Source organism: Sorangium sp. So ce145, assembly GCF_051525985.1.
GTDB lineage: Bacteria > Myxococcota_A > Polyangia > Polyangiales > Polyangiaceae > Sorangium > Sorangium cellulosum_B.
In genome coordinates, this window is record NZ_CP150315.1 from 4,648,159 (window position 1) to 4,763,501 (window position 115,343).

Sequence of the window (115,343 nt, forward strand, 5' to 3'; positions counted from 1 at the left end):
ACCCGCCTGTACACCTCGAGCGGCTGGTAGTAGGGCTTCATCGGCGCGCGCGCGCCCGAATAGGACATGTGGCGGGTCGACACCTCGGGCGTGTCGGCGCGGTTGTCGCAGGAGACCTGGAGCGACGCGATGGGCGTGCCCTGGAGCTCGGCCGACTGCTTCACGAGCAGCTGGTCGATGCTCGGCGCCTCGGCCATCGGATCGTCGCCGCCGTTGCCCGGGTACAGCTGCTTGGTCCGCGTCCCCGTGCACATCAGCACCGTCCCGCGCTCGTGGCCGCCGCCGACGGACCCCTCGTGCGGCAGCTTCAGGTCGCGCATCACGACCATCCGAGACTTCATGGCCTCGAACGGCGTCAGGATGCGGGAGAGCGTGAAGTTGGTCCCGTTCCCTTGCGGCCAGTAGTTCTCGTACACGGTGCCCACGGGGCGCTGCACGATCAGCAGGCGCCTCGGGGGCGCCGCGCCCTCGGCGGCCGACTCGAGGCCCTTGAGCACCGTCACGAGACCCGCGGCGGCGCCGATGCCTTGCAGGAAGCGGCGGCGAGACCATCCGTAAGAAAGGTTGTAACCCACGGTCATTCCTCCCTGACGCGCTCGGTCAGCGCGGGCGACGTCACGATGGCTTTCACGACGTTGGCCAGCGTCCGCTGGCCCTCTGGCAGCGCCTCGATCACGCGCTCGACCTGACAGTCGCGGGTCTGGAGCGTCTCATCGTCGGTGCCGTAGGTCAGCAGGTGCCGCGTGATGCACGCGGCGAACCCGTCGTTCTGCGCGACGGCCTCGGCGAACTCGACGGCGCTCGCGTAGCTCCCGGCGACCTCGGAGATGTTGCCCAGGTTGACGCGCGCGTCGATCGGCTCCCCCTCGAGGGTGTCGCGGTACCGGCCGACCGGATCGTAGTTCTCGAGCAGCAGGCCGAACGCGTCGAACTGGGCGTGACACGCGGCGCAGGTGGAGTTCGCGGCGCGCGCGTCGGCGCGCTCGCGCTCGGTCATGTCGGCCTCGAGCAGCTCCTTGATCGCGTCCGAGAGCGACTCCGGGGGCGACGGGATCTTCCCGAGGCAGAGCAGGGCGCCGCGCACGAAGAGCCCTCGCGCCACCACGCTCGTGTTGTCGGTCCGGGCCAGCGCCGACAGCAGGCCGGGCTGCGTGAGGATCCCGGCGCGCTCCTCGGCAGGCAGCTCGACCTTCGTGAACTCCTCCGGGCTCGCGCCCGTGTGCTCCACGCCGTAGACCTCCGCGAGCACGCGGTTCACGAACGTCTCCCTCGTGGTGAGCAGGGCCGACACGTCGGCTCCGCGGCTCCACAGCAGGTCGTCCAGGAGCAGCTCGGTCTCGTGGAACATGCTCGCCTGGAGCGCGGGGGTGTACTCCGGGAAGAGCCCTGGATCCTTCACCGTGCCGAACAGGTTGCTGAGCCCCCACGCCGCGATCAGCGTGGTGTTCAAGGTGCTGCGCGTCTCGGGCTTCTTGAGCAGCCGCTCGGCCTGGCGCGTCAGCTCCTCCGGATCGTTCAGGGCGCCGGAGTCGGCGGCGGCGGCGAGCTCCGGGTCCGGCACGCTGTCCGTCAAGAAGAACGAGAGCTCGCTCGCGACCTCGTGCGCGGCGAGCTTCACCACGTCACCGTCCGCCTCGCCACCGAGCTCGGTGCGGTAGGAGAACGAGGGGGACGCGATGAGCGCCTCGAGCGCGAGCGAGACGCCGCGCTCGTAGCTCGTCTCTTTCCCGAGCGCGTAGACCGACCAGAGGTTGTCGAGCTCCGTCTGGTCCACGGGCCGGCGGAACGCCCGCTGCGCGAACTTCGTCAGGAACGTCTTGGCGCAGGCGTCGTCTCCGTCGGGGGCGCACCCAGTCACCTGCTCGAAGCGCCCAGAGATGCTCTCGGCCGCGTAGGCAGCCCTCGCGAGCCGCGTATGCACAAGGGAGGTCCCCACGACAAGGCCCTTCTTGGCAAACGGCTTCATCCGCGCGTCCGGCGCCTGCTCCGCCTCGATGGCCTCGTCCCCCAGGAGATCCCGGATGGCGTTCATGAACTGCAGGTCGGCGAGCAGCACGACCCGCCGTTCGAGCCGCGGGTTGCATACGGCGTCTCCGCCGCCCGAGGAGCTCGTGCCGCCGCCCGTCGGGTTCGCCCCTGCGCCGGAGGAGGAGCTCGAGTAGCTGCCGATATCACCCACGCACCCTGCAACGAGGAGCGACGCGCACGCGGCAGCTCCCAGCAGCCGGGAGGCCACCCCGCTGTGAGTGAATGTTTCCACCTCCCATCGATCACATGCGGCGTTCGGACCGGTATTGTGAGTGGAAGATTTCATGGCTCCTGCCGCGCGATCTCGGCCATCGAGCCACCTCGGCGCTTTGCGGCGCGCTCGCCTCAAGGCGGCGGCCAATAACGAAGATAGTTTCACACGATCCCTCCTGTGAGTCCGCCCTGCTGTGTGAAAAGGTGCCTTCCTGACGTATGGTCTGCGGTCGATGAGCCGGCGCCGCGCCGCGCCGCGTAACACCTTCACGAACCGCAACTGCCGCCGCGTGGCCGACCCCGATGGGCGGTGTCGCGGGAGGCAAACGCATCGCGCAGCAGCTCAGGCCCGCCGTCTCGCATCGCGCTGCCAGCGATGACGAACGCCTACACGCGTACGACGGTGACCCAGCAGGTGCAATGCCCTAAGGATGTCCCCCTGATTGTGAGCGTTCACATGGGCTGTGTCAACGGGAATCGACCGGCACCCAACGATTTCTGAACCGGTTGAGTAGGAGGGGCAGCGGCGCTCCTCCGAAGCGCCGCCCTCAAGGGGAGGAGGGGTCGGGCTGCGGGCCTGGTCGACGTGGCCATGCCCGCCGGTAGGCGTCGGCATACCGTTCGCATCGGCCAAATGTGACAGCCGGCGTGAAATCTGCGGGATCGATCGCGGCTCCACCGGGAATGGCATCTACGACGACGAACGACCTGCGTCGGTGCCGCGCTCGATCCCGATGGCGACGATCCCGGCGCGCACCCGCTCAGTGACGCGAAAGCCGAGTGAAATGAAGAACTCCGACCAGTTTGTGAACGCTCACATTGAAGAACTCCGTTCCAATCGACCGGTCCGCGACTATCCTCCCGCGCCGATGGCTGACAAATCTCTTCCGGCGCGCCGCGTCAAAAGGGGCGGCGGACGGCGGGCCGCGGTCATGGTCGACGTGGCCAAGCTCGCAGGCGTCTCGTACCAGACGGTCTCGCGGGTCCTGCACGACAGCCCCCACGTGCGCCGCGACACGAGGGAGCGGGTGCTGGATGCCATCCGCCAGCTCGACTACCGGCCCAGCTCGGTGGCACAGGCGCTCGTCACCGGGCGGTCGCGGACGCTCGGCGTGGTCAGCTTCGACACGACGCTCTACGGTCCGGCGTCGACGCTCCTGGGGCTCGAGGAGGCGGCGCACGACGCGGGGTACGGCGTGAGCATCGCCAGCTTGAAGTCGTTCAGCCGCGCGCCGGTGCTGGAGGCCGTGCAGCGGCTGCGCGACCAGGGGGCCGACGGCGTCGTCGTGATCGCCCCGCAGCGGTCGGCGGTGGACGCGCTGCGTCATGTCACCTCCGATGTGCCGGTGGTCGCGGTCGAGGGCGGTCCGGACGACTCGGTGCCGGTGGTCGCGGTCGACCAGCTCGGGGGCGCCGTGTCCGCGACCCGCCACCTGCTCGATCTGGGCCACAAGACCGTGTGGCACATCGCCGGCCCGACCGACTGGCTCGAGGCCGACCAGCGCATCGACGGCTGGCGCTCGGCGCTGCAGGCGGCCGGCGCGGAGATCCCGCCGCTCCTGCGGGGGGACTGGAGCGCGCGCTCCGGCTACGAGCTCGCCCCGCAGCTGACGCGCACGCCGGGCGTCACCGCCGTGTTCGTGGCCAACGACCAGATGGCGCTCGGCCTCCTCCGCTTCCTCCACGAGAGCGGGCGCGAGACGCCGCGGGACATCAGCGTCGTCGGCTTCGACGACATCCCGGAGGCGGCCTACTTCACGCCGCCGCTCACCACGGTGCGCCAGGACTTCTCCGAGCTCGGGCGCCGGTGTCTCCACGTCCTGCTCGGGCAGATCGAGAGCGGCCAGCGCTCGTGGTCGCGGGTCGTGGTCGAGACCGAGCTCGTCGTGCGCAAGAGCACGGCCGTCCCCCGGCGCCGGTGAGACCGTGCGCGCTCAACGGTACCGACTCCGTGATGGGTTCACGGACCGGGCCTTGAGCGGGCAAGCCAGGGGTACCGGGCTGGGCTGCCGCTCGAAGTGCAAAGTTGCTTCATGATTGCGGCATGTGCTGGCGATGCATGTTTCCTATCAGCCAGGAACATGAAACGTAGGAGGCTCCGCGCGCCTGTCGTGATCACTTCCAGGTGCGGCGGGAATCATCCGCCGCGAGTTGCACGGCGTGCGTATCGCTGAGTCCGTTCGTGCCGCTGCCCCTCGGCCTTCTCGCGCCCAGCTTCACCCACGACAATCGTCCGATTTGCGGAAGTCCAACATGAACAAGAAGCGTTCTTCTCGATTGCTGTGCAGCACGGCTTGGATCGCGCTCGGAATGGCGACCCTCTTTGGATGCGGGGACGGGGGCGACGGGGTTGACGACGGCGTGGGCGGCTCGGGCGGGGCGGGGAGCACCAGCGCCAGCACGAGCTCCAGCAACAGCACGAACAGCAGCTCCAGCGCCAACACGACGACCGGCGTCGGCCCTGCCACCAGCAGCAGCTCGGGCGATCCCGCGGCGACCAGCTCCAGCTCCGGCGGCGCGACCACGGGGGTCGGCGGCGGGGACGCGTCGACCAGCGCGTCGACCGGAACCGGCGGAACCGAGCCCGAGGAGAAGTTCGTCGGCAACATCACGACGAGCGGCGCCGTGCGCGACGGCTTCGCGAAGTACTGGAACCAGATCACGCCCGAGAACGAGGGCAAGTGGGGCTCCGTCGAGAGCTCCCGCGGGAACAAGAACTGGAGCTCGCTCGACAGGACTTACAAGTACGCGCAGGACAACAAGATCATCTTCAAGCACCACGTCTTCGTGTGGGGCAGCCAGCAACCCTCCTGGGTCGGGAGCCTCTCGCCGGATGAGCAGAAGAAGGCCGTGCGGAGCTGGATGGAGGAGTTCTGCAAGCGCTACCCGGACACGAAGTACATCGACGTCGTCAACGAGCCGCCGCCCCACACCACGCCTTCGTACACGGCCGGCCTCGGCGGCAACGGCGCGAGCGGCTGGGACTGGATCGTCAACTCTTTCAAGTGGGCTCGCGAGTTCTGCCCGAACGCGATTCTGATCCTCAACGACTACAACAACATCGAGTACGAGAACGAGCACAGGCACTTCAAGGACATCGCGAAGAAGGTGATCGAGGCGGGCGCCCCGGTCGACGCCCTCGGCGCGCAGGCGCACGACGCCTTCAAGATCAACACCAACACGGTCAAGGGGTACATCGACTCGCTCGCCGAGCTGGGCAAGCCCGTGTACATCACCGAGTACGACATCGGCGAAGCGAACGACAACAGGCAGAAGCAGATCATGGAGGAGCAGTTCACCATGTTCTGGAATCACCCCAAGATCCCGGGGATCACCCTGTGGGGTTACATCGTCGGCAAGACCTGGAGGAACGGCACCGGCCTCCAGCAGGAGAACGGCACCATGCGGCCGGCGATGCAGTGGCTGATGGACTTCCTGGACCGTGGTGGTTGACGCGGAGCCGGCGCGCTGACCTGGACGAGCTCCCTCGACCGAAGGAGCTCGGGCGCGCCCGCGTCTCGCACGGAGGCCGGCGCGCGCTCTCCATGTTAGCGTCAGTGTCTCTGGCCTGAGCCGGGTTCACGACCCCATCTTGGATCGTGAACCCGCTCGCTGGCTGCGTATCGGGAGGCGAGCAGCTGGCCGGCGTCTCCTCGCGAGGACCCGTGTCGGTCAGCGAGCGTCCTCGATCACTGGGGCACCTGGATCACGTCCTCGCAGGTGAAGTCGACGCCCAGGGAGACCTCGACGTCGGCTTGGACCACGGCGCACGTATCGTCGCAGAGGATGATCGCCGTCGGGTTCGCAGGCTCGTCGTAGCGCCACGTGCCTGCGACCGAGCAGGCTTGATCATACGAGAGCGTCGTCGGCATGTTGCTCGTGGCGCTCGTGTACGTCACGTTGACCTTTTGCTTGTCGAAGCTCCTCCCGTCGGGCGGCGGCGGGATCGGGATCGTGCACGAGACGGCGGCGCCGCGGATCTTCTCGATCGCGGCCTTGAACGCGGCCGTCGTCTGCGCGGGGTCGCCGGTGTTCAGCATGGACGCCTCTCCCGTGCCGCCCGCAGCGGCGATCTCGTGAAGGTTGGTGAGGCTGGGCGGCGCGCCTTCCCCCGGCGGACTGTCGACCCCGATCACGAAGGTCGAGATGTTGCTGGAGAGCGCGGCCTCGACGCTGCTCACGACGTCCTCGAGCGTGTTGCCTCCTTGCCGGCACCCTTCCGGATAGCCGTCGGTCACGAGCACGATCGCATATTTCCCGGGGCTCTGCTGGCGCTGCGCTTCGATGAAATCGACGATGCCTTCGACCGCGAATGCCGTCGGCGTGCTGGTGCGCCACGAGAGCCTTTCGCTGATCTCCGGCTCGATGACGTCGATCGCCTGGCCGAACGCCGGGGAGGGCAGCGGCGTCATCGGGACATCCGGGGTCGAGTAGTCGGCGGCCTGGCACGCCTGAGTCGCCTGCGCCGCGCCCGGGAAGAACGTGAGCGACGCCTGGAACCCGGTGGACGCGGGATCCACGAAGAACTGCTTCGTCGCGGCCACGACCGGATCCCACTTGAGATCCTTCCTGCGCCACTCCACGTCGCTCGCTGTCATGCTGGCCGACACGTCGAACGCGAACACGAGGTACACCTGTTGAAACCCGGCCTGGGACGACTGGGTGGCGCACGCCTCCCCCGCGCCCGTCGAGCCCCCGCTGCTGCTGCCGGTCGTGCCGGAGCTCCCGCTCGAGCCCGTGCCGCTTCCGTTGCCAAAGGTGTCGTCGTAGCCGGTGCTGGTGCTGGTGCTGGTGCCCGAGCCGGCGCCGGCGCCGGAGCCAGAGCCGGAGCCGGTGCTGCTCTGTGAGCCAGCGCTGTCCTCGCTGCCATCGTTGGCCCCGCCGCACGCTGCGCCGATCAAAGCCACCACTGGCAATGCAATGGCTATCCTAGGCAATCTCATGAGCCGACTCCTACTGGAACGCGTGCCAGCGCGGTCCGCGGGCACGAAGTTAGATAGCGACGAGAGGTCTCCAGAGGCGGAAATTTCCAGTGCATGCCTCGCCGGAGCCCCGGGATCGATGACGAGTATAGTCGATGACGCTGATCTTTGCGCGGGATACAGTCCGAAAAGACGCAGCGTCGAGTCGCGGTCGCCATCGCGCAATGCGCCCCCGTTCACGCAACCGGCATGGTCGTCGGCGTGAAATCTCACATCCGGGCGTCGCGGGTGCAGAGCCGCGCCGTCCTTCCGGCTGCTCGACGGCGCGATTCGCGACGTCCACAGCATGACCGTGAGCAGCAGCTTCACGACGACGGGTTGGCCCGAGGCGCCTTGAGCGCCAGGTCATCTCGCCGAGCGAGGAGCGCGGGGCCGCGGCTCGGAGCCGGGGGCGGCGCGCGCGCTGGGTCCTGCGCCGTCGCGGGGGCGAGGCGGGACGACCCATCGGGTCGGCTCGACCTGGCCTCCTCCCTCCCGCACGGCGAGGTCGACCAGCGCGGCCATCCTCGTCGCTACATCCGTGAAGGTGTCCTCGGCCTCGCGATCTCGCGGCAGCCGGTCCGGCAGGGTGGGGCGCGTGCGGTGGATACGATAGCGGTCGGACAGGCGCGCGCCGGGGAAGGCGCGGCGCAGCTCCTCCATCCCGCCGATCAGCGCGACGAGCGAGCCCATGGTCGCCGTGCCGTTGTCGGAGTCCCAGCCGGACAGGGTGCCGATCTGTACGGTGCGCCGGAAGCTCCCCTCACCGAACAAGAGGGCCAGCGTCGCGGTCGCCAGGTTGATCGCGGATTCCGTGAACCCCCGGTAGACGAAGCCATGCGCCGAGGCCCGCTCCTGGTAGCGATCCGCAATGGCGTCGCGGGCGCGCTCCCAGTCGTCGCGATCGCTTGTCGATAGATAGGCGGACAGCACGAAGTCGATGACGTCGGCGGCCTTGGACTCCGCTGGCAGGTAGCTCCTGGCCTCACGGACGATGCGCACGATCTCCTGTCGCCGCGGCCTCTCCAGATCGACGGTCGCCGCGAGCGAGAAGAGGAGAACATGGAACTGCGCGGCGTGCGCGGCGTGATCGCGCGCGGTGGTCCGGATGGGGAGGTCGGCGATCCGCAGCGCCAGCTCCGGCATGCCGGGCGCGAGGGCGCCGAAGATCTCCGTGGTGAGCTGGGCGTCGATCTGGAGCGCGTCCGGGTTGAGCGCCGGATCGCTCGTCGCGGGGGGCAGCACGCCGCGCTCGAGGAGAGCGCGCGCCCTCCGGTTGGAGACCCAGATGAAGTCGTTGATGTGCGCGCGCCATCCGTCCCGGATTCGCTCGGGGGAGAGGAAGAGCGTCCCCGCCTCGGTCATGAGGTGGAGATAGACATACTCGATGTCGGTGTCATCGTCGGCCGGGCAGGGGTCGAGGAGGACGAAGTCGATCGGCGCCCCGCCGCGCCCCAGGGGCTTTCCCCAGTCAGCGTCGGTGAAGAAGGGGCGCTCGATGCGGACGCCCTCCGTGCGAAGCCCTGTCCAGTTGGCGATGCACGCGCCAATCCACATCGCGCGGAGCCGCTCGGCGTAGGCCGCGCGATCGAGCTGGAGCCGCGGCCTCGGGGACATTCCCGGGGCGCCCCGTTGCTCCATGGGCGCGGCGAGCGCGCGGCGCGGCGCATCGCCGGCGCCCGCGAGCGGAGATAGAGAGAGGAGCGCGAGCAGGAGGCCGCGCGCCCACGCGCGAGGCCCGATGCGGGGTGGTGGGGTTCTTTGGCCGAAAGCGGGGTCTTTCGAACCGCCAAGACGCCACAAGACGCCAAGAAAAACGCAAAAATCTTGGCGTCTTGTGGCGTCTTGGCGGTTCCAGCATTCTGGCAGGGTGGAGTAACTACGCCACCACCCGATGCGGGGCGAGCCTTCGACAGGGCGTCGATCGCGGCGGGTGCGCATGAATTACCCCCCTCGAGTGCGCGATCGGTGCGCCGCGCATGTCCTCGCTTCGCGGCGGTGCAAGCGAGGTGCCCCGCCGAGCCCGCTCCCCTGGCGCTGTCCGCGCCATTAGGTTTCGATCATGAACGCCGGATGTCTCGACGGGCGCGGCGCGCGCGCGCTCCTGGACCACCTCGTCTCGAGCGCGGCCCGCCATCTCCTCGGCGCATCCCTCGCCATTGCGCCGGGCGTCGCGTCCATCACGCCTGTGCTGGAGGATCTCCTCTCCTTTCATCCCGGGTGGATGACACGGAGCGTGACCACGCATGACCCTGCAGGGGGCAACGATGATGGATATCGCCCGGGGGTCGCGATCGAGGGGGAGCACCGGGTGCTGTTTCACGGCCGCGGGGAGGGGAGAATCGCGCGGATCTGGATGACCGCCCCCCGCGCGGAGCTCGAGAGGCCGGACCAGGAGATCTGGATCGAGATCGACGGACACACCGCGTTCCGCGGGTCCCCCGGCGATTTCTTCGGGGGTAGGGGCCCCTGGAGATCGCCTCTCGTGCTCGACGTGGACGCGAGCTCGGGCGCGTATACGAGCTACGTCCCCTTCGCCTGGTCGAGCGAGGCCAAGGTCCTCTTCCGGGGCGTTCCCATCTATTACCAGATCACGTACCGCGAGGGCCCCGGGGCCGCGTCGGGACCGACGCCCGAGGAGCTGTCGCGATTCATGACGGAGGACTGGACAGCCACCCTGCCTGCCCGGTCGCGCCGGGAGAGCCTGAGCGCCAGCGCGCCGCTCGTCCTGGCGACTGGCCCCGCGACGGTATCGGGGGTCGACGTTCACATCCCGGCGGGGAGCCTGAACGACCTGTCGGTGAGGATCGGCGGACAGCCGCCCATACCAGCGTCGTTCTTCTTCGGCCTCGCCAGCTCGGGCACCGACGCCGACGGCGGATGGACCACCTTCAGGAGCGCGCTGCACGCCGCCTGGACGCCCGACGCCGCAGGGGCGGGCAGGCTCGCGACGCGCCTGCCGATCCCGCTGGCCGAAGGCGAGGTGCTCTCGCTCGAGGCCGCGCCCGGGCAGGAGATCGCGGGTGTCGAGGCGGCCGTCGGCCTCGCGCCCGCCCGCCGAGGCGTGCGGCTGATCGCGCAGTACCGCGATCAGATGGCCCCCGGACGCGAGACGACGATGCCCCTCTTCGAGAGCGATGAGCCGCTCCAGCTCGTCGCGCTTCTCGAGGAGATCAGCGGCGGCCGGCCGAACGATCGGACGTACCTCGAGGGCGACGAGATGATCCGGACCGACGGGATGTCGCACCCGCTGCAGATAGGGACCGGCACCGAGGACTACTTCAATGGAGGCTTCTATTTCCTGGGCGCGCACCATAACCCCTTCAGCGGGCTGCTCCGCTTCCTCGTCGTCGATCCCGAGGATGGATGGAGGAACGCCACGTTCGTCCATTCGCTGTACCGCCTGCACGTGGCCGATCCCATCGTGAGCCGCTCCGGTCTGCGCTTCGGCATCGAGGCCGGGCCGACCGGCGCCTACACGCCGCTGCGGGTGCGCTCGCTGGGCCTCTCTTACGCATTCTCGGAATATCAGGTGATCGGCGAGCAGGAGGTCCGTGCGGCCGGGCGGCGGCGGCTCGTGCATTCGGCCGTCGACGCCGAGCGGCTGGAGCTCCGGCGGCGCTCGTGGTCCAGCGAGGGCCGCGGGATCACCCGGATCGAGGTCGCGTGCCCGTCCGACGCGCGCGGCCTGTTGCTGCTCCGCGCGTACTCCGCGGCGAACGCCCCCCAGACGGCGCGCGTGCGGCTCGACGGGCGGGAGGTCGGCGTGCTCCACGAGATGCAGGCGAACCCTGTCCGGTCGCTCGCCGAGGACGCGCTGTGGATCGACCTCCTCCCCGAACAGTGCGGCGCAGGCAGGCGCCCGGTCCTCGAGATCGACGCGACACACTCTCCGGCGCCGTGGAGCGAGCGGGGTTACACGCTGCGGTTCTTCTCCGGACCGCCCACGCCTCAGCTCACGCAGGGGCCCGCGGTGGAGATCTTCGACTCGGAGAACATCCCCGGGGGGCCGTTCTATGTGAACGATCACTCGATGATCCAGCTCGCCGACGGCCGGTGGATCCTCACCGGCATCTTCAACCCCGAGCCCTATCGACCGGACACCGAACGAGAGTTCGTCCTCGCCACCGCGCCTGGACCCGGGCCGGTGAGCTGGATGGAGTCCGTCTCACCGAGCCTCACGCTGGCGCCGGCGCGCTTCTCGATTCGCGCTCTCTCCGACGAGCGCTGGATCTGGGCCCCGCACATGGTCCACGACCGGGACGGCAGCCTGGTCATGATCTTTCACGTGGGCACGCACGACCCTGACCGATCCGGCTTCCGGATCGCGCGCTCGCGCGACGGTTTCACCTGGGGCCGCGAGGGGGGGACGCTGTTCGAGGACATCTGCGTCGCCCGTGATCCGATGCTCGCCCGGCTCGGCGATCTGTGGGTGGTGTACTATACGCGCTGCGCGTCGATCGCGTCGCCACGGAGCGGCGTCGCCTACCGCACGTCGCTGGATCTCTTCCACTGGAGCCCGCCGGCCATGGCGCTCACGCTCGGGCCGGAGACGGCGATGCGCAACAGCGGTTATACCGAGTCGCCGTTCGTGTTCGAGCGGAAAGGGTGGTTTTACCTGACGATCACCAGCTATCCTGTCGACTACGACGCCACGTTCGTCTACCGCTCGCGCTCGCCGTTCGCGTTCGCGCCGCACCCCGTCGCCCGGCTGCGCGCCCACGCGGCGGAGTGGATCGCGGAGGGCGGCGACTTCGAGGCGGGGCGCCTGTTCTTCACGCACGCAGGGGCCGGGAAGGGCGGCGTGTTTCTCCAGGAGCTCCTCGGCCTCTGAGTTGAAGTCGGCGCCGCCGAGCTGACTGAGCGGCGCCGTCCGGCCCGGCTCGACCTGCGCGCGCGCTCGCCGGTTCGACCCGGGTGAATGACGAGCTGCAGGCGAGCGTCGCGCCGGGATGAGCTCGCCTGCGCCGGGCGCAGGCGAGGACTCCCATGGTGCTAGTCGGACGGAACTCCGCAGGCGACATGCTCGCCCGCGCGAGCGTGGCCGCGATCCGTCGACTATCCTCTCGCGCCCATGAGCGTCCATGTCGTCGTGTGCGCGTTCGTGATTGCCCTCCTCGCCGCGTGCTCCAAGACGTCGTCATCGGCGACGACGTCGACGGATGCGGGCGCGTCGGGCGGCGCGCGCCTCCGCATCGCCGTCGTGCCGAAGGGGACGACACACGAGTTCTGGAAGAGCGTGCACGCAGGCGCGGTGAAGGCCTCGCGCGAGCTCGACGTCGACGTCGTGTGGAAAGGGCCGCTCCGGGAGGACGACCTCAAGGCGCAGGTCGATGTCGTCTCGAGCTTCGTCGCGCAGGGCGTGTCCGGCATCGTGCTCGCGCCGCTCGACGCCACGGCGCTGAGGGCGCCGGTGCGGGCGGCGAGGCAGGCGAAGATCCCGGTGGTCGTGTTCGACTCCGATCTCGCCAGCGACGATCACGTGAGCTTCGTCGCGACCGACAACGAGGCGGCCGGGAGGCTCGCCGGTGAGCACCTCGGCAAGGCGATCGGCGAGGACGGCAAGGTCGTCGTGCTCCGCTACCAGGAGGGCTCGGCGAGCACGCAGCACCGCGAGAAGGGGTTCCTCGACGCGGTCCGCGCGATGCCCGGCGTCACGGTCGCGAGCGAGAACCAGTACGGCGGCGCGACCACGGAGTCGGCGTTCCACAAGAGCGAGAGCCTGCTGCTCGCGCAGAGGGCGGCGGAAGGGGCCATCGCCGGGGTCTTCACGCCGAACGAGTCGACGACGTTCGGGATGCTCCAGGCGCTCCGCAAGACGAACGTCGCGAGGAAGGTGAAGTTCGTCGGCTTCGACGCGTCGGAGAAGCTCCTCGGCGCGCTGCGCGAGGGCGACATCGAGGCGCTCGCCGTGCAGAACCCGTTCAACATGGGGTACGTCGCGGTCAAGACGATGGTGGCGCACCTCCACGGAGAGAAGGTCGCGGCGCGCATCGACACGGGCTCGCGCGTCGTCACGAGGCAGGACCTCGACGATCCGGCGGTGCAGGAGATCGTGAGACCCGACCTCGCCCGGTGGCTCGGGGAGTGAGCGGCCCGTGGGCGGAGAGCGCGCGCCCCTCCTCGAGGTGACCGGCCTCGCGAAGGCGTTCGGCCCGAACCCGGTGCTGCGCGACGTCTCGCTGCTCGTCGCGCCCGCGAGCGTCCACGCGCTCCTCGGCGAGAACGGCGCGGGCAAGAGCACGCTGGCGCGCGTCCTGCTCGGCATGGAGCGCGCCGACGCGGGCGCGATCCTGCTCGGAGGGGCGCGGTACGCGCCGGCGTCGGCCGAGGAGGCGCGCCGCGCGGGCGTCGTCCTGGTGCCGCAGGAACGGACGCTCTGCGCGCACCTCACGGTCGTCGACAACGTGGTGCTCGGGATCGAGCCGCTCGTGCGCGCGCGGCTCGGGATCCGGGACCGCTCGCGCGCGCGCGCCGTGGCGCGGGCGGCGATCGCGCTCGTCACCGCCGATCCGGGCCGCGTGCCGCTCGACGCGCGGGCCGGGGAGCTCGGCGTCGCCGATCAGCAGCTCGTCGAGATCGCGCGGGCGCTCGCGCAGGGCGGCCTCCGCGAGGACGGGCGGCTCGCGGCGCGGCTCCTCGTCCTCGACGAGCCGACGTCGAGCCTGGGCCGGTCGGACGCCGCGCGCCTGTTCGAGCGCGTCGGCGCCCTGCGAGACGCCGGCCTCGCGGTGCTGCTCGTGACCCACTTCCTCTCGGACGTGCGCGCGCACGCCGATCGCTACACGGTGCTCCGCGACGGCCGCGTCGCGGGAGAGGGCGATCCGCGCGAGATCGAGCCGGCGCAGATCGTCCGCGAGATGCTGGGCCGCGCGCTCGATGACACGCGCGCATGCGCCGACACGCGCGCATGCGCCGACACGCGCGCGAGCGCCGTACCCGAGGAGGCGCGCCCGGACGGCGGCGAGGTGGTGCTCGAGGCCGAGGGCGTCTCCGGCGTGAAGCGGCCGAAGCGCGCGTCGCTGACGCTGCGCCGGGGGGAGATCCTGGGCATCGCCGGCCTCGTGGGCTCGGGGCGGACGGAGCTCCTCCGCATCCTCGCTGGGCTCGATCCGAGGCGCGGCGGGACGGTCGCGCTGCGCGCCCCTCGCGGGATCGGCCTGCTGAGCGAGGATCGCGGCGGGGAAGGGTTGATGCTCGGCCGCTCGCTCGCCGAGAACGTCTGGCTCTCGCCGCGCGCCCCGCGCTTCGCCAGGCCGAGATCGGTCCTCTCGGAGGGCGCGCGCTGGATCGAGGCGCTCGCGATCCGCGCGCGCGGGCCGGAGCAGCGCGCCGGCGAGCTCTCGGGAGGCAACCAGCAGAAGGTCCAGATCGCGCGGCTGCTCCGCGAGGACTTCGACGTGCTCCTCGTCGACGAGCCGACGCGCGGCATCGACGTGGCGAGCAAGGCGCAGGTGCTGGCGCTGCTCCGCGATCTGGCGCGCGCCGGCAAGGCGATCGTGCTCGTGTCGAGCCAGCTCGAGGAGCTCGTCACGACCTGCGATCGCATCGCGGTCCTCCGCCGGGGGACCCTCGACCCGCCGCGGCCCGCGTCGTCGTGGACCGAGGCGTCGCTCCTCCTGGAGGCATCCTCGTGAAGAAGCGTCCGCCGTGGGTGGGGCCGCTCGTGGCGCTGCTGCTCGTCTACGCGCTCTTCGCGGCGCTGACGCCCGACACGTTCCTGCGCAGCCAGAACCTGCTCACGATGGCGCGGCAGACGGTGGTGGTCGGCATCTGCGCCGTCGGCATGACGCTCGTCATCGCGACCGGCGGGATCGACCTCTCCACGGGCTCGCTCGTCGCGTTCACGACGGTCGTCCTCGCGAAGCTCCTGCGCGCGGGGGTGCCGGCGCTCCCGGCGGCGCTCGTCGCCGCGGCGGCGGCGGGCCTCGTGGGCGCCCTCGTCGGGACGCTCGTGGGGCGGGCGCGGATGGTGCCCTTCGTCGTGACGCTGGGCACGATGAGCGCGCTGCGAGGCGCGGCGAAGGGGCTCGCGTCCGAGCAGAAGATCGACGCGGATCCGCGCGGGCTCGACGCGCTGCTGTCGTCGGACATCACCGCGCCCGGGCTGTGGATTGCGGCGGCGCTGGCGATCCTGGTCTTCGCCGTGCTCATGTTCACGCGCTTCGGGCGGCACGTGTTCGCGGTCGGCAGCAACGAGGCCGCGGCGCGCCTGTGCGGCATCGACACGGGGCGCGTGAAGATCGCGGTGTACACGCTGTCGAGCCTCCTCGCCGGCGTCGCGGGGGTGATGGAGTTCTCGACGCTGACGGTGGGCGACCCGACCGACTCGATCGGCCTGGAGCTCGAGGTCATCGCGGCGGTGGTCATCGGCGGCGCGCCGCTCTCGGGCGGCGAGGGGAGCGTCGCGGGGAGCGTGATCGGGGCGCTGCTCATCACGGTCATCCGGACCGGCGGCGTCCACCTCGGGTTGCCGAGCTGGGTGCAGGAGATCGCGACGGGCGCGATCATCGTGATCGCCGTCGCGGTCGACCGGGTGCGGCGCGCGCGGGGGGCGCGCGCCGCCGCGGGCTGACGGTGATTCGACGCGCGCGGCCGGTATGTCGAGGCGTGTCCGATGCTCACGGATCGCCGCGCAGCGCCGCGCGGATGGCTTGCTCGACGGGTGAGCTCTCGCCGTCTTCGCGATCGAGCCGCAACGGTTCGGTCGGGAGCAGGGGCGGCTGGGCCAAAAAGCGCGGGCGCGTGCCGCGGTGCGGCTGCGCCGCGTGGACCAGGAACGGGTGGCACAGGTAGACCGTTCCCGCCTCGCCGGTCGCGAGCACCTGCGGTCGCTGGGCCGTCTCGGCGAAGCCGTTCGCGGCCAGCTCACGCAACGTCAGCCCCGGCTCGCCTGCCGGCGCGAGCTGCCGCGCGATGTCCAGATGGGACCCCGCCCGGATGCGCGTCGGCGCGTCGGATTCGCCGACATCCGAGAAGAGGAACAGCATGAGCAGCGCGCGGCCGCGCGACGCGACGTTCACGCGCCATGACATGAAGTCGGGGTTCTCGGTGCCGAAGCTCATGTCGACGTGCCAGCCGGCATCCCCAGGATCGTCGGGAGACGGGAAGCGCACGGGGAAGGTGCCCAGCGTGTTCAGCGGTTGCCAGCGCCTGCGGCCGACCAGCCGATCGAACGCGGCCCGCAGCACCGGCGTGTTCACCGCCTCGGCGAACGGCCGCTGGCCGTACAGCCCGAGTCGAACGACCGGCTTCGTCCAGGTCTTCGGATCGTGGGGATCCATCCCGGTGTCACGCCACAGGATGGCGCGGCCCTCGTCGGCGAGGACCCGCGGGAACGCCGCGTCGATCCGGACGAATCCATCGGCGATGAAGCGCTCGATCTGTTGATCGTTCAGCTCGACCATGGCGCGCGGACCAGTTTGCATGGCCGCTCCCGAGGCGGCAAGCGGACCACGTCGGGTTCGCCTGGCGTCGTGGGTCGCGCACAGGCGGCATCGGCGCCTGGATCAAGGGCAGGGGTTCGGGCTGCGCATCGCTCCCCGTGCGACGGAGCTCCACGGCTTCCGCCTCGGTTTGCGGCCGTCCTCAGGGGATCTGCACCTCGGCGGAGCCGATCTTCTTCGGATCGTTCGGATCGTTGATGTTGTCCCAGCGGCGGTACAGCTCGACGGCAAAGGCCCCCTTGCTCAGGCCCTTGATGGCCATGTCGATGTCATAGCGGCAGTCGCACCCGGCCACGGACCCGGGGTCCATGTCCACGGGCTGCACGAGCACATCCACCCTGCTGCCGGCGATCCGGACAAACCCTTCCACCTCCTGATCGCATCGGAACTGCGCGGCGCGGTACTCGATGTGAACAGCGCCGCGCTCGGGCGTCGCCACAAGCGCTTCCTGCACCGTGTCTTCGGACGCGCCCGCCTTGCACTCGCTCTGGGTGAGGCCCTCGATCGCCTCTGCATCCTCCCAGCCCTCGGGCAAGTCCGCCCCGCCACAGCCGACCACCAGGAGCGCCGCGACCATCCACGCCATGTTGTGCATCTCGTCCCTCCGGTGAGCTCTCAGTGCAACGTGTGTGCCTGGTGTGTGTCCCCAACCCCACAGGGCGCAGCGGCTGATCTCGGGGGACATCCGTGTCGCGGGTGTGCCATGGGCTCTTCGGTCGCCGTGGGATCGATGAGCGGACCGCCGCACGACGGAGGTACTCTGCGATGATGCTGGCGACTGGCCACGCGAGGAGCGAGCGGCCCGAGAGGTGTCCACGCCGCTGAGCAAAACCTTTCGGATCGAGGAGGGCGTGATGCGGCGATCACTGGGGCTGATCTTGTGCTTGTCGATGGCGACCGGGGTTGCGGCTTGCGGGGACGACCCGCATGGGGGTGACGGGGGGACAGGCACGGGCGGCGCCGGAGCGACGAGCTCCTCGGGAGCCGGCCCGGGCTCGGGCGGCTCGGCGCCGGAGCCTCCGATGCACGAGGGCGATGGCCCCGCGGCAGGCAACCCGGAGGGGAGCTGCGCCGTTCCGGCCGAGGCTCAGGCCGCCGACACCTCGTCGCCGACGACGGTGATCGGCGACGGGACGCCGGAGAGCTGCACCTCGGAGGCCGTCGTCAGCGCCGTCGCGGCCGGCGGCATCATCACATTCGACTGCGGCCCGGAGCCGATCACCATCACGCTCGAGGAGACGGCGAAGATCTTCAACGATACCGGCCCCGAGATCGTGATCGACGGCGGCGGGCTCGTGACCCTGAGCGGCGGCGGGCAGCGGCGGATCCTCTACATGAACACCTGCGACGAGGCGCAGGTCTGGACGACGCCGAACTGCGACAACCAGGACCACCCGCGCCTGACGGTCCAGAACCTCACCTTCCTCGGGGGCAACTCGACGAACGATGACGACGAGGGCGGTGGAGCCATCTTCGCGCAAGGCGGGCGCCTGAAGGTCGTCAACTCACGCTTCTTCAACAACACGTGTGATCCGGCCGGCCCCGACATCGGAGGCGCCGGGATCCGGGCGTTCATGCAGTACAACGGCCTTCCGCTCCACGTGGTGAACAGCACCTTCGGCGGCGCCGAAGGCTACGGGAACGAGTGCGCGAACGGCGGCGGCATCAGCAGCATCGGCGTCTCCTGGACGGTCATCAACAGCCTGTTCTCCCACAACCGCGCGCTCGGCAACGGCGGCAACCCCGCGATGGCCGGGACGCCGGGCGGCGGCAGCGGCGGGGCCATCTACAACGACGGCGCCACGATGACGCTCACGCTCTGCGGGACCCGGATCGAGCGAAACGAGGTGAACGCCCACGGGAGCGCGATCTTCTTCGTGAGCAACGATCACACCGGGAACATCGTCATCGACCGGTCGGTGATCACCAACAACATCGGCGGGTCGTGGTACCCGACCTATCCGCAGATCTCGAACCACGACGACACGCCGATCATGGTCACGGCGTCGACCATCCAGTGAGGGCGGCCGGTCGCGCCCGGCGGACATCCGGTCACACTCCGCCGCCGCCGCGCGATGAAGGGGGATGCCGAACCGCCGATCGCCCCCCGGACCGCATCACCTGCTCGCGCTCGCGCTGGCCGCGGCGCTGACCGCGCCCGCCGCCCCCGCGCGCGCCGAGGCCTGCGCCGCCACCGAGAGCCAGGCGCTCCCGGACGCGCTGCCGATGCGCGACTTCGCCGCCCGCCTCGGCGAGCGCATCGACGCGTGCGCCGCCGACGCGCGGCGCCCCGACGCCGAGCGCTTCTGCGCGGAGCACGGGCTCGAGTGCGGCGCCGGGCGGGTCCGCGACTACGTGCGCGTCCGGACGCTCTTCGAGATGACGCGCGACGGCGGTCCGTTCCGGCTGCGCTGGAGCATCACCGATCGCAACCCGACAGCCTGGCACATCTGGGCCGCGTGGAGGCAGAGCCCTCCGCTCGCGTCGTCGGCCGGGCCCTCGGCGACGGCCGAGTGCGACGAGCTCTCGGCGCTCTTCGCCGGGCTCGCGCGCCGGCTCGACGTCCGCGGGGTCGGCCTCTTCTGGCCGACGTGGAACCACACGATCGCCGCGTGGGACGTGGCCCCGTCCGTCCGCGTGCTGGTCCCGACGTCGCAGATCTTCCTCTCGTGCGACGCGACGTTCGACCGGACGACGTTCCTGCCGTCGAAGCAGCGTGTCGTCTACGAGCTCCGCCCGACCGACGCGCTCGACAGCGTGCCCGTGCCGCGGCCCCTGGCGACGTTCCTGCTCGAACAGGTGGCGCACTACGCGGGCGCGTCGCTCGACGTGCTCGCGATGATCCGGACGCACCGGGCGCTGCGCTACGGTTCGAGCGTGCCGGCGTCCTGCGGAGAGGGCGCCGCCGCGGCGGCGAAGGCGCTCCGCGCGCGGCCGCTCTCGCCGGCAGACCGCCGGGCGCTCGCGCGCTACGGGGCGACGGAGCTGGGGCTCGCCGCGCCGTCGGCCGAGGCGACGCTCGCGCAGATCGCGGCGCTCAGTCCTCGCCCTGGACGCGATGGATGATGTACTTCGCGGCGAGCTTCCCGAGCTGGCTCGCCGCGGTCCGCGCGCGCCCTCCGCTCGATGGGTTGGTCAACGAGGCTGGCACCGCGGTGTCGATCAAGAACTCGTCGAACACGCCCCCGGCCGGATCGGTGAGCTGCACCATCGCCTTGAGGCGCGTGTTCTTGTTGAGCACGACCGCGAAGATGCCGGGCTCGTAGAACGTCACGTTCGCGCGGAGGAAGAACGGCGCGTCGGCTGCGCTCCTCGCCCTGACGATGGCGACGCCCTCCGACGCCGCCGTCGCGATCAGCGCCTCCGTGAACTCCTCGTTCATCGCCGCCTTGTCCTCCTGCCAGCTCTGCTGCTGCTCGGCGTCCTTCTCCGCCATCCACTCGGCCTCGGAGCCGTCGCCGACCTGGAGGCCGTAGAAGACGATCGGGACGACCCCGAAGCGCCCCTGGCCGTAAAACGGGTTCGGCACGGCTTCACGCAGGGTCTTCCAGGGGTGCCCGCACGCGGCGAGCAGGGGAGCCAGGCAGAGCATGAAGATCCAGAGCGCATGGCGACGGTGCACGGAGGGCCTCCTTGGGAAGCGGTCAGCGGTCAGGGGTCAGCGTGCCGGCGCAGCGCGGCGCGTCGGCGCTCAACCGCCGAGGATCGACGAGAGCCCGAGATAGCAGGCCCAGGCCACGACGGCGCTCACCGGGATCGTGAGCACCCACGCCCAGAGGATGCGCGTGGTCACGCCCCAGCGCACCGCGCTCACCCGCTGGCTCGCGCCCGCGCCCATGATGCAGCCGGTGATCACGTGGGTCGTCGACACCGGCATCCCCAGGAACGACGAGGTCAAGATGGTCGCCGCCGCGCTGGTCTCGGCGGCGAAGCCATGAATCGGCTTGAGGTCGATGATCTTGGTGCCCATGGTCTTGATGATCCGCACCCCGCCCGCCGCCGTGCCGAGGGCCATGGCCGTCGCGCAGGCGAAGACCACCCAGAGCGGCACGTGGAAGTCGCCGTGGCCCGCGGGGATCGCGCCGTACGCGACGAGCGCCATCGTGATGATGCCCATGGTCTTCTGGGCGTCGTTGCTCCCGTGCGAGAGCGCCATGAAGCCCGCGGAGACCATCTGCAGGATCCGGAAGCGCCGATTGACCACCGCCGGCCGGGTGCGCCGGACGAGCCAGAAGATGGCGATCATCCCGAGGAAGGAGATCACGAAGCCCACGACGGGGCTGATGATCAGGCTCTTGACCACCTTCAAGAGCCCCGCCCCCTGCACGGCCGCGGTGCCCGCCCGCCCGGCGCCGGCGCCCACGAGCCCGCCCACGAGGGCGTGGGACGATGACGATGGGATACCGAAATACCAGGTGAAGAGGTTCCAGAAGATCGCGCCGACGAGGGCGCTGAGCACCACCACCTGGGTCACCGCCGAAGGGACGATGAGCCCTTTCCCGATGGTGCTCGCCACCGCCGTGCCGGTGAGCGCGCCCCCGAAATTGAACAGCGCCGCGAGCAGCACGGCGGTGCGGATGGGGAGGACTCCGGTGCTCACCACCGTGGCGATGGCGTTGGCCGTGTCGTGGAAGCCGTTGATGTAGTCGAAGACGAGCGCGACCACGATCACGAGGGTCAGCGTGACGAGGAGAGTGTTCATGGCGCGCCCCTCAGGCGTTCTTGATCACCAGCGCCTCCAGCGCGTTGGCGACGTCATCGCAGGCGTCGAGCGTGTTCTCGAGCCCCTCGAGGAACTCCTTGTGCTTGATGAGGTGGATGGCGTCCTTCTCGGTGTTGAAGAGCTCGACGATCGCCGAGCGGAATATCTGATCGCCGTCGTGCTCGAGCTTGGCGATGGCCTTGCAGTGCCGGTTGATCTCCGCCACCCGCTTCATCCCCCGGAGCAGCTTGACGGCGCTGTGAATCTCGGAGCATCCTTCCAGGATCTTGACGGCGAGCTCCTGGCTCGCCGGCGGGAGATCCTCCATGGCGTGGACCACGACCCGCATCATCGTGGAGTGGACGCGATCGGAGACGTTCTCGAGGTCCGTCGCCAGGGCGTAGATGTCGGAGCGATCGAGCGGCGTGACAAATGTCTTGTTGAGAGCGTCGTAGACGTCGCGGATCACCGCGTCGGCGGCGTGCTCGATGTCGGTGATTCGCGAGACCAGGGCTTGCCTCTCGCTGGCGCTCCGGGCGCTGCAGCACTCCGAGAGGACGTTGGCGCTCTGCAGCGCGCAGTCGGCGCCCCGCTCGAGCAAGTCGAAGAAGTGCTCTTCATGAGGTAAGAGCGATTTGATGACCCGATCGAGCCACATTATGCACCTTTCTTGGCGGGCGGGCGCATCCTAGCACGAGCGCGTGACGCTCGATGGGGCGCTTCGCGCCGGTCAGCTGCCGCCGCGGCTGTGTAAGGTCTTATCGAAGCGCTGTGTAGGGGGGTGAGAAAATTTTACCCTCGTGTCCGTGCTCACGGGTGTCTCGAGGGGAACGTCGGCGGTCGCGGGGGTTCGGGGCTTGCGCCGCCGGGGGTCGCTCGACGCCGCGCCCACGCCGGAGCAGCTCAGCGGCGGCGGGACCACGCGCCCGGCGGCACCCCGTTCCAGCGCTTGAACGCGCGGGTGAACGCGGCGACGTCGGTGAACCCGACCGCGAACGCCGCCTCGGTCACGGTCGCGCGGTGCGCCGCGAGGAGCTCCTCGGCCATCGCGCGCCGCGCGTCGTCGACGATCGCCTGGAAGCTCGTCCCGCGCTCGGACAGGCGGCGCTGGAGGCTGCGCGCGCTCTGGCCGACGGCGCGCGCGACGTGGTCGAGCGTGGCCTCGCCCTGCGGGATCGCCGTGCGCAGCTCGCGCCGCACGCGCGCGAGCACGTCCTCCTCGGCGCGCGGCAGCACGCGGTGCTCGCTCGCGGGCAAGCCGAGCGCGCGCTCGAGCTGCTGGGCGAGGAGCGTGTAGAGCATCGGATCGGTGGTGCTCATCCGCGCGTCGAGGAGCGCCCTCGGGTACTCGATCTCGGCGCGCGGCTCGCCGTAGCGGATGGGCGCGCGGAAGACGCTGCGCGCGAGCGCGCCGTCCGCGGGCGGCGGGCGCACGAGGCGGACGACCGTGGGCTCGCGGGGGGGCGTCGCGGCGCGCCGGAAGCGCAGGACGGTGGTCGCCGCGAGGTAGTCCCACACCGCGCTCGGGGCCGTGTGGCCGGGCGCGAGCGCGAAGCGGAACGTCACGTGGTCCGGCCCCTCCTCGAACGTGTGCGCGGCGGCGTCGTGGATGAGCCGCTGGAAGCGCAGGAACGCCCGCACCGCGCCGCGCACGTCGCCCGCGCTCGCGAACGTGTACTCGACGAGCGACTGAGGCGCGGCGTCGACGAGCACCGCGGCGCGCAGGCCGAACGACTCGTCCGCAGCCGAGAACGCGGCCCACGCGCGGCAGAGCTCGTCGTGCGTCACCCGCGCGTCGGGGCGGCCGAGCACCGCGGGGTCGACGCCGACCCGCGCGCACACCTCGGCCGGCGCGATGCCGTCGCGCTGCGAGGCGGTCACGACCGCGATGCCGAGCGCCTGCGCGAAGACCGTGGCCGGCTGGGTCGCGGGGCGCGGGGTCACGGAGGAGGAGCCCAGGGTTTCTGCGGGCGGCGGCCGTGTCAAGCGGCGTTCCGCCTGGCCCGCCCTTGGCTCACTGTTTGCAGACTCTGCAGTTGCAGATTGCGGGGGCGCTCAGCGCAGCCGTGAATCGCGCGTCGTGTGTGTGACGCGGAATACCAACATCCCTCGCTCAGGGCGCAATCAGCCGTTGCGACCAGCTCGTGTTCGCTCTCGGAGGAAGACCATGACCGATCTGCCCACTCGCCTGCTCGGACGCACCGGCGTCCGCGTCACCACCCTCGGCTTCGGTGCCATGGAGCTGCGCGGCGCGCCGCGGGGCCCTGAGCTCTCGGATCAGGAGGCGGAGCGCATTCTGAACGACGTGCTGGACGCCGGGATCAACTTCATCGACACCTCCATCGACTACGGTCGCAGCGAGGAGCGGATCGGGCGCTTCCTCTCGCACCGCAGGCACGAGTACTTCCTGGCCTCGAAATGCGGGTGCGTCGTCGGCGGAGCCCAGGGCGAGCACGTGCATACGGCGCAGAACATCCGGCACGGCGTCGAGAACAGCTTGCGCCTGCTGAAGACGGACCACCTCGATCTGGTGCAGTTTCACCGGAGCCTCACCCGGCAGGAGCTCGAGCAGGACGGCGCCCTGGAAGAGGCGCTGAAGCTCAAGAGCGAGGGGAAGGTGCGCTTTCTCGGCGTCTCGGGCACGCTGCCCAACCTGGTCGAGCAGATCGAGCTCGGCGTCTTCGACGCCTTCCAGATCCCGTACTCCGCGCTGCAGCGCGAGCACGAAGAGGTGATCGGCAAGGCCGCCCAGGCCGGCGCCGGGACCATCATCCGCGGCGGCGTGGCGCGCGGCGCGCCCACCGACTGGCAGCGCACGAACTACATGCTGCCGGGCACCACGATGCAGGACCGGTGGGAGCGAGCCAGGCTCGACGAGCTGCTCGATGGCCTGAGCCGGATCGAGTTCACCCTGCGCTTCACGCTGTCGCACCCGGGACTCAGCACGACGATCGTCGGGACCCGGAACCCGAAGCACCTGCGCGATAACCTGGAGTTCGCGAGGAAGGGCCCCCTGCCGAGGGAGGTCGTCGCCGAGGCGAAGCGGCGCCTGAGCCAGGCGGGATCGACGCCGGAGGCCGTGCCCGCGTCCGGCGTACGCGCGGCCGGCGCGGCGCAGGCGACGGCGCAGGCGTAGAGCCGGCTCCGACGGACCGCCGCGGGCGGCTCGCCTGCTCGCGGCGGCGCCGTGGTCCCTCGTTGCTGCCATGGCAGCAGCCGGTGGTGATCCGCTGCTGCGGCACGGGCACTCCGCGAGCGCCGCGCACCGCTCTTCCGACAGCGCCACGCGAGCGGGTAACGTGGTCGTCGATGCTGGCCTTTTTCAGGAAGCGGCGGCGCGACGCCGTCCGACGCGAGCCCTTTCCGCCCGCGTGGCGCGAGATCCTCGACCGGAACGTGCCCTGCTTCGGCCGCCTCCCGGCCGAGGACCAGCAGGAGCTCCTCGGGCATATCCAGGTCTTTCTGGACGAGAAGCCGTTCGAGGGGTGCGGCGGCCTGGAGATCACCGACGAGATCCGGGTCACGGTGGCGGCGCAGGCGTGCCTCCTCCTCTTGCACCGCGAGACCGACTACTACCCCGAGCTCGAGGTGATCCTCGTTTACCCGAGCACCTACGTGGCCCGCGGCCGGGAGGTGCGGGAGGGGGGCGTCGTCGTCGAGGGTGATCACGCGCGGCTCGGAGAGTCGTGGTCGCGGGGGTCGGTCGTGCTCGCGTGGGACGGCGTGCTCGCGGGCGCGGCGGACATGAGCGACGGTCACAACCTCGTGCTCCACGAGTTCGCGCACCAGCTCGACCAGGAGGAAGGCCCCGCCGACGGCGCGCCCGAGCTGCCCGAGCGCTCGATGTACGCGGCGTGGGCGCGCATTCTCGGCCGCGAGTACGAGCGCCTCCTCCGCGACGAGGCGAGCCTCAAGCGCACGGTGATCGACCCGTACGGCGCGACGAACCCGGCCGAGTTCTTCGCCGTCGTCACCGAGGCCTTCTTCGAGAAGCCACGGAAGCTCAGGGCGAAGCACCCGGAGCTCTACGAGCAGCTGAAGGCGTTCTACTGTCAGGACCCGGCCAGCCGGTAGCGGCGCCGCCGTCGCCGCGCGCGGGCCGATCGCCCGAGCGCCGCCGGTCATGGTATCTCCCGGCTCCCCCGATGGCCCGAAAGCGCAAAGGCAGGTCTCGCAAGGGCGGCGCGTCCTCCGCTCCTCGCCCGGCGTCGCCTGCGGCCGCCGCGCCGCCCGCGAAGCGCGTGACCGTCGATCATCCACCCGGGCAGGGCGCGCCGGCGCGGGCCCAGGTCTCCCACGCAGCGACGAACTCGGCGTACGGCGTCGGGATGGGCGTGCGGCCAGCGCCAGGGTTCCAGCCCCAGGTCACGAGGGGATCCTCGAGGTGGACACGCAACGCCGCCATGTCCTTGCCGCCATTGCGCTTCGGATCCTTGATCTGCTCGCACAGGGCGCCCGGGGCGACACCGACGAACACCATCGGCATCTCGGGCGGCGGCATGTGCCAGCCCTTCGAGACGCCCGGCGGCACGTGCACGCCAAAGCTGTTCGGCGGGTTGGCCGGCCCGTGGCACGTCGTGCACTCCGCGCCTGGCATGCCGTGGCCCGTGGGGCCGCGCAGCACGAACTGCGTGTGCGGGCGGCCCTCGTCGCCCTGGAGCGGCACATCGCCGGCGGGGTGACAGTTCTGGCAGCGAGGGTGCTGGAGGACGCCGCGCACGGTCTCGAACGCGGCGAGGGCGGTCTCGCGGCTGACCGGCGAAGGCGAGGGCGCCGGCGAGGCCCCGGGCGTCTGTCCCCCGCACGCTGCGAGGAGAGAGGCGAGGACAAGAGAGGATCGGATCATGGTCAGTTCCTACGCGAGGCGAAACGGAAGGGAGCGCAGCCGCTGCTTGGTCAGCGCGAACACTGCGTTTGCCACGGCCGGCGCGATCGGCGCGGTGGCGGGCTCCCCGATGCCGCCCATCTTGGCCTTGCTCGGGATGAGATGGACGGCGATGCGCGGCATGTCGAACATCCGGAGCATGGGATAGTCGTGGAAGTTGCTCTCCTGGACCTTCCCCTCGGCGATGTTGATCTTGCCGTAGAGCGCGGCCGTGAGGCCGAAAGCGACGCTGCCCTGGATCTGCGCCTCGATGCCGAGCGGGTTCACCGCCGTACCGCAATCGACGCTGCAGGTGACCGAGTGGACGCGGATGCGCCCCTCCTCGATCGAGACCTCGGCCACCTCGGCGATGATGGATCCGAACGACTCGTGCATCGCGAGCCCCCGCGCCCGTCCCGGGGCGGGCGCGGTGCCCCAGCCGGCCTTCTCGGCGGCGACCTTCAGCGCGTTCGCGTGCCGCGGCTTGTCCTTGAGCAGCTCGAGGCGGTACGCGAGCGGATCCTGCCCTGCGGCGTGCGCCAGCTCGTCCACCATGCTCTCCACCGCGAAGGCCGTGTGGGTGTTGCCGACGGAGCGCCACCACAGCACGGTGACCGGCGTCCTCGGCGAGTGCAGCGACACGCGGAGCGCGGGCGTCCGCTCGACATAGGGCGACTCGGCGATCCCTTCCACCGAGGTCAAGTCGACGCCGTTCCTCGTGACGAACGACTCGAGCGGCGTGCCGGCGACGATCGACTGGCCCACGACCACCTGATCCCACGCCGCCGGCAGGCCGCGGGCGTCGACGCCGACCTGGATCCGGTGGACGAAGGCGGGGCGGTAAAAGCCGCCGCGCATGTCGTCCTCCCGCGTCCACACCACCTTCACCGGCACGCCGGCGGCCTTCGCGACGATCACGGCCTCCGCGACGAAATCCGCCACGGGGCTGGCGCGCCGCCCGAAGCCGCCGCCGAGGAACGTCGTGTGGATCTGGACCTTGTCGGGCGTCGTGCCGAGGATCTTCGCCGCGGCCATCTGGTCGCCGGTCTGGAACTGCGTGCCGGTCCAGATCTCGCAGCGATCGCCGTCGATCTTGACCGTGCAGTTGAGCGGCTCCATCGGCGCGTGCGCGAGGTAGGGCACGTCGTACTCCGCCTCGAGCCGGGATTTGGCGGCGGCGAGCGCGTCTTCCACCTTGCCGACGCTGGCGGCGACGGTGCCGGGCGTCCGCGCCTTCGCGTGGAACTCGGCGAGCAGCTTGGCGCTGTCGACCCCGCCTCCCTCGGGCTGCGCCCACTCGGCGCGGAGCGCGTCGCGCCCGAGCTTGGCGGCCCAGAAATGCGCGGCGACGACGGCGACGCCGTCCGCGGTGGGGACGACCTTCTCGACGCCGGGCACCTTGAGGGCGTCGGCGGCGTCGAACTTGACGAGCTTGGCGCCGAACGCAGGCGGGCGGAGCACGACGGCGGTGCGGAGCCCGGGGAAGTGCACGTCGAGCCCGAACTGCGCCTTGCCCGTGATCTTCTCCGGCGTGTCGATGCGGCGCACGAGGGTGCCGATCAGCTTCCAGTCCTTTGCGTCCTTCAGCTTCACCTTCGCCGGCGGCGCCAGCTTCATCGCCTCCTCGGCGAGCTGGCCATACGTCAGCTTGTCCTTGCCGTGGGTGACGACGCCGTTCGCGGCGGTGCACGCTGCGGGCGAGACCTTCCACCGGGCGGCCGCCGCGCGCAGCAGCATGTCCTTCGCCATCGCGCCGACGGTGCGGTACCGCTCGAACTCGCTGTTCGTCGTCGACGACCCCCCGGTCATCTGGATGTTCATCACCGGATGGCCGTAGACCGGCGCGGCCGGCGCGTGCTCCGACCGCACCTTCGACCAGTCGCACTCGAGCTCCTCGGCGATCAGCATCGCGAGCCCGGTCCAGATGCCCTGGCCCATCTCGGAGTGCGCGAGCACCACGGTCACGGACTCGTCGGTGCCGACGCGGACGAACGCGTTCGGCGAGAGCGGCGGCGGCTGCGCCGCCTTCGGCGCGGCGCGGACCCCCTGCGGGACGTAGAAGCTGATCAGGAGCCCGGCCGCCGATCCAGCGGCCGCTTGCAAGAAGTCACGCCGGGAGACGGTCACTTGCCACCTCGCTTGAGCCTCGACGCGAGGATCACCGCTTCGCGTACACGAACGTACGTCCCGCAGCGACACACGTTGCCGGACAGCGCAGCGTCGATGTCGGCGTCGCTCGGATCGGGCTTCTGTTCGAGCAAGGCGACCGCGGTCATGATCTGCCCGGACTGGCAGTAGCCGCACTGGACGACGTCGGCCTGCGCCCACGCCTGCTGCACCGCGTGTGACCCGTCGGGCGACAGGCCCTCGATCGTCGTCACCTTGCGCGTGCCGACGCTCGACACCGGCAGGACGCACGAACGCGCGGGTTTGCCGTCGAGGTGGACCGTGCAGGCGCCGCACTGGGCCATGCCACAGCCGTATTTTGTGCCGGTCAATCCCAGCAGATCACGGAGCACCCAGAGCAGGGGCATCTCCGGACTGGCATCCACGTCACGAACAACGCCGTTGACATCGAGCTTCATGGCCGTTCAGGCCATACGTTTGGGCTGGCCCGCCGTCAAGCGACTGCACATGTTCTTATCATTTCTTTACCATCGGCCCGCGGCTCGCCGGCGCTCTGTCACCTGTCACGCTCGCACCCCCGACCGCGACCGACCGAGCGGTGAGGAGGGCGAGCGGTGAGGAGGGCGAGCGGTGGTTACCGGCGTCACCGGCGTCACCAGCGACGATGAACGCCCTGGCGGGCGCGTCACGAAGGGTGAATGATGCCGAGCGCATGAACGAGCTTGAGCGGATCGTGCGCGAAGCGGCGACGTTGGTGGCAGAGCGATCCCCGTTTCTCCTCGCGACGGTCGTGCGGGTGTCGGGGTCGTCGTACCGGCGTCCGGGCGCGCGGATGCTGGTCGCCGGCGATCGCTGGGTATCCGGGTGTGTGAGCGGCGGCTGCCTCGAGGGCGACGTGATGCTCCGCGGAGAGCACCGGTGCCGCGATGGCGCCGTGGTGGTCACTTACGACTCGACAACCGAAGACGGAGAGACATGGGGCGTGGGGCTCGGCTGCAACGGCGTCGTCGATGTCCTGCTCGAGCACGTCGCGGCCGGGGCGACCCACGACGCGCTCGCGTTCGCCGCGGCCTGCTTCGCCGAGGAGACCACCGGCACGCTGGTCACGGTGATCCGCTCGACGGCCGGCGCGGTCCGGGTCGGCGCGCGCCTCGCGTTCGGTCCGCCGTGCGCGCTCGCGCACCCGGTGACCGATCCGGCCGCGCGCTCCGCGATCGAGGCCGCGGCGCGGGGGCCGGCCGGCGTCGTGGAGCTCGACGGGCTGGGGATCTCCGTGCTCGTCGAGAAGATCGCGCCGTCGCCGCAGCTCTTCGTGCTCGGGGGCGGGCACGACGCGGTGTCCATCGTCACGCTCGCGACGTCGGTCGGGTTTCGGGTCACGGTCGCTTGTCCCACGATCCGCCAGGGCGCCCGGTTCCGCGCCGCGGATCGCGTCGTCTCGACCGGCGGCGCGGCGGATCGCCTCCGCGCGCTCATCGACGCCGCGGCCGAGCCGTACGTCGTGATCATGCACCATCAGGTCACGCCGGATCGCGATGCGCTCGCCGTCGCCCTCGCGTCGCGCGCCCGCTACATCGGCGTGCTCGGGCCCGCGCGCCGCACGCGCGATCTCCTCGCCGAGATCGGCCACCCCGGCGGCGATCCGCGGATCCACGCGCCGATCGGCCTCGATCTCGGCGCCGAGACGCCCGAGCAGATCGCGCTCTCGATCGTGGGCGAGCTCCAGGCCGTCGCGCGCCGGGCGCAGGGGGGAAAGCTCCGCGCCCGCGCCCGGCCTCTGCACGCGCGCGTGGCGCTGGTCGTGCTCGCCGCCGGCGGCTCACGTCGCCTCGGTCGCCCCAAGCAGCTCGTCGAGCTCGACGGCGCGCCACTCGTCCGGCGCGTGGCGACCACGTGCGTCGAGGCTCGATCCGGGCCGGTCGGCGTCGTGCTCGGCGCCAGCGCCGGCGCGGTCGCGCGCGCTCTCGGCGATCTGGAGGTCGCGCACATCGCGAACGATGGCTGGGAAGAGGGCATCGCCTCCTCGGTCCGCGCCGCGGTCCGGTGGGCGGAGGCCTCGAAGGCCGACGCGCTCCTGATCGCGCTCGCGGACCAGCCCCTGCTCACGGTCGAGCACCTCACCGCGCTGCGGGACGCCTGGCTCGCGGGCGCGCCGATCGCCGCGTCGCGGTTCAGCGGCGTCGTGGGCGCGCCGGCGGTGTTCGACCGATCTCGCTGGGACGCGCTCTCGCGCCTCCAGGGCGACCAGGGCGCCGGCCGCCTGCTGCGCGTCGAGGACGTCGCGGCGATCGACTGGGCGGGCGGGGCGATCGACGTCGATACGGCCGACGACGTGCGCGCGCTCGGCGGCCACGCGCCGGCGAACCCGCCGAGCTGATCACCAGCAGCTGTAGTCGTAAACCGTGCGCGACGTCTCCCCGAGGCGCTCGACCAGCAGATCGCCGTCGAAGACGTAGGTGAAGGCCGGGATCGATGGGCTGGGCATGCCGTCGAGCGGGTTCACCCCCTGCTCCCGGCGGAGGAGACGACAACCCTCGTAGACGATCTCCGTCGTGATGGTCGGCAGATCATCCGTGAAGCGGTCGAACGTCAGCTGCGCGAGGCGCCCCTGGTCGTCGCGCTCGTATCGGACGAAGTAGTCGTCGTTCCCATAGGTGATCGCCCGCGCGTCGTCGTTGTAGTCGATTTCGAGGACACGGGTCTCGGCCGCGCCGGTCCGGGTCATGCGGACCATGCGCTCGCCCTCGTAGTCGAAGGTGTGTGTGAAGGTCTCGCTGCCCATCGTCTCGACCGCTCCGACGAGACGCTGGCCATCGTATTCGTAAACGAACGACGTCTCCTGTCCCGTGTCCGTCTCCGTGTCCGTCTGGGCGCACGGCCCGGGATGAGGCCCATACATCCACGGACCGAGCTCCGGCATGGGGACGCGGCCAACGAGCTCTGGACAGCTCGTCGCGCCCCCGCCCCCGCCTCCCTCGCCTGACCCTCCCGTGCCGCCCGAGCCTGTCGAGGCCGCCGAGCCTGAAGCGCCCGCGCCCCCGCTCCCCGATGTCGACGTGTCGTCGGGGGCCTCGTCGTCACCGCAAGCCACGAGCGTGAGCAGGCACATCGTGGCCAGGTATCCGCACGTTCTGAAGACAAATCGATGCATCTCTCTCCTCATCCGTCAACCTGGGTCGGGTCGCCGGGTCGTCGCGCCCCGGTCGTGGGAATGTCAACCTGGGGCGGGTCTCTCAGACATCCTGGTACGCGACCGTGATACCGGACGTCCGACCTTGGCCCTCGAGCAACAAGCCGGTGGGGCCAAGGAGGACCTTGTCGAGCGAATTGAGAACGAAACCTGGCTCCAGATCCGGCGGCCCATCGCCGAGCCAGCGGAGGAGCGCCTCGTGCGCGAAGAAGCGCGCGAGCTCCCTGGCGAGGACGGGGTGCTTCACTGCGTCCGCGGCGCTTGGGAAGTCCGCGTCGATGAGCGCCCTGTCGAGCGCCTCCGTCGACTCGGGAAAGCGCCTCGTGTCCTCGATGAGCGCTGGAAGCTGCTCGGGCTCTGCCAGGAAAGCAACGAAGTAGGCGCCGGGGAGCTCCAGAAAGTAAGAAATCAGCGGTACGTCCGGGGTGCGCCAATGCTGGCCGAAGTTCATCGAGCGAACCGACAACGATTCGAAGGGCACCGGCCGGCTGTCCACGAAGGCGGACGTCCTCGACTCCGGGAACCGGGCTCGTAACGCGCGTCGGCTCAGTCCGGCGATTGACATCATGAAGTCGAGCTGACGTCGTGGTGCGCAGTGAACGCGAGCTCCTTCAGCATTCTGTGATCACAAGCGCAGCTCATCGCCTCGACGCCTCGACAGCACCGCCGGGCAGCGCGCGGAGCGAGCCCAGCGGAGACCCAAGCGTACCTATCCGCGGCCGCCCTGGCAACCTGCGATCCGGTCGAGCGCTGATCCTCGATGACGGCGCGAGCGGGTCAACGCCTGTTCGACGTGATCGAGGCAGCTCTCCGCCTGCGAGGACAGCAGTCTGACCCGCAGTCAGGATCGAGCGCGCCCCCGGTTGACGTCCCGCGCCGGTTCGCAGTAAGGGGCGTTCCATGCATAGAGCCCTCGCCCTGGCTGCGCTCCCGCTCCTGGTCCTCGCGTGCGCCCCCACGACGCCCCAGCCCGTCGCGCCGGCGGCGCCAGCGCCGGCCATCGAGGCGGCGGCGCCCGACGCCCGCGAGCAGGCGGCGCTGGGGGAGGAGCTCGTCGCCGCCTTCAACGACGCCTGGAACCGGCACGACATGGATGCGTTCGCCGCGCTTCAAGCGGAGGACGCCGATTTCGTGAACATCTTCGGGATGTGGTGGCATGGGCGGGAGGAGATCCGGGCGAATCACGTCGGCATTCACAAGACCGTCTTTGCGAAGAGCCGCCTCGCCAGCGTGCGTGTCGAGACACGCTTCGTCGCGCCGGATCTCGCGGTCGTCCGCTGGGCATGGGAGCTGACGGGCGTCGTCACCCCGGATGGCCAGCCCGTGCCCGATATGCAGGGCATCCTTGTGCACGTGGCGCGGCGCGCGGGGGACCGGCTCCAGATCGTGACGACGCAGAACACGCAGGCCACGGCCGACGCGTTCCGCGCGGTGCGCGCCATGGATGCCCCGGCCCGACCCGCCCAGTAGCCGCCCGCGGGCGCGCTCGCCCTGCGAACGCGCCTACCGCACGAGCGCCGGCGCGCTCAGCGCGGCCGCGTCCGTCATCCCGGCCTGGACGCGCGCGTAGATGCCGCACGCCTCGCCGGCGATCAGGTAGATGCCGTAGTTGACCGACTCGCGCCGCGCGTTCTCCAGGGCGGAGAAGTACCGCTGCGCGATCCACCGCCCCTCCCGGGCCTTGGCCAGGGACGCGCGCCAGACCTCGTCGGGGGTGTGGCGCCCGAGGATCACCTCTTCTCCCTCGGCGCCGTAATCGCTCTTCAGGACCCACTCCTCGCGCTGCGCAAGGAGCAGCTCGGGGTGCACCGTCTCCAGCCGCGACGTCACCGGGACGTGACGCTGGATGACCGACTGCGCGTGCGGCGAGAAGCGGTGGAGGTGCTCCCACATGAACGCCATCGAGCGCTTGTTCTGCGGCAGCACGGCGCCGAGCGGGTTCAGGATCGCGGCGCGCCCGTCGGCCGCGGCGGACAGCACGGCGCCGAGCGGGCCGGCGAGCGGCTCGGCGTCGGGGATCTGCTCGTCGGTCCACACGCTCGAGCGCTCTCCCCACCAGTCCGTCTTGTAATGGCGCAAGAGGACCGAGAAGGGGACGTCGAAGAGCGACAGGCCGCGCTCGTCGTGGCCGAGGTTGTACGGCGAGCCGAGGAGCACGGAATACCCGCGCTCCGTGAGCCAGCGCTGGTAGAGGCGGATGACCGAGAGGTCCTCGGTGAACTCCGTCGGATAAACGAAGCCGAGGCGCCGCGTCGCGGCCTCGCCGAGGAGCGCGCGGGCGACCTCGTCCACCATCGCGCAGAACCGGGCGCCGAGCTCGCCGTTGGGGTCGCGCGCGCCCGGGTGATCCGGCGCCGCGAGCGCGCTCAGCACGACCGCCTCCGCCTCGCCCGTCGGGGTGTCGCAGTTCAGCTCGGCGATCGCCGGGCCCTCATCCGTCAGGAAGACGTCGGCGCGCGCGATGCCGTGCCACAGCGGCTGTGACGAGAGCCACATGGCCTTCTGACAGGGCGTCAGACAGAAGAAGTCGTCGAGCAGCGACGGCTCGTCCGCGACGATCAGGCAAAGCTCGTTGTAGACCGCCGCGACCTCCTCGGCGGCGCGGTACAGGGCGCGCTGCTCGGCGGCCGTGACGAACACCGGCTCCTCGCGGAAGCGCGGGGCCCCGTCGAACCAGGGGTCGGTGATGAGGCCCGTGTCGACGATCTTCGCGGCGAAGGCGTCGTAGGCGCGGTCAGCGGAGGTCATAGGAGGCGCGCGATGGCGATCGAGGTCGCGAGGTAGGTCGTCGCCTCGAGCGCGCCGAGCCCCTCGTTGCGGTCGGCCGCGATGCCCGCGTCGAGGCGGCCGCCGCGCAGCGCGAGCGGCGCGCCGAGCAGCACGCTCTGCACGAGGAGCTGCCGCACGGGGTAGAGGGCGAACAGGTAGAGCAGCACCCCGCCATAGCCCTTCAGCGAGATGAAGAGACCCTCGAAGTCGCCCTCCAGCGCCCGCGCGATGATGATGGCCACCGCGATCGAGGCGCCGGCGTAGCTCAGCGCGGCGGCGAGGTTCTCTCCCTGGATCTGCTCGGCGTCATCGTACGTGGTGAGCGCCCGGAAGAGCGAGATGAACACGTGCAGCGTGATCTGCGCGAGGACGAAGAAGCCGAGGGAGATCGCGAGATCGCCGAGATCCTTGCCCGCGATCGCGCGCGAGGTGATGAGCCCGGTCGCCACGTAGTGCGCGCCCGCCGCGAGCCCCGCGGCCGCGTTGCCGCGCTCGATCTCGGCCGGGAGCCGCGCCCTGAGCAGAAGGCGGATCCCGAGCTGGCCGGTCGCGAGGACGAGGAGCAGGCCCACGACGGCGAACGCGCTCACCCAGAGGAGGTCGCGCGCGAAGCCCTCGCCCTCGAGGCAGTTCTTCACGGCGTTCGCGGCGACGAGGAACACCGCGAGGACCTGGCCCACCGTGAGCAGCCGGCGGGCGGCGTTGCTCTCCGTGAGATCGCGGGCGGCCGTGTGCGCCGGTGAGAAGACCCTCTGCCCGATGCGCAGCAGGGCGAGCAGAGCGAGCGTGGTGCCCAGCCCGAACCCCATGACGTAGGACAGATCCATGGGACGCACGCTACAGAACGCGCCGCGCCCTCACAAGCCCAAGCCTCGCGTCACGCCGCCGCGAGGCGCAGGCGGGTTTCGGGGTTTGCGGGGCGCCCCCCGGGCTTTGTGATATGGGTAGGCCTGCCGGGCTGTGACGCCCCGGCTCCGGCGGCGGACCCATGGTCGAACCTCCTTGTGACTCCGGCATCCAGGGCATCTTCGCGCGACCCTATATCGATCTCGAGCCGTACCTCGACCTCACCCCGCTCGGCGAGATCCACGACGAGATCTGCCTCGGGCTCACGCAGGTGCCGATCGATTACACCGGCGGCAGCCACCGCGCGATGGGCATCATGCCGCCGTCGCGCGTCGGCGAGGCGTTCGCCGACTACGGCGAGGTGATCCGCGGCCTCGACGACGAGGAGTTCGCGACGTTCCAGCGCCTCTCGGACGACCCTTCGTCGATCGAGAGCTCCGCGCGCGCCGCGCTCGAGTTCGGCGAGGAGCGCGAGATCCCGCTCTCCCGGCGGCAGATGCTGTGGCTCAAGTTCCGCCATGGGGTGTACTTCCCCTGGAAGGTCTATGTCGAGCTCATCCCGAACCGCTACTGGGGCGACAAGAGCCGGAGTGAAGGCAAGGACTTCACCCGCCTGGCGAAGTCGTTCTTCCCGAGGACGATCGCCTACGTGAAGCGCCTGCCGTTCGCGTCGATAGGGCGCTGCAACATCATGGGTCTCGAGGCCAACGATCACGGCACGGTGCACCACGACGGGGAGGGGAGAGCGCCGGACAGCGAGCCCGACCATTTCATCACGCTCTGCCCCGCGGGCAACAAGCGCCTGTTCCTGTGGGACGAGCGGGCGCGGCGGAAGACGGCGGTCGCCGGCCGGGCCTACTGGTTCAACGATCACGATTACCACGGCGTCGAGGCGGACCCGTACTTCAGGTACTCGGTGCGCATCGACGGCACCTTCACGCCGGAGTTCATCGAGGCGCTCCGGCGCGACCACGCCGGGGCGGCCGGTGTCGCGCCGCCCGCGCAGGCCGAGCGCGCGCCGCAGGGCGCCGGGGAGGCCGCCGCGTGAGCCGGATGGACGAGCCGTTCGAGCGCGCCGAGGTGCTCGACAAGCCCGGGATCGTCGGGGCGCGCTGGTGGCACAAGGGCCTGGCCGACGCGCCGAAGGACGCGTCGCGGCGGAACGCGATCCTGGCCGCGCTCGGCGCGGTCGGGCTCGTCGGCGTGGCGGCCGCGATCGCCGTGGCCGCGGACGGGTGCTCGGACGATGAGACCGCGGTGCAGCGGAAGCGGGCGCTCGACATGCAGCGGACGTTCGGCTGGAGCTTCGGCGCCGCGCAGGAGAGCGTGACGTTCGACGGCGAGTCGAAGAAGCCGTTCGATCGGGCCGCGCTCGCGAGGATGTCCACCGACCTCAGGCCGGCGGACGAGGGAGCGCGCGCTTACTACGTGCCCGCGCTGTTCGAGTCGCCGTCGGCCGTGCCCACGCTCGTCGCCGAGGGGGATCCGGCGCCCATCACGCCGCTCGGCGACGTGCTCCGGCCGATCTTCACGCCGGCGATGGACCGCGCCTACCGGAGCGGCAAGGCGCTCGCGTCGCTCCTCCTCGCCGCCCGGACGGACAGCGGCCTTCGCCGCGACATCGCGGTCATCGTGGATCTCGACGGCCCCGAGTCGGTGGCCTTTGCCGCGGGCGCGGCGGAGGCGTTCGACCCGGTGTTCACGTTCGACAACTGGCCGCACCCGCGGGGCGTCGTCAAGGCGCACCTGACGCTCGCCGCGGCGGCGTACTACCAGCCGCTCTTCGCCCGCTCGGCCCCCGGCCCCCGCGCGACGATGTTCGTCCTCGATCGACAGCGGCTCTCGCCCTATTCGGACGACGCGACGCAGTTCGACAACCGGCATGTCGCGAAACTGCCGTCCGCCGATGCGCTCTGGGACCGAGGGGTTCGCCATGTGCTCTATGTGGTGCCCACGGAGAGGGTCACGACCGAGTCCGACGACCTCAACGACGACCTCGTTGCGTTCCGGTCGCGCCGGCTCGATGTCGGGTTGTTGGCCGCGAACGTCTTTGCCGCCGACCCGGCGGAGCCGAAGCCCGCGAACGAGACCGAGGACTGGCCTCCCTACTACTATGGTGGCCGCGCCGCGTCGCACGGCTGGTTCTGGATCGACTATCCGTGGGGGCCGCCCCCTCGACCGGCGCCGGTCGAGCCGAGCGCGCCGAGGCCGGGCAAATCGTACGTGCCGGCGCAGCGCGCGACGGCGTTCTCGAGCGGCGCCGCGTCGAGCGGGGGGGCGCCGATCCCGGACGGCTTCGGGACGGTGCCAGTCGTCGTGGCGCTCGGCACCGGCGTGATCCTCGGCGCGGCCCTCAGCCGCAGCGGCTCGTGGAACCGGGCGTCGGGCGGATACGGAGGCTGACGGTGGAGCACTCGATCTTCGCGATGGAGGTGTGCGCGCGCATGGACGCCGGGAGCACGCTGCAGCGCACGCTGCACGAGGCCGTCCAGGTCCAGTTCGAGAAGATGAGCCTGCAATACAAGTGGTACCAGTACCGCCGCGCGCAGATGGCGCTGCTGTCGAATCTGCACGCCATCGAGAAGGGGTGCTGGGACTACTTCGACGACGACTCCCGGGCGCTCAACGATTACGGCATGTGGTCCCGTGGCATGATCACGGAGGAGGGCGCGCGCAAGGGGCCGTCGGGGACGCCGGACCCGTACCGCGGCCAGCCCCGCTACCTGACCTTCACGATGGCGTTCCTGCTGATCCAGGGCTCACCCACGGATCGGATGCTCCGCACGGTCTGCGACATCCCCAAGGACCGCCTGTGGCGCCGCGACGTGTTTGGCCACATCCTCCAGAACCTCGGTCACGTGAGCTTCGCCAGCGTGAAGTCGGATGTCATCTACCTGATCCCGCGGGACGAGGGCTGGGCCCTGACGGCCGACGATCTGACGGATCCCAAGTTCCACTACCTGCGGAAGCTCGTGTAGACCGAGTAGACCGAGTAGACCGAGGGATACCGCATCGAGAAGGTCCACGAGGAGCTGAAGGGCGAGACGCCCGCCCGCCGGCCGACCCGGCCTTTACACCCCGGTCCGGCGCGCCGATACTCGCCCCGTGCAACCAGCGACGGTCTTCACGGAGCGCTACCGCCTGGAGCGCCGTGTCGGCGCGGGCGGAATGGGGGAGGTGTGGAAGGCGCTCGACCAGGAGACGGGCGAGCCGGTGGCGGTCAAGGTATTGCTTGGCGGCGCCCTCGATGACGCGGCCCGGTTCGCGCGAGAGGCGCAGATCCTCGCGGGCCTCTCCCATCCGTACATCGTGCGTTACCTGGCGCACGGCGTGAGCGTCGATGGGGCTCCTTACCTCGTCATGGAGTGGCTCGATGGCGAGGATCTCTCGGCTCGGCTCGGGCGTGGTCCGCTCGGCATCGACGAGAGCGTCGCCCTCGCCCTGAGGGTCGCGGACTTGCTCGCGTATGCGCACGCGCAGGGGGTGATCCACCGCGATCTGAAGCCGAGCAACCTGTTCTTGCCGGGGAAGCGCCTGGAGGAGGCGAAGGTGCTCGACTTCGGTATCGCGCGGCTCGAGCACGCGACGACGATGACGTGCGCAGGGACGCTGCTCGGAACGCCCGGGTACATGGCGCCCGAGCAGGCGCGGGGCGAGGCGAACATCGATACGCGCGCGGACGTCTTCTCGCTCGGCTGTGTGCTCTTCGAATGTCTGACGGGCGAGTCTGCGTTCGGCGGCCAGCACCTGGCGGCAATCCTGACGAAGGTGCTCTTCGAGGAGACCCCGAGCGTGCGGAGCGTGCGGCCGGAGGTGCCCGAGGCGCTCGACGCGCTGCTGCGAAGGATGCTGTCCAAGGGCAGAGAGGAGCGACCGCGCGACGGCAGGGCAACAGCGGAGGCGCTGCGGGCGCTCGGGGAGCCGCCTGTCAGGCTGCCTTCACGCTCCACCGGAACACCGTCATTGACGAGCAGCGAGCAGCGCGCGGTGGCGGTGATCCTCGTGAGCGCGCCGCCAGGCGTCGAGGTTCCGCGATTCAATGGGAGTTCCACGCTCACGTTAACCCCCGACGATGCGGTCATCCTGCGCGAGGCCGAGGTGCATGGCGGCGCGAGCGAGCCGCTGATGGACGGGTCGGTGGTCGTGATGATCGCGGGCAGGAGCCTGGCGACGGATCTCGCCGCGCAGGCGGCGCGCTGCGCGCTCTCGCTGCGCGCCCAGGCCGGCGGGCGGCGCGTCGCCCTCACCATCGGACGCAGCGACCGCTCGGCTCGGTCGCTGGGGCCCGCCATCGACCGGGTGGCATTGCTCTCTGGCACCATGGCGCGCGGCGCTGCGGCGGCAGCGGGCGCGGTGATGATCGACGAGGTGGTCGCGGGGCTGCTCGACGCGCGCTTCGATGTGCGCGAGGACGATGGCGTCTTCGTGTTGCATGGAGAGCGTGCGGTCGCCGAGGGCACACGGCTGCTCCTGGGCAAGGCCACGCCGTGCGTGGGGCGTGAGCGCGAGCTCGGCATGCTGCGGGCGCTGTTCACCGAGACCGTGGAAGAGGCCACCCCGCAGGCGGCGCTGATCGTGGCGCCGCCGGGCACGGGCAAGTCGCGGCTGGCCCACGAGCTTCTGCAGGAGCTCAGGGCGCGGGATGAGCCGGTGTCGATCTGGATCGCCCGCGGCGACACGCTGCGCGCCGGCTCCCCCCTCGAGATGCTCGGCCAGGCGCTGCGGAGCGCGTGCGGCATCCACGAGGGCGAGCCGCCGGAGATCCGGCGGGAGAAGCTGCTGGCGCAGGTGGCAGCGTGGAGCGCGCCGGGCGAGCGGCGGCGTGTCGCGGAGTTCCTGGGCGAGATCGTGGGCGCACCCTTCCCGGACGAGGACAGCCTTGCGCTGCGATCCGCGCGGCGTGACGCGCCGCTCATGGCGGACCAGGTGCGCGCGGCGTTCCTCGACTTCCTCGGCGCGGCCTGCGCGAAGGCGCCGGTGCTCGTCCTGCTGGAGGATCTGCACTGGGGAGATCGGCCGACGGTACAGCTCCTCGACGCGGCGTTGCGCACGCTGGAGGAGCGGCCGCTCTTCGTCCTGGCCGCGGCGCGCCCCGAGGTGCGCGACGTCTTTCCGAAGCTCTGGGAAGGCCGCCGGCTGCACGAGCTACGGCTCGTGGAGCTGAGCCGGCGGGCCGGCGAGCGCCTCGCGCGGCACGTCCTGGGCGAGCGGGCGGCCGCCGAGACGATTGCACGCATCGTGCGCTTGTCGGAGGGAAATGCCTTTTACCTGGAGGAGCTGATCCGCTGGACGGCCGAGGGCAAGGGCTCCGACATGCCGGAGACGGTGGTGGCCATGGTCGAGTCGCGGCTCGGGGAGCTCGACGAAGGGGCGCGGCGGCTCCTCCGCGCGGCCAGCATCTTCGGCGAGGTCTTCTGGGTGGGGAGCGTCGCCGCGCTCCTGGGCGGAGCGGCGCGCCGGAGCGAGATCGCGCACGATCTCGCGCCCCTCGTGGAACGCGAGATCCTGGTGCGGCGCCGCGAGAGCCGCTTCTCGGGCGAGGAGGAGCTCGCGTTCCGGCACGCGCTCCTCCGCGAGGGGGCGTATGCGACGCTGATCGAAAGCGACAGGACGCTCGGGCACAAGCTCGCCGGCGCATGGCTCGAGCAGGCGTCTGAGCCGGCAGCTGCGGTGATCGCCGAGCACTTCGATCGGGGCGGCGACCCCGCGCGCGCCGCCGACGGGTACCGGCGCGCAGCGGCGCAGGCGCTCGCTGGAAACGACCTGGAGGCCGTGTTTTCCCACACCGCTCGCGCCCTCGCGCTCGGCGCGAGCGGCGAGGCGCGCGGGGAGCTGGCGCTCGTTCGGACCGAGGCGCATCACTGGCGCGGGGACATCGCCGAGGCGCTCCGCTGGGCGCAGGTGGCGATGGAGTCGCTGCCGAGGGGCAGCGCTCGCTGGTACGTGGCCGTGGGCGACGTGGGCCAGACAGCGGGGAGGCTCGGACATCACGAGCGGCTGGTGGCGCTCGCCGATGAGCTCGCGGGCGCCTGGTCCGATGACGGGACGACCGGCCCGGCGGTGATGGCCGCCACGCGGGTGGTCGTGCGGCTGTTCTTCGCGGGCATCTACGATCGGGCCGAGCTGCTCCACGCGCGGATCGAGGCCGTCGCCGGGCGGTTCTCGGGCGACCCGGCCGTGAGCGGGCCGATCTTCCGGGCGCTCAGCGTGCGCGCGCAGTTCGCCGGGCACCTCGATCGCTGCCGAGCGCTGACGGAGGCCTCGCTGCGCTGCTTCGAGCAGACGGGCGACGTCCGCAACGCCTGCGTCGCCCGCGGCAACCTCGCGGAGGCCGAGATCAGGCTCGGCGCCTACGCCGAAGCGGTGGCGCTCCTCCGCGGCGCGGTCGCCGACGCCGAGCGCATGGGGCTCGAGCGCGCGGTCATCACGGGCCGGCACAACCTCGGCTTCGCCCTCGGCCGCCTCGGCGCGATCGACGAGGGGCTCGCTGTCGAGTCGGAGGCTGTCACCGCCGCCGTGAGAGGCGACTGGCGGAGCATCGAGGGGGTCTCGCGCGCCTACCTCGCGTGGCTCTTGCGGAGCGCGGGTGAGCTCGAAGCGGCCGAAAAGGAGGCCCAGCGTGCGGTGGCGCTGCTCGAGGCGGCGAAGCCGTTCCAGGTCGTGGCCCTGGCGACGCGGGCCGAGGTGATGCTCGCGCGCGGGAGGCCGTCCGAGGCGCTCGCCGAGGCGCGTGAAGCGATGGCGCTGCTCGCCTCGCTCGGCAAGGTCGAGGAGGGCGAGGAGCTCGCCCGCCTCGTGTACGCGCGGGCGCTCGAGGCGACCGGCGACCACCCGGCAGCGCGCGCCGCCATCGCGGACGCGCGCGACCGCCTCCTCGCGACCGCGGCGCGGATCGACGATCTCCGCCGTCGCGACGGTTTCCTCCGGAACGTCTCCGAGAATGCGCAGATCTTGGAGCTCGCACGGGAGTGGCTCGGGGCCGCTGCCATTGCCCCGACGTTTGCTGGGGACGGCTGGCCACCGGCGTAGGCGTGAAGGCTGATTCAAACAGCCCTCGGGGTGATCCGCCGAGTGAGCAATCAATCCTTCAAGCCCGAGCGCGCCCCGCTCACTTCATGGATGTTACGGGTCGCAGCAGGAGCTCATCAAGGCTCGCCATACAGCTCCGCCGCCCCTGCCTTGTCGAGCCAGGTCAGCACGTAGTCTCCCCCGTTGGTGCCCTCGCACCGGCTCTCCGCGTTGTAGTGCATCACCGACCCCGGATCATACGGCGTGAGCGCCCGCCAACCGGGGCGTTCCGTGCAGGCGCCGTTGCCCTCCGGCCGGGCGTGCTCGTGCCGGAAGCCGAGGACGTGCCCGAGCTCGTGCCGGAGGACGCCGGTCAGGGTCTTCGGGGCGGCCCGCGCGATGTTCTCCAGATCGATGAAGACCCGGTGATACCCCCGCGCGACCATGCTCGGAAGGAAAGCTCGCCCGTTGTACGTGGTGCCGCTGGCGGGGACGACCTCGAACAGCACGGGATGCTCCTCGTATTGCTCGCAGGCCTCGTCGTGGTCGGGCTCATAGACGAAGCGGACGGCGGCGGCGCGCGCCCAGGCGGACCCGGCCGACCGCGTCGCGGCGACCACCGCGTCATGATCGTCGCCGAAGCGCGGAGAGACGCAATACGTCAGGTTCGTCTTCTGCTCGTCGCTCCAGCGGTCATCGCTCCCGTCGCCGCGCGTGTTGACGATGAGCGCCCCCGGCTGCTGGTACTCGGCGGAGAGCTCCTTCAGGGTCACGTCGTCGTGAACGCCGATGTCGCCGTCGACGAGATAAGCGCCGTCGTTCGGATCGCGCGGGAGGCTGGCCTTCCATTCATCGAAGCTCTGGTAAGTATCACCGACGGGCTCGCCCGCATCGGACGACGGGTCGACGATGCAGCCCGCCGCGAGGACGGAGGAGGCGAACAAAAGGAGGAGAGAACCGTGAATGGATGGAGGGATGAACATGGTGGGCTCCTTGCTCGGGCCGATCCGGGCCAACACCCCATGACAGCGCAAGCGCCATGCCAGGACTTCAAGGCCGCAGGGAGGACGGAAGTTCCCATGCCAGGTTCGATCGCCCCGGTGGAGGTGCGAAGCGGCTGCCTCGTTGTGCGTTCCAGGGCCACAGACGATCCTCGTGCGGCATCAGTCCTCGTCCATCGAAGCGCGGCTCGGTGCTCCTGAGTTGTGACCGGCGTGGTCACGGCGCGGCGACCTGGGGGGCACCTCTGCCCCGGCGCGACGATCACCGCCGTGACGGGGATCATGCACAGCGCCTCCTCGAGGCCGAGGTTGTGCCGGATGAGCCCGTCCGTGTACTGCTGGCCGAGGAAGAAGGTCGTGACCTCGCCGGGACGATCGAAGGCCAGGAAACCGCCGAGGCGACCCACTTTCATCTATCCGGCCGACCCCCATCGGCATCGTCGTCCGTCGCGCGGACGGAGCGTCCATCGGCGCCAACCGTGGGCTTGCCGGGCGCCTACGACATCAAGCTGTGGATTGACACGCTCTTCTTCCCCGTCACCGACGAGGCCGGCGCCAAATACGTCATCGAGGCGCACCGCGACGTGACCCGGCAGCAGCTCGATCTCCTCGAGCGCCAGGCGGCCGAGGGGGAGAACCGGCGGCTGCAGGAGGAGATGCAGCGCACGCGGGAGGCCGCGCTGCGCGCCCTCTCCACGCCGCTCATCCCCTCGGATTGACGGGTCGATGGTCGTGATGATCGCGGGCAGGAGCCTGGCGACGGATCTCGCCGCTCAGGCGGCGCGCTGCGTAGAGGGCGTGCGGTCGCCGAGGGCACACGCCTGCTCATGGGCAAGGCCACGTCAACCTGCCCGAAGCCGGCCAGCTACGGGAAAAGAGCGCTAAAGCCCTCGACCTCGGGGCTGCCTCATTGCCGGTGTTCCAGCTAGAACGAGATGGTATGACAGGCCGAGTCCCGGGTTCCGCGGCGCCGCGGTGACTACCCTCGCGCGGACGCAGAACCCCAAATAGCTGAAAAGTGCGGTGTTCAGGCGCCCTTCGCGCCGGTGGCCAGCGCGCCGGCGAGGAAGCCCGAGACCGCGCTCACCACCACGCCCGCGCCGAGCGTGGAGGCGCCGCACAGGTAGAGGCCCGGGATCGTGCCCTCGATGCGGTGGCGGAAGGGGCCCACCTGATCGGGCGTGTGCTCGGGGCCGTACATGCCGCCGCGCGGCGAGCCGGTGTACGTCACGTGGGTGAGGGGCGTGGCCACCTCGATCACGTCGAGGTGATCGCGGATGGCAGGCACGTAGCGCTCGATGCCGCCGAGGTAGCGATCGAGCAGGCGGCGCTTGAGATCCTCGTACTCCGGGCCGCGCCGCATCGATCGGAGGCCGCTCCAGCGGGAAAAGGGCTCGTAGGGCACGATGGTCGACAGCACCAGCGTGTGCGGACCGGAGGAAGGGTCTTTGAGCGAGGGCGAGGACAGGAAGAACGAGTCCTCGGAGGGCAGCTCGCCCGCGAAGAGCGGCGCGTAGGCGCGATCGATCGCGTGGCTCGATAAATGCCACACGTTGGCGTCGGTCATGCCGGCGGTCGCGAGATCGAGCGAGGTGCCGAGGAAGAGGGTGAGCGATCCCAGCGAAGGGCGCGTGTGCTCGGCCTTGTTGCGCGTGCGCGCGGGGACGCTCTCGGCGTCCATCAATTCGAGGTAAGTGACCGCCGCGTCGGCGTTCGAGATCACGGCGGGGGCGAAGATCGCTTCGCCGTCTTCGCAGCGCACGCCCTCGACGCGGCCGCGGCGCGTGAGGATCCGCGTGACCGCGCGGCCCTTGCGGACGAGGCCCCCGCGTTTTGCTATCGCGCGCACCAGCGCGTCGCGGAGCGCGCCGGATCCGCCGCGCGGGAAGTAGGCGCCGCCCAGGTAGTGATCGAGGATGCCGAGGCCGACCAGCGCCGACGCCTTCCCCGGCGGCAGCGCGTAGTTGCCTCCCTGCGCAGCGAGCACGGCCCTGAGCAGCGGGTCGCCGATCAGGCCGTCGATCAGATCGCCGTACGTGGTGCGCGCATGCTCGGCGAAGAAGCGTGGGTAAGGCGCGCCGCGGCGGATCTCGGTCCAGCTCGCGGAGGCCTCGCGGAAGGCGCGCAGGTGATCGAAGAAGGCGTCGAGGCCGCGCCGCTCGCGGGGGAAATCGGCGGCGAGACGCGCGTGGTAGCGCTCGGCGCCCTTCGGCATCGAGATCTCGTAACCGGGGAAGACGATCCGATCGAAGCCGTCGGGGCAGAGCTCGTGGAAGTGGATGGCGTCCGCGAGGCCGAGCGCTTCGAGGATGCGCGCGAAGGCCTGGCCGGGGCCGCACTCGCCGAGGTAGTGCAGGCCGGTGTCGAAGCGGTAGGCGCCGCGGCGGAACGGGGCCAGCAGGCCGCCGATCTCCTTGGCGGCCTCCAGCACCAGCACGCTGCGGCCGCGCACGGCGGCGTGCAGCGCGGCGGTGAGTCCGCCGATGCCGCTGCCCACCACGACGACATCGAAGCGTCGATCGCCCGCGGCCTCCGATTCCATTCAACCATGCTGCACCGGACCGATCGACGGTCAAGCGCGCAGGATCGCACGCGCGTCGCGAGCGTGACCCCGGGATTGCGACGCTGGCGGCGGTTGGGCTAGCCTCGCAGCAGGGTAAGGAGATCCAATGGAACGCCGCGAATTCCTGAGGGTGGGCGCGATGGCGGGGGCGGGCGCGGTGGCCGTGGGCAGCTCGGGGTGCGCAGGGCTGGGCGTGCTGGCGCCGCCGGTGATCGCGTTCTCGCCGGCGGACATGCAGAAGTACCTCGATCGGCTCGATCACTCGATGAACGCCGTGTTCACCACCGACGCGGTGGCGGGCATGCTTCCCGCGGGCGTGAAGAACCCGTTCGCGGCGAACGATCCGGAGTTTCGGAAGGGCGATCTCCTCTTCCGCAAGACGGTGCGATCGCTGCTCCTGGCCGGGTCGTTCCACGATCTCTCCGTGGAGGATCGGATGCACCCGGGGATGCAGGAGCGGATGTCGCGATCGCTGGGCGAGATGGACGACTCCATGCTCGGCATGAACGACATGATGGCGAACCTCACGCCCACCGAGCGCGCGGACATGGCGCGGGCGCTGCGCGACGATCCGGATCTGGGCATGCGGGTGGTCGAGACCCTCGACGCGGAGGGCGTGAAGGCCGGCGTGCCGCTCTCGCGCCGGCTGCAGATGCGCGCCATCGCGGTGGAGGCGTGCGCGCGCCTCAAGCAGTCGCCGTCGCTCTTCATCGACGAGTACAACACCAAGGTGCGCAAGATCGCCGCGCGCCAGGGATCGATCGAGGAGGCCGAGCGCCGCATGGCCGCGCGCATGGGGGAGGAGGCCTTCTTCGCGTACCGCGATCAGATGATCGAGTCGCGCCGCCGCTGGGACGTCGCGCTGGCCGCCACGGGGACCGCGACCGACGTGCCGCCCACCTACGGCCCGCCCGCGCACGCATCGCCTCCGCGCGAGACCGGGCTCAAGCGGGGCACGGTGGGGATCATCGTGGGCGCCAGCCTGCTGGGGGTCGCCGCGATCACGGCCGGTATCGGCGCCGCTGTCGGCGGTATGGGCGGGGCCGTCGTGATCACGGTCGGCGCGATCCTCGGGCTCGTGGGGCTGATCACGCTGATCGTCAGCGTCGTGCTGCGGGCGATGGCTTGACTCTGGGCGTCGCGATCACCGGGCTCGGCGCGATCTCCGCGCTGGGGCCCGACGCCGCCGCGCTGTGGGACGCGATCGCGGCCGGGCGCGACGGGATCCGGCCGATCGAGCGCTTCTCGACCGAGGGCTTCACTGTCCACCTCGGCGCGATGGTGCCTGGATACGATCGCATGGCCGACGAGCGGGTGGAGGCCGGCGATCTCTGCGTGGATCTGGCCATCGCCGCGGCGCGCGAGGCGCTCGCCTGCGCGCCGATCGCTGCCTCGGTGCCGCCCGAGCGCGTCGCGCTGGTGCTTGGATCGAACTTCGGCAGCCGCGTGCGGCGGCTCCACCAGGTGACCGAGCTGGTGGGCGAAGCGATCGGGATCCGCGGGCCGCGCATCACGGTGTCGACCGCCTGCGCCTCGTCGACCAACGCGCTCGGGCTCGGCAAGGATCTGATCGACGCGGGCGCCGCCGACGTGGTGCTGGCCGGAGGCACCGACGCGCTCACGCCCGACCTCTTCGCGGGCTTCCATGCGCTCGGGCTCCTGTCCGGGGACAAGTGTGCGCCCTTCAGCCACCCCGCGGGCACCACCGTCGGCGAGGGCGCGGGCCTGCTCCTCTTGGAGCGCGAGCACCGGGCGATCGCGCGCGGCGCCCGGCCGATCGCGCGGCTGCTCGGCTATGGATTGTCGGCCGACGCGTATCACGCGACCACGCCCGATCCCACGGGATCCGGCGTGGCGCGCGCGATCCGCGGGGCGCTCGGCGACGCCGGGATCGCGCCGGACGACGTCGACTACTTCAACGCGCATGGCACCGGCACGCTCGCCAACGATCCGGCCGAGTGGCGCGCGATCGAGCTCGTGTTCGGCGAGCGCGCGCGGCGCCTGCCGGTCAGCTCGACCAAGGGCTTCCTCGGCCACGCGCAGGGCGCGGCGGGCGTGCTCGAGGTGATCGCCACCTTGCTCGGTATGCGCAGCGGGATGATCCCGCCGACCGCGCAGTTCAAGGGCCCGCGGCCGCGCAGCCCCGCGGATCCCGTCGGTGAAGGGCGGCCGCGGCCGCTCGAGGTGCGCCGCGCGCTGTGCAACAACTCGGCCTTCGGCGGGGCCAATGCGGCGGTGCTGCTGGGTGCGGCCGGTGAAGAAGGACGGCCGCGAGCGGCGCGCGCGCGCCGCGCGGTGACCGTCCTCGGCGCGGGCGCCGTTGGCCCGCACGGCCTCACGGTCGAGGATCTCGAGCGCGCGATCGCCGCGGGGGCGCGGCTCGGACGGCGCGCGCCCGAGGTCCGCCTGGAGGCGCTGGTGCCCACGGCGGATCCGCGCGGGATCGATCGATCCGCGCTGCTGCTCACCGCGGCGGCGGCGCGGGCGATCGGGGATGCGGGCCTCACCCTGCGCGGCGCGGCGCGCGAGCGCGCGGGGATCTTCGCGGGCGCGTTGCGCGTCTCGCCCGAGAGCGTCGCGGAGTACGACGCCAGCGTGGAGGCGCGCGGGCTGCCGCGGCTGTCGGCCAGCGCCTTCACGCGCATGGGGCTCAACGCGCCCGCGGGGGCGTGCGCCAAGCTGCTCTCGCTCAAGGGGCCGACCACCACCATCACCACGGGCTCCGGCAGCAGCCTGGTGGCCATCGCATACGCCGCGCGCTGGCTGGAGAGCCGCGATGACGCCGACGTGCTGATCGTCGGCGGCGTGGACGAGTTCGGCGCGAGCGAGGCCGACGCGCCGTGGAGCGAGGGCGCGGCCTGCCTGTCGCTGTCCGTGGCGCCGGATGCGGGCCCCGGGGTGCGCCTCGCCGGCTGGGGTCTCGCGGGGCCGGGGCAGGTGGCGGAGGCGATCCGCGCGGCCCTGGCTTCCGCGGAGATCGGCGCGGACGAGGTGCGCCGCCTCCCGGATCCGGCCGAGGTGATCGGACGCGCGCCGGCCGCGGGGCCGGCGTTCGCGTGCGCGGCGGCCTTCGCGGCGATCGCGCGCGGCGAGATCGATCGCGTGCTGGTGACCGACCCCGGCGAGGAATCGACGTCTTGCGCCGTGGTCCTTTCGGCCGTACGGCCCGGGGACGGACGTCATGGATGAGGATCTGCAGCGGATCATCGCGCGGCGCGAGGATCTCCTCGAGCGCGTGCGCCGGATCTTGATCGAGGAGCTGCACGTGCGACGCGAGCCCGGCGAGATCGATCCGGACACGCCGCTGTTCGGCACCGGCCTGGGGCTCGACTCGGTCGACGCGGTGGAGCTGGTGGTCGCGCTGGAGGCGGTCTTCGGCAAGCGGCTGGCCGACGGCGGCCAGGGCCGCCGCTGGATGCGCACGGTGAACACGCTGGTCGATTTCGTGATCGAGGGTCCGAGCGACAAGGAGCACGCCGGTGGCGATCGAGGATGAGGTCCGATCCATCCGCAGCGCGGTGGCCCTCGGCGACGGGTCGCACGTGGTGTGCCTCCGCCTCGCGGGCGAGGGCGCCTTCGACGCGCTCGACCGCGTCTCGTCGGCTGATCTGTTCCTGCAGGACGCGCAGATGCGCCCGTCGCTGCTGCTCCGCGACGACGGCGTCCCGTTCGCCGACATCTACGTGTGCCGCGACGACGAGAGCTTCTTCCTGCTCTCCGAGGGCCCCTCCGCCGCCGATCTGATCGCGTGGCTGCGCGATCGCTTCCCGGAGGGCGCGGCCGTGACGATCGACGACCTCGGCGAGACGCACGCGATCCTGTCGCTGCACGGCCCCTACGCCTGGGAGCTGCTGGGCGAGTGCCTGGTGCCGGATCTGGTGGGCATGCCCTACCTCAGCTTCTATCGCGTCCCGTTCGAGGGGGACGCGGTGATCTGCTTCCGCGGCGGCAAGACCGGCGAGTACGGCTACGACCTGGTGGTGGACCGGCGCCGCGAGGGCGCGCTGCGCGCGCGGATCGAGGAGGTTGGCCGCGCCTTCGATCTCGGCGCCGTGAGCCTCGCGGCCGTCGATCGCTGCGCGCTGGAGAACGGCTTCTTCAACATCCGGCACCCGGGATGCGCGGGGCTCGACCCGCTGGAGCTGCAGCTCCAGTGGCGCACATCGTCGACGCGTGAGTACGCTGGATCCGCGGCGCTCCGCGCGCTGCGCGAGCGTGGAGCCGCGCGGCGCGTCACGTACACCGTCGGCGAGGAGCCGCTTGCCGAGCGAGATTCCGTGGTGCTCGGCGAGGCCCAGATCGGCGCGCTCATCCAGGCGGCCGCGTCGCCCACCCGCGGCGGCTGGGTGGCGATCGCGCTGATCGATCGGCCCTACGCGCACGCCGGCATCGATCGTTACGCGGCGCGGAGCGAGGGACGGACGGTGCCGATCCGCACGGTCTCTCCGCCGCTGGTCCACAACCGCAGCCTCTACGTGAGCCCGCAGCGGCACGGCTACCGCACGCGCGCTGGCGATGCGTTCCCGCCCCTCGTATGAGCGACGCGCGCACCGTGCTGGTCACCGGAGCGTCCCGCGGCCTCGGCCGCGCGATCGCGGTGGCCTTCGGAGCGTGCGGGGATTTCGTGTACGTGGGCTACAGCGCGCGGGCGGACGAGGCGGAACAGACGCTGCGGCTCGTGCGCGCGGCGGGCGGCGAGGGCGCGATCCTCGGCGCGGACGCGCGCGATCGGGCGGCGGCGGACGCGGCGGTGGATCGGATCGCGAGCGAGCGCGGCGGCCTCGACGTGCTGGTGAACAACGCGGGGCTGGCCTGCGACGAGCCGTTCGCCATGATGGAGCAGCGGAGCTGGGACGATGTCCTGGCCGTGAATCTCGACGGTGTCTTCCATTTCTGCCGCGCGGCCGTGCGCCCGATGCTCGCGAGGAAGCGCGGCGCGATCGTCAACGTCGCCTCGATCGCGGGGCTGCGCGCCAGCGCGGGGCAGGCGAATTACGCGGCCTCCAAGGGGGGCGTGCTCGCGCTCACCGCGACGCTCGGCGCGGAGCTGGCGCCGAAGGGCATCCGCGTCAACGCCGTGGTGCCGGGCATGATCGCGACGGGGATGGCCGCGCGCCTCGATCGGCGGGTCGCGGATCAGGTCCGCGGCGAGATCCCGCTCAAGCGCTTCGGCACGCCGGAGGAGGTGGCCAGGGTGGTGCTCTTCCTCGCCTCGGACGGCGCGGCCTACGTGATCGGCCAGGCGCTGGTGGTGGACGGAGGGCTCTCGCTGTGACGGTCGCGCTGCTCTTCCCGGGACAGGGAAGCAAGGGCGTGCTGGCCGGGCTCGAGCTTGCGACGTCGTTTGCAGAGGGTCGATCGCTGGTTGAACGCGCGGCCGCCGCGGCCGGCGTCGCGATCGAACAGATCGCGGCGCAGGGCGGGCGCGCGCTCGATCGCACCGAGGTGCTCCAGCCAGTGCTCACGGCGATCGCGCTGGCCGCGCACCGACGCCTGCGTGCGGCGGGCGTGCGCGCCCGTGCGGTCGCCGGGCACTCGCTGGGCGAGATCGCCGCGTGGTGCGCTGCCGGTGCGATCGCGCCGGAGGACGCGGTGGAGATCGCGGCCCTGCGCGGGCGCCTGATGGCGCGCGAGGCGGCGCGCCGGCCCGGCGGCCTCCTGGCCCTGCTCGACGGCACGGAGACGGCCGTGCGCGCGGCGATCGCGATCGGAAAGAAGCGCGGCGCGATCGACGTCGGCGCCGTCAACGCGCCCGACGAGGTGGTGCTCACCGGCGACGACGCAGCCCTGCGCGCGGTGGCCGCGGCGCTGCCCTCGCGCCGCCTCCCGGTCGCCGGCGCCTGGCACGGGCCCGCCATGGCCGGCGCGGTGGAGGAGCTGCGGACCGCGCTCCACGCGCTGCCGCGCCGTCCTTTGGAGGCGGCCTTCGTGTCGAACCGCGACGGCGCGGTCCTCGACGCCGATCGCGCGGGCGAGATCCCGGATCGGCTCGCGGACCAGATCGCCTGTCCGGTCGAGTGGGCGCGCTCGCTGGCGACCCTCGCCGATCGTGGCGTGAACGACTTCATCACGGTGAGCCCTGGCGCCGTGCTGCGCGGCCTCGCGCGCAAGAGCGCCGCGCTCACGCGGGCGCGCGTCCACGGGACGGAGGACGCGCGCGATCTGGCCCGCACCCTAGAGGCCCTGGGAGGACCCGGATGAGCGCGATCGAGCCCCTGCATCTGGGCCCCGACGTGATCGAGCGCCTGATCCCGCACCGACGGCCCTTTCTGATGGTCGATACGGTGGAGGCCTACGGACGCGCGCCGCGGCCCACGCTGCGGGCGGCGCGCCAGATCTCGGCCAACGAGCCGATCTTCGAGGGGCACTTCCCGGGGCTCCACCTCTGGCCGGGCGTCTACACCATCGAGGGCATGGGGCAGAGCTGCAACCTGCTCCAGATCATCTGGGCCTTCGAGCGCGGCTTCGAGGAGCACGGCGGCGATCCGGCCGGCGTGCTCGCGGCCCTGCGCAACCTGGAGCTGGGCTACAAGCTCAGGCCCGGCTACCGGCCGGAGGCGTCGGCGCCGCTCCTGGAGATGCTCGCGCGTACCGATCTGCCGTCGCGCCTGGGCATGAGCGCCGCGGTGGACGTCAAGCTGCTCCATCCGGTCTTCGCCGGGCAGCGCCTCGAGTACCAGGTGGCCCAGAGCCACGTGTTCGAGAACCTCTTGCGCTTCGACGTGGAGGCCCAGGTCGAGGGCCGCCTGGTGGCCAAGGGCGTGATGACCGGCACCCACGGCGTGCGCTTCCCCTCGCCGCCATGAGGCTCGCTCTGGCGCTCGCCGGCCTGCTCTGCGCGGGATGCGTGGGATCCCGTGTCGTGTGGTTCGGCCGGAGCCCGGACCGGCGCCACGCGGTCGAGGTGATCGAGCACGGTGCCGCGCGCCAGCTCGTGCGCGTCGACGGCCGGGACGGCCCCGAGTACCTCGGCGTCGGCGTCGAGGGGATCGCGTGGAGCCCTGACGGCAAGCGCCTCGCGTACCCGGCGCGAAGGCGTGACGGCTGGACGGTGGTGCAGGGCGGCCACGAGGGGCCTGTTTTCTCTGGGATCGGCGCGATCGTCTGGAGCGCGGCGGGCGAGCTCTCGTACGCGGCCACGCGCGCTGGGCGCTGGATGGTGGTGCGCGGTGGCCGCGAGGGACCGGCCTTCGACGCGCTGTTCGGTCGATCGCTGGTCTACAGCCGCGACGGGCGCCGCTTCGGCTACGCGGGCGAGCGCGATGGTCGAGCGATCGCGGTGATCGACGGCGTGGAGGGGCCGCCGTACGACGGCATCGGCGGGCTGCGCTTCAGCGCCGACGGCCGGCGAGCCGCGTACATCGCGCACCGCGGCGGAGAGACGCACGGGGTGGTCGACGGCGTGCTGTCGCCCGCGTACGAGGCCATCGCCGAGATCGCGCTGAGCCCCGCCGGCGGGCGCGTGGCCCTGAGCGTGAAAGAGGGCGGGCTCTGGCACGCCGTGATCGACGGCGCGAGGGGGGAGGGCTTCGAGCGGCTCTCGGCCATCCAGTTCAGCGCGCGCGGCGATCGGGTGGCGTACGCCGCGCGCCGTGGCCGCAAGGAGCAGGTGGTGATCGACGGCGCGATGGGGCCCGCATACGACGCGGTGATGCCGTGGAGCCTGGCCTTCAGCAGGGAAGGGCGGCTCGCGTACGCGGCGCGCCGAGGCGCCGCGTGGCGCGTGGTGTTCGAGGGGACGGAGGGGCCGGCCTACGACGAGGTCGGCGCGCCCGTGTTCGCGGAGGGAGGCGAGGCGATCGGGTATTCGGCGCGCCGCGGGCGATCGAGCTTCGCGGTGGTCGATGGCGTCGAGGGGCCCGCGTACGGCTGGGTGGGGCAGATCGCCTTCCGATCCGACGGGCGCGATCACGCCTACCTCGCGCGGCGCGGCGAGCGCTCGCTGGTGGTGCACGGCCGCAGCGAGAGCGCGTTCGATCTCGTGGTGGACGGAACGCTGGTCTTCAGCCGCGACGGGCGCCACCTCGCGTGCCTGGTGGGCGACGCGCGCGAGGGGCGGCTCCAGGTGGCGATCGACGGCCGTATCGCGCTGCCGTTCGACGTCGAGGAGCTGACGGCCATGGTCGCGCGCGTGCCGGTCGAGGAGCGGCTGCTGCCGAGCCCGGATCACGACAACCACCTGCGTGGCTGGGTCGCGGCCGCGCTGGAGGCGGCCGTCGCCGATCCGTAGACGTCCGCGGCTGCTTTCGTTCTTCCATCACGCCCACCCAGACGCACGAGCCGGGCGAAACGGATCGTCACGACTGTGGGTCGGCTAGAACCATGTCTCCCAGCGGCCGCTGTCGATCTCGGCAGCGTGCACCGTCGCGGAGATGCGGTCGCGGTCGCCCGGGAACGGCTGTATCTGGTGCAGGCGGTAGCTGTCGATCACCAGCGCTCCGCCGGGGCTGTAGCCGGCGACGAGGCTCTGCGCGGAGAGCGCGTCGCCGCCCGGGTCGTCTCGCCCGTCGTAGAGAACGTCCCACAGCTTGAGCCCGCCGTCCCCGTCCGGGAGCTCCAGCATCACCACGACGGTGATGGCGCGGAGCCGGCGGGCAAGGTGGTAGTCGGAGAGTCCCTCCGTGTCGAAGTGCACGACGCCGCCCTCGCGCGCGACCTTCTCCCCCGCAGGGAAGATGTGGACGCCTGGCCCGCAGAAGCCGCGCCGGGGCTGCGCGAGCCCGCCGGTCAGCGCCGCGACGAGCTCGCGCATGCGGCGCTGGAGGCCGGGGAGGTGGCGTTCGACGCGGGCGTCGGAGGCCGCCGCGTCGGCGAAATAGTCCCGGGAGCGCCCCTGTTCCAGGTGGGTGTAGAAGGCGCGTCCGAGCGAGAACTGCTCGCCTCCGAAGTCGGCAGTCCACTCGTCGCGGGCCGCGCGGACCGCCGCGACGAGCGCGGCGCGCTCCTCCTCGGAGAACACGCGAGGAACCTCCAGCGCGAAGTGGCGATCGAGCGCGCCGACCGGCGGGGGCGTCGCGCGCGGGGAAGTCGCGTGCGGAGAAGGGGAAGAGGAGGACGAGCCGGGACGGGGCTCGATCCGCAGTACGGAGGCGCGGCGCGCGGTCGGCATGCCAAACCACCGTTATCACCGCGCCAGGCGACCAGCCAACCAGCGACGCGCCGGCCGCGCGGCGAGGCCCGGAACCCCAGCGGTTTTTCCCGCGCGTGCCCCCGGATCCGGGGTAGAGTGCCGCCGCGGGAGCACCTTTTTGCGAGCGAGGACAGCGATGGTGTCGGGCAGGCGAGGGGAGAAGCGGCAGGAGCAGCAGGCGTTTGCGCTCAAGGGCACGATGCCTGCCATCACGATGCTCTGTCTCAAGACGGCGAATGTCTCGGCCGTCGAGCGTCAGCTCGCCGACCACATCTCGCAGATGCCGCACTTCTTCCTGCACCTGCCGATCCTGCTCGACCTCGCGGAGCTCGGCGACGAGCCCGTCGATCTCGGCGCCCTCGCCGGGCTGCTGAGGAAGCACAACCTCGTGCCCATCGCCGTGCGCAACCCGACGGACGCCCAGCGCGAGCGGGCCGTCGCCGCCGGCCTCGGCGTGCTGCGGACGCCGCTCACGCGCTCGTCACGCCAGGCCGGGCCGGCCGAGGGGAGCACCCCCACGCCGGGGCCCGTGGCGGTGGGGCCCGCGCCAGACCGCAGCGGGCCAGGGGCCGCCGCGGCGGGGCCCGCCCGCCGCCCGAGGGACGCCGCGCCGCCGCCGGACGCGGCCGGGGAGCCGCCGCCGGCGGGGCTCACCGTGCGGCAGCCGGTGCGCAGCGGGCAGGTCATCTACGTGCCGCACGGCGACCTCGTGGTCCTCTCGCCGGTCAGCTCGGGCGCAGAGCTCATCGCCAACGACAACATCCATGTCTATGCGCCGCTCCGCGGCCGCGCCATGGCCGGCGCCCACAACAACGCGGACGCGAGCATCTTCTGCATGAGCCTCGAGGCCGAGTTCGTCTCCATCGCCGGCCGCTACCTCATGGCCGACGAGATCCCCGACGAGCACCGCGGCAAGCCGGCCCGCATCTCCGTGCAGAACGACGGGCTCGTGGTCACCCGCCTCTAGACCGGTTCCCCCCGCCGCTCTTTATCTCGGCCGGAGCTCGGTCAGGACGAGGAGGTACTCGGGCGGGTTGTTCGGCGTCAGCTTCGCGTACGGGTTCTCCATCGTCGGGAAGCCGGTGAACCGCTTCGTGCTGTATTCGCCCCACGACGGGTTGTTGAAGAGCGGGATCACCGGCGCGGCCTGCACGAAGATCATCTGCAGCCCGTCCAGGATGCGCTTCTGATCGGCAGGGGCCGTCGCGGACTCGAACGCGTGGAACAGCACGTCGGCCTCCCTGGCGCCGAAACGGTGCCAGTTGCGCGGCGCCACCTCGCCGAGCGGCTTCACGAGATCCGCGCTCATCAGATCGCGGTAGAAATTGTACGGCGTGGGCTCGACGCTCGTCCAGCCCATCGACATATCGAACAGGCCCTTCTGCAGCGCCGCGTAGAACGCGCTGAAGTCGTATGTCTTCATCGACGCGGCGATGCCCACGCTCTCCAGGTTCTGCGTGATGATCTGGACCGCGCGGACCCAGTCGGACCAGCCGCTGACGACGTTGATCTCGAAGTGCATCGGCTTGCCGAGCCTCGTCCGGATCCCGTCCGCGCCCCTCGGATAGCCCGCCTCGTCGAGGATCTGGTTCGCCCGCTGCGGATCGAACTTCACCCAGTCGCCGGCCTCCACCGCCTTCTCGCTGCGAAACCGCTCGTAGGAGTCGTCCAGCCCCGTCGCGTCCGCGCCATGGGTGTAGTTGTCCGCGGCGAGCTTGACGATCTGGTCGCGGTCGATCGCCATGCTGATGGCCTTGCGCACGCGCACGTCGTCGAACGGCTTCTTCGTGGCGTTCGGGTACAGCGTGGCGGTGCCCCCGACGAGCGGGAACCAGTAATGATGATGGGCCGGATCCTTGGCGACGAAGACCCGCTCGATGTCCGGCACGAACGCGCCTGCCCAGTCGATCTCGCCGTTGACGAGCGCCAGGGTGACCTGGTCGTTGCTCGGATACGCCGGGAAGCGCAGCCCGTCGACCGCCGGCTTGCCCTCCTGCCAGTAGCGCGGGTTCTTGCCGAGCTCGTACACCTGGTTCTGGAAGACCTTCACCTCGGTGAAGGGCCCTGTCGCCACGGGGTTCTCGTTCGCGAACGTGACCGGATCGACGACGTCCTTCCACACGTGCTCCGGCACGATCGGCTGGTGGCCGATGTAGCTGAGCCCGGGGACATAGGGCCGCCGCAGCGTGAACTCGACGGTGGTGTCGTCGATCGCCGTCACGGCGCCGAGGAACCGCCACACCCCGGCGAGATCGAGCGCCGCGTGCTTCTTGAGGAGCGCGAACGTGAACGCGACGTCCCTCGCCGTGAACGCCTGTCCGTCCGACCACTTGACGCCGGAGCGGGTCGTGAAGGTGAGCTTCTTGTTCGCGTCGCTCCACGCGTAGCCCGTCGCGAGCCACGGCGTGTAATCGCTCCGCATCGTGTTGTAGACGAGCATCGGCTCGTAGATGCCGGCGACCGTCGGGAAGCGCGCGCTCCCCTCGGGGAGCAGGGGGTTGAAGTTGCGCACCCAGGTGGCCTGCTGCTCCCTCGCGATCGTCACCACCGCGGCCCGCTTCGGCGGGGGCTGCTGCGCGGAGGCGGCCGCCGCCTGCGCCGACCCCCCCGGCGCCGCCGCCCGCTCCGGAGCGGCGGACGGGTTCTCGCTGCCATTCTTCGAACGACAGCCCGGCGCGGCGCAGGTGGACAGCAGCAGCGCCGACAGGACGAACGCGCGGCGCGGCATGGTTCGACTCATCCCAGACATCCACCTCTCCACGCGGGCGATCTCGACCCCCCCGCGACGCTCCGTTCCCGTGACCACTCCAGCGACGACGCCCGGCCCCCGCCGAGGCACCCATGCACGACCCTCGCCCCCGTGAACCATCGGGCCAGGTGTCGCCGCGCTCGCACTCTATCGGCGCATGTGGGCACATGTCAACTCGACCGGTCCGCCACCGATTTCCGGGTCGCCTCACGCTCCTCGCGCGATTTCCGGCTCAGCCTCCGTCGAGCGGGAAGAGCTGCAGGTTCACGGCGACGACGCGCTCGGGCGGCCGCGACTCCGCGATCACCGCGCGCATGTTCTGGAAATAGCTCACGTGGAGCTCGGAGAGCTTCTCGAGATCGGCCGCGGAGACCGTGAAGACGTTGAACGAGAAGCGCCCCTCGGCCTTGCGCGTGAGCCGCGCCAGCCCGACGCCGGCCCAGAAGCATTTGAGCCGGTGCTCCGCGTCCGGATCCGGGCGCGTGTCCACCGTCCGGATCGGCGCGACGATCCACCGCCCGCGGCTCCTCCGGATCTGGCCGGCCTCCGCGAGCCGATCCAGGCAGCGCGCCTCGTCCTCGACGGGGAACCCGAGCCGCCGCGCGATCCACCCCGGCTCGTGGCGCGGCAGCGCCCGGTAAGCCGGCAGCTCCAGCGCGAGCAGGACGGCGGGGAGCAGCGGCTCCTCGTAGACCGCGCGGCGCTGGGCCTCGAGCGTGCGCCACGCCGCGCTCGCCGCCGGGAGCGCCGCCGGGTCGGCGAAGAGCGCCACGAAATCGAGCAGGCGCAGCGAGCAGGCCTCGACCATCCGCAGGAAGTCCGGGAGCCGCGGCTCGGCCTCGCCCGAGAGCCAGCGCGCGACCGCGTAGCGGCTCCTGCCCGCGCGGCGCGCCACGTCCACGATGGGCGACATGGAGCGCATCTCCGAGAGGAGCGCCGCGACGCCCTCGGCCGACGCTGGATCGACGCGCGCGAGCCACGCGGGCAGCGAGGGGAAAAAGCGCCTCACCGCCGCCGCGACGTCGACCCCCGCGCGCCGCGCGGCGACGAGGAAGGTGGCCGCGGTCGGCCAGCGCCTTCCGGACTCCCACGTGTAGACGACGTTGGTGCGGAAGCCGAGCCGGCGGCTGAAGGCCAGCTGCGAGCGCCGGCCGCGCAGGGCGCGGATCAGCTCCTTTGCAAGGGATTCATGGTCCACATACGGCAGATTCGCACATGTGGAGGCCAGTTTGCCCTATGGAATGTGCGAAGCTGACCTGGCATCGCGCCGGCGACGAACGCAAGGTACGCCGCAGGAGGTCGTGAACATGCGCGAGCGGCGTTGGCTTTCTTGGCTTGTTGCGGCGGTGATGAGCGCCGGGCTCTCCGGGTGCGCGGATGGCGTAGGCCAAGGTCCACCGGACAACAGGCCACAGGGCGGCCAGATCGGGGGGGTCTACCGGGGGTGCGATTGGGAGGCGGAGGACATCGACGCAGACGACGTCTCGCCGCTGGGCTTCTCGGCGCGGGACGTCGCCTCCGCAGTCTCCGGAGAGCGCTCCGTCCCGCTCCTGTGGAGGGGGGACAAGAGCACGACCGCGACATTCTCCGTGGGCGAGCTCGTCGCCGCGCGTCTCGTGCGATCCACGGAGCCCGATCCGGGCGAATCGAGCGGCAGCACGGAGCTGTACCCCTCGGCCTGCTCCGATCACGTCCAGGTGGATGTTCCGCTGGCCTTCTCGACCGAGGACGGCGTGTTCGACGAATCGCTCGTGGTCAAGCTCCGGGCCTATCAGCCCGACGTTGCCGACTTCGTGCACTGGTTCGACCTCGCCGCGCTCCAGGGCTCGTACGAAATCACCGAGATCGATCCTGCGGAGTTCCGGGAGGTCAGGGTCCACCTGTACGGCAAACTGAGCCCCGGCGCGATCGAGGGCTCGATCGGCGGGAGGGGCGACGGCTACCCGATCGGTGGCAGACCGGAAGGCTCGGTCTACTCGGGCTACACGGAGCTGTTCGACGTGGCAGAGTTCTGAGCGCGAAGCCACGGTCGCGGCCAGCCGTCTGCGGTGGAGCATGGCTGTCCCTGATATGTGCACCAGGCGCGGCCCCGGCGCGTTACTCCAGCTCGCCCCCCGCCGCTGCCTTCGCGGAGTTGATGTAACGCCTGACGCCGGCGACGGCGAGCGCGGCGCTCGCGCCGAGGATCTCGACCCCGCCATGGCCGCTCAGCGTGAGATCCAGCCCGCGGTCGCTCGGCGCGAGCGCGAGCGAGACCAGCGTCGGCGATATGCCGAGCGCGCCGAAGCTCGCCGCCACGGGGCCCTCGAGCATTCCCGCGAACGCCTGACGGTCGATGTACAGCTGCAGATGCGAGGCGCCCTTCGCGAGCGCCCGGGCCTCGGCGAACGATGGGGTCGCGGCCAGCGATTCCTTGTCCTTCCCGAAGCGCGCGGCGACCTGAGCGAGATAGCGCCGGTCGCCCGCGCCGATCAGGATGAACCCAGGCCGGGTCTCGGCCCTCAGCTCGTTGCCGTCATCGAGATCTTGCGCGAGCGACCCAGGCTTGGCCCTGAGCTTCTTTGATGTCCGCTTCATGTGCGCGGCGACCGCGCCGAACACCTTCTTTTGCGCTGCCTCATCCGCGGTCGCCAGCGCGATCAGCACGGCGCTGTGCCTGAGCGCCTCGGCGCGCCTTTCGCCTGCGAGGCCGAGCTTGTGCTTCGGATCGCGGTAGATCCCGACCGCGGCCTCGCCGCCGAGCGCCCCGTCCACATCGCCGAGCTCGAGCCCTACCTCCGCGAGCGCGGCCGCGGCCGACGCCGCGGTGGGCTCGCCGGCGAGCCGGTCGAAGGCGCCGAGGACGTCGCTCACCGTCTTTCCCGGCGACCGCTGAAGGGACAGCCCGAACGTCACAAGCGCTCCCTGGGGCAGCTTCGCCACGGCGGCATGGTCCGTCGCCGCGAGCACCGTGCCGAGCGCGGGAACTTCCGGTCCGTAAAGCTCGAGCTCCACGCGGAGCCCGGGCGCGTCCTGGCTGATGGGAAGGGCGATGAAGAGCCGCGAGCCGGGCTCGGGGCCTGTCGCGCCGCCGCCTTGCAGCCGGTGGAGGTCGATCGCGAGCCAGGGATCATTCGCGCGCTCGGCCTGGAAGAGCGCGGACGTCTTGAACGACGGCTCGCGCTGCCCCGCGACGCGCAGGGCCCTCGACAGCGGCTCCGGCCGGGCGCAAACGAGGGCGACCCGCGCCTCGGCGAGCCACGCGCCGTGCGCGAGCACGTCGTCCTCGTCGCCTCGGAGCGCGAACCGGCCCTCGCCGGCCTCGCGCGGCAGCTCCTTCAGCAGCCGCTCGACCGGGGCGCCGTCGCGGAACCGCGCCGCCACGCAGCCGCGCTCGACGAGCGCCCCCAGGGATTCGCGTGGAGCCGCCTCGCCCCCGACGAACACCGTGGCGCCGTCGAGCGATGCCATCAGATCTCGGGCGAGCTCAGGGCTCAGGCCGGGCTGGCGCGCCAGGACCGCCGTGACCTCCGCGAGGAGCGCCTCCCGGATGGCCGGCGCAGCGCCGGCGAGGAGCGCGCCGGTCTGCGGGACGCTCGCGACCAGCACCGCGTCGCCGGGGATGACGTCGACGAGCGACTCCACGCTTCGCGGCATCTCGGGGCCGGCCGGCGGCGCCGTCCCCGTGAGCGCCGGGGCCGCGGCCGAGCGCGGCGGCGTCGCCGCGGGGGGCCCTCCGCAGGACGCGAGCGCGACCAGCCCGGCCACGGTGACAAGTCTGGGAAACGCCAGGCGCACGGACAGGGGGGTTCTCCTCATGGATGTGCGCCGTGGTACACCCGACCGGCGCAGGCGTCTCCGCCAAAGCGCCTGAGCGGGCGGGAAGCGCGTGCCCCGGTCGCCACGCGCGCCCTGCGCATCGCCAGCGATCCCGGGCCGTCCGCGGAGAGAGCGCCGCCCTGACGCGTCAGCGGCGAAGCTGCGCGCGGACTTCCATCAGGATGACGCCCAGCATGTTCCGCCCGCTCCCGTCGCCGCCGTCGGCCCAGTAGGCGTCGTTCGCCGTGTGCTCGACCAGCTCCGCGTCCCCGGTGTCGAGCAGGGCGCGCCGGAGATCCTCGTGCTGGGTGAACTTCGCCAGCACCACCTCGCGCATGATATCGTCTTTGACCTGCTCCCAGTCGGGGCGCAGCGGGCGGCTCCGCTGCCGGCCCATGCGGGCCGCCTCGCCGGGGCCGGGGGCGTTGCGGATCACCTCCTCGTGCTCGGTGCCGGGGAACTTCTGGGCCTGGAAGTAGTGCTCGCTCGTCGGCCACACCTTGCCTTTGAGCGTGACCGGGTGGCGCGAGAAGTTGGAGAAGAACCCGTGAGCGTCGCCGGAGCGATAGAAGCGGATGACGGTCATGAGCCCAGTCTACCCCACGGCCCCGGCGGCGCCGGGGTGGAACCTCGCCGCGAGCCCGCCGCCATCCAAGGCGCCGCTACTGGATCGAGCCGATCTGGTCGAGGAAGTCGTTGTAGGCCTGGAACTTGTCCGCGGGAACCACGTCGACGCCGATATTGACCCGGTGCTCGTCGACCATCCCGCTCTCGTTGACCATCAGCGGACGGAGGATCTGCTTCGTCGCTTCGAGGCCGATGTGCTGGATGCCATAGAGAATGTAGGGCACGAGGTACCCCTCGTAGTACTGCCGCTGGACGATCGTCGCCTTGATGCGCTTCTTCTGCATGTATTCGGCGGTCTTCGGATCGAAGTCGAACGTGACGATGGGGATGTCCAGCCTGTCGGTGGCCTCTGCGGCCATCACGCAGCGATACGAGATGTTGAACACGCCGATCATGCCCACGACGGGCGGGTCCGCGTTCAGGAGCAGGGTTTTCAGCTGATCGAGGTCAAAGTTTTCCTGACCGTTGATGAAGACGGCCTGGACCACCTGCGTCGTGTAACCGGTCTTCCCGAGCGCATCCAGGACGCCGAACGTTCGCTGGGACCCGTCGTACCACTGCGTTGACGTGTCGCCGTGGACCACCACCGTGCCTGGCCCTTTCGGTAGCAGCTTGATCAGGGTCTCCGCCCCCAACTTGCCGGCTTCCTCCTGGATGGCCCCGACGTAGAGCGCGCGCCCCGAGTCCTTCAGGTCGGTGTCGAACGTCACCACGTGGAGCCCCTCCGCCACGGCATTCCTGATGGAGACCTCGTTGAAAGAATCGTAGGGCGATACGCCGATGCCCTGGGCGCCATCCTCTATCGCGTTCGCGATCTGTTGATTCTGGAGCGTCTGCGACTCCGTGCCGCTGTCCATGTTCGTCTGCGTGCTGGGGCCGAGCACGTTCCCCACGGCCTCGAGCTCGCCCATGGCGCGGTTCGCGCCGGTGGCGATCGGCTCGAAGAAGGTGGAGAGGTGCTTCAGCAGGATCACCATCTGGACCGGCTCGAGCCCGCTCTGGTTGATCGCGCTGACGAGATTGTCGACCGTCTCCTCGAGCTCCCTTGGCGTGAACTCGGTAATCGGAGTCCGGTCTCGCTTGATCAGCGCGATCTCCTCGGTCGGCTTGTCCGACTGGGTGGCGTCCTCCGCCGCGCACGCCGCCGTCATCACCATGAGCCCGAGGGCCGTCATCCAGCATCGTCCTGTCATCTTCATGACATTCCCTCCTCGGCGGCCGGCGAACACGATCCCGAGATCTGGGACGCGGGTCCCACAAGCGTCCTGGTCTCCATACAGCGCGGCCGACATCTGCGATAAACGAGCACCATGTCGGTTCGACGGGCGCATTGCAGCGTCGTGGGCGTCCTGAAACCCATGTTTGCAATTTTGAGATACGACGTCGACGAAGTGACTGTCAATAGGCACGGAGAATCGCCGATATAAGGAGTGGCGTGAAGGCGAGGTGCGGGATCGCGGCCGAAGGCATCACGTGCAGGGCGCGCCATGGAAGCACGATTACACACCTCGCCTCGCGCCGACGGCGCGTCTCGGCAGATCGCCGCCCGTCACGGAAGGGGGTGGAGAATGCTTGCGTGAGCTCGCTGAGCGCGCCCGTGGTGAGCGCCGGGTCGGGCTGGGAGCCGAACGCCTCGATCTCGACGCCGAACGTGCTGTCGAGGGCGCCGAGCTCGTCGAGCCGCGCCCGGCGCGAACCTGCCGCCGGCAGGACGCACCTACATGTAGGTAATTTGGATCCAGAACGCCGGCCGGGTTACGCTGCAAGTTTCGTCGCGAAAAAGTTGTTCGTTCGGTTCGCGATGACGTACCCAGTCGAGCGCGTCCCCGGCCTCAATGGAATCGGGTGGGCGCCGAGCTCCCATCACGTCGACGCCGCCCCCTCAACGCCGGGAGGCGGGCATCCGCGCGGGCTCGGCCGTAGGACAGCCACGTCTCTCGAACCATCTCAAGGAGGTTTCTGGTGTCAAAGGTAGTCGTCGTCACCTCGGGCAAAGGCGGAGTCGGCAAGACCACCACGACCGCAAACCTCGCGTCCGGCCTCGCGGCCGTCGGTTGCAAGACGATCGCCATCGATTTCGACGTGGGGCTCCGCAACCTCGATCTCGTGATGGGGTGCGAGCGGCGCGTGGTCTACGATCTCGTCAACGTGATCCGCGGAGAGGCGACGCTCCGTCAGGCGGTGATCCGCGACAAGAGGCTCGATTCGCTCTACGTGCTCCCCGCGTCGCAGACGCGGGACAAGGACGCCCTCACGCTCGACGGCGTCGGGCGCATCCTCGACGAGCTGCGGGGCGCGGGCTTCGAGTACATCTTCTGCGACTCGCCGGCGGGCATCGAGTGGGGCGCGCAGATGGCGATGTATTTCGCCGACGAGGCGATCGTGGTGACGAACCCCGAGGTCTCCTCGGTGCGGGACTCGGATCGCGTGCTCGGCCTCCTGGACGCGAAGACCCGCAGGGCGGAGCTCGGCGAGGCGCCGGTGAAGACGCACCTCCTGCTCACGCGGTACGCGCCGGCGCGCGTCGCCAAGGGCGAGATGCTGGCGCACCAGGACGTGCTGGAGCTCCTCGGCATCCCGCTGCTCGGCGTGATCCCGGAGTCGACGGCGGTGCTCCAGGCGTCGAACGCCGGGACGCCCGTGGTGCTCGATCCGACGAGCGACGCGGCGCAGGCCTACCTCGACGTGGTCCAGCGCTTCCTTGGCGCGGAGCGCCCCCACCGCTTCCTGGAGCCGACCAAGAAGGGGTTCTTCAGCCGGATTTTTGGCGGCCAGGCGGCGACCGTCTGAGGGAGTTCTGCCATGTCGATCATGGACTATTTTCGTAGGTCGCAGCCGAAGTCGGCGACCGTGGCGAAGGAGCGCCTGCAGATCATCGTGGCGCGCGAGCGCGCGCGCCCGACGGGCGAGCCGGACTACCTGCCGCGGCTCAAGCAGGAGCTGCTCCAGGTGATCTCGAAGTACGAGCGGATCGACCTGGACCAGGTGAGCGTGAACGTGGAGCGGAGCGGCGATTGCGACGTGCTCGAGCTGAACGTGGTGCTCTCCGAGTCGGAGCGGGCGGCCGTGCGCGCCGCCGCGTCCCGGGCAGGGGCCGCCGCCGTGCGGAACTGCTGACGCGCGGCTCAGCCGCGCCCTCGCCCCCGCGGCGCGCCCTCCGCCATCGCGATCTCCCGCGCCCGCTCCGACGCCGCCCGGAGGAGCGGTCCGAGGAGCTCCGCCGGGGAGCGCTCCTCCGTCCAGCCCGGCGGCGCGCCGAGCTGGGACAGCAGCGCCGCGTGCGCCGCGGGCGGCTCCAGCGCCACGTCGAGCGCCGGCGGCGCCTCGCGCCAGGCGTCGTAGTCCTTCGCCGCCATCTTGCCGGGCGTCACCGTCGCGATCGCCGGCGCGCCTCCGGCGCAGGGGGCGCCTTTGCCGGCGCCCGCCCGCCTGGCGCGCGCGGGGGCGCCCCGCGCTGCGCGGATCGCCTCGATCACCTGCTCGCGCGTGCGCCCGCGCAGCTCGAACAGCAGGAAGGGGTCCTTGTCGAACGCCTCCCCGAGCACGTAGTGCGTCGCCGCGACGTGCTTGCAGGGGTTCGCCATGTCGGGGCACGAGCAGGCCGTGGTGAGGTCCTCCGGCCGCTCCGGGAACAGGCTCGTCCCGGCGCTCCGGAACGCGGACTCGATGTCCTCCGGCATCCGGCCCGCGAGGAGCTCCGCCGCGAAGCTCGCCCGCTTCGCCATGGCGGCGATCGCCTTCGCCCAGGTGGCGTCGTCGAGCCGCGCGATCGTGAGGATCACCTTGTACGGCCTCGGCTGCGAGCCGGTCACGCGCGCGGTCACGAGGCCGGGCTTCACCGTGAGATCGTGCGTCCTCCCCGTGCGCGCGTACGTGCGCCCGCGCGCGAGGCGGCCCGCGTCGTCGGGCGCCATCCGCTCCAGCGCCTCCACCCAGCGCTTGCCCCACCAGGTCGTGCCGGCCCGCTTCATCCGGATGCCTCGCGCCGGAGGCGGCGGCTTCGGCCCGGCCTCCCGGTCGAACGGCGCCCAGCGCGCCGGCGGGCTCATTCCGGCTCCTCGCGATCGTCCAGCTCGCCCGCGCCGGTCACGGCGTCCCTCGACAGCGCGAACAGCTCGCGCAGCGCCGCGTCGTCGAGCTCGGTGATCCACGCCTCGCCCTGGCCCACCACCTGCGCCGCCAGATCGCGCTTCTGCTCCAGCATCCGGTCGACCTTCTCCTCCACGGTGCCCGCGCAGACGAGCTTGTGGACCTGCACCGCGCGCCGCTGCCCGATCCGGTGCGCGCGGTCCGTCGCCTGGTCCTCGACCGCGGGGTTCCACCAGCGATCGAAGTGGAACACGTGGCTCGCCGCCGTCAGGTTGAGCCCCGCGCCGCCGGCCCTCAGCGAGAGCACGAACACGCGCGGCCCCCGCGGATCGTCCTGGAACCGCCGCACCATCTCGTCGCGCGCGAGCCTCGGCGTGCCGCCGTGCAGGAAGAGGACCTCCGCGTCGAGCGAAGGCGCGAGGTGCCGGACCAGCCGGTCGCCCATCTCGCGGAACTGCGTGAACACGAGCGCGCGATCGCCCGCCGCGAGCGCCTCCTCGAGCATCTCCGTGAGCCGCGCGAGCTTGCCGGACCGGCCCGCGAGCGGCCCCGCCTCCCCGAGGCACTGCGCCGGGTGGTTGCAGATCTGCTTGAGCACCGTCAGCAGCGAGAGCACGAGCCCGCGCCGCTCGATGCCCTCGGCCTCCTCGATGCGGCGCATCGCCTCGTCGAGCGCCGCCTGGTAGAGCGTCACCTGCTCGCGCGTGAGCGTGCAGAAGACCCTGGCCTCGTCCTTCGGCGGAAGGTCCTGAAGCACGGCGGGATCGCTCTTGACGCGTCGCAGCAAGAACGGCCCGGCAACGCGCCGGAGCCGCTCTGCGGCCTTCCGGTCGCCGTAGCGCTCGATGGGCACCGCGTAGGCGCGGCGGAACGCCTCGAGCGGGCCGAGCAGGCCGGGGTTCGCGAACTCGAGGATCGACCAGAGCTCGGCGAGGCGGTTCTCGACGGGCGTTCCGGTCAGCGCGACGCGGTGCGGTGCGCGGAGCGCGCGCGCGGCGCGGGCGGTGCGCGACGAGGCGTTCTTGATGTTCTGCGCCTCGTCCAGCACGACCGCGGCCCAGTCCACGCCGGCGAGCGCCGCGGCGTCGCGGCGGAGCAGGCCGTACGTGGTCAGGACGAGCCCGCCGCCCTCGGCGGGCCGCTCGCTCGCGCCGGACGCCCGCGACGCGAGCTCCTCGGCCGAGCGGGCGCGCCCCTCGCCGTAGTGCCGCACGACGGGCAGGGCAGGGGCGAAGCGCGCTGCTTCCCGCTCCCAGTTGCCGACGACCGACGTCGGGGCGACGAGCAGCGTCGGACGCGCATCCTCGGGCGCCGCCGCCCGCCGGCCGGCGAGGAACGCCAGCAGCTGGACGGTCTTGCCGAGGCCCATGTCATCGGCCAGGCAGGCGCCCAGGCCGAGGCTCGCCATCGTCTGCAGCCAGGCGACGCCGCGCGCCTGGTACGGGCGCAGCGTCCCCACGAACCCCGCGGGCGGCGCGGCGGCGCGCTCGGCGCCCGAGCGGAGCCGCTCCATCGCGCGCGCGAGCGCGCCCTCGGCGACCACGGGGACGACCAGGCCGTCGACGCGGGTCTCGCCCGCGAGCGCGCCCTCCAGCGCCTCGCGCGCCGAGATGCGGCCGCCGCCGGCCTCGAGGCGCCGCGCTATCTCGGCGAGCTCCTCGGGCACCACGACCACCCAGGCCCCGCGGTGCCGGACGAGCGGCGATTTCTGCCGCGCGAGGGCGGCGAGCTCGCGCGCGGAGAGCGCCTCGTCGCCGAGCGCCGCCTCCCACGCGAAATCGAGCGCCTCGTCGAGGCCGAGCCCGGCGCTGCCCGCGACGACGCCCGCGGTGGGGCGCGCCGCGCCGACGCGCATGCGGAGGCGCAGGCGGCGCTGCCCCGAGGCCAGGAGCTCGCCCGGCACGACCACGCCGAACCCGGCCTCGCCCAGCGCCGGCGCGGCCTGCGCGAGGAAGTCCCACGCCTCCGCCGGATCGAGGTCCACATGCTCCGGCCGCGCCTCGCCGAGGGCCCGGGCGATCGGCGCGAAGCGCCGCGCCGCGGCGCCGAGCGCGCCGAGGAGCACCTCCTCGGCGCCGGAGAACGCGCGCCCGAGCGCCTTCAGCGTGCGTCCCTGGGTCTTCCACACGTCGGCCGCGGGCACGAGCAGGCTCGGATCGTCGGTCGCCTGCAGCAGGAAGCGGAGCACGAAGCCGCGGTCGCCCTGGGGCAGCTCCAGCCGGAAGCAGGCGCGCAGCGCGTCGCACGCGCCGAGCGCGGGCCGGACCCACGCGTCGAGATCGGCCACGAGCGCGCGCTCGGCGAGCCCTTCCGCGGCGAAGGCGCGCCGCGGGCCCGTCAGGGCGAGCACCAGCCGGCGCTCCCACGGGGCGTGCGCGGGACGCGGCGCGCGCGCCGGGCGATCCGCGGCGCTGCCGCGCGCGAGCGCGTCGGCCGCGGCGTCCAGGAAGGCGCGCAGCAGGGCCTCCGCGGACCAGACCTCCGCGGCGCGTGGCCCGCGGGGGTGCCCGCCGTCGCCGCTGGCTTGCTGCGCGCCCGCCGGCACCGCGTGTGCGGCCGGCGGCATGGCGCGGGCGAGCGCCGCGACGCGCGCGGCGTCCTCCGGGGCGGCGAGCGACACCGCCCAGCGGGCCTCCGTGCGTCCCGGTGTGGCGCCGACCGGCACCACACGGGGCACGACCCGCTCGCGCACCACGAGATCGAGCGCGAGCTTGCTCGCCAGGCTCCATGCGGCGACGGACGGCGGCGCTCGCTCGAGGTCGTCCTGGGCCATGCTGGCGAGCGCGGCCAGGCCGCCGAGGAGCCCCGCGGCCTCTCCGGCCTTCCTCACGGCGCGGCCCGCCTCGGAGACCACGATCGCCTCCGCCGGCGTCGTCGCGCCGAGCGACCGGGCCGCGAGCTGATCCACGGCCGTGTCGTCCCAGAGGAAGAAGCGGAGATCGCCTGGCAGAAAGACGAGCGGCATCGACGCGCAGATCCATTGCACAGCCGGCGACGGCGAAAAGGGGCTTCACGCGTCGTGAGCCAAAAAAGCGATGAGCCGGACGGGAGCGCTCCCGCTGAATCACGGGTGTGGCTCATTGCGTGTCATGGCTGAGAATTGCCAGAATTTGTTTGAAACCGCTGATCGGGAGGGTTGGAGAACATCTCATGGCAGAAGATCGTGGATCGAGGGAATGGGCCTCGCGGCGTGCTGTGCTGGGAGCGTGGCGAGCTCGAGCGGCCGGTTGACGCCGAGCGCGCGCAAGGGCGCCTGGCCGCCCGGGCGCCGCGCGAGAGGCAGGCCGCCGCGTGGTCCGCTTCGGCGGCCCGCTTGCCGTGCCTGTGAGGCCGTATCGTGGTCGTGGACGCACTGGAAGGCACGCCGCCGGGGCGCGCGGAATGCTTCACCAATATAATTCAACGATGCTGGAAGGGCCTTTGCGCCCCCATAGGCGTTTACCAAGCTTCGCGCCCCGTCCTCCTACGTCCCAACGTTTACGTGAACGTTCATGTAAACGTACGCGTTGGTGACCGATGGCGGGGTGGAGGGGGGCGGGCTTCGCGCCCTGAGCGTGACCGAGATGCCGGCATCTGCGGTAAACGCAATTGTTTGCCATCGCAGTATGTACTGCGAGGGCACCCCGACGCCCTGATCCGAGATCACTCTCGAGGACTGCCGCGACGTGTCGGGCTGCCGCCTGGCGCGGCGATCGGCGGGGCACCTTTCCGCTCGCCCAACGCGCCCCGCCGAGCGAATTCCAAATACGTTCGCGGACCCCCGGAGATTATGGGGAGGGTGGAGCCGAGGCAAACTCGGGCATCCGAGGGCGTTCCGAGTGGCACGCCGGGTATCTGCGTCCATTGAGGCGGGAAAAGTACGACCATGTCAAAGCGCATGAACCGAAGAATTTTCCTCCGGGGGCTGGGCGGAGCTTGCGTCGCGGCGCCGTTCCTCGGCTCGATCCTCGACCGCTCCGTGATGGCACAGCCGGCCGCGCCGCCGAAGCGGCTGATCGTGATGTTCACGCCCTATGGCTGCATCACGACGCGGTGGTTCCCGAAGAAGTCGCACGGCCCGCTCACCGCCGCGGACCTCCAGTCGACGACGCTCAAGCACCTGGCGCCTCACGTCGACAAGCTCCTCATGCCCCGCGGCATCCGCGCGATGAACGAGTGGACGGCGACGCTGGCGCGGGGGCAGGGGAACGATCCCCACACGCAGGTGGTCGGGTCGTACTTCACTTGCCACCCGGTCACTCCCAACAGCGACGACCCGTTCAGCTTCAGGGCGGAGACGAAGTTCAACGCCATGCCGACCGGTCCCTCGCTGGACCACGTCATCGCACGACAGCTCAGCCCGCAAGGCACTCCGTTGCTCTTGAACATGGTTGGTCAGAATGAAAACCCTCAGATGGCGATCTCCTACTCCGCCGCCGAGACCCTCTTCAGGGGCCTCAACCCGTTGCAGCTCTTCAGCAGCCTCACGGGCATCTTCGAGCCGGGGAAGCCGCCGTCTCCGGACACCTACGCGGCGATGCGCGGCAAGAGCGTCCTCGACATCGTGAAGGACGATCTGCAGAGGCTCGAGCGGTTCGACATGAGCCGCGCCGACAAGCAGAAGCTCTCCGCCTGGAAGGAGCTCATCAACGCGACAGGAAACGTGGTGGCTTCTGCGCAGTGCGACACGTCCCTCGCCGCGGCGCTCGGCGCGACGCAAGAGAACATCACCCTGTGGGGCACGCCCCCGAGCGACGACGACAGGCTGACGCGGCGGATCTCGGACACTCTGGACGGAGCGGACCTCTGCTCGAACCTCGCCGTGCTCGCGGCGGCGTGCAACGCGAACCCCGTCATCTTCCTGAAATACCCCGGGAACTACCTCTTCAAGGGGCTCGGCGTGACGTTCGAGAGCGCCGGTCTCTCGCGTCGCCTGGGAAACGCGAACATGACGGGCACCTGCGTCGCCGGTGCGATCGACATGCTCCTCACGATCGACGACTACTATGCGAGGAAGTTCGCCCACCTCGTCGAGCAGCTGAGCCAAATCGAGGAGGGCGACGGGACGCTCCTCGACAGCTGCGCGGCCGTCTGGTTCCAGGACGTGTCGGACGGCTGCGCCCGCAACCTCAACAACCTGCCGATCATCCAGGCCGGCAGCGCCGGCGGCTATTTCAAGACCGGCTGGGCCGTGAACGTCGATGACGGCTCGCCCGATCTCACGACCGGCAACAGCGAGATCACGTGTACTGAAGGCACCTCGAACCAGGTCGACGCGATCTCCCAGGAGACGGGGACCGATCCGTCGCTCGCCAACGCGCCGATCAACAAGTACTTCTGCAGCTTGATGAACGCCCTCGGGGTCAAGGCAGGCGCGGATGGTTTCCCGGCAAAGGGCGGTTCGGCGCCGGTGACCCACTACGGCATGTACGACCGGACGGAGGACTTCATCGGCGGCGGGGTCAATCCGCCGACCATCCACGATCCAGGCGAGTTCACCGCGCTCAAGGCGAACTCCTGAGCGATCTCGTTCCCGAGCCTGTCGGCCCGGGGCGGCGCGCCCGAACGAGATGTCCCCGTCGGCGAGGGGGGTGTTATGCTCGCGCGCGTCGAGCGGGCGCGGCGCGGCGCCGTGCCGGGAGGTCGGTGGATGTCATCTGTCAGGGGTTTCACCCTCGAGCTGTCTCGGATCGAGTACGTCGGGCAAGGCCTTGTCCGGCCGGAGTGCGTGATCGTCGAGCCCGGCGGCACGCTCTGGGCCTCGGACGCTCGCGGCATCGCGACGCGCATCGAGCCGGACGGCAGGCAGGCGACCCTCGGCCCGGAGGTGCCCGAGCCGAACGGCATGGCGATGGATCGGCAGGGCAACCTCATCGTCGCCAGCATGTCCGGCGGCAAGATCCACAAGCTCCACCGCGACGGCCGGTCCGAGGTCCTCCTCGACTCCATCGACGGCAAGCCGCTCGGCGCCGTGAACTTCTGCTTCATCGACTCGCGGGATCGCCTCTGGATCTCCGTCACGACACGGCATCTCCCGTGGTGGTCCGCGGTCGTGGGCAGCGTCCGCGACGGGTACATCGCGCTCGTCGACGAGAAGGGTGCCCGCATCGTGGCCGACGGCCTCAGCTTGACGAACGAGGTGCGCCTCGACGCCGCCGAGCGGTTCCTGTACGCCGTCGAGACCGTCCCCGGCCGCCTCCTCCGGTTCTCGGTGCGCGACGACGGCAGCCTCGGCGATCCCGAGCAGTTCGGGCCCGACAGCCTCGGCATCGGCGGGTACATGGATGGCTTCGCCTTCGACGCCGAGGGCAACATCTGGGTGGCGGCCGTCTGTCGCAACGGCCTCGGGGTGATCTTCCCCGACGGCAGCTACCAGACCGTCTTCGAGGATCCGCGCCCTGCCGTCCTCGAGGCGATGACCGTGAAGCAGAGGAACGGCACCATCGAGCCGGCCGATCTCGGCGCCTGCGCGGGAAACACGCTGCAGCTGCCCACGAGCATCGCGTTCGGCGGCCCCGATCTCCGCACGTGTTACATGGGGTCGCTGGCGATGCCCCACCTCCTCACGTTCCGCGCGCCCGTCGCGGGGCTCCCGCTCGCGCACATGCGGTGATCGGCTTCACGCCAACAACCATCCATGCCTCGCGTTCACCTCGTCACCACCGGCGGCACCATCGCGAGCCGCGTCGACCCGAAGACGGGCGCCGCCGTGCCCGCCGTCCGCGCGGAGGAGCTCGTCGCCGACGTGCCCGCGCTCGGCCGCGTCGCTGAGATCGCGGTGACCGAGTTCTGCCTCGAGAGCAGCTGGAACCTCGGCCCGGACAGGATCGCGGCGCTCGCGCGCGCCGTGCGCGATCTCCAGGCCGATCCCGAGGTGACCGGCGTCGTCGTCACCCACGGCACGGACACCCTCGAGGAGACGGCGTTCGCGCTGGATCTGCTGCTCGACGGGGACACCCCGGTGGTGCTCACCGGCGCGATGCGGGACGCGAGCACGGCGGGGACCGACGGCCCGCGCAACCTCGTCTCGGCCGCGCGGATCGCCGTCGAGCCGTCAGCGCGGGGGCTCGGCGTGCTCGTCGCGCTGAACGACGAGCTCCACGCGGCCCGGTGCGTGATGAAGACCCACACGACCGCGCTCGGCACGTTCGCCTCGCCGGGTGTCGGGCCGCTCGGCTGGGTCGACGGCGAGGGCGTCGGCGTCCACGCGCGCCCCGCGAGGACGCCGACCCTGCCGCTCGCGCCGCCCGAGCCGCGGGTCTACCTCGTCAAGATGGCGTCCGGGATGGACGATCTCCTGCTGCGCGCGATCCTCGAGGCCGGGGCGCGCGGGGTGGTGATCGAGGGCTCGGGCGCGGGAAACGTCTGCGGGAGCTGGGAGGGGGCGATCGGCGCGCTCGTGCAGGCCGGCACGCCGGTCGTGCTGAGCTCGCGCTGCCCCGGCGGGCGGGTCACGCCGACGTACGGCGCGCCCGGCGGCGGGCGGCGGCTGCGGGATCTCGGGGTGATCGCCGCGGGCGCGCTCTCGGGGCCCAAGGCGAGGCTCGCGCTGATGTTCGCGCTCGGGGCGGGGCTCGACGGGGCGGCGCTACGCGCGTATTTCGACCGACTTGCCGGGTAGACCCTCGCTCCTCGCGCCCGGTTGCGGGCCGCGCCGCTCGTCGCCGGCGCCGCTCGACGCCTTGCGCTTCAGCTTCTCCTCGACCCGCGTGCCCTTGAAGAAGCTCGCGTTGGCCTCGGTGTAGAGCTTGTACGGGTTCTCGAACACATATGCCTTGAAGTCCTCGGGGCTGAGGACGCCCTCCTCCACGAGACTCCAGCTCTCCGCGAGCGCCTCGGTCAGGTCGGGGACGTCCCAGTGGCCGACGTCGGAGGAGTAGATGGCGTTGATCTTCACGCCGAGCGGGTTCGCCTTGGCGTTGAACGCGGACGCGATGGTGCGGTCGTCCGACTCGGATCCGAAGAAGAAGTTGTTCACCCAGCGGTCGCGGATGTCCTCGATCTTCTCGATGCCCGCGGCCTCGAAGTCATTGCGGTACTCCGGCGCGGGCTGGCGGGCGTCGCTCGTGTACCCGGCGCCCAGCGTGTCGGCGATCAGCTGCTCGCCCTCGATCGATCGCCCGTTTGCGAGCTTTGCGAGATCCGCGCCGTACCGCCGGAAGAGCTCGGTGAAGAGCGCGCGGTCGGTCGCCGCGGGGTCGTAGTGCTTGAGGCCCTCGGGGCCGCGCTTCTGGAAGCGGTCGACCAGGTGGATGTACACCCGCGCGCCCCAGTCCGCCCCGCCCTCGAGCATGCCGATGCGGAGCCCGGGGAAGCGGCGGGTGACGCCGCCGAAGAACAGCGCCTTGGCGAACGCCTCCGAGCCGTCGGCGAAGTGGCCGACGTGGTTGTTCATGTAGTTGCTGATCGACGAGCGCCCCGTCCAGCCCTGGCTCCCGTAATGGGTGAGGACAGGCACGCCGAGCTCGACCACCTTCGCCCAGAAAGGATCGTAGTCGTACTCGCTGTCGATGCCGTAGAAATCGATGTACGTCGCGTACTTCGCGATCTCCGGGTGGTGCGCCGGCGGGTACTTCTCCGCGATCGCCTTGATGGGGCGGCGCACGCCGCCGGCGATGTTGATCGCCTTGAGCCCGAGCTTCTTGACGGCGAACTCCAGCTCTTCGATCCCCTCCTCGGGCGTGTTCAGGGGGATCCCGGCGACCGGGGTGAGGCGGTCGCTGTACTTGCGAAACAGCTCCGCATGATAATGGTTGATCGCGCGCTGGAGCGCCTGCCGCGCGCCCGGGTCCTTCACGGCGAGCGGCGCGAGGGTGTTGTTCGGGAACAGGACCGAGTAGTCGGACCCTTGCTCCTCCAGGCGCTCGGCGAGCAGCTCCGGCAGGTGGTACGTGGCCACGTCCAGCGTGTTGCGCGTCACCCGCGCCCACCACGGCGACCTGACGGTGCGGTAGTGCTGCCGCTCCTCGGGCGTCTGGCTGTACCAGTCCTTGCCGCTGCTGTTCTCGGCGTTGCGGCGGCGGGAGCTCAGCGCCTTGCGCAGATCGTCGACGAGCTTGGCGCCGCCGTACGTGGCGACGAAATCCTCGAGCGCCGGCGAGTAATCGTTGGTGTGGATGTCCGTGTCGATGACGGGGTAATCGAGCTTTTCCTTGACCGCCACGGAGGGCGAGGCCTTGAGACGAGCGATACGGTCGGTCATGAAGACTCCGGAGAAGGGTAGGGGCGCACCGAGGCCGCCGGTGGATGGTCGATGGCCGTGCTGGCGCGCCGCTCGCTGCAACACGCGTGCCCCGGCGCCGGCGCCGAGGGGTCTTGCGCTCTCGACCGCGGATCTCGGCGCCCCTCCGGCGCGCTCGCCGCGCGCGCTGCTCGGATCCGAGCAGCGGTTCAGCGCGGCTGCTTCCGCAGCAACACCCGGACGCCTTGTCGCGCGCGGCCCCGGTCGCCGTACCCATGGCGGCCGTGAAGCGCCAGCTAGCAGCTGCTCGCCGGGCCACCGCCGGGGCAGATGGTCGGGAGGCTGACGCCGGTGGTGGTCCCGTTGATCCAGTCCTTGTAGGTCGAGTGCTGCACCTCGTAGCCGATCCAGCCGATCCCCTTGGCGAAGTAGTACACCTCGTCCTTTCCGGCGCCGTCGATGATGACCTTCTTGATCACGTCCGTGTAGACTTGACCGTTCGGAGCGGTGACGGAGGACAGGTGCTCGACCGTGTACCGCTGCCACGTCCAGCCCTCGTGCCACGAGTCGCAGGCGCCGCAGGTCGTCTCGCTCTGCGCGTCGACGTAGATGTCGAACGTGTAGGTCTGGACGCCGCGTGACTTGTCGAAATAGCGCGGCAGCACCTTCGCTCCTCCCCAGTCGGTGGTGTCCTTCGGGGCCTGGTAGGCGTAGCCGCCCGGAACAGGGTCTCCGCGCCACTGGTGCCTGCAGTCGGTCGGCCTGTTCAGCGCGCCGCACTGCTCATCGCAGTACGTCTGGATGCCGGTGTCGAAGTACGCCCACGAGGTGTCCTTCCACAGCCGGATCCACTGCTCGTCAGCCGTGTAGGACTCGTAATCGGCGCCGTTCCTGCCCTTCACGTACACGAACTGCCTGCGGCCCGAGCTGTCCTTGCCCTGCGGGACGTACCATCGAGCTCCGGTCACCTGCGTTGCGTACTGGGGGCCGCTCGCGCTGCATCCCGGCGTCATGTAGTCGAAGAGGTCGACGACGCTGGAGGTCCGGCAGGACGTCGAGGTCGTCCAGATGGGCCTGCCGGCGGTGTTGTAGATGACGAGGTTGCAGTCGTCCTGGAGGGCGAAACGTGCGCCTGGGTTTCCCGCGGTCCTGGAGCTCCAGAGCGCGCGGGTGCCGGCGTAGAGGACCAGGTTCCCGTCGGTCTGCATGATGAGCCTCGTCGTATCCGACCGGGGCGCCGTGTGCGTGGCCCAGGACGCGCCGGTCTCGTCGTAGGCGACGACGTTGCCGTCCGTCTGATGCACGAGCTTCACGCGGCCGTTGCACGATCGGATCGACTGGCTTCGATCGAGAGACTCCCCCGGGGCGAGCCCTCCGCACGCGAGGGCGCCCTCGGCCGTCTCGGTGAGCTCGTCTGGCGCGGCGAGCGCGTCCGACTCCGACGAATGGCCGGAGCCACAGGCAGAGAGAGCTGCCGGAATCGCCACGAGGACCAACGGATAAAAGAATCGTTTCATTGCAAGTGTCTCCTTCTCGGAATGCAGCGCAGAGAGGACGGCGCTGGGTGCGCAGAGCTCACCCGACGAGCCGCCACGGGCGGCAAGGCGCCGACCGTCTCGCCAGGGCAGCTCCGCCCCGGAGCGGGGGCCGTCTTCCTTCAGGCCCCGCCGCGCGGTCCGCGTCCCGTCACGTGCCATGAGCACCCCGCATGCCAGACATCCGCAGCGCCCCCTCGGGCCGCGCGAGCGGCGCCTCGACCTCGGGTACGCAACGGCTGCGTAGAAGGGGCGAGTGGAGAACGCAGGGCTTGCTCAGGTAAGCAAACCTTGCTGGCGCCCCGACCGCCACCGGAAGGTCGGGCCGCTCCGGCCTCCCTCAGGCTGTGATGGGACAGCCGAGATCTGTGACGGGATTTCGCTCGACCTGCGCCGCGAGCGGGTCATGGCAGCGGCGCGCCGGCGAGCGGGTCACGCCGGGCCGAACAGCGCGAGGCACTGCGCGTCGAGGACGCCGCCGACGAGATCGAGCGGCGCGCCAGATCTCTCGTTCATCCACTCCGCCGGGACGGCCAGCTCGCGCTGCGCGCCGCCGGTCGCCTCCGTGACCTCCCGCATCGTGCAGCCGTAGACGATGCGGCTGATCCGGGCGAGCCAGGCCGCGGTGAAGCACATCGGGCAGGGCTCCACGGTCGTGTACAGCGTGTATCCCTGCAAGTCCGGCCCGACGGCCGCGCAGGCGCGGCGAACGGCGCCGACCTCGGCGTGCCACGTGAAGTCGCGCTGGGCGTTCACCTCGTCGGTCGCCTCGGCCACGACGGCGCCGTCGGGGGCGGCCACCAGGGCGCCGAACGGCGGCTCGCCGGCGCGCTGCGCGCCGCGCGCGAGCTCCAGCGCGCGCCCCATGAGCGCCTCGTCGCGGCTCATCGGACGAGCCTCGGTTCGAGCAGCGACTCCGGCGCCGGCGCCTTCTTGACGAGCTTGGACTCGACCGCGAAGTCGACAACCGCCTTCATCGAGGCGTACACGGGGCCGGCCTTCTCCGCCGTGCCGAAGAGCTGCTTGTTGTCGGCCAGGTCGTAGATCTTGTCGCCGGCCAGCATGCCCTTCACGTCCTCGGGCGGAGCGTTCAAGTACTTGCCGATGATGGGAATCGCCTTGTCGGGCTCGCCGCGCAGGACGCGCACCCCCTGATCGATGGCGCCGATGAACCTCGAGCAGGCGTCACCGGACTCGGCGAGCCGCGATCGGCGCACGGCCACCGCGTCCATGATGGTGTCGGGGACGCTGGCGCTCGAGAAGATCACGCGACCGCCGCCCTTGGTCGCCTTGGTGATCCACGGCTCCCAGGTGACCGCGGCGTCGACCTTCCCCGCCACGAACGCGGCCCCGGCGTCGTCTGCGCTCATGCTCGTGACCTTCACGTCGTCCGCGGAGAGCCCGGACTTCTTCAGGCCGGCGAGGAACAGCATGTGATTGACCTCGCCGAGGGTGAGCGCGACCGTCTTGCCCTTGAGATCGGCCATGGACGCGACCCCCTCCTTCGCCACCACCGCGTCCGCGCCGTTCGAGCTGTCGATGAGCGCGATGGCCACGACGTCCGTGTCGCCGTTGCCGCTCAGCACGGCCAGGTTCTGCAGGGTCGTCAGGCCGATATCGAGCTTCCCCGCGGCCAGCGCCGGCAGCGTGTCCCCGGGGTTCGAGAACGGCTTGAGCTCGACGTCGAGGCCAGCCTGCTTGAACAGCCCGAGCTCGTTCGCGATGAACACGCCCGCATAGCCAATCCACAGATCGTGTCCCACGGTCAGCTTCACCGGCGCGTTCGCCGCGGCCCCGGGCTTCTCGCCGGGCGCGGCGGCGGCGGGCACCTCGCGCGCCGGCTCGTCCTTCTTCGAGCAGCCTGGCGACAGGAGGAGGCAGGCGAGCGCTGCCCCGAGCTCTAGCACGACGGTCCTTCGGTTCATGGATCCTCTCCCCTCGGCGTATGCGTGAGCCCGAGGAGCAAGCGTCGGCGCTGCTCCTCGGGGCGGGCCCTCCCCCGCAGGAGCGAGAGAATATCCCGTTTGAGGCGCAGCAACGCCTCGTCGAGCTTGAGGTCGGGCGAGCGATCCGCCCGGGGTACCGGCACGTCGAAGGTGGCCACGACGCGGCCGGGGCGCTCGGAGAAGACCACCACGCGATCGGACAGGATCAGGGCCTCCTCCACGTCGTGGGTGACGAAGAGCGTCATGATCCGGTGATGCTGGATCACATGGAGCAGGAGCCCCTGCATCTCCTCACGTGTCTGGGCGTCGAGGGCGCCGAACGGCTCATCCATCAGCAGCACCTCCGGCCGCGCGGCGAGCGCCCGCGCCAGCGCGGCGCGCTGCTGCATGCCGCCGCTCAGCTCCGCGGGCGCGCTGTCGCGGAAGTCCCACAGATCGACGAGGCGCAGGAGGCGCTCGACGCGGTCCGCCTCTCGCTCGGAGCCGGCCTGCCGCGCCCGGCCGCGGTGGCGGGCCAGCGTCAGCGGGAAGCGGACGTTCTCCCGCACGCTGAGCCACGGGAAGAGCGTCTGTTGCTGGAACACGACGCCGAGCTCGGCGCCGGGGCCGAGGACGCGTTCGCCGCCGAGCGTGACGGTCCCGGTGGTCGCCGGCTCGAGCCCCGCGACGATGTGCAGCAGCGTGGATTTCCCGCACCCGGAGGGGCCCACGAGGCTCACGAACTCGCCCTCGCCGACGTCGAGGTCGAGCGGGCAGAGGGCGCTGGTCTCGCCGCGGCGGCCGGCGTACGCCTTGCTGACGCCGCGCACGGAGAGCATCACGCGTCGCGCCCCCTGGCCCAGCGGAAGAGCCGGCGGTGCGCTGCGCCGAACGCCCAGTCGAGCCCCAGGCCGATCGCGCCCAGCACCGCCAGGTACGCGTAGATGCTGGGCGTCTGGATGAAGCGATAGAACCTGAGGACGCGGAAGCCGAGGCCCTCGGTGGCGGCCACGAGCTCCGCGACGACGACGTAGCTCCACGCCCACCCGTTGCACATGCGCAGCGCGCTCCAGATGCCGGGGAGGGCGGCCGGGGCCAGCACGCGCCAGACGATCTCCCGCCGGGTGGCTCCGAGGCTCTGGCTGACCTGGAGCAGCGGCGCCGGGACCCGCCGCACCTCGTCCGCGGTCATGAGCAGCAGCTGGAAGAAGGTCCCCAGGAAGACGAGGAGGACCTTCGCGCCCTCGCCGATGCCCGCCGCGATCATGACGAGCGGGATCAGCGCCGGCACGGGGACATAGCGGAGGAACTCGGTCGGCGGCTCGATCAGCGCGGCGATCGATCGGAACGCGCCGGCGAGCACGCCGAGCGGGACCGCGAGGAGCGCGGCGGCCACGAACCCGGCCGTGACCCGGAGGAAGCTATAGCGGACGTCGAGCCAGAGCTCCGCCGAGCCGAGCGCTTCGGCCGTCGCCCGCCCGATGCTCGCGAGCGTGGGAGCGAGGGCGGTGTTCACCCCGTCGCGGCCCGCGAGCCAGGCGTACGCCGCGAGGGTGGCGAGGAAGCTCGCCGCGCCGAGCGCGAGACGGACCCGGGCGGAAACGGGGCGGCCGAGCGCGAGCCAGCGCGGCGGTGGTCGCTCGCACTGTCGCGGCGGGGCTCGCGGCGCTCGGTCGCCGGGCATCCGTCAGCCGAAGAGCTGCATCACCGCGGCGCTCTCGGTGACGTAGGCGAACGCGTTGCTCATGCAGAGGATCGCGGCGTCGTGGAGCTCCCGTGAGGTCCCGGCCACGGCGTCGACCGGGAGCAGCACGCGGTAATCCAGGTTCCTCGCGGTGAGCACGGTGCTGAGCACGCAGATGTTGGTGCACACGCCGCAGCAGATGAGATTCTCCACCCGCTTGCACCGGAGCAGCAGGTCGAGGTCGGTGCCCAGAAAGCAGTCGTAGCGCCGCTTGGTGAAGATCCGATGATCCTGCGGCTCGATCTGCAGCCCATCGACCATCTCGGCGCCGCGGGATCCCTCGAGGCAGTGCGGCGGCTCGAACTCCAGCTCGATGCCGAAGTCGCACCGATCGGCCCTGTGCATCTCCTGGGTGAAGACGACCGGCAGGCCGTGCCCTCTCGCCCACGCGGCGAGCGCGTTGACGCGCTGTACGATATCGAGCGCCCCGCGCGCCTCGCAGGGCGCGCCCTCCTCGACGAAGTCCCGCTGCATGTCGATGACGAGGAGGGCGGTGGTGGCGGGGCGGATCTGGTCGAGGGGCAACGGGCGGATACGCGGCGTCATCGCTGGCCTGGACGTTCGACGCGCGGGGGACACCGGGCGCGTCGAGCTCGCTGAGGTGTGGTGAGTGAAGTGGTGAACCGACCGTCCCTATATCAGCCGGGATTGCAGCGCTAAAAGGCTGAACGGAATTTAGCCGGCGCCTCGCCGGAGGGTCAAGCGAGACCTCGGTGTGTGAGCACTTCGAGAGGGTGTGATGTCGCCCGCTGCGTGGAACAAGGTGCGAGGGAGGGAGATGTCTGTCGGCGCCGCTCGGCGTCGCCTGACGTCTCCTGACGTCTAAGGTGGCGCCATCGGCCGCACGCCGGTCATCTCCTTCGCCGCGCCATCGCGTAACGCACGCCGGCCCGGAGATCTCTCAGGAGGACGATCCCCTCCAGCGTCTCGCCGAGGCTCGCGAGCGCCGCGGCGGTGCTGGCCGACATCCCCACGAGGACGCTCTCGGCGCCGAGCAGGCCCACGGCCTGCACCGCGCGCAGGAGGTGGAGCGCGACGGCGCTGTCGATCATCGGGACGCCGGTGAGATCGACGATCACGAACTGGGCGTCGTGGCGCTCCACGCCTTGCAGCAGCGCCGCCATGAGCTGGGTGCCCCGCATCGTGTCGAGATGGCCGATGAGCGGCACGACGATGACCCCGTGGTCGATGGGCAGGACCGGCGTCGAGAGCGCGGCTATCGTCTCGAGGAGGCGCGCCTGGATGCCGAGGAGATCGGCCTCGGTGCTCCGCAGCGCCTCTTCCGTCCTCTTTCGTGCGGTCATGTCGACCACGACCCCGACCATCCCGATCACGCGCCCGCTCGCGTCGCGGAACGGGACGTTGTTCTCCAGCGTCCAGCCGTCGCTCCCGTCCTCGAGCTTCCACCGGAGCTCCACGTTGACCCGCGGGATCCCCTCGGACATGATGATCTCGTCGTTCTCGCGGTAGCTGCGCGCGACCTCGTCGACGAATATCTCCTCGTCGCGCTTCCCGACGATCCTGTCGCTCGAGAGGCGATAGTGCTCCGCATAGGCCTTGTTGACGGCGAGGTACCGGTGGTCCCGAGCCTTGAAGAACACCATCGCCGGGATCGCGTCGAGCAGCGCGGCGTACCCCGAGGCCTCCGCCGCGAAGAAGCTGGCCAGGAGCTCCTGCTCCCCCGCGGCGGGCCGCGCCTCGCGTACGGCCGAGCTCGTCCGCTGCGCCTCGGCCAGGGCCTGCTCCAGGTCCGCGACGCGCCTGCGGAGCGCCGCGACCTGCTCGTGCAGCGACGTCTCGCTATCTGGATCTGAAAGACACTGCATTACAGGGTACCACGCGTCGGCCGGGCCACGGTGACCGCATGATTGTCGGGGGCGCAACACTTGTCAAGCGCTCGATGTCCGTTGTCGGCTCACGGCGTGCCCTCGGTGTGGGCAGGCAGGTCCCGTGGATGTCGACCAAGACGTTCCTCGCCCGTGCGGAGGGCGAGCGCGCGGCGTTACGCGGTGTTTACCGGCCGTTTACGCGGCGTTGCGCGGCGTTATGCGCCGTTACGCAGCGTTACGCGCCGGTTACCCGCCATTTACGCGCCGTTCAAGCTGGACCCGTGCTCATTTGTCAGGACAGGATCTGCGGAGGCCGGGAATCCGCCTCGTACAACGCGGACGATGGTTGTGCGTTGCGCGTGGCCGATGAAGCGGCGTGGACGTGAGATTCGTTGTCTCGCGGTTATCGATTCCCGGTCGGGTGGAACGACGGAGGCGCCTTGAACGATCGGCTCTTCCCTGGTCGAGACGCGCCATGGCCGGGTGTGGCCCCGCCGCCCGCGCGAGGCCTCGTGTCTTGGCCGGCATCGTCGCAAAGCGCGGTGCGTGAGCGTTTCGGGCGTACCAATGAGCGCCGCGGGCGCGCGCCGCGCGGCGCGCGGGCGCAGGGTAGGCGCACCAGCCGGCGCGTCGCCGGCCCGTTCACACGAGAGAGCGCACCATGAAAACGCAACCGAAACGCCTCGCCGCCGTCCTCGCCTGCCTCGTCGCCGTCCTCCCGGCGTGCGCCGAGAGCGAGGCCCCGACCGCGCCGGAGCTCCGCCGCGTCGGCGGCTTCAGCACACCCGAGTCGGTGCTCCACGACGAGGAGCGCGACGTTTACCTCGTCTCGAACATCGTCGGCTCACCCGTCGAGAAGGACGACCGCGCGTTCATCTCGCGCGTCTCGCCGGACGGCGAGATCCTCGACCTGACATGGATCGACGGCGCGTCGGAGGGCGTGACGCTGAGCGCCCCGAAGGGCATGGCCATCGCGGGCGGCAGGCTCTATGTGGCCGATATCGACGTGATCCGCGTCTTCGACGCGAGCGACGGCGCGCCCATCGAGGACATCGAGGTCGCCGGCGCCGGCCTGCTCAACGACGTCGCGGCCATGCCCGACGGGTCGATCGTGGTCTCGGACTCCGGCGTGGCCATCGGGGAGGGCGGGTTCACCTCGATCGGCACCGACGCGCTCATCGCGGTCGATCCGGGCGGGGAGGTCTCCCGGCTGATCGCGGATCCCGCGCTGCCGCACCCGAACGGCGTGGCGTGCGCGGAGGGCGAGATCTGGGTGGCTTACCTCGGCGCAGCGCGGGTCGACGCGCTCGACGCGCTCGACGTATCCCCGCGGCCGCGGCGCGAGATCTCCCTGCCCGCTGGCACGCTGGACGGCCTCGTGCGCCTCGACGACGGCCGGCTCCTCGTGTCGAGCTGGGACGCGGGCGCCGTCTTCGAGATCGACCCCGCCGGGGACGCGGCGCCGCGCGTCTCCACGCTCGCGGCGGATCTCCCGAGCCCCGCCGATCTCGGCTGGGACCGCGCGAGAAATCGCCTGCTCGTCCCGCTCTTCAACGACGGCGAGATCGTCCTGCTCGACGTGAAGTGAGCCGGCGGAACAGCGCTTTGGGCCCAGGGGCGGCGCGGTTACGCTGCGCCGCCCCGGCCGGCCCCGCGCTGCGTCTGCGCGGCGAGAGAGGCGCCCTTTTCCATCAGGAGCGACGATGAAGACCCAGCTCACCCGACTGCTCGAGCCCACCGATCAAGCCCAGGCCTGGGGCGCGCTCAGAGAGGCCATCTCCCGCCTGGAGCGCACGTCCTCGGCGAGCGGCGCCGGCCTGGCCCGGTGGGTCGGCGTTTTCACCCGCACGCGCGATCGGATCACGATACAGCGGCTCTCCCGGCCGCTCGTCGTGCTCATCCTCGACGGCGCGAAGCGGATCTTCCTCGACGGCCCGGACGGCAACACGCGCCTCGTCGCCCGGGAGGGGCAGATCCTGCTCGTGCCGCAGGGCATCCCGCTCGAGCTCGTGAACGAGCCCGATCCCGAGCGCGGCGCCTACCGCTCGTTCACGATCGAGCTCTTGAGCGAGGTCGACGAGCGGCTCCAGCGCCGGTATCCCACGCTCTGCGTCCAGCGGGGGCTCGGCGGCTTCGAGGCGGATCGGCCGCACCTCCTGCGCTCCGCGATGCCGTCGATCCAGGCGCTGATCCACCTCGTGAACACGCTGCTCTTGCCCGGCGCGCACGCGCTGCTCATCGAGCACCGGCTGGAGGATCTCATCCTGACCCTGCTCCTGCAGCACCGGGAGCAGCTCGACGAGGCGCGCGCCGCCTCCTCGACGCTGGCGCTCGATCCGACGCTCGCGGTGCGGGCGCTTGTGCGCCGCGATCCGGCGCGCCCGTGGGCGGCCCCGGAGGTCGCGCGCGCGCTCGGGGTGAGCGACGCGACGCTGCGCCGCCGGCTCGGCGCGAAGGGGGTCTCGTTCAGGGCCCTCCTGTGGAAGGAGCGCCTCGATCTCGCCAAGGGGCTCCTGCGCTCCGGGCGCCACGGCGTGCTGGAGGTCGCGACGGCCTGCGGCTACGACTCGGCGTCGCGCTTCGCCGAGCAATTCCGGCGCTCCGAGGGCGTCAGCCCCTCGGAGTACCGCGCGCGGCACCGCGCGAGCGCGAACGACTGCTGGAGCGAGGAGCCCGAGCTCGACGCGAGGTGAGGGATCGGCGCGCCGGGACGCGGAGGCGGGGCGCTCAGCCCGCCTTGTCGATGCGGCCGTCGGGGTAGCGCGCGAAGCGGCCTTCCGCGCGCCCGTGGACCGGGCCGTCGCTCGGCCACGGCCATCCGCCGAAGCCCGTCCGCCGGTAGTCGAGGAAGGCCTGCTGGACCTCCGCCATCGAGGTCATCACGAAGGGGCCTTGCTGCGCGACGGGCTCGCCGATGGGCTTGCCCTGGAGGAGCAGGAGCTCGGCCTCGTCGGGGCCGTTCTCGAGCAGCGCGGCGGCGCCGTCGCGGAGCGTGATCCTGTGGGCCGCGGGGACGCGGCGGGCGCCGACGCGCAGCTCGGCGCCGCGGAAGAAATAGAGCGCGCGGTTCGTGCCGGGGGAGGCGGCCGGCAGCGTGAACCGCGCGCCCGGGGCCATCTTGAGCGTCCAGATCGCCACGTCGGACGCGGCGCGCGCCGCCCACGACCTCGGCGGCGGGGCCGGTGGGCGGAGCTCGCCGAGGCGGCCGGCGATGATCGTGATCTCGGTCGTCCTGCCCGCGGCGTCGCGCGCGATCTGCCTGGGGATCGTGTCGCCCCACATCATCACGAAGCGCGGCTCGGCGAGCTTGTCGGCGCGCGGCAGGTTGAGCCAGATCTGGAAGAGCTCGAGCGGGTTGGGCCCGTCCTTCTCGACGAGCGGGAACATCTCCGCGTGGACGATGCCGCCCCCCGCCGTGAGCCACTGGACGTCGCCGCGGCCGTAGCGCGCGGCCGCGCCGAGCGAGTCCGCGTGATCGACGAGCCCGCGCCGCACGACGGTCACGGTCTCGAAGCCGCGGTGCGGGTGCTGCGGAAAGCCGGGGACCACGTCGCCGTGGTACATGCGCCAGCCGTCCTTGCCCGCGAAGTCGCGCCCGATGGCGCGGCCCGAGAGCGATGCGGCCGGCCCCATCCGCTCGTTGCCGGCCGGGTACGCGTCGTCGTGGTGGACGCAGAACAGGAAGGGATCGAGCGTCTCCCAGGGGAACCCGAGCGGCGCGGCGTCGCGGACGACGTCCTCCGCGGCGAGCGCGGCCTCGTCGGTGCGAGGCGGGGGCGCGGCGGGGTCGCACGCGGCGACGACGGGCGTTGCGGCGAGGGCGCCGAGGGCTGTGCGGCGATCCATGGGGCTCATCGTCTCATCGTAAGGTGGACCTCATGGGGGGACAACGGTGCTAGCGCGCAACGTGGCGTTGCGCCGGGAGCAACGCGCGCGACGTGCGAGCCGCCGCGCGGGCTGGGTGGAGCAGGGGAGCGGTGAGGGGGCGCGTCTCGGCGTGAGCGCGGCGCTTTTTCGTGCGGAGGCGGGGCGGGCGCGCCTGGAGTCGACTAGAGTCGACCCTCGTGTCCAAACGGCGCTCCGAATCGAGCATCATCTTCCTTGTCGCTGCTGTCCAGTTCATCAACATCCTCGACTTCGTGATGGTGATGCCGCTCGGGCCCGACTTCGCGGTCGCGCTCGGGATCCCGATGTCCAGCATCGGCCTCATCGGCGGCAGCTACACGGCGGCGGCCGCGGTCTCGGGCCTCGCGGGCGCGTTCTTCCTCGACCGCTTCGACCGGCGCAGCGCGCTCGCCGTGGCGATGCTCGGCCTCGTCGCCGGCACGGCGGCCGGGGGCTTCGCCACGGGGCTCCCGAGCCTCATGGCGGCGCGCGTGCTCGCCGGGGCGTTCGGCGGGCCCGCGACCTCGGTCGCGTTCTCGATCGTCGCCGACGTGATCCCGCCCGAGCGGCGCGGCAAGGCGATGGGCGTCGTGATGGGCTCGTTCTCGGTCGCCTCGGTGCTCGGCGTCCCCGCCGGGCTGGAGCTCGCCCGCCGCGGCGGCTTTCCGCTGCCGTTCTTCGCGGTCGCGGGGCTCGGGTTGCTCGTCGCCGGGCTCGCGATCTTCCTCCTGCCGTCGATGCGGGATCACCTGACCGGCGCGCCGCCGTCGGGCAGCGCGCTCGGCGAGCTCGGCGCGCTCCTCGGCCGGCCGATCGTGCTGCTCTCGTACGCGACGACGGCGATCCTGACGGTGGCGTCGTTCCTGGTGATCCCCAACATCTCGGCTTACGTGCAGTACAACCTCGGGTATCCGCGCGAGCGGCTCGGGCTGCTCTACTTCGTGGGAGGCCTGGTGAGCTTCGCCGCGATGCGGGCCGTGGGACCGTTGGTGGACCGCTTCGGCGCGTTTCAGACAGGCTCTGTGGGCGCGGCGGTGCTCGTGAGCGTCCTCTATGCGGGGTTCGTCTCGTACACGCCGGGGCTGCCGGTGCTCGCCATCTTCATCGTCTTCATGCTGGGCATGACGTTCCGCAACGTCTCGCACAACACGCTGACGTCGAAGGTGCCGCGCCCCGCCGAGCGGGCGCGCTTCACCTCGATGCAGTCGGCCGTACAGCACATGTCGTCCGCGATCGCAGCGTTCGCGGCGGCCAGGATGCTCCACGAGCTGCCGGACCACCGCCTCGATGGCATGCCGCTCGTCGCGGGGCTGTCGATCGCGTTCACGGTGGCGCTGCCGCTGCTGTTCCTCGGGATCGAGCGGCGCGTCGCGCTTGCGGCTGCGGGGCGTCCGGCGCCCTGACGCCGCCGGCCAGCGGCGGATGAGGTGACCTGCGGCGCGGCGCCGGCAGCGGCGCGGCTGCCGGGATGGCTCGGACGGCGCGGTCGGGCGCCTTCACGTCAGCGGGCGGGATCCATCTGCGAGAAGCGATACGCCCCGACGGTGGCGGCGATGGATGAGAGGACGAGGAGCGCGAGCGCGAGCCCGATGTTGTTGAGCGACTCGCCGAGGCCGACCAGCCAGATCCAGCGCGTGTCGGGATCCACAGCGCCGATGTACGTGAGCGATTTGATGGTGCCGCTGACGAAGCCGAGCCCGCCGGCCACCAGCGTCAGGATACCGAGGCTCACCTGGAGCGGCACGAACCGCCGCTCGGGCGAGATGGCATAACGGACGGATGCGGCAAGGAGCAGGAGCCCGAAGACGAGCGTGGGATACATGCCCCAGCCGCCCATGTGGAAGGCTTCGACCATGACGAGTACCTCCTTGGATACGGCTCCAGACAGGCGCGGGACGCGAAGGTTCCGGGACGGGGACGGGAACATCGTCGCGACGCGCGCGCTGTGTTGCGCGAGGCCCCCACGGGACGGACGCCACGCCTGGGCGCGCTCGCGGCACGAGGTTACTCCGGTTCGGCCGGATCAGAACACGAGCCGGGCTGATAAGCTCGCGGCCTCGAGCGACGCAGCGGGTCGGAGCTCGACCTGCACGCCGCCCCGGTCTTTGGTGCGGTAGGAGTGCGGCCTGTTCACGAAGAGCAGGACGGTCCCCGTGAGCACGGTCGCTCCGCCGGCGATGAGGGTGCCGATGGCCAGGTCGTTCTCGAAGACGCTGCCTTCGTACTCGTCGTGGGAAGACGGCGCACACGACGGATCGCAGGCGGCCTGGAGGCGCTCGTGGGTATCTTCGTGGTTCGTGTTGGCGTGCTGCATTAACCCGCCGCCCACGACGCCCAGCGCCGCGCCGACCCCGACCGCGGCCCACGGAAGCCAGGCGGGCCATCGCTGCGTCGCGACGACGGTATCGGTGCTCAGTGTGAGCTTGCCTGAAGCCTCTTTGCCCGCGAGCACGAGAATGGGCTTGACGACCGTGAAGTATCCGTTCTTTCTCGCCGTGATGACATGCTCTCCGGGCGTGACCATCCGGCGTTCGGCGCCGGGGCCGACGAACCAGGGCTTTCCGTCCAGCAGCACGGTGGCGCCCGCCTCATCGCAGCGGATCTCGATGGCGGCGAGCTCCTGCGCCATGAGCGCGCGCAGCGCCGCGCGCGCCTCCTGCTCCTTCGCCGCATCGAGCGAACCGGGCCCCCACCGCAGGGAGAGGCGCAGGTTGTCGTAGGCCAGGAGCGGCAGGCCGATGCTCCTCAACACCCGCCCGAGGTAGAGCCGGAGCTCGGGGTGCTCCCAAAAGGCTAGCGCTGCTTCATATTTCTCCCGCGCCTCGGCGAGCATCATGCGCCGGTGAAAGTCCCGCGCTTCCGTGAAGAGCACCTGTGCCGCCCGCTTTCGATCCTCGGAGACGCCCTGGTGCCATGGTGGCAGCGATGTCGGGGGCGATGACGACTCCGCTGTCGCCGGAGACGCTGGAGGCAGCGACGATGATGACGGTGCCAGTGGCGCAGGCGCCGGCGCCTGGGCTCGCGCGGGCGCGGCGGACAGCGTCACGACGGCGATGGTCAGAAGGCGCCTCGCCGTCGCAAGGGCGACGTGAACGGGTTGACTTCGGTTCGTCGTCGCCATGAAAGCCAATCGCTCTCCTCCAGCTCGCTCGTGATGCATCCTCGCGCGTTTGTCCCGGTTCGCCGGTCCGGCGAGCGAGCGCCGCGCCTGAGAGTATGCCCGCGCATGTCTTCTGTGAAGCGATCTCGTGACAGATCTGTATATACATGGCGGCATCGGGCGCCTATGCTCTCGTCCTTGCTCTGGCCGCAGCGGTGAACGCGATTTTGATGATGGTGATGATTTGCATAGAGGAGGGAAGTTGTCCACTGAGCTGAGCATCCTGGAGCCGGCCGGTCGATCGTCCGACGTGGCCGTGCGGGATGACGAGGCTTGCTCTGGTATGCGCACCGAAGGCCTCGTGGACACGGGCTACGCCAGCACCGTGCTCGTCGGCGCAGCGCCCGCAGCGGCCGCGCTGGCCGCCGCTTCGGCGAGGATCGGCGTCGTGCCGGCCGGCGTTCGCGGGGTGGAGCGAGATGCGGTGACCAGCTCGAGCGCTCCGCCGTCCTCTTCGCTTCCCCGCGTAGATCCGCCGTCGGCCGGCGCCCGCATCGGCCACTACGAGCTCTTGCGCGAGCTCGGTCGGGGTGGCATGGGCACGGTCTTTCTGGCGCGCGACACGCGGCTCGCTCGCCTCGTCGCGATCAAGCTCCTGACCAGGCTGAACAGCAGCGGTGTACAGCGCTTTCTGATCGAAGCGCGGGCCACCGCGCGTTGCAATCACGAGCACATCGTGACCATCCACGAGGTGAACGAGCACGATGGCTATCCGTACATGGTGCTCGAGTACATCGAGGGACAGAGTCTCCGCGCCTGGATGAATCAGCGCAGGACCGCGGATGCCGACGAGGAGGTGTCGACGACGCCCGTGCCGCCCAGCCTGGCTGTCGACATGATGGTCCCCGTCGTACGCGCGCTCTGTCGCGCGCACGCGTCCGGCATCATCCATCGCGACCTCAAACCCGAGAACATCATGCTGGACGCGTCGGGGACGATCAAGGTGGTCGATTTCGGCATCGCCAAGCTGCACGAGGACGAGACGAGCTTCGCACTCGCGGTCGAGCGCGCAGCCGCCGGGCATACGCCCCTGACTGGTGAAGGCGCGGTCATCGGCACGATGCCTTATATGTCGCCCGAACAGTGGAGGGGAAAGGACATCGACCAGTCCAGCGATATCTGGGCGGTCGGCATCATGCTCCACGAGCTCGTGCTCGGCGCCCACCCGCTCGCGCCGGTCAACCAGGGCAAGCTCTTCGGCGTGGCGCTCCTCGACGAGCCGATGCCCCAGGTCAGCGCGCGCTACCCGGAGCTCGGCGCGCTCGGAGCGATCATCGATCGCTGCCTCTGCAAGCGGAAATCCGAGCGGTTCGCCTCCGCGCTGGAGCTCTTGACCGAGCTTTTGCCCCTCCTGCCCGGGCGCCGGGAGATCCTCCTCGGCAGCGACGAGAGCCCGTTCGCTGGCCTGTCGTCGTTCCAGGAGGCCGACGCCGACCGCTTCTTCGGTCGCGCGCAGGATCTGGCGGGCGTGGTGGCGCGCCTCAGGAGCCAGCCGCTGCTCGCGATCGCGGGGGCGTCGGGCATCGGGAAGTCGTCGCTTGTGAGGGCAGGGGTCATCCCGGCGCTGAAGCGCTCCGGGGAGGGCTGGGAGGCGCTCGTCCTGCGGCCCGGGCGCGAGCCCATGGCAGCCCTCGCGCAGCTCTTCAGCCACCCCGCGTTGAGGCGGAGCGCAGCCCCGCCGGCGCTCGCCCCGGAGGGAGGCGCAGCGACGGACGCGGCGCTGGCCCTGCGGCTGCGCGCGGAGCCGGGCCTCCTCGGCACGTCGTTGCGCGCGTGGTCGGACGGCGCGCAGCGACGCTTGTTGGTGTTCATCGATCAGTTCGAGGAGCTCTTCACCCTGGGCACCCCGGTCGGCGAGCGCGAGGCGTTCCTCGCGTGCCTCGCGGGGGTCGCCGACGATGCCTCCTCGCCGCTCCGTGTCGTGTTGGCTGTGCGATCGGACTTCCTCGAGCGGATGGCCGAACACGAGCACTTCATGGCGGCGATGACCCGCGGCCTCGTGTTCCTCCGGCCGATGGGGCGCGAGGGGCTGCGTGAGGCCTTGATGAAGCCGATCGAGGCGGCGAGGCACGAGATCGAGGATCCCGCGATGATCGAGGGCCTACTCGACGCGCTGGAGACCACGCGCGGCGCGTTGCCGCTCTTGCAGTTCACCGCGGCCCGACTGTGGGAGATGCGCGATCGGGGGCGCAGGCTGCTCACGCGGGAGAGCTACGAGGCGCTCGGCGGCGTCGCTGGCGCGCTGGCGAGCCATGCCGACACGGTGCTGGCGGGGATGAGCGAGCGCCGGGCGAAGCTGGCGCGGGCGGTCCTGGAGCGCCTGGTGACGCCGGAGCGGACGCGGGCCGTGGCCAGCCTGGCCGAGCTCTGCGAGCTGCCTGGGGATCGAGGGGAGATCGAGCGGGTGTTGGGGCTGCTCGCCGATGCGCGGCTGCTGGCGATCGAGACGGGGAGCGACCAAGCGGGCAGCACGGTCGAGATTGTGCACGAGTCGCTCATCGAGAGGTGGCCGACGCTCAAGCGCTGGCTGGACGAGAACCAGGAAGACGCCGCGTTCCTGGATCGGCTGCGCGCGGCGGCGAGGCTCTGGGATTCGAGTGGTCGCGCCGCCGACACGCTCTGGCGCGGCAAGGTCGCCGACGAAGCGCGCCGTTTTCGCGGGCGCTGCCGGGGGGAGCTGCCGGAGCGGGAGCGGCTCTATCTGGAGGAGGTGCTCCGGTTCGCGGATCAGCAGTACCGCGGGAGACGCCGTCTCGTGTCCGGCATCATCGCGGCGCTGTCGCTCCTGGTGGTCGCGGCGGGCTTGGGGATCGTGAAGGTGGTCCGTCAAAACCGGGTCATCACGGCGCAGCTCGACGAGATCCAGACGACGGAGGCCACGCTGAAGGGGGCGCTCTCCCGCGAGGAGGCGGCCCGGACCGCGGCGGAGAGGGCACGGCAGGACAGCGAGGCGGCGCGGCAGGATAGCGAGGCACAGCGACGGCGGGCCGAGCAGATGCAGCGCGACGCCGAGGAGGCCCGGGATAGGGCAGAGGCTGAGGCCGAGAGGGCGCGCGTTGCGGCTGCCCAGGCGCAGATGGCGCGGGATGACGCGCGGAGGGTCGAGGCCGATGCGCGCAAGGCCCAGGTCAAGGCCACCGATGAGGAGAAGAAGGCCAAGGCAGCGGCCGAGGCGGTGCTGCGGAGCAAGAGCGAGCAGGAGCAGCTCATCGAGCGGGCTGTGGGGAGGATCGAGAAGACATTGAGATAGCGGGCGCGCCATGGGAGACGGGAGGCATGCGGGCCTCTTCAGGTCGCGGACGAGGCGTCGAAGCGTGTGCGGAGCCCGCTGCGGGAGCGCTCTTTGTCGAGGCACTGCGCGAGATCTCGGCGTTTTCTCTGAACGGGAGGCTGCGCTGCTAACGCGGCGGCGCCGGTCGAGTGTGACGATAGAGGGCGCCATCGTTGCCGACGACAAAGGAGGATCCACCCGCGCCCCACACGGCATTGAGCGACGAATCTGTCGTAGAATTGAGCTTTAGCCAGGAGATGCCGTCGTAATGCAAGAGCGTGCCGTGGTTGCCGACAGCAAATACATCATGTGGGCCGTTCCCCCATACACCGTGCAGAATTGCTGATGTGGCCGAATCCATCGGCAGCCAAGTTTGACCGTCATAGCGCAGGATCGTGCCTTCATCAGCCACGACAAATATATCAATCGGGCTGCTTCCCCACACGTCATTCAACGATTTTGATGTAGGGGAATTTATGGTGCGCCAGCCCTGACCGTCGTAGTGGAGGATGGTGCCTTCCGCGCCCACAGCGAAGACATCGCGCGGAGCACTGCCCCACACGCCATTCAATGATTTCGATGTAGGCGACGCCATAATCTGCCAGCTCTGACCGTCGTAGTGGAGGATGGTGCCTTCCGTGCCCACAGCGAAGACATCGCGCGGGCCGCTTCCCCATACACAATTCAAAGATCTCGATTCAGATGGAACGATGGACGATGCTGGAGAATCCATCAACTCCCATTCGTTGCCATCGTAGTGCAGGATCGTACCTCCATAAAAAAATCCACCGCTTACAGCAAATACATCCTGCGGGCCGCTTCCCCATACGCTAGTCAATGATTCCGATCTCGATGAGGTCGAAGTTGCGACCTCCCAGTACTGGCCGTCATAGTGAAGGATCGTTCCTCCACCAACAGCAGAGATATCGCGTGGACTGCTTCCCCATACACTGTTCAATGGTGCCGATGTGGGCGAATCTACTGCATTCCATCCCTGATCATCGTAATGAAGTATTGTGCCTCTCTCACCCACGGCAAAGACGTCCTGCGGCCCGCTTCCCCATACGCCGTTCAACGATGCTGACGTGGTTGAGTTCATGTATTGCCATTGCTGGCCGTCGTAGTGAAGGATCGTGCCTTGCGAGCCCACAGCGAAGACGTCTCGTGGCCCATTTCCCCACACACTGTTCAGCGATGCCGATGTGATTGAGTCCATGGCCTGCCAATGTTGGCCGTCGTAGTGGAGGATCGTTCCTTGCGAACCCACAGCAAATACGTCGCGCGGCCCGCTTCCCCATACGCCGTTCAACGATGCCGACGTGACTGAGTCCATGGCCTGCCAATGTTGGCCGTCGTAGTGGAGGATCGTTCCTCGCGAACCTACCGAAAATACGTCTTCCGGACCGCTTCCCCAAACGTCGTACAGGTTCTCCGTTGTGGTTGAGTCGATTTCCTGCCAATCCGACTCGTCAAGTTCCACGGTGTTGTCATGGTATCGGAAGCCGTGGAAGTGCAGAATTGCGCCTCCATTGCCGACAGCGAAGGCACCCTGCGCCCCGTCTCCCCACACGCCATTCCACGAATTCCAGGGCGCTGATTCGCTGACCATTGAGCTATGGCCGTCGTCGTACAGGATCATGGATCCAAAACTTCCAGAGCCCACGGCGACAATTTCTTGTGTGGTGCTTCGCCATACGTCATTCCATGACTCCGACGGTTTTGAGTTCATGGTCCTCCAGTCCAGGCCGTCGTAGTGCAGGATGGTGCGCCCATCGCCGACGGCGAAGACATCCTGCGACCCGCTTCCCCAGACGCCGAAGATCGATTCTGGTGTGGGTGATCTTATGCTCTGCCATTCATGGCCGTCGTAGTGAAGAATCGGACCCTCTGTGCCAACAGCAAATACATCCTGCGGCCCGCTTCCCCATACCCCGAGCAAAGATCCTAGGGTGGATGAATTCATGGTCTGCCATTGCAGGCCGTCGTAGTGCAGGATCGTGCCTTTCTCACCAACAGCAAAGACGTTCTGCGGCCCGCTTCCCCATATGCCATACAACCGTGCCGATGAGCGCGATTTCAAACGCTGCCATTGTTTGCCGTTGTAGTGTAGGATCGTACCTTGTAAACCAGCAGCGAAGACATCCTGCGGCCCGCTTCCCCACACGCTAGTCAACGATTCCGATGTGGCTGAATCCATCCGCTGCCATTGTAGGCCGTCGTAGTGCAGGATCGTGCCTTTTTCACCCACGACAAAGACGTCTTGTGGTCCGCTTCCCCATACGCTCGATAACCATTCATGTATGGCCGGGCTGCTGTTGTGCCACTTTTTGCCATCGTAGTGCAGGATCGTGCCTTCTTCACCCACGGAAAATACATCTTTCGGCCCGCTTCCCCATATGCCATTCAATTCTGTTGATGTGGGGGATTCATTGATTTTCCATTGTTGGTTGTCGCGCTGAAGAATCGTGCCTCCGTCACCCACGGCAAAGACGTCTTGCGAACCGGTTCCCCATATGCCGCGCAATGTTTTTGATGTGGGTGATTTTATGTTCTGCCAATGCTGACCATCATAATGCAGGATCCTGCCTCCGTCGCCTACCGCAAAGACATCCTGCGACCCGCGTCCCCACACGCCTAATGCGACGCGGAGTGATTCCAGTGCGCCGGATTCCTGCGTGCGCCAGTTCCAGTCTCCGCACGAATCCGTTGAGAGGTCCTTGCAGTCGCTCGTGCACCGGGGGCGGCCAAAATCATAGCGTAGGTCCACGCAGGACATGTTGGGATCGCATGTCTCGCCGCGTGTCGTGTCGACGATGCCGTTGCCGCACGTATTGGCCTGTTCTGGATCGCTACATACTTTATCATTGGAGCATGTATGGCCGATGGGGCAGAAGCCATCGCCGCAGGGGACCCCGGCTTCGAGGCATGCGCAGGCGATGACCATCAGCGCCATCACGAACGCCATCGCAGCCCCATGGTGAAGCGCTCCGACGCCTCTCGACTTCATATCCCGTCTCTGTATAGGCACTCGCATCGTTTCTACGCTGTTTCAGTGCACGTGGCGTGCCGCCGACGATGCCCGTAGGCCGAGAGCACTGCGTGCCCGGAGCTGGAGGGGCCTGGTCCGGTGACGTGCCACTCTTTCACCGTGTGCGGACTGGAGACCAGCTATGTCCTTGCGCACTTGCGCAAGTGCTTGCGGGGCAGCGGACGAGCTGGCGGCGCGCTCCGTCTCGCGGCGGTCAGCCCAGCCGCCGCAAGCGCAGGTCGCACCGCGAGCTGCGTCGAGCACGCTGTCGCCGCAGGGCCCGGAGGCGAGGTACAGGTGAGTACTTTCGTCGATATCAATGGACCGCTCGACCACGACAATGATGGAGTTCGTCATGGGTTGCGTTCTGCCAGGAATGGTGGCTCCGGGTTCTTGAGCCCGAGACATTGCAGCTCGAGTGATGCCGTCGTGTACGCCGCAGTCGCATCTCGTCGCGAGCACCGTATCGACCGTGTCATTGCGCGCAGCGCTTGTCGGAACGGCACTTGGCGCTGCAGCCCTCGCCGCCGCTCCGGTTGCCGCCATAGCAGTCTTTGCCGGCCTCTACGACGCCGTTGCCGCAGAGAGCCAGGCCACCAGGGTTGAGGCGAACAGGGCGTCAGACCGGGCGGATCCCGAGGGCTCAGCCGCGGGACATCGGCGCGGAGCGGCTCGGGGCAGCGCGGCCGCGGGTTTGGCACGGCGGCCGGAGAGACGACGTCCCAGGCAAGTCCGGCGGAGCCCCCGCACCGTGCGACGGATGCCCTCGCCGGGGGCCGGACAGCCCGGATCCCCCCCGCCCGCCGCCGGCCCTCAGCGCTGCTGCGCCCCGAACCGCGCCTTCGCCGCGTCCACCGCGGCCTTCGTCCACTTGTCGACCTCGTCGTCCGTCAGCGTCCGCTCGGCCGACCGGAACCACAGCGCGAACCCCAGCGAGTGCGTCCCCGCCGGCAGCTCTTCGCCGCGGTACCGATCGAACATCTCGACCTTCTCGCAGCGCTCTCCCGCGGTCGTCCGCAGCACCTCGAGCACCTCTCCCGCCGGCACGTCGAGCGGCAGGAGCAGCGCCACGTCGTGCCGCATCGCCGGGAACCGGCTCGGCTTCGCGGCCGCCGGCGCCTTGTACGCCGCCGCCACCGCCGCGAGATCCAGCTCCGCCACGACGGCCCCGCTCGTGATCTCCAGCGCCTCCCGGACGTCCGGGTGCAGCTCCGCCACGTACCCGACCTCGCGGCCGTCGAGCAGGACGCGGGCGCCCTTCTTCGGGTGCGCCCACGGCGGCGCCTCGCCCGAGAGGTCGAACGCCGGCGTCACGCTGCCCGCGAGCTCCGCGAGCACCGCCTCGACCGCGCCCTTGCCGTCGTAGAAATCGACGTCCTCGGGCCGCGTCAGGTAGCTGTCGCGCGGCCCCGCGAGGAAGATCGTGAGCCGCGTCGGCTCGTTCACCGGCGGCCGCTCGACCCGCGCCAGCTGGCTCGCGCCGCCCGCCTCGCCCTGCCACGGCAGGAACACCTGGCTCACCTCGAACAGCCGCACCCGCGGCACGTTGTACCGCTGTGAGCGCTGCACCACCGTGAGCAGCCCAGGGACCAGCGACGGCCGCATCACCGACTTCTCCTCGGAGAGCGGGTTGAGCAGCCGCAGGAGCGACCCGTCGTCGTAGCGCGCCGCCTTCAGCTCCTGGGGCGAAAGGAACGAGTACGTCACGGCCTCGTGCAGGCCGATCCCCGTGCAGATCTGCCGCACCCTGCGCCGCAGCCGGTAATCGCCGCGGGCGCCCGCGGGCGCGGCCCCCACGCGCGGCAGCCGGCTCGGGATCTGGTCGTAGCCAGCGATGCGCGCGACCTCCTCGATGAGGTCGATCTCCTCCGCGATGTCGGGCCGGTGCTCCGGCACCTCGACGAGGAGCCGGTCCGCCTTCTGCTCCAGCACCGAGAGCCCCAGCGTCTCCAGGATCTCCCGCGCGCGCGCCGGGGCCTCGGCCCCGATGATGCGCTGGTACCGCGGGAGCCGCAGCGTCAGGCGGCGCGGCGCGCGCGGCGCCACATACGCGTCGATCGGTTCGCCCGCCGCCTCGCCGCCCGCGAGCTCGCAGATGAGGGCGCTCCCGCGGTCGCGCGACAGGGGGACCCCCGAGAGGTCCACCTCCCGCTCGAAGCGGTGCGACGCCTCGGTGTGGAAGCCGTACCGGCGCGCCGACCTGCGGATCCCGCGCGGCTCGAAGTACGCCGACTCGAGGAACACCCGCCGGGTCGTCGCGGTGACGCCGCTGTCCGCGCCGCCGATGACGCCCGCAAGGGCCACCACGCGGTCCGCGTCGGCGATGACCAGGTCGTCCTCGTCCAGGGACAGCTTCTGCCCGTCGAGCGCGACGAACGCCTCGCCGGGCTTGGCCCTCCGGATCTCGATCGGAAGCCGCAGCGTGTCGAGATCGAAGGCGTGGAGCGGCTGCCCCCGCTCGAGCATCACCAGGTTGGTCGCGTCGACGATGTTGGTGATCGGCCGGACGCCGAGGCGGCCGAGCCGCACCCGCGCCCAGAGCGGCGAGGGGCCCACGCTGACGCCCTCGATCACCTGCCCGTCATACCGGGGGCAGCGGTCCCCGTCGCGCACCTCCACGGCGGCGCGTGTCTGCACGTCCGCGGGCGCTCCGGCCCCGTTCGCGCCGTTCGCTCGCGGCGCGGCGACGGCGGGCGGGCGGAACGGCAGGCCGAGCACCGCGGCCACGTCCCGCGCCACGCCCAGGTGCCCCAGCGCGTCGGGCCGGTTCGGGGTGACGCTCAGCTCGATGATCCAGTCCTCGAGGCGAGGCTCCCAGTCGAGCAGCGATTGCCCCGGACGCCCGCCCTCCACGGTCAGGAGCCCCTCGTGGCTCGACCCGAGCCCGAGCTCGTCCTCGGCGCAGAGCATGCCGGGCGACGTGAAGCCGGCGACCGCCTTCTCGGTCAGTGTCACGAGCGCGCCGGTGCGGTCGAGCACCTGCGCCCCCACGGGCGCATAACAGACGAGCGCCGGAGCCGCCGGGATGACCGGCGCGCCGCACGCGACCTCGACCTCTCGATCACCCGCGTCCACGCGGACCACCGTCAGGCCCTTCTTGCCCGCCGGGTGCGGCCGCGTCGCGACGACGCTCGCGAGGACCACCGAGCGCAGCGCGGCGCCGACGTGCGTCACGCGGTCGACCTCGAGCCCGCCGCGGCCGAGCGCCGAGGTCACCGCGTCGACGCCGGGATCGGCGCCGAGGATCTCTTGAAGCCACTTGTAGGATATCAACATGGGGAATCGGGGCTGCGGGCGAGGGGCAGTGGCCTAGAGGCTTCCGAGGAAGCGGACGTCGTTCTCGTAGAAGGCGCGGATATCGTCGACGGCGAACTTCATGTTGGCCGTGCGATCCACGCCGATGCCGAACGCCAGCCCCGTGTATTCCTCCGGGTCGATCCCGACGTTCCGGAGCACCGTCGGGTGGACCATGCCGCACCCGAGGACCTCCAGCCAGCCCGTCCCCTTGCACTGCGGGCAGGCGCGGTTCTCGCCGAAACAGACGAGGCAGGACACGTCGAGCTCCGCGCTGGGCTCGGTGAAGGGGAAGTAGCTCGGCCGGAAGCGCGTCCTCGTGGCCTCGCCGAACATCCGGCGGCTGTAGACCTCGAGCAGGCCCTTCAGATCGGCGAGCGACACGTCGCGGTCGACCACGAGCCCCTCGATCTGCACGAACATGGGGCTGTGGCTCGCGTCGTCGTCGCGGCGGTACACGACCCCGGGCGCGACGATCATCACCGGCGGAGGGTGGGAGAGCATCTCGCGCACCTGGACCGGGCTCGTGTGCGTCCGGAGGAGCACGTTCTGGCCAGGATCGCCGGCCATGTAGAACGTGTCGTGCATGTCCATGGCCGGGTGATCCGCCGGGAACCCGAGGAGATCGAAGTTGTAGCGCGCGAGCTCGATCTGCGGCCCTTCGGCCACGTCGAACCCGAGCCCGACGAAGATATCGACGATCTCGTCGAGGGTCCGCATGATCGGGTGCGGCCGCCCGGGCGCGCGCCAGCGGCCGGGCAGGGTGATATCGAGGGGCGGCGCAGAGAGCTCGCGATCGCGCGCAGCGCGCTTGATCCTCGCCGTCGCCTCCTCGCGCGCGCGCTCCACGCGGCCCTTGACGGCGTTGAGGCGCTGGCCGAGCGCCTTGCGCTCCTCGGGCGCCGCGCCGGGCAGCTGCTTCATCAGCGCATTGAGCGACCCGCGGCGCCCGAGCAGGCTGGCATACAGGCGGTTCAGCTCATCGAGATCGCCGGCTGCGGCGAACTGGACGTCCACCGTGCGATCGACCTCGTCGATGAGGCGGCCGAGTTCGGGACCACTCATTGCCGCCCCCCTTACCGCGAAGGCCATGGCAACGCAAGACGTTGACCTCCCGCGCCGCGCCCAGCTGCTGCTCGCGCCAGCCAGCGCGCGACCCGCACGCGTGCTCCGGACGCTCGACGACCACGACCGCGGCGGGCGTGCCCCGATCCAGGAGCTGCCACCATCGCGAAGCCCCGCGCCGCGCGGCTGTCGCGCAACGGCGGTTGTGAACTTCGATGGGCGCGGGTGAGCGCGAGCGCTGCGAGCATTCCAATCGATGAGCAAGACATACCGAGCATGCTCGTCGGGCCCCCTCCGCCCTGACGACAACCCGGCTGGTCGCGCTGCTGCCGCTCCAACACGCCACGCGATCGGCGCACCTCGAATCCCGTCATCCATCGTTCTTGCGACGCTGAGCACGAGCCCGCCCATGCAGTGAGCGCCCCCGCGCGCTGGCACCCCGTGTGCTTGGAGACCGGAGGCCTGGGACCACGCGCAATCCAGGTGACTCGATGCCGGCGGCGCAGCGCCGGCGCGCGGTGGTGCAAGGAGTCGATGCATGAAATTGCTTGGAGTTGCCATGGCGGTGCTGACCGTGGCTGTGGTCGGGCTCGGGTGCGGCAGCAGCCCGAGCGACGGGGGAGGAGGTGAAGGGGCGAGCTCCGGCGGCAGCTCCGGCGCCGGCTCGGGCGAGGGGGGCTCGCTGGACATCGGCGGGATCGGGCCCGGATCGAGCGGCGCGGGCGGCGCCAGCCCCACGGGCGGAGGCGGAGCGTGCGCCACCCAGACGGCGGCGGCATCCCTCCAGCCCGTGTACCTGGCGTTCGCGTTCGACGTGTCGGGCAGCATGGGCAAGGGCGACAAGGACTGGCACGACAAGGCCCTCAAGTGGGATCCCGTGGTCGCCGCGACCAAGCAGTTCTTCTCGGATCCCGGGTCCGAAGGGCTGACGGCCTCGCTCTCGTTCTTTCCCGCCGACGACGACAGGTGTTCGTCCGAGATCTACGCGACGCCGGACGTGCCGCTGACGCCGCTCCCCTCGGCGGCCTTCACCGAGGCGATCGACGCGATCGAGCCGGCGAGCTCGGACGACTGGCGCGGCGGCACGCCGACCGCGTGGGTGATGCGGGGCACGAGCGGGTTCATCGAGGCGCAGCGGCGGCAGAACCCCGGGAAATACGCGATCGTGCTCGTGACGGACGGCTACCCGCAGGGCTGCGACGAGGCCTCCGACACGATCGATGCCGTCGTGGCCGACGCCCAGGCGGCGCTGGCGGAGGGCGTCCCGACCTACGTCATCGGGGTCGAGAACCCGCCGATCGACGGCGCGCCGGACACCCTCGACGACCTGCACGAGATCGCCGCGGCCGGCGGCACGGAGGGCGCCGTGCTCATCGACACAGGCGATCCCTCGCAGACCACGGCCGCTTTCAGGGCGGCGGTCGACCGGATCCGCGGCGCCTCGGTCTCGTGCACGATGGCGATCCCGCTCCCGCCGGACGGGAGCACGTTCGACAAGGAGAAGGTCCGCGTGCTCTACACGAGCGGATCGAGCGCGACCACGGAGCTCGTGTACGACCAGAGCTGCGCGACCGAGGGCGCCTGGCGCTACGACGAGCCCGCGAGTCCGACGCAGATCGTGCTGTGTGTCGACGCGTGCACCACGGTCCAGGCGGACATGGTGGCGAAGCTGAGCGTCGATTTCACCTGCGAGAGCGTGATCGAGGTTCCCCTGTAGCAGGAGGCCGCCGCGCCTCTGCCGCGCCGCGCCTACGGGGCGCTCGATCCGACGGCGCGCGCCGCCAGCCCGGCCCACGTCAACGGTGAGTTGACACTGTAGACACACGCAGTTGCTTCTCCACCGGTGCACCTCGGCAGGGGCGGTCAGTCACCCATCCGCCGGGTCGAGCGCCCCCGCCGCTGCCTGGCGTCATTGGCCGACCGACGCGAGCGCGGCGCGCAGGTACCGTCCGGCAACGCTGCCGAGATGTTGTAGAACAGGGCCACCATGGCACCTGCTCAGGAGCGCGAGCGGCGGACCCTCGATCGGTACACGCTCCATGGCGTGATCGCCGCCGGGGGGATGGCCTCCGTCCATTTCGGGCGGCTCGTGGGCGCCCACGGCTTTGCCCGCACGGTCGCGATCAAGCGCCTGCACCCGCAGTTCGCCAGGGATCCCGAGTTCTCGTCGATGCTCCTCGACGAGGCGCGGCTCGCGGTGCGCATCCGCCACCCGAACGTCGTCACCACGCTCGACAGCGTGCAGGCCGACGACGAGCTCTTCGTGGTCATGGAGTACATCGCCGGGGAATCGCTCTCGAGCCTGCTGCGCGAGGCCGGCAGGCGAGGGGCCCAGGTGCCGCAGCCGGTCGGCTCGGCCATCATCGCCGGCGCCCTCGCGGGCCTGCACGCGGCGCACGAGGCGACCGACGAGGAGGGCGCCGCGCTCCAGATCGTCCACCGCGACGTATCCCCGCAGAACATCCTCGTCGGCGAGGACGGCATCGCGCGCGTGCTCGATTTCGGCATCGCGCGGGCGGCGGTGCGGAGCCAGGTGAGCCGCGCCGGGCAGCTCAAGGGCAAGCTCAGCTACATGGCGCCGGAGCAGCTGCGCGGAGCCCCCTTGACCCGCCGCGCCGACATCTACGCCGCTTCGGTGGTCCTCTGGGAGGTGCTCACCGGGCGGCGGCTGTTCACGGGGGAGTGTGACGCGGAGATCTTCGGGCGGATCCTCGAGGGCGTCGTCCAGCCGCCGAGCGTGTACGGCGACGTGCCGAAGGCGCTCGACGAGGTGGTGCTCCGCGGCCTCGACAGGGATCCCTCCCGGCGTTACGCGACCGCGCTGGAGATGGCGGCCGCGCTGGAGGAGGCGCTGCCGCCGGCGAGCCCGCGCGCGGTCGGGGCGTGGGTCGAGGCGACGGCGGGGACGCTCCTGGAGGCGCGGGCGAAGAGCCTCGCCGCGATCGAGACGTCGCAGCGGAGCGCGGCCCCAGCGCCGCCGCCGCCGAGGCCCGCCGCCGTGGACGACGCGCCGCCGCGGGACGTCGAGGCGCGCCTCGCGCAGCCGTCGGGCGGCCGCGGGCGCGCGATGCGGACCTCGGTCACGGTTCCGACGATGACGAGGACGGTCGAGGACATGGCGCGGCCCGTGGCGTCGGCGCTCGCGACGCCGGTCGCCGCGGCGGCGCCGCCGCGGCTGGCGAGCGCGCAGCTCGTCCGCGCCTCCACGCTCGCGCTCGGGGCCAGCGCGCTGGTGCTCGCCGTGGCGCTCGGCAGGAGCTGTAGCGTGCGTCCAGAGCCCGATGCGCCGCAGGACGAGCGCGCCGGCGCCGGCGAGACCTCTCCGCTGGCCGTCGCCCCGGCGCCGGGGCTTGCGGCGCTCGCCACGAGCGCGGCGGCGCCGTCGGCGTCCGGGGCCGCGCCTGTGGCGCCCGCCACGAGCGCGCCTGCGGCCTCTGCGAGCGCCGCTGCGGCGCCTGCGAGCACCGCGGCGGCGCCGGAGCCGGTCGCGCCCGCCACCGCGCAGGAGCGCGCCGCGGCTCCCGCGCGCACCGCGCGGCCGCGATCCCGCTGCGTGCCCCCGTACTACGTCGATGCCAGCGGCATCCGGCGGATCAAGCGTGAGTGCCTGTGAACGGCGGAAGCGTGTAGCCTACGCCGCGATGAAACGAGGCCTCCTCGCCGCCCTAGGCGCGGCCGTCACGCTCGTCGCCAGCTCGCGCGCCCGTGCTCAGGGCGTGGGCGAGACGTGCGCGGCCTCGTACGAGCAAGCGCAGCAGCTCGTCCGCGACCGGGCGCTGCTGCGCGCGCGGGCCGAGCTCCGCGTCTGCGTGAGCTCGTGCCCGGCGACGCTCGCCCGCGATTGCCAGCGATGGAGTGAGCAGGTCGAGCGCGACATGCCCAGCGTCGCGCTGTCGGCCACGTCCGCGGACGGCGGCGCACCGGGCCGGGTCAGGGTGCTCCTCGACGGCGCGCCGCTGGTCGACGCGCTCCCGAAGGATCCGATCGAGCTCGATCCAGGGCGCCACACGCTGACGTTCGAGGACGCGGCGGGGACGCGGGTCGTCACGGTGGTCACGGTGCCGCCGGGCGACAAGGCGCTGCCGATCGCGGTGCGCTTCCCTGCGCCGGCGCTGTCCCGCCCCGCGGTCGGCGCCGACGCGCCGCCCGTGCGGCAGCGCTGGCCGCTCGTGCTCGTCGGCGTCGGCGCGGCGGGGCTGGGCGTGGGCGCGTTCCTCGGCATCAAGGGGCACCTCGACCGGAGCGAGCTCCGCAGGCGGTGCGCGCCCGGCTGCCCGGCGGAGGACGTCGAGGCGATCGATCTCACGTGGAAGGCAGGCGCGATCTCCGCGGGCGTGGGGTTCCTCGCGGCCGGCCTGGGCGCGGTGCTCTATTTCCAGCTCGATCCCGTCGCGCCCGCCACGCCGGTCGCGAGCTTCTCGTTCTCGCCGGGCGGCCCCGGGCTCTCGCTCCGCGGCGTGTTCTGAGCGCACGCACGAGGCCTGTGCTGCTTGCGGCCTCCTCCTGCGCAGCGCCGGCGCCTCCTGCGCAACCTCGGCCTCCTCCTGCGCGGCGCCGGCGCCTCCTGCGCAACCTCGGCCTCCTCCTGGGTACGGACCGGTGGCCTGGGTAACGGTTCAGACCGGGAGCCTGGGTAGCACCTGGACGGACCGGGAGCTTAGGTGACACATGTCGTAGAGGACCGGCGACGGAGGAGCGCTGGTGCCTTGGAAAGAGACATGTTCAGTGGACGAGAGGCTTCGGTTCATCGCGCAGGTCAACGAGTCGGACGAGACGTTCGCGGAGCTGTGCCGGCGGTTCGGCATCAGCCGGAAGACGGGGTACAAGTGGGTCGAGCGCTACGAGCAGGCCGGACCGAGCGGGCTGGAGGAGCGGCGGCCCGTGGCGCACACGTTCCCGCATGCGACGCCAACGGTGCTCGTCGACGCGCTGATCGAGCTGCGGAAGGAGCGCCCCACGTGGGGGCCGAAGAAGCTGCGCGCCCGGCTGGAGAGCCTGGGTCTGGAGGGGCTACCGGCGGCGAGCACCATCGGCGAGCTGCTCAAGAAGCACGGGTTGATCCGGCCCCGTCGACGCCGCGTGGTGACGCCGCCGACCGCGATGCCGTCGCCGCTGGCTCCAGCCGAGCAGCCGAATGACACGTGGTGCGCCGATTTCAAAGGGCACTTCGCGCTCGGCGACAGGACGCGCTGCCACCCGCTGACGTTGACGGACCAGGCGTCGCGGTACCTGCTCAAGTGCGAGGGCGTGGCGAAGCCGCACGAGGCCTCGGTGCGGCCGCACTTCGAGCGCGCGTTCCGCGAGTTCGGGCTACCGCATCGCATCCGCTCCGATAACGGCCCGCCGTTCGCCACGATTGGCATCGGTGGGCTCTCGGCGCTCTCGGTCAGCTGGATGTTGATGATCGCGGCAATCCGCGGGGGTTCGGTGAAGTTCACCGGTGAAGAGGCGGCTCAGTGCTTCTTGGCGCGGCGCTGCTTGATGCGGGAGGCGCTCAGCTCCTTGGCTTCCTTGAGCCGGTAGCTCTCGGCCTCGATCTCGATCACCTCGGCGCGGTGCACGAGCCGGTCGACGAGCGTGACGACGCAGGCGGCGTGCGGGAAGACCTGGCCCCAGTCGGAGAAGGCCTTGTTCGTGCTGAGCAGGATCGGCTTCTGCGCGTCGTATCGACGAGTGACGACCTCGAACAGCAGCTCGGCGTAGCGGCCGTCGTAGGAGAGATAGCCGACTTCGTCGATGCAAAGAAGGGCGGGAACCGTGTAGCGGTGCAGCCGGCGCGCGAGCGCGGCCGAGGACTCCTGCGCGGCGAGGTCGGCGAGCATGTCGCTCGCGGTCGAGAAGCGGACCGTGTGACCGCGGATGACGGCCTGGTGGGCGACGTTCTTCAAGATCATGGTCTTGCCGACGCCGTTGGGGCCGACGAGCACGGCGTTGTGGCCGGCGGTGATGAAGCCGGGAGCGAAGAGGTCGTCGACGGCCTCGCGGTCGATTTTCTTGGGCCAGGACCAGTCGAAGTCGGCCATGGGCTTGAAGGCGGCTACGCGGGAGTTTTTGATGCGGCGTTCAAGGCTGCGCTTGTGGCGCTCGCGCTCCTCGATGGCGAGCACCTCGCGAAGCCAGGGCTTGTCGGCGAGCTCCTCCCAGCACGCGAGCAGACCAAACAGGCCGAGGCCCTTCAGGCGGGCCTTCGTCTCGGTGGGCGTTAGATCGGTCATGGCGTCGGGTCCTTCTTCAGGGCGTCGTAGGTGGCGAGCGAATGCGGCGTGACGACGAGGGCGGCGTGCTGGCCGCGCGTGACGGGGCGGCCGTTTGGACGAGCTCAGTAGTGTACAGCTATACGGTAGGATGCCTTCCGCTTGGTGCCAGTAGTGTACAGCTATACGGTAGGATGCCTTCCGCTTGGTGCGACGTCGCGGTAATCGCAGGCGTTTCACGAGTGGAAGGCCTGTCTGATCGCATAAGGCCCGTTCTGTCGATAAGCTCGTACAGTCGGACTGCACGAGCCAGGAACGGCTCCGAGAATCTTGACTTTGCGGAACGCGTTTGCTTGTCCTATCCGCCAAAGCGCTTGACGACGCTGAGCGGCTGGGCGAGGACAGAGTCACCATGAGGCGTTGGCTACTGGCTTTGGGCGTGTGCGTTTCCACCGCGGCGTGTGGTAACGGATCGAATGGGGACGCTGCCGCGAGCGGGGGCGCGGTTGGCACGGACAGCGGTGGGACGGGCAGCGGGGGCACGGCCTCCGGTGGTGCGACGGGCTCTGGGGGAACGGCCGAAAGCGGCGGCGCATCCAGCGGCGGCGCATCCAGTGGTGGGGCTGGCGGCTCGGGGTCGGGCGGCTCGAGTGGGGCCACGGGTGGCGCGGCTTCGGGCGGGCAAACGGGCAGCGGCGGCCAAGGAAATGCCGGAAGCGGCGGCACGACCGGTAGCGGCGGCTCGGTCAGTAGCTGCGTCGGCGACCCGTTCCCCACGGCCGATCCTACCAAGACGGGCCCCTTCTCGGTCACCGCAGACAAGAACGTCGGCCCCCTCGCCGGCGTCGTTCCCGATCCGATCTATGGGGACGAGCAACAGCGCTTCAACGTGTACCGCCCGAGCAATATCGCAACCAGCGGCCACTGCCATCCGATCCTGATCTGGGCCAATGGCTACCGGGACAATCCGGAGCAGAGGCCGCCGAAATGCGTCGTCAACGCCGGCAGCAATCAGTGGTGCGGACAATACGGACCGATCGTCAACCATCTCGCGTCCCACGGTTTCGTCGTGGTGGCTTCTCTCAGCACCGCGACCGCCGAAGGCGATCCTCTTCCCACGACCGCGGGCCTCGATTGGATCTTGGAACAAGCCGAGGAGGCGAGCAGCCCGTACTATCACGCCCTCGACACCACGAAGATCGGCCAGCTTGGCCATTCCTATGGGGGCATGTCGACTTGCAAGACGGCCTCCGATCCCCGTTTCTCGGCCCTCGGCACGATTTGCGGCACCAGTGCCCTCAAGGGAGTGCACACCCCCATGTTGTTCTTCTGCGGGGGGAACGACTCCACGGTGAAATGCAGCGGGGTCCACGATGTCTTCAAGACGGTCACCGATCAGCCCGCGTTTTTCCTCAACGAGCTCAACGCGGATCACGGTAGCTGGGTCTATCAGGGCGCAAATGGCGTGTCCCTGTCGTCGGCCGCGGCCTGGTTCCGCGTTCATCTGATGGATGACACAGCGAACAGGAACTTCTTCTACGGCGACAACTGCAAGTTCTGCACCGATGGCCGCGTGCAAGCAGAGCAGAACGCCCTGATGAAGGTCCCCTGAGCGACGGGGCCGATCTGGCTAGGCTTCACTGACTCACGAACGTCGTCACGCTCATGGCTTCGAGGGCCATCGGGAGCGTGGCGTCCGTTACGGTGACGGGAGTTCCTTCGGCCCAGTTCTTCGGAGCGGCGGTCACGAAGGGGACCATCGCGCTTGGCGCGGTGCCGCCTGCGAAGGCGAGGGGGACGGTCTGGGCGGAGGTTGTCTCGTTGATGGCGACGACGACGACTTTGCCGCTGTCGCTTGTGTAGGCGCTGACGAGGACCTTTTCCGGGAAGACGCCGGTGTTGATGATCGCGGCAATCCGCGGGGGTTCGGTGAAGTTCACCGGTGAAATCCGCGCCCGGTGCCGGTGAAACCCGCATCCGACGCCGGTGAAGTTCACCGGTGAAGAGGCGGCTCAGTGCTTCTTGGCGCGGCGCTGCTTGATGCGGGAGGCGCTCAGCTCCTTGGCTTCCTTGAGCCGGTAGCTCTCGGCCTCGATCTCGATCACCTCGGCGCGGTGCACGAGCCGGTCGACGAGCGTGACGACGCAGGCGGCGTGCGGGAAGACCTGGCCCCAGTCGGAGAAGGCCTTGTTCGTGCTGAGCAGGATCGGCTTCTGCGCGTCGTAGCGACGAGTGACGACCTCGAACAGCAGGTCGGCGTAGCGGCCGTCGTAGGAGAGATAGCCGACTTCGTCGATGCAAAGAAGGGCGGGAACCGTGTAGCGGTGCAGCCGGCGCGCGAGCGCGGCCGAGGACTCCTGCGCGGCGAGGTCGGCGAGCATGTCGCTCGCGGTCGAGAAGCGGACCGTGTGACCGCGGATGACGGCCTGGTGGGCGACGTCTTCAAGATCATGGTCTTGCCGACGCCGTTGGGGCCGACGAGCACGGCGTTGTGGCCGGCGGTGATGAAGCCGGGAGCGAAGAGGTCGTCGACGGCCTCGCGGTCGATTTTCTTGGGCCAGGACCAGTCGAAGTCGGCCATGGGCTTGAAGGCGGATACGCGGGAGTTTTTGATGCGGCGTTCAAGGCTGCGCTTGTGGCGCTCGCGCTCCTCGATGGCGAGCACCTCGCGAAGCCAGGGCTTGTCGGCGAGCTCCTCCCAGCACGCGAGCAGACCAAACAGGCCGAGGCCCTTCAGGCGGGCCTTCGTCTCGGTGGGCGTTAGATCGGTCATGGCGTCGGGTCCTTCTTCAGGGCGTCGTAGGTGGCGAGCGAATGCGGCGTGACGACGAGGGCGGCGTGCTGGCCGCGCGTGACGGGGATCGAGATCGGAGGCGGCAGGTGGCGCTCGGAGCGGCGGCGGTCGATCACCTGGCGCACGGCGCCAACGTGGATGGTGTCGCGCTCGAGCACCTCGACGAGCGCCTCTTCGAGCTCGGCGGCGCCGACGGCGTCGAGCAGGTGCAGAAGCCGGGCGATGGCGCTGCCGACGTTGTCTCCACGCTCGGCGAGGATGCGCAGGAATGCCTGGCTGCTGCGGGCGGCGCGGGCGAGGCGATCGAGGCCGCGATGCTCGCGGGCGCGGCGCTTCTCGTCGACCAGGCGCTGGATGTGCACGGGCTGCTCGATCTGCTGGCCGCGGTCCCACGAGCGGACATGGGTCGCGACGATCTCGTTGCCGTCGGCGATGCGCACCTGCTCGAGGTCGGCGAGGACGACGAGCGTGCGGCTGGTCCGGTCGTGGGGAACCGAGTAGTCGTTGAGATCGAAGCGCGCGTAGGGGGTCTTTCCGACCTCGACCTCGACGCGCTCGTGGGCTGGAAACGGCGTGTCGGGGAGCGAGAGCAGCACGCTGCGCTCGTCGTCGAAGGCCTGGCGCACGGTGCGGGCGCGGTCCTCGACCCAGGAGCGATCGAGCGCTGCGGAGCTGGTCCACTCGGTCGCTTGTCGGTTGAGGTCGTCGAGGTCGGCGTAGGTCCGGGCCTCGAAGAACGCCTCGCGGACGTAGCGGATAGCGCGCTCGACGCGGCCCTTCTCGTTGCCGCGGGCGACGGCGACAGGGCGCGGCTCGAAGCGGTAATGCGCCGACAGAGCCAGGAGCATGGGGTGAAACCGGATCGCGTCGCCGTGGCGCTCCACGACAGCGCTCTTGAGGTTGTCGTAGAGCAGCACGCGCGGGACGCCGTCGATGTCGGCGAACGCCTCGACGTGCCCGCGCACGAAGAAGGGCATCGCCGCGCTCGGGAAGAAGCGCAGGAAGATCCGCCGCGAGTAGCTGAGCACCATGACGAAGGCCCAGAGCGGGCGCAGCGCCCGGCCGACAGCCAGCTTGCCGAAGTGCGCCCAGTCGACCTGCGCTTGCTCGCCGGGCAGCGTGCGCAGCCGCTGAAATGCCTCTGCCGGTTTCTCGGGGCGGAGACGGCGGATCACCCGACGCAGATGATCGGGACCGCCCGGATAGCCCCGCTCCTTGAGCATGCCGAAGAGGCGACTGGAGCGCAGCGAGGGATACTTGCCGAGCTGCTCGACGATGAAGGGCACGAACGGGTCGACCATCGACGGGCGCGGCGCGACGACCTTCGGGTCGACGCCCGATTGCCCGAGCACGCGCTGAACGGTGGTGTGGTGCAGCCCGAGCTGAGCGGCAATGGTGCCCACTGGCCACTTCTCACCATGATAGAGGCGCAGAACCTCGGCCTCCTTCTCTTTCGCGATCACCACCGCCTCCCGTCACCGCGCACCGGCGCGCGTCGCTGCGTGCAAGGTGAAGCCATCGAGCGCAGCGCACAGCGGCTTATCGTACGCGAGCGCGCTCGGAGAAGACGGCGAGAGCCCGCGGAGCCATTGCGGGGCGATGACGTGTGGCGCGGCTCTCGTCCGGAGACGGCGGAGGCACAGAGCGCTGCCTCGGGCTCGTCGTCCTCCTCGACGTCGTGATCGATCTCGAGATGCCCGTGCTGCCGGAGGTAACGGAGCATCCGCCCGACGGCGTGCTCTAGGACCTGACCGACCTCGCGCGGATCTCGTGACACTCGGAGGTCGCTTCGTCAGGCCCAGCGCGCGCTCGTGGGCGGCGAGGGCTCGCGGGTAGTCCCCCATGTCGTCGAGCAGCGAGGCCATGTTGGTGAGCGACGAGGCGAGCACGGGGTCGGGCGCCGCGACCTTCTCCCGGATGGCGATCGCGCGCTCGTAGGTCGCGATGGCCTCTGCGTGCTCGCCCGCGTCCGTGAGCGCCATGCCCAAGTTGTAGAGGTCGCGGCCGACCTCGGGGTGGTCGGCGCCGAGCGCCTTCTCGAGGATGGCCAGGGCGCGCTCGAGCTGGTGATCCGGGCGGCGCCGTCGCGTACGCCCGCATGCTGCCCACCTGGGACGAGGGCCTCATCCCGTGCGTGCCCGCGAGCGCGGTCCATTCGTGGTGATCACGCGCGACCGCGATAGATCGAGTCGATGTGGAGCACGCGCTTCGGATGCTTGAGGAAGCGCCGCTCGCGCTCGGTGTGATGAACCGCGTGCCCGCGGACGCCGTGCAGCGATTGGTGCTCCCCGCACGCGGCGACGAGCCGGTCGATGGAGCTCGTCGGCAATCCGCAAATGGATACGTCGAGGAGCTCGAGCGCCGGATGCTCGCGCAAGAGGCGCTCGAGCTCTGTCACGTCCGGATCGAGCCGGTTCTTCTTCTCGCCCAGGTCGCGCGTGCTGAGATACGTCCCGAGATCCAAGCTGCGGAGCTTTTCGCAGTGTCGAAGGAGCGCGCGCGTGAGCCGCGAGAGGTCCGGCCCCTCGAGCCCGATCGAACCAAGATCGAGCCGCTCGAGATTTCCGAGAGCGCCGGTCTCGAGGATGTCCACGAACACGTCGAGGCCTCCGTTCCCGAAACGATTGAGCGACAACGACAAGGAGACGAGCGAGCAAGGCGCCGGGAGCGCCTTCGTGAGCAACGGACGCAGCGCCGAAAGGCTGCGCTCGGAGAGCGCGTTGGCCGATGCATAGACGTGCCGCAAATGAAGCACGCCGTCCGCGGACTCGAAGGCGCGCGAAAGCGCCTCGATGCCCTCGTCGAAGAGCCCGGTGTTGTGCACGTCGAGCAGGTGAAGCGTCCGGTTCTTGGCGAGGAGGCGACCGAGGTGCGCCCCTCCTTCGGTGCCCAAGGGGTTTCGCTTCAGCCACAGCGCGCGGGCGTGCACGTTCCCCTCGAGAGCGCCCGCGAGGATGCCCATGGCCTCCGGCCCGATGCCATTGCCAGCGAGATACCACGTCTCGATCTCGGCGCGCGGGTTCGCCATGAGCCGCGCCAACGCCTGCGCGCCGGCGACGGAGTCGCCTTCGCAGGCGATGTTGTTCCCGAGCAGGAAGTGGCGCACGCGTCCCCAGCGTGGCGCACGCTCGGCGAGGAACGGCCGCTCGACCGCCTCGCACAGCTTCGCGATGTGGTCCGGGCCCACGACCTGTTTGCAGAGGTCCATGCGCTCATCCGGGAAATAGGCGCCGCGCGTGAACACCAGCGGTGCTTCCGTGGAGTCGCACGCCTCCGGGGCCAGCCGCTCCGGGTCTCCGAGGAACTCGAAGAACGGCGCGAGCTCCTGCGCGGGAGCCACTTCGACCGGCATGGCCTCCGGATAAGCGATCGCCATCGACACCGGCTCTCCCTTCACGAAGCGTTGGGGGCCGATCCTACGGTGGGCCAAGTGCAGGGTGCAGCTCAGCGCCTTCGGCTGCGGCTCGGTGTCCTTTTTCGCGTGGGCCGTCGAGCGAAGCTTACGGATGAGCTCGCGGAAGCGCGAATAGCTCCCCTCGGCCGTCTTTCCGTGCTCGACCGGGAAGAGCTGCAACGCGATCTGATTGGCGATCGGGTCCGTCAGCAATTGGCGATTCGTGTTGGCGGGCAGGTTCAGCGCGGTGTCCGACACGGGAAGCCCGAGGTCCAGGGCGCGGCGGTCCGCGTCCAGGCGCTCGGCGACGAGCGCCACGTAGCGCGTCGTATCGACGACGCCTCCGAGCTCGTCGTCGTCGAGCGCCGGGGAGAGGGGCTCGGGATAGAAGCGCCGCGTCTCGAGCGCGTAATAGCCGCTGATCTCGGCCATGTCCCGCGCGCTGAGCACGGGCGCCGCCGCCGCCGTCGCGCGCACGACCTCACCGAGATGGTCCTCGCGCGAAGTATGAAACACGACATCGGCGCCGAGCTGCTGCGCCCAACGCAAGAGCACCACGGCGGGCGAGACCCCGAGCGCGGCTGCGAGGCGCACGAGCGGCGCGAAATCGAAGTACTGGCCGCGCGCGAACACCGTGTGACCTTGCACGCGAATGCCTTCCGAGCGGCAGAGCCCGAGCAGCGGCTGGACGGGGCCGACGAAGGGATGGAGCTCGATCTGATTGAGCGCGGGGCGACGGCACGGCGGGCCACCCCCGAGCCCATCGCAAAACGCCAGGAGCGCTGAAAGCCGCGTCGCCGAGTAGTTGGAGACGCCAATCTCCTTCACCAGGCCGCGGTCGGCGCAGGCGCTCAGGGCGCGCCACATCGCGCCGGGGAGCGGGCGATGGAGGAGCACCACGTCGAGCGCGCGCCCGAGCCGCTCCGCCGAGCTCTCGACGGCGCGGATGGTCTGATCGAAGATCAGGTTCTTGAAGATCTTGGTGCACACGCGGATCGGGCCCGCCTCGGGATGCGCGGCCTCGAAGGCGCACACGGCACCGAACACCGCGCCCTCGTTCTTGTAGAGGTGCGCCGTGTCGATGCTGCGAACCCCGGCCTCGAGCGCTCGCGTGACCGCCCGAGCGGCCGCCTCGCCGCTCACGCGGTAAGTCCCGAACGCGAGCTCGGGCGCGCGCTTCGGCGCCTCCCGCGCGTCCGAGTCCGAGGGAGAGAAGGATGGTGTGTCGGTGCCCGAAGAAGGAGATGGCTCGTTCGTCATGATGGTCCTCCAGTCGCGCGGCCCGTGGGGACTTCAGGAACGAAAAAGGCCCGCTCCGAAGTCCGGGGCGGGCCTGCGAATCGCTAAAGGTGTCTCACGCTACGCTTTGCCCACTGCCCCGTCTCGTTCGCTGCTCGCATCACTCGAGCAGCCGCACGTCCACCTGGCGCGTCGCGCGCCGACGCGAGCGGCAAGAGCCGGCGCGTCGCAAGGGGCGGAGTGCATGCAGGAGCGCATATGGCGGTCCTATGCTGCGCCGACTCTCCAAAAAGTCAAGCGAGCGTGTGAGCGAGACTCGTGCTCCGCAGGCCGTCGCACGGCACCCGCCAGGGGAGGGGGGCGTCGTGGCAGGCGCGGGGCTCAGCGCGTAGGTAAAAGAAGCTGGATCGCAGCGCGAAGAAGTGTAGCGCAGCAAACCGAAAGGGTGGGGCCGCGAGCGTCGTGATGGCTCGGTCCTGGGCCGAAAGAGCGTGGTCCGGGGCGGCGCCGAGCGCGCTACGGGGCGCATCGGCATGGTGCGCACCGGCGCGCGTCGCTGCGTGCAAGGTGAAGCCATCGAGCGCAGCGCACAGCGGCTTATCGTACGCGAGCGCGCTCGAAGAAGACGGCGAGAGCCCGCGGAGCCATTGCGGGGCGACGACGTGTGGCGCGGCTCTCGTCCGGAGACGGCGGAGGCACAGCCGTGACGAGCCCTGAGCGTGCAGGCACTGAGGGGATACGGGCAGCGCGAGCGCTGCTGAGCCTGGTCGAGGAGCACTCCGCAGACGACTTCCAGGCCGCCGAGGCGATCCTCGGCGGGCAGAAGGAGCTGGCGCAGGTCCTCCAGCTGCTCCGCGACTTCAAGCGGCAGCAGAGCCCCACGGACGAGGACCACGGGCCGGTCTCGATCGAGCGGTTGCTCGAAATTGTCAAAGACGAGCTACTCAAGTTGGCCCACGACAATGCCGATGTCGAAAAGAAGCTCCGTGGACTCCTCGGCAAATCTGCGAATGTGCAGCCGGATTCCCCGATCAACGACGTCATCGAGCAAGCGCTCCGCAACATAGATAACCTACGCCTCGCGCCTTCCGCGCGAGCGTTCACAATCGCGGAGCTGCTAAGGAACACGTCAGAGGCTGCGGGGGCAGAGCATGAAAAAGGATTGAATCGATTCTCCGCAACCTCGCGATCGCAGCAATTGAAGAGAACGTGATCGTGCTGCCGACGTTGCACTCCATCGCGCAGCTCCGGACCACGTGGGCGCCGGTTCCACTGCCCTACAAGGCCCAGGAATCGCGCCGGCACCTCGCAGAGAGGCTCTTCAAGGACGCGGAGCGCCTCGCGCCCGCGAAGAGCGGGGGCATCACGACGCACTTGCTGGCCGAAGGGCTGCGCAGCCCTGCCGACCGAGCGATCGCGGAGACACGTCGTATCAACAGAAAGAAGGCCCATGGCGAGTAGGCGACAGCGCCGCGTGTCACCGCGCGAGAAGCTGCTCGCGGAGGTCGGCCGGCAGGTCGAGCGCCGGCTCGGAGGCTCCGGATCGGAACTCGCCGCCTCCCAGCAGACCCTCGCCTACCTGAACTGGCTCGCGTGGCACTGCAGCGGCTTTGCGACGGTCCCGGCGTTCTTGAACGCTGCACGAGCCGACATCCTCGCCATCTCGCATGCAGGCGCGCTCGGGGTGGAGCGCACCGCCCATGTCCACGCCCGGA

The 115,343-nt window shown here is 70.6% G+C and carries 90 protein-coding genes and 3 pseudogenes (2 of these 93 only partly in view); 45 read left to right on the forward strand and 48 right to left on the reverse strand.

Annotation, left to right across the window (positions count from 1 at the left end):
- On the reverse strand, positions 1–581 hold the start of the coding sequence (locus WMF34_RS17170; protein WP_012235946.1) for a DUF1552 domain-containing protein. Its footprint begins 856 nt before the window's first position; only the first 581 of its 1,437 coding nucleotides appear in the window; its start codon is at positions 579–581; its stop codon lies off the left edge, out of view.
- Positions 578–2,260: a DUF1592 domain-containing protein gene (locus WMF34_RS17175; protein ID WP_231864891.1), complete on the reverse strand. Its 1,683-nt coding sequence runs from the start codon at positions 2,258–2,260 to the stop codon at positions 578–580. The genes WMF34_RS17170 and WMF34_RS17175 overlap by 4 nt, the downstream gene beginning before the upstream one ends.
- An 850-nt stretch (positions 2,261–3,110) precedes the next feature.
- On the opposite strand from WMF34_RS17175, the gene WMF34_RS17180 reads away from it, so the two are divergent.
- Both WMF34_RS17180 and WMF34_RS17185 read left to right on the forward strand, forming a co-directional pair.
- Complete coding sequence (locus WMF34_RS17180) at positions 3,111–4,163, forward strand: LacI family DNA-binding transcriptional regulator (protein WP_044965102.1); 1,053 nt, start codon at positions 3,111–3,113, stop codon at positions 4,161–4,163.
- Positions 4,164–4,551: 388 nt separating this feature from the next.
- Positions 4,552–5,694: an endo-1,4-beta-xylanase gene (locus WMF34_RS17185; protein ID WP_231864892.1), complete on the forward strand. Its 1,143-nt coding sequence runs from the start codon at positions 4,552–4,554 to the stop codon at positions 5,692–5,694.
- A 236-nt stretch (positions 5,695–5,930) separates the two neighbouring features.
- Here WMF34_RS17185 and WMF34_RS17190 read toward each other — a convergent pair whose 3' ends face one another.
- Both WMF34_RS17190 and WMF34_RS17195 read right to left on the reverse strand, forming a co-directional pair.
- Positions 5,931–7,184: a vWA domain-containing protein gene (locus WMF34_RS17190; protein ID WP_012235950.1), complete on the reverse strand. Its 1,254-nt coding sequence runs from the start codon at positions 7,182–7,184 to the stop codon at positions 5,931–5,933.
- 384 nt (positions 7,185–7,568) lie between these two features.
- Entirely contained in the window at positions 7,569–8,819 is a 1,251-nt protein-coding gene (locus WMF34_RS17195; RefSeq protein WP_437993926.1) for an ADP-ribosylglycohydrolase family protein, read from the reverse strand.
- A gap of 445 nt (positions 8,820–9,264) precedes the next feature.
- Between WMF34_RS17195 and WMF34_RS17200 the strand changes: the two genes are divergently transcribed.
- The 4 genes from WMF34_RS17200 (at position 9,265) to WMF34_RS17215 (ending at position 15,777) form a co-directional block, all read left to right on the forward strand.
- The gene (locus tag WMF34_RS17200) at positions 9,265–12,036 is read left to right on the forward strand and encodes a DUF2961 domain-containing protein (protein ID WP_437993927.1); all 2,772 of its coding nucleotides are present in this window, start codon (positions 9,265–9,267) and stop codon (positions 12,034–12,036) included.
- Between the two features lie 240 nt (positions 12,037–12,276).
- Positions 12,277–13,293, forward strand: coding sequence for an ABC transporter substrate-binding protein (locus WMF34_RS17205; RefSeq protein ID WP_437993928.1), 1,017 nt, complete (start codon positions 12,277–12,279; stop codon positions 13,291–13,293).
- A 7-nt stretch (positions 13,294–13,300) separates the two neighbouring features.
- Positions 13,301–14,839, forward strand: a complete 1,539-nt coding sequence (locus WMF34_RS17210) for a sugar ABC transporter ATP-binding protein (protein ID WP_437993929.1) — start codon at positions 13,301–13,303, stop codon at positions 14,837–14,839.
- On the forward strand, positions 14,836–15,777 hold the full coding sequence (locus WMF34_RS17215) for an ABC transporter permease (protein ID WP_012235955.1): 942 nt from the start codon (positions 14,836–14,838) through the stop codon (positions 15,775–15,777). Before WMF34_RS17210 ends, WMF34_RS17215 begins: the two co-directional genes overlap by 4 nt.
- Before the next feature lie 46 nt (positions 15,778–15,823).
- Here WMF34_RS17215 and WMF34_RS17220 read toward each other — a convergent pair whose 3' ends face one another.
- Positions 15,824–16,630, reverse strand: a complete 807-nt coding sequence (locus tag WMF34_RS17220) for a phytanoyl-CoA dioxygenase family protein (RefSeq protein ID WP_012235956.1) — start codon at positions 16,628–16,630, stop codon at positions 15,824–15,826.
- A 160-nt stretch (positions 16,631–16,790) separates the two neighbouring features.
- Positions 16,791–17,234 carry a hypothetical protein gene (locus tag WMF34_RS17225; protein WP_437993930.1) on the reverse strand — a complete coding sequence of 148 codons (444 nt, stop codon included), beginning with the start codon at positions 17,232–17,234 and terminating at the stop codon, positions 16,791–16,793.
- A 268-nt stretch (positions 17,235–17,502) separates the two neighbouring features.
- On the opposite strand from WMF34_RS17225, the gene WMF34_RS17230 reads away from it, so the two are divergent.
- Positions 17,503–18,669, forward strand: coding sequence for a hypothetical protein (locus WMF34_RS17230; protein WP_012235958.1), 1,167 nt, complete (start codon positions 17,503–17,505; stop codon positions 18,667–18,669).
- Positions 18,670–18,733: 64 nt separating this feature from the next.
- On the forward strand, positions 18,734–19,714 hold the full coding sequence (locus WMF34_RS17235; RefSeq protein ID WP_437993931.1) for a hypothetical protein: 981 nt from the start codon (positions 18,734–18,736) through the stop codon (positions 19,712–19,714).
- Here WMF34_RS17235 and WMF34_RS17240 read toward each other — a convergent pair.
- The 4 genes from WMF34_RS17240 to WMF34_RS17255 form a co-directional block, all read right to left on the reverse strand.
- Positions 19,686–20,270, reverse strand: a complete 585-nt coding sequence (locus WMF34_RS17240) for a hypothetical protein (RefSeq protein ID WP_012235960.1) — start codon at positions 20,268–20,270, stop codon at positions 19,686–19,688. The two genes, WMF34_RS17235 and WMF34_RS17240, sit on opposite strands and share 29 nt — an antisense overlap.
- A gap of 69 nt (positions 20,271–20,339) precedes the next feature.
- On the reverse strand, positions 20,340–21,350 hold the full coding sequence (locus tag WMF34_RS17245; protein ID WP_012235961.1) for an inorganic phosphate transporter: 1,011 nt from the start codon (positions 21,348–21,350) through the stop codon (positions 20,340–20,342).
- 10 nt (positions 21,351–21,360) lie between these two features.
- The gene (locus WMF34_RS17250; RefSeq protein WP_437993932.1) at positions 21,361–22,008 is read right to left on the reverse strand and encodes a DUF47 domain-containing protein; all 648 of its coding nucleotides are present in this window, start codon (positions 22,006–22,008) and stop codon (positions 21,361–21,363) included.
- 245 nt (positions 22,009–22,253) lie between these two features.
- The gene (locus WMF34_RS17255; protein WP_437993933.1) at positions 22,254–23,294 is read right to left on the reverse strand and encodes an AraC family transcriptional regulator; all 1,041 of its coding nucleotides are present in this window, start codon (positions 23,292–23,294) and stop codon (positions 22,254–22,256) included.
- Positions 23,295–23,517: 223 nt separating this feature from the next.
- Here WMF34_RS17255 and WMF34_RS17260 point away from each other — a divergent pair, with 223 nt between their 5' ends.
- Both WMF34_RS17260 and WMF34_RS17265 read left to right on the forward strand, forming a co-directional pair.
- Complete coding sequence (locus WMF34_RS17260) at positions 23,518–24,486, forward strand: aldo/keto reductase (protein WP_012235964.1); 969 nt, start codon at positions 23,518–23,520, stop codon at positions 24,484–24,486.
- 173 nt (positions 24,487–24,659) lie between these two features.
- Positions 24,660–25,424, forward strand: coding sequence for a zinc-dependent peptidase (locus tag WMF34_RS17265; RefSeq protein WP_437993934.1), 765 nt, complete (start codon positions 24,660–24,662; stop codon positions 25,422–25,424).
- Between the two features lie 178 nt (positions 25,425–25,602).
- On the opposite strand, the gene WMF34_RS17270 is transcribed toward WMF34_RS17265, so the two are convergent.
- Genes WMF34_RS17270 through WMF34_RS17280 form a run of 3 tightly spaced genes read right to left on the reverse strand, consistent with a single transcriptional unit; the run spans position 25,603 to position 28,799 of the window.
- A complete protein-coding gene (locus WMF34_RS17270; RefSeq protein WP_437993935.1) occupies positions 25,603–26,196 on the reverse strand; it encodes a hypothetical protein in 594 nt (197 codons plus the stop codon).
- A 9-nt stretch (positions 26,197–26,205) separates the two neighbouring features.
- Positions 26,206–28,341: a molybdopterin cofactor-binding domain-containing protein gene (locus WMF34_RS17275; RefSeq protein ID WP_437993936.1), complete on the reverse strand. Its 2,136-nt coding sequence runs from the start codon at positions 28,339–28,341 to the stop codon at positions 26,206–26,208.
- Positions 28,338–28,799, reverse strand: a complete 462-nt coding sequence (locus tag WMF34_RS17280) for a (2Fe-2S)-binding protein (RefSeq protein WP_437993937.1) — start codon at positions 28,797–28,799, stop codon at positions 28,338–28,340. Before WMF34_RS17280 ends, WMF34_RS17275 begins: the two co-directional genes overlap by 4 nt.
- 254 nt (positions 28,800–29,053) lie before the next feature.
- Here WMF34_RS17280 and WMF34_RS17285 point away from each other — a divergent pair, with 254 nt between their 5' ends.
- Positions 29,054–30,718, forward strand: a complete 1,665-nt coding sequence (locus WMF34_RS17285; protein WP_437993938.1) for an NTP transferase domain-containing protein — start codon at positions 29,054–29,056, stop codon at positions 30,716–30,718.
- Here WMF34_RS17285 and WMF34_RS17290 read toward each other — a convergent pair whose 3' ends face one another.
- A complete protein-coding gene (locus WMF34_RS17290) occupies positions 30,719–31,492 on the reverse strand; it encodes a hypothetical protein (RefSeq protein ID WP_437993939.1) in 774 nt (257 codons plus the stop codon).
- Between the two features lie 82 nt (positions 31,493–31,574).
- On the reverse strand, positions 31,575–31,982 hold the full coding sequence (locus tag WMF34_RS17295) for a hypothetical protein (protein WP_437993940.1): 408 nt from the start codon (positions 31,980–31,982) through the stop codon (positions 31,575–31,577).
- A 449-nt stretch (positions 31,983–32,431) separates the two neighbouring features.
- Here WMF34_RS17295 and WMF34_RS17300 point away from each other — a divergent pair, with 449 nt between their 5' ends.
- The gene (locus tag WMF34_RS17300; protein ID WP_437993941.1) at positions 32,432–33,001 is read left to right on the forward strand and encodes an SgcJ/EcaC family oxidoreductase; all 570 of its coding nucleotides are present in this window, start codon (positions 32,432–32,434) and stop codon (positions 32,999–33,001) included.
- A gap of 33 nt (positions 33,002–33,034) precedes the next feature.
- On the opposite strand, the gene WMF34_RS17305 is transcribed toward WMF34_RS17300, so the two are convergent.
- Together WMF34_RS17305 and WMF34_RS17310 are read right to left on the reverse strand one after the other, a co-directional pair.
- The gene (locus WMF34_RS17305) at positions 33,035–34,279 is read right to left on the reverse strand and encodes a glutathionylspermidine synthase family protein (RefSeq protein WP_437993942.1); all 1,245 of its coding nucleotides are present in this window, start codon (positions 34,277–34,279) and stop codon (positions 33,035–33,037) included.
- Positions 34,276–35,127, reverse strand: coding sequence for a DUF350 domain-containing protein (locus WMF34_RS17310; RefSeq protein ID WP_012235974.1), 852 nt, complete (start codon positions 35,125–35,127; stop codon positions 34,276–34,278). Before WMF34_RS17310 ends, WMF34_RS17305 begins: the two co-directional genes overlap by 4 nt.
- 161 nt (positions 35,128–35,288) lie before the next feature.
- Here WMF34_RS17310 and WMF34_RS17315 point away from each other — a divergent pair, with 161 nt between their 5' ends.
- The 4 genes from WMF34_RS17315 to WMF34_RS17330 all read left to right on the forward strand — a co-directional run bounded on the left by WMF34_RS17315 (position 35,289) and on the right by WMF34_RS17330 (position 42,175).
- Positions 35,289–36,194, forward strand: a complete 906-nt coding sequence (locus WMF34_RS17315; RefSeq protein WP_437993943.1) for a hypothetical protein — start codon at positions 35,289–35,291, stop codon at positions 36,192–36,194.
- A 5-nt stretch (positions 36,195–36,199) separates the two neighbouring features.
- Positions 36,200–37,549 carry a hypothetical protein gene (locus tag WMF34_RS17320; protein WP_437994641.1) on the forward strand — a complete coding sequence of 450 codons (1,350 nt, stop codon included), beginning with the start codon at positions 36,200–36,202 and terminating at the stop codon, positions 37,547–37,549.
- Between the two features lie 2 nt (positions 37,550–37,551).
- Positions 37,552–38,124 (forward strand): hypothetical protein, encoded by a 573-nt coding sequence (locus tag WMF34_RS17325; RefSeq protein ID WP_437993944.1) that lies wholly within the window; start codon positions 37,552–37,554, stop codon positions 38,122–38,124.
- 127 nt (positions 38,125–38,251) lie between these two features.
- Complete coding sequence (locus tag WMF34_RS17330; RefSeq protein ID WP_437993945.1) at positions 38,252–42,175, forward strand: protein kinase domain-containing protein; 3,924 nt, start codon at positions 38,252–38,254, stop codon at positions 42,173–42,175.
- Positions 42,176–42,291: 116 nt separating this feature from the next.
- Here WMF34_RS17330 and WMF34_RS17335 read toward each other — a convergent pair whose 3' ends face one another.
- A complete protein-coding gene (locus tag WMF34_RS17335; protein ID WP_437993946.1) occupies positions 42,292–43,137 on the reverse strand; it encodes a hypothetical protein in 846 nt (281 codons plus the stop codon).
- 497 nt (positions 43,138–43,634) lie between these two features.
- Here WMF34_RS17335 and WMF34_RS17340 point away from each other — a divergent pair, with 497 nt between their 5' ends.
- Positions 43,635–43,874 carry a hypothetical protein gene (locus WMF34_RS17340; RefSeq protein WP_157906728.1) on the forward strand — a complete coding sequence of 80 codons (240 nt, stop codon included), beginning with the start codon at positions 43,635–43,637 and terminating at the stop codon, positions 43,872–43,874.
- 308 nt (positions 43,875–44,182) lie between these two features.
- On the opposite strand, the gene WMF34_RS17345 is transcribed toward WMF34_RS17340, so the two are convergent.
- Entirely contained in the window at positions 44,183–45,697 is a 1,515-nt protein-coding gene (locus tag WMF34_RS17345; protein ID WP_437993947.1) for a phytoene desaturase family protein, read from the reverse strand.
- A 127-nt stretch (positions 45,698–45,824) separates the two neighbouring features.
- Between WMF34_RS17345 and WMF34_RS17350 the strand changes: the two genes are divergently transcribed.
- The 8 genes from WMF34_RS17350 to WMF34_RS17385 are packed head-to-tail and all read left to right on the forward strand — an operon-like array spanning position 45,825 to position 53,948.
- On the forward strand, positions 45,825–46,847 hold the full coding sequence (locus WMF34_RS17350; protein ID WP_437993948.1) for a hypothetical protein: 1,023 nt from the start codon (positions 45,825–45,827) through the stop codon (positions 46,845–46,847).
- Positions 46,844–48,907: a beta-ketoacyl synthase N-terminal-like domain-containing protein gene (locus WMF34_RS17355; RefSeq protein ID WP_437993949.1), complete on the forward strand. Its 2,064-nt coding sequence runs from the start codon at positions 46,844–46,846 to the stop codon at positions 48,905–48,907. The genes WMF34_RS17350 and WMF34_RS17355 overlap by 4 nt, the downstream gene beginning before the upstream one ends.
- Complete coding sequence (locus WMF34_RS17360) at positions 48,900–49,214, forward strand: acyl carrier protein (protein WP_437993950.1); 315 nt, start codon at positions 48,900–48,902, stop codon at positions 49,212–49,214. The genes WMF34_RS17355 and WMF34_RS17360 overlap by 8 nt, the downstream gene beginning before the upstream one ends.
- Entirely contained in the window at positions 49,198–50,256 is a 1,059-nt protein-coding gene (locus WMF34_RS17365; RefSeq protein WP_437993951.1) for a glycine cleavage T C-terminal barrel domain-containing protein, read from the forward strand. Before WMF34_RS17360 ends, WMF34_RS17365 begins: the two co-directional genes overlap by 17 nt.
- Positions 50,253–50,993 carry a 3-oxoacyl-ACP reductase FabG gene (gene fabG / locus WMF34_RS17370; protein ID WP_437993952.1) on the forward strand — a complete coding sequence of 247 codons (741 nt, stop codon included), beginning with the start codon at positions 50,253–50,255 and terminating at the stop codon, positions 50,991–50,993. Before WMF34_RS17365 ends, fabG begins: the two co-directional genes overlap by 4 nt.
- Positions 50,990–51,919, forward strand: coding sequence for an ACP S-malonyltransferase (locus tag WMF34_RS17375; RefSeq protein ID WP_437993953.1), 930 nt, complete (start codon positions 50,990–50,992; stop codon positions 51,917–51,919). Before fabG ends, WMF34_RS17375 begins: the two co-directional genes overlap by 4 nt.
- Entirely contained in the window at positions 51,916–52,524 is a 609-nt protein-coding gene (locus WMF34_RS17380; RefSeq protein WP_012235987.1) for a 3-hydroxyacyl-ACP dehydratase FabZ family protein, read from the forward strand. Before WMF34_RS17375 ends, WMF34_RS17380 begins: the two co-directional genes overlap by 4 nt.
- Positions 52,521–53,948, forward strand: coding sequence for a hypothetical protein (locus WMF34_RS17385; RefSeq protein ID WP_437993954.1), 1,428 nt, complete (start codon positions 52,521–52,523; stop codon positions 53,946–53,948). The genes WMF34_RS17380 and WMF34_RS17385 overlap by 4 nt, the downstream gene beginning before the upstream one ends.
- An 84-nt stretch (positions 53,949–54,032) precedes the next feature.
- Here the strand turns inward: WMF34_RS17385 and WMF34_RS17390 are convergent, their stop codons facing one another.
- The gene (locus WMF34_RS17390; protein ID WP_012235989.1) at positions 54,033–54,677 is read right to left on the reverse strand and encodes a hypothetical protein; all 645 of its coding nucleotides are present in this window, start codon (positions 54,675–54,677) and stop codon (positions 54,033–54,035) included.
- A 307-nt stretch (positions 54,678–54,984) separates the two neighbouring features.
- Here WMF34_RS17390 and minC point away from each other — a divergent pair, with 307 nt between their 5' ends.
- Positions 54,985–55,815: a septum site-determining protein MinC gene (minC, locus tag WMF34_RS17395; RefSeq protein WP_437993955.1), complete on the forward strand. Its 831-nt coding sequence runs from the start codon at positions 54,985–54,987 to the stop codon at positions 55,813–55,815.
- 21 nt (positions 55,816–55,836) lie between these two features.
- Here minC and WMF34_RS17400 read toward each other — a convergent pair whose 3' ends face one another.
- Positions 55,837–57,576, reverse strand: coding sequence for an ABC transporter substrate-binding protein (locus WMF34_RS17400; RefSeq protein ID WP_437994642.1), 1,740 nt, complete (start codon positions 57,574–57,576; stop codon positions 55,837–55,839).
- Between the two features lie 253 nt (positions 57,577–57,829).
- On the reverse strand, positions 57,830–58,795 hold the full coding sequence (locus WMF34_RS17405) for a DUF4423 domain-containing protein (protein WP_437993956.1): 966 nt from the start codon (positions 58,793–58,795) through the stop codon (positions 57,830–57,832).
- A 109-nt stretch (positions 58,796–58,904) separates the two neighbouring features.
- On the opposite strand from WMF34_RS17405, the gene WMF34_RS17410 reads away from it, so the two are divergent.
- Positions 58,905–59,612 carry a hypothetical protein gene (locus WMF34_RS17410; RefSeq protein WP_012235993.1) on the forward strand — a complete coding sequence of 236 codons (708 nt, stop codon included), beginning with the start codon at positions 58,905–58,907 and terminating at the stop codon, positions 59,610–59,612.
- A gap of 82 nt (positions 59,613–59,694) precedes the next feature.
- On the opposite strand, the gene WMF34_RS17415 is transcribed toward WMF34_RS17410, so the two are convergent.
- The 3 genes from WMF34_RS17415 to WMF34_RS17425 all read right to left on the reverse strand — a co-directional run bounded on the left by WMF34_RS17415 (position 59,695) and on the right by WMF34_RS17425 (position 63,221).
- On the reverse strand, positions 59,695–61,395 hold the full coding sequence (locus tag WMF34_RS17415) for a hypothetical protein (protein WP_437993957.1): 1,701 nt from the start codon (positions 61,393–61,395) through the stop codon (positions 59,695–59,697).
- 148 nt (positions 61,396–61,543) lie between these two features.
- Positions 61,544–61,981, reverse strand: a complete 438-nt coding sequence (locus WMF34_RS17420; protein ID WP_437993958.1) for an NADAR family protein — start codon at positions 61,979–61,981, stop codon at positions 61,544–61,546.
- Positions 61,982–62,057: 76 nt separating this feature from the next.
- A complete protein-coding gene (locus WMF34_RS17425) occupies positions 62,058–63,221 on the reverse strand; it encodes a substrate-binding domain-containing protein (protein WP_437993959.1) in 1,164 nt (387 codons plus the stop codon).
- A gap of 763 nt (positions 63,222–63,984) precedes the next feature.
- On the opposite strand from WMF34_RS17425, the gene minD reads away from it, so the two are divergent.
- Positions 63,985–64,812, forward strand: a complete 828-nt coding sequence (gene minD, locus WMF34_RS17430; RefSeq protein WP_012235997.1) for a septum site-determining protein MinD — start codon at positions 63,985–63,987, stop codon at positions 64,810–64,812.
- A 12-nt stretch (positions 64,813–64,824) separates the two neighbouring features.
- Positions 64,825–65,139 (forward strand): cell division topological specificity factor MinE, encoded by a 315-nt coding sequence (gene minE, locus WMF34_RS17435; protein ID WP_012235998.1) that lies wholly within the window; start codon positions 64,825–64,827, stop codon positions 65,137–65,139.
- An 8-nt stretch (positions 65,140–65,147) separates the two neighbouring features.
- Here the strand turns inward: minE and WMF34_RS17440 are convergent, their stop codons facing one another.
- Positions 65,148–66,071, reverse strand: a complete 924-nt coding sequence (locus tag WMF34_RS17440; protein WP_437993960.1) for an SWIM zinc finger family protein — start codon at positions 66,069–66,071, stop codon at positions 65,148–65,150.
- The gene (locus tag WMF34_RS17445; protein WP_437993961.1) at positions 66,068–69,076 is read right to left on the reverse strand and encodes a DEAD/DEAH box helicase; all 3,009 of its coding nucleotides are present in this window, start codon (positions 69,074–69,076) and stop codon (positions 66,068–66,070) included. The genes WMF34_RS17440 and WMF34_RS17445 overlap by 4 nt, the downstream gene beginning before the upstream one ends.
- Positions 69,077–69,988: 912 nt before the next feature.
- Here WMF34_RS17445 and WMF34_RS17450 point away from each other — a divergent pair.
- From WMF34_RS17450 to WMF34_RS17460, 3 genes are all read left to right on the forward strand, one after another.
- A complete protein-coding gene (locus tag WMF34_RS17450) occupies positions 69,989–71,611 on the forward strand; it encodes a DUF1552 domain-containing protein (protein WP_437993962.1) in 1,623 nt (540 codons plus the stop codon).
- A gap of 129 nt (positions 71,612–71,740) precedes the next feature.
- Entirely contained in the window at positions 71,741–72,703 is a 963-nt protein-coding gene (locus WMF34_RS17455; RefSeq protein WP_437993963.1) for an SMP-30/gluconolactonase/LRE family protein, read from the forward strand.
- A 24-nt stretch (positions 72,704–72,727) separates the two neighbouring features.
- Positions 72,728–73,711: an asparaginase gene (locus tag WMF34_RS17460; protein ID WP_437993964.1), complete on the forward strand. Its 984-nt coding sequence runs from the start codon at positions 72,728–72,730 to the stop codon at positions 73,709–73,711.
- Here the strand turns inward: WMF34_RS17460 and WMF34_RS17465 are convergent.
- The 8 genes from WMF34_RS17465 to WMF34_RS17500 form a co-directional block, all read right to left on the reverse strand.
- Positions 73,679–75,292, reverse strand: a complete 1,614-nt coding sequence (locus WMF34_RS17465; RefSeq protein ID WP_080598902.1) for an amidohydrolase family protein — start codon at positions 75,290–75,292, stop codon at positions 73,679–73,681. The two genes, WMF34_RS17460 and WMF34_RS17465, sit on opposite strands and share 33 nt — an antisense overlap.
- 275 nt (positions 75,293–75,567) lie before the next feature.
- Positions 75,568–76,788 carry a hypothetical protein gene (locus WMF34_RS17470; RefSeq protein WP_437993965.1) on the reverse strand — a complete coding sequence of 407 codons (1,221 nt, stop codon included), beginning with the start codon at positions 76,786–76,788 and terminating at the stop codon, positions 75,568–75,570.
- A 450-nt stretch (positions 76,789–77,238) separates the two neighbouring features.
- Complete coding sequence (locus WMF34_RS17475) at positions 77,239–77,694, reverse strand: nucleoside deaminase (RefSeq protein WP_012236006.1); 456 nt, start codon at positions 77,692–77,694, stop codon at positions 77,239–77,241.
- Complete coding sequence (locus WMF34_RS17480; RefSeq protein WP_012236007.1) at positions 77,691–78,731, reverse strand: aliphatic sulfonate ABC transporter substrate-binding protein; 1,041 nt, start codon at positions 78,729–78,731, stop codon at positions 77,691–77,693. The genes WMF34_RS17475 and WMF34_RS17480 overlap by 4 nt, the downstream gene beginning before the upstream one ends.
- Positions 78,728–79,570 carry an ABC transporter ATP-binding protein gene (locus WMF34_RS17485; RefSeq protein WP_012236008.1) on the reverse strand — a complete coding sequence of 281 codons (843 nt, stop codon included), beginning with the start codon at positions 79,568–79,570 and terminating at the stop codon, positions 78,728–78,730. The genes WMF34_RS17480 and WMF34_RS17485 overlap by 4 nt, the downstream gene beginning before the upstream one ends.
- Positions 79,570–80,415 carry an ABC transporter permease gene (locus tag WMF34_RS17490; protein ID WP_437993966.1) on the reverse strand — a complete coding sequence of 282 codons (846 nt, stop codon included), beginning with the start codon at positions 80,413–80,415 and terminating at the stop codon, positions 79,570–79,572. The genes WMF34_RS17485 and WMF34_RS17490 overlap by 1 nt, the downstream gene beginning before the upstream one ends.
- Positions 80,416–80,418: 3 nt before the next feature.
- Positions 80,419–81,021, reverse strand: a complete 603-nt coding sequence (locus WMF34_RS17495; protein WP_437993967.1) for a cysteine hydrolase family protein — start codon at positions 81,019–81,021, stop codon at positions 80,419–80,421.
- 305 nt (positions 81,022–81,326) lie between these two features.
- Positions 81,327–82,301: a PAS domain-containing protein gene (locus WMF34_RS17500; protein WP_437993968.1), complete on the reverse strand. Its 975-nt coding sequence runs from the start codon at positions 82,299–82,301 to the stop codon at positions 81,327–81,329.
- A 664-nt stretch (positions 82,302–82,965) separates the two neighbouring features.
- On the opposite strand from WMF34_RS17500, the gene WMF34_RS17505 reads away from it, so the two are divergent.
- Both WMF34_RS17505 and WMF34_RS17510 read left to right on the forward strand, forming a co-directional pair.
- Positions 82,966–83,892 carry an SMP-30/gluconolactonase/LRE family protein gene (locus WMF34_RS17505; RefSeq protein WP_437993969.1) on the forward strand — a complete coding sequence of 309 codons (927 nt, stop codon included), beginning with the start codon at positions 82,966–82,968 and terminating at the stop codon, positions 83,890–83,892.
- A gap of 115 nt (positions 83,893–84,007) precedes the next feature.
- Positions 84,008–84,997: a helix-turn-helix transcriptional regulator gene (locus tag WMF34_RS17510; protein WP_437300456.1), complete on the forward strand. Its 990-nt coding sequence runs from the start codon at positions 84,008–84,010 to the stop codon at positions 84,995–84,997.
- 34 nt (positions 84,998–85,031) lie between these two features.
- On the opposite strand, the gene WMF34_RS17515 is transcribed toward WMF34_RS17510, so the two are convergent.
- The gene (locus WMF34_RS17515) at positions 85,032–86,159 is read right to left on the reverse strand and encodes a pirin family protein (RefSeq protein WP_012236014.1); all 1,128 of its coding nucleotides are present in this window, start codon (positions 86,157–86,159) and stop codon (positions 85,032–85,034) included.
- A 209-nt stretch (positions 86,160–86,368) separates the two neighbouring features.
- Between WMF34_RS17515 and WMF34_RS17520 the strand changes: the two genes are divergently transcribed.
- Complete coding sequence (locus WMF34_RS17520) at positions 86,369–87,592, forward strand: MFS transporter (RefSeq protein ID WP_437993970.1); 1,224 nt, start codon at positions 86,369–86,371, stop codon at positions 87,590–87,592.
- A 98-nt stretch (positions 87,593–87,690) separates the two neighbouring features.
- Here WMF34_RS17520 and WMF34_RS17525 read toward each other — a convergent pair whose 3' ends face one another.
- Entirely contained in the window at positions 87,691–88,044 is a 354-nt protein-coding gene (locus WMF34_RS17525) for a hypothetical protein (protein WP_437993971.1), read from the reverse strand.
- Between the two features lie 168 nt (positions 88,045–88,212).
- A complete protein-coding gene (locus tag WMF34_RS17530) occupies positions 88,213–89,061 on the reverse strand; it encodes a hypothetical protein (RefSeq protein ID WP_437993972.1) in 849 nt (282 codons plus the stop codon).
- A gap of 571 nt (positions 89,062–89,632) precedes the next feature.
- Between WMF34_RS17530 and WMF34_RS17535 the strand changes: the two genes are divergently transcribed.
- Complete coding sequence (locus WMF34_RS17535; protein WP_437994643.1) at positions 89,633–92,599, forward strand: nSTAND1 domain-containing NTPase; 2,967 nt, start codon at positions 89,633–89,635, stop codon at positions 92,597–92,599.
- 148 nt (positions 92,600–92,747) lie between these two features.
- Here the strand turns inward: WMF34_RS17535 and WMF34_RS17540 are convergent, their stop codons facing one another.
- From WMF34_RS17540 to pheS, 4 genes are all read right to left on the reverse strand, one after another.
- Positions 92,748–95,585 (reverse strand): WD40/YVTN/BNR-like repeat-containing protein, encoded by a 2,838-nt coding sequence (locus tag WMF34_RS17540; RefSeq protein ID WP_437993973.1) that lies wholly within the window; start codon positions 95,583–95,585, stop codon positions 92,748–92,750.
- Between the two features lie 538 nt (positions 95,586–96,123).
- Complete coding sequence (locus tag WMF34_RS17545; RefSeq protein ID WP_437994644.1) at positions 96,124–96,240, reverse strand: hypothetical protein; 117 nt, start codon at positions 96,238–96,240, stop codon at positions 96,124–96,126.
- A 221-nt stretch (positions 96,241–96,461) separates the two neighbouring features.
- On the reverse strand, positions 96,462–98,924 hold the full coding sequence (gene pheT / locus WMF34_RS17550; RefSeq protein WP_437993974.1) for a phenylalanine--tRNA ligase subunit beta: 2,463 nt from the start codon (positions 98,922–98,924) through the stop codon (positions 96,462–96,464).
- A gap of 33 nt (positions 98,925–98,957) precedes the next feature.
- On the reverse strand, positions 98,958–100,007 hold the full coding sequence (gene pheS / locus WMF34_RS17555) for a phenylalanine--tRNA ligase subunit alpha (RefSeq protein ID WP_012236022.1): 1,050 nt from the start codon (positions 100,005–100,007) through the stop codon (positions 98,958–98,960).
- A 538-nt stretch (positions 100,008–100,545) separates the two neighbouring features.
- Here pheS and WMF34_RS17560 point away from each other — a divergent pair.
- From WMF34_RS17560 to WMF34_RS17575, 4 genes and pseudogenes are all read left to right on the forward strand, one after another.
- Complete coding sequence (locus WMF34_RS17560) at positions 100,546–101,724, forward strand: vWA domain-containing protein (RefSeq protein WP_012236023.1); 1,179 nt, start codon at positions 100,546–100,548, stop codon at positions 101,722–101,724.
- A gap of 270 nt (positions 101,725–101,994) precedes the next feature.
- Positions 101,995–103,620 carry a serine/threonine-protein kinase gene (locus WMF34_RS17565; RefSeq protein WP_437993975.1) on the forward strand — a complete coding sequence of 542 codons (1,626 nt, stop codon included), beginning with the start codon at positions 101,995–101,997 and terminating at the stop codon, positions 103,618–103,620.
- 28 nt (positions 103,621–103,648) lie between these two features.
- Positions 103,649–104,473 carry a hypothetical protein gene (locus WMF34_RS17570; protein WP_437993976.1) on the forward strand — a complete coding sequence of 275 codons (825 nt, stop codon included), beginning with the start codon at positions 103,649–103,651 and terminating at the stop codon, positions 104,471–104,473.
- Positions 104,474–104,708: 235 nt separating this feature from the next.
- Positions 104,709–105,404: pseudogene (locus WMF34_RS17575) on the forward strand (helix-turn-helix domain-containing protein); the annotation flags it as partial.
- Between the two features lie 56 nt (positions 105,405–105,460).
- Here the strand turns inward: WMF34_RS17575 and WMF34_RS17580 are convergent.
- A complete protein-coding gene (locus tag WMF34_RS17580; RefSeq protein ID WP_437993977.1) occupies positions 105,461–106,222 on the reverse strand; it encodes an ATP-binding protein in 762 nt (253 codons plus the stop codon).
- Positions 106,223–106,613: 391 nt separating this feature from the next.
- Between WMF34_RS17580 and WMF34_RS17585 the strand changes: the two genes are divergently transcribed.
- A complete protein-coding gene (locus WMF34_RS17585; protein WP_012236029.1) occupies positions 106,614–107,813 on the forward strand; it encodes a poly(ethylene terephthalate) hydrolase family protein in 1,200 nt (399 codons plus the stop codon).
- A gap of 25 nt (positions 107,814–107,838) precedes the next feature.
- Here the strand turns inward: WMF34_RS17585 and WMF34_RS17590 are convergent, their stop codons facing one another.
- The 3 genes and pseudogenes from WMF34_RS17590 to istA form a co-directional block, all read right to left on the reverse strand.
- On the reverse strand, positions 107,839–108,141 hold the full coding sequence (locus WMF34_RS17590; RefSeq protein ID WP_437993978.1) for a hypothetical protein: 303 nt from the start codon (positions 108,139–108,141) through the stop codon (positions 107,839–107,841).
- Positions 108,142–108,213: 72 nt separating this feature from the next.
- A pseudogene (locus WMF34_RS17595) lies at positions 108,214–108,974 on the reverse strand (ATP-binding protein).
- Positions 108,971–110,461, reverse strand: a complete 1,491-nt coding sequence (gene istA / locus WMF34_RS17600; RefSeq protein ID WP_437993979.1) for an IS21 family transposase — start codon at positions 110,459–110,461, stop codon at positions 108,971–108,973. The pseudogene WMF34_RS17595 and the gene istA overlap by 4 nt, the downstream one beginning before the upstream one ends.
- A 140-nt stretch (positions 110,462–110,601) precedes the next feature.
- Between istA and WMF34_RS17605 the strand changes: the two genes are divergently transcribed.
- Complete coding sequence (locus tag WMF34_RS17605; RefSeq protein ID WP_437993980.1) at positions 110,602–110,739, forward strand: hypothetical protein; 138 nt, start codon at positions 110,602–110,604, stop codon at positions 110,737–110,739.
- A 79-nt stretch (positions 110,740–110,818) separates the two neighbouring features.
- Here the strand turns inward: WMF34_RS17605 and WMF34_RS17610 are convergent.
- Both WMF34_RS17610 and WMF34_RS17615 read right to left on the reverse strand, forming a co-directional pair.
- Positions 110,819–111,061 (reverse strand): annotated as a pseudogene (locus WMF34_RS17610) (tetratricopeptide repeat protein); the annotation flags it as partial.
- Positions 111,062–111,159: 98 nt separating this feature from the next.
- Positions 111,160–113,649, reverse strand: a complete 2,490-nt coding sequence (locus WMF34_RS17615) for an aldo/keto reductase (RefSeq protein WP_437993981.1) — start codon at positions 113,647–113,649, stop codon at positions 111,160–111,162.
- A 682-nt stretch (positions 113,650–114,331) separates the two neighbouring features.
- Here WMF34_RS17615 and WMF34_RS17620 point away from each other — a divergent pair.
- The 3 genes in view from WMF34_RS17620 to WMF34_RS17630 are tightly spaced (each overlapping or abutting the next) and all read left to right on the forward strand, a layout consistent with a single transcriptional unit that may run on beyond the window.
- Positions 114,332–114,841, forward strand: a complete 510-nt coding sequence (locus WMF34_RS17620) for a hypothetical protein (protein WP_437993982.1) — start codon at positions 114,332–114,334, stop codon at positions 114,839–114,841.
- Positions 114,838–115,089: a hypothetical protein gene (locus WMF34_RS17625; RefSeq protein ID WP_044965137.1), complete on the forward strand. Its 252-nt coding sequence runs from the start codon at positions 114,838–114,840 to the stop codon at positions 115,087–115,089. Before WMF34_RS17620 ends, WMF34_RS17625 begins: the two co-directional genes overlap by 4 nt.
- Positions 115,079–115,343, forward strand: partial view of a hypothetical protein gene (locus tag WMF34_RS17630; RefSeq protein WP_437993983.1) — the start only. The gene runs 419 nt beyond the window's last position; the window shows 265 of its 684 coding nt (coding positions 1–265); it begins with the start codon at positions 115,079–115,081; its stop codon lies off the right edge, out of view. The genes WMF34_RS17625 and WMF34_RS17630 overlap by 11 nt, the downstream gene beginning before the upstream one ends.

Bases quoted from the DNA above. Each gene is read 5' to 3' on its own strand.
- WMF34_RS17230 (WP_012235958.1), top strand. From the start codon at position 17,503: ATGCGGCGATCACTGGGGCTGATCTTGTGCTTGTCGATGGCGACCGGG.
- WMF34_RS17515 (WP_012236014.1), bottom strand. From the start codon at position 86,159: ATGAGCCCCATGGATCGCCGCACAGCCCTCGGCGCCCTCGCCGCAACG.
- WMF34_RS17615 (WP_437993981.1), bottom strand. From the start codon at position 113,649: ATGACGAACGAGCCATCTCCTTCTTCGGGCACCGACACACCATCCTTC.
- WMF34_RS17205 (WP_437993928.1), top strand. From the start codon at position 12,277: ATGAGCGTCCATGTCGTCGTGTGCGCGTTCGTGATTGCCCTCCTCGCC.
- WMF34_RS17380 (WP_012235987.1), top strand. From the start codon at position 51,916: ATGAGCGCGATCGAGCCCCTGCATCTGGGCCCCGACGTGATCGAGCGC.
- WMF34_RS17290 (WP_437993939.1), bottom strand. From the start codon at position 31,492: ATGCATCGATTTGTCTTCAGAACGTGCGGATACCTGGCCACGATGTGC.
- WMF34_RS17465 (WP_080598902.1), bottom strand. From the start codon at position 75,292: ATGACCGACCGTATCGCTCGTCTCAAGGCCTCGCCCTCCGTGGCGGTC.
- fabG (WP_437993952.1), top strand. From the start codon at position 50,253: ATGAGCGACGCGCGCACCGTGCTGGTCACCGGAGCGTCCCGCGGCCTC.
- WMF34_RS17195 (WP_437993926.1), bottom strand. From the start codon at position 8,819: ATGTCCCCGAGGCCGCGGCTCCAGCTCGATCGCGCGGCCTACGCCGAG.
- pheS (WP_012236022.1), bottom strand. From the start codon at position 100,007: ATGAGTGGTCCCGAACTCGGCCGCCTCATCGACGAGGTCGATCGCACG.
- WMF34_RS17260 (WP_012235964.1), top strand. From the start codon at position 23,518: ATGACCGATCTGCCCACTCGCCTGCTCGGACGCACCGGCGTCCGCGTC.
- WMF34_RS17180 (WP_044965102.1), top strand. From the start codon at position 3,111: ATGGCTGACAAATCTCTTCCGGCGCGCCGCGTCAAAAGGGGCGGCGGA.
- minE (WP_012235998.1), top strand. From the start codon at position 64,825: ATGTCGATCATGGACTATTTTCGTAGGTCGCAGCCGAAGTCGGCGACC.
- WMF34_RS17440 (WP_437993960.1), bottom strand. From the start codon at position 66,071: ATGAGCCCGCCGGCGCGCTGGGCGCCGTTCGACCGGGAGGCCGGGCCG.
- WMF34_RS17415 (WP_437993957.1), bottom strand. From the start codon at position 61,395: ATGAGGAGAACCCCCCTGTCCGTGCGCCTGGCGTTTCCCAGACTTGTC.
- WMF34_RS17540 (WP_437993973.1), bottom strand. From the start codon at position 95,585: ATGGCGTTCGTGATGGCGCTGATGGTCATCGCCTGCGCATGCCTCGAA.
- WMF34_RS17505 (WP_437993969.1), top strand. From the start codon at position 82,966: ATGAAAACGCAACCGAAACGCCTCGCCGCCGTCCTCGCCTGCCTCGTC.
- WMF34_RS17460 (WP_437993964.1), top strand. From the start codon at position 72,728: ATGCCTCGCGTTCACCTCGTCACCACCGGCGGCACCATCGCGAGCCGC.
- WMF34_RS17490 (WP_437993966.1), bottom strand. From the start codon at position 80,415: ATGCCCGGCGACCGAGCGCCGCGAGCCCCGCCGCGACAGTGCGAGCGA.
- WMF34_RS17320 (WP_437994641.1), top strand. From the start codon at position 36,200: ATGGACGAGCCGTTCGAGCGCGCCGAGGTGCTCGACAAGCCCGGGATC.
- WMF34_RS17225 (WP_437993930.1), bottom strand. From the start codon at position 17,234: ATGGCGTGGATGGTCGCGGCGCTCCTGGTGGTCGGCTGTGGCGGGGCG.
- WMF34_RS17585 (WP_012236029.1), top strand. From the start codon at position 106,614: ATGAGGCGTTGGCTACTGGCTTTGGGCGTGTGCGTTTCCACCGCGGCG.
- WMF34_RS17190 (WP_012235950.1), bottom strand. From the start codon at position 7,184: ATGAGATTGCCTAGGATAGCCATTGCATTGCCAGTGGTGGCTTTGATC.
- WMF34_RS17335 (WP_437993946.1), bottom strand. From the start codon at position 43,137: ATGTTCATCCCTCCATCCATTCACGGTTCTCTCCTCCTTTTGTTCGCC.
- WMF34_RS17495 (WP_437993967.1), bottom strand. From the start codon at position 81,021: ATGACGCCGCGTATCCGCCCGTTGCCCCTCGACCAGATCCGCCCCGCC.
- WMF34_RS17410 (WP_012235993.1), top strand. From the start codon at position 58,905: ATGCGCGAGCGGCGTTGGCTTTCTTGGCTTGTTGCGGCGGTGATGAGC.
- WMF34_RS17480 (WP_012236007.1), bottom strand. From the start codon at position 78,731: ATGAACCGAAGGACCGTCGTGCTAGAGCTCGGGGCAGCGCTCGCCTGC.
- WMF34_RS17425 (WP_437993959.1), bottom strand. From the start codon at position 63,221: ATGAAGATGACAGGACGATGCTGGATGACGGCCCTCGGGCTCATGGTG.
- WMF34_RS17350 (WP_437993948.1), top strand. From the start codon at position 45,825: ATGGAACGCCGCGAATTCCTGAGGGTGGGCGCGATGGCGGGGGCGGGC.
- WMF34_RS17470 (WP_437993965.1), bottom strand. From the start codon at position 76,788: ATGAAACGATTCTTTTATCCGTTGGTCCTCGTGGCGATTCCGGCAGCT.
- WMF34_RS17565 (WP_437993975.1), top strand. From the start codon at position 101,995: ATGGCACCTGCTCAGGAGCGCGAGCGGCGGACCCTCGATCGGTACACG.
- WMF34_RS17270 (WP_437993935.1), bottom strand. From the start codon at position 26,196: ATGATCCGATCCTCTCTTGTCCTCGCCTCTCTCCTCGCAGCGTGCGGG.
- WMF34_RS17265 (WP_437993934.1), top strand. From the start codon at position 24,660: ATGCTGGCCTTTTTCAGGAAGCGGCGGCGCGACGCCGTCCGACGCGAG.
- WMF34_RS17455 (WP_437993963.1), top strand. From the start codon at position 71,741: ATGTCATCTGTCAGGGGTTTCACCCTCGAGCTGTCTCGGATCGAGTAC.
- WMF34_RS17360 (WP_437993950.1), top strand. From the start codon at position 48,900: ATGGATGAGGATCTGCAGCGGATCATCGCGCGGCGCGAGGATCTCCTC.
- WMF34_RS17250 (WP_437993932.1), bottom strand. From the start codon at position 22,008: ATGTGGCTCGATCGGGTCATCAAATCGCTCTTACCTCATGAAGAGCAC.
- WMF34_RS17475 (WP_012236006.1), bottom strand. From the start codon at position 77,694: ATGAGCCGCGACGAGGCGCTCATGGGGCGCGCGCTGGAGCTCGCGCGC.
- WMF34_RS17510 (WP_437300456.1), top strand. From the start codon at position 84,008: ATGAAGACCCAGCTCACCCGACTGCTCGAGCCCACCGATCAAGCCCAG.
- WMF34_RS17300 (WP_437993941.1), top strand. From the start codon at position 32,432: ATGCATAGAGCCCTCGCCCTGGCTGCGCTCCCGCTCCTGGTCCTCGCG.
- WMF34_RS17400 (WP_437994642.1), bottom strand. From the start codon at position 57,576: ATGCCGCGCCGCGCGTTCGTCCTGTCGGCGCTGCTGCTGTCCACCTGC.
- WMF34_RS17185 (WP_231864892.1), top strand. From the start codon at position 4,552: ATGGCGACCCTCTTTGGATGCGGGGACGGGGGCGACGGGGTTGACGAC.
- WMF34_RS17485 (WP_012236008.1), bottom strand. From the start codon at position 79,570: ATGCTCTCCGTGCGCGGCGTCAGCAAGGCGTACGCCGGCCGCCGCGGC.
- WMF34_RS17445 (WP_437993961.1), bottom strand. From the start codon at position 69,076: ATGCCGCTCGTCTTTCTGCCAGGCGATCTCCGCTTCTTCCTCTGGGAC.
- WMF34_RS17280 (WP_437993937.1), bottom strand. From the start codon at position 28,799: ATGAAGCTCGATGTCAACGGCGTTGTTCGTGACGTGGATGCCAGTCCG.
- WMF34_RS17525 (WP_437993971.1), bottom strand. From the start codon at position 88,044: ATGGTCGAAGCCTTCCACATGGGCGGCTGGGGCATGTATCCCACGCTC.
- WMF34_RS17220 (WP_012235956.1), bottom strand. From the start codon at position 16,630: ATGCAAACTGGTCCGCGCGCCATGGTCGAGCTGAACGATCAACAGATC.
- pheT (WP_437993974.1), bottom strand. From the start codon at position 98,924: ATGTTGATATCCTACAAGTGGCTTCAAGAGATCCTCGGCGCCGATCCC.
- WMF34_RS17345 (WP_437993947.1), bottom strand. From the start codon at position 45,697: ATGGAATCGGAGGCCGCGGGCGATCGACGCTTCGATGTCGTCGTGGTG.
- WMF34_RS17535 (WP_437994643.1), top strand. From the start codon at position 89,633: ATGCGCACCGAAGGCCTCGTGGACACGGGCTACGCCAGCACCGTGCTC.
- WMF34_RS17310 (WP_012235974.1), bottom strand. From the start codon at position 35,127: ATGGATCTGTCCTACGTCATGGGGTTCGGGCTGGGCACCACGCTCGCT.
- WMF34_RS17500 (WP_437993968.1), bottom strand. From the start codon at position 82,301: ATGCAGTGTCTTTCAGATCCAGATAGCGAGACGTCGCTGCACGAGCAG.
- WMF34_RS17420 (WP_437993958.1), bottom strand. From the start codon at position 61,981: ATGACCGTCATCCGCTTCTATCGCTCCGGCGACGCTCACGGGTTCTTC.
- WMF34_RS17245 (WP_012235961.1), bottom strand. From the start codon at position 21,350: ATGAACACTCTCCTCGTCACGCTGACCCTCGTGATCGTGGTCGCGCTC.
- WMF34_RS17570 (WP_437993976.1), top strand. From the start codon at position 103,649: ATGAAACGAGGCCTCCTCGCCGCCCTAGGCGCGGCCGTCACGCTCGTC.
- WMF34_RS17315 (WP_437993943.1), top strand. From the start codon at position 35,289: ATGGTCGAACCTCCTTGTGACTCCGGCATCCAGGGCATCTTCGCGCGA.
- WMF34_RS17580 (WP_437993977.1), bottom strand. From the start codon at position 106,222: ATGACCGATCTAACGCCCACCGAGACGAAGGCCCGCCTGAAGGGCCTC.
- WMF34_RS17295 (WP_437993940.1), bottom strand. From the start codon at position 31,982: ATGAACTTCGGCCAGCATTGGCGCACCCCGGACGTACCGCTGATTTCT.
- WMF34_RS17450 (WP_437993962.1), top strand. From the start codon at position 69,989: ATGAACCGAAGAATTTTCCTCCGGGGGCTGGGCGGAGCTTGCGTCGCG.
- WMF34_RS17305 (WP_437993942.1), bottom strand. From the start codon at position 34,279: ATGACCTCCGCTGACCGCGCCTACGACGCCTTCGCCGCGAAGATCGTC.
- WMF34_RS17560 (WP_012236023.1), top strand. From the start codon at position 100,546: ATGAAATTGCTTGGAGTTGCCATGGCGGTGCTGACCGTGGCTGTGGTC.
- minC (WP_437993955.1), top strand. From the start codon at position 54,985: ATGGTGTCGGGCAGGCGAGGGGAGAAGCGGCAGGAGCAGCAGGCGTTT.
- WMF34_RS17285 (WP_437993938.1), top strand. From the start codon at position 29,054: ATGAACGAGCTTGAGCGGATCGTGCGCGAAGCGGCGACGTTGGTGGCA.
- WMF34_RS17200 (WP_437993927.1), top strand. From the start codon at position 9,265: ATGAACGCCGGATGTCTCGACGGGCGCGGCGCGCGCGCGCTCCTGGAC.
- WMF34_RS17385 (WP_437993954.1), top strand. From the start codon at position 52,521: ATGAGGCTCGCTCTGGCGCTCGCCGGCCTGCTCTGCGCGGGATGCGTG.
- WMF34_RS17235 (WP_437993931.1), top strand. From the start codon at position 18,734: ATGCCGAACCGCCGATCGCCCCCCGGACCGCATCACCTGCTCGCGCTC.